The following is a 115,343-nucleotide window of genomic DNA, read 5'->3' as shown; positions in this document are numbered from 1 at the left end:
TTGATACGATGTATGACGCAGATGGTGTTGGTTTAGCAGCACCTCAGGTCGGTATTTTGAAACGGATTGCCGTAATTGATATTACGGAAGACAGAAGCAATCCGATTGTTTTGATTAATCCGGAAATTATTTCGGCCGATGGGGAGCAGAGAGGCAGCGAAGGGTGTTTAAGCGTACCGGACAAAGTTGGTATAGTAACAAGACCGAATCATGTTGTCGTAAAGGCATACAATGAAGAGATGGAGCCTTTTGAGATTGAGGGAGAAGAATTGCTTGCCCGCGCTTTGGTACATGAAATCGAGCATTTAGATGGCGGTTTGTATGTAAATAAAGTGGAGGGAAGACTGTATACCATCGAGGAATTTGAAAAAGAATTTGGAGAATAGGAGGCAGCACATGAATGTAATTTTTATGGGTACACCGGATTTTTCCGTTCCTGTATTAAAAGGTTTGATTGCCTCAGAGGAACACACGGTTACAGCGGTTGTGACGCAGCCGGATAAAGCGAGAGGACGCAGTGGGAAACTGGTTTTTACTCCGGTGAAAGAAGTGGCAGTTGAAAATGACATTCCGGTCTATACACCGGCACGTGTAAAAGATGCAGAATTTGTGGAACAGCTTCGAAAGATTCCATGTGATGTGATTGTAGTTGTTGCTTTTGGACAGATTTTATCCAAAGAGATTTTAGATTATCCAAAGTTCGGCTGTATTAATGTTCATGCGTCGTTACTTCCGCGCTGGCGCGGTGCGGCACCGATGCAGTGGGCAATCCTTGAAGGGGATGAAAAAACCGGTGTAACGACGATGCAGATGGCAGAAGGACTTGATACCGGTGATATGCTGTTAAAAGCAGAAACGGTGATTGAAAAAGAGGATACAGCAGAAACGATTCATGATAGGCTTTCGGAAATGGGAAAAGACCTTTTGTTAGAAACTTTGGAGAAAGTGGAAAAAGGTGAGATTGTACCACAAAAGCAGGATGACAGTTTAAGCTGCTATGCGAAAATGCTCAAAAAAGATATGGGTAAAATTGACATGAATTGGGATGCTGCGAAAGTGGAACGATATATTCGTGGAATGAATTCATGGCCGAGTGCGTATACCACATTCCGGGGAAAAACATTAAAACTCTGGCGTGCGAACGTGCTTCCATGGAATACGGGACATAAGCCGGGCATGGTTGTTGATGTGTTAAAAAATAGTTTTATCGTTCAGACCGGTGACGGCTGTCTGGAACTTTTAGAAGTGCAGTTAGAAGGAAAGAAACGAATGGATGCCGGAAGTTTCTTACGCGGTGTAAAAATAGAAAAGGGTGATTGTTTATGCTAGGTTACGGATATGGATATGGAAGTCCCTTTTATATGTTCTGGGACCCAACATATGTATTGATTTTAATTGGCGTTGTTTTATCATTGATTGCTTCTGCGATGGTTCGGAGAAATTTTGCAAGGTACAGTGTGGTAAGAAGTGCGTCCGGTCTTACAGGGGCTCAGGTAGCACAGCGCATTTTATCCTATGCGGGAATTAACGATGTGACGGTATGCCATATTAGTGGAAATCTGACGGACCATTATAATCCGAGAACGAAGCAGATCGGGCTTTCGGATTCTGTGTATGGCAGCAATTCAGTAGCGGCAATTGCGGTGGCGGCACATGAGTGCGGACATGTGATACAGCATGCCAATTCGTATGTACCATTATCCATTCGTACCGTATTAGTTCCGGTTGCAAATTTTGGTTCCGGAGTTTCGTGGTTTTTCATTCTTGCCGGCATTTTGTTTAGTATGCCGGTGTTAATTACGGCAGGAATTGTTTTTTTTAGTGCAGCAGTATTGTTTCAGGTTGTGACCCTTCCGGTTGAGTTTAATGCATCGAGACGTGCACTTGTGATTTTACAGGATACGGGAATTCTTGGAACAATGGAAACCGATGGCGCAAAAAAGGTTCTGCGTGCGGCGGCACTGACCTATGTGGCTTCTGCGGCTGCTGCAATTTTACAGTTGTTAAGACTGATTTTATTATTTGGAAGGAACAATCGTGACTGATGAGATTACAGGCATATGAAGTTGTTTATCAAACGATGGAAAAGGGGGAGCACAGCGACTCTGTTTTCCACCGGATTGTGGAACAGAATGATTTTTTGACGAGAGACAAACGATTTTTGAAACGTCTTTCTTACGGAACAATTGAGCGCAGTGTTGAACTAGATGCAATTCTGAATCAATTTGCAAAGATTCAGGTCTTAAAAATGACAGCACCGGTTCGCACGGTTCTTCGCATGGCACTCTATGAAATCCGCTATATGGAGAAAGTGCCGGAGGCAGTGAGCTGTCACGAGGCAGTGGAACTTTTAAAAAAGAAAGAAGGACAAAAACATACTGCTTTTGTAAATGGTGTGCTTAGGACAATACTGAGAAACGGGGATTCAATTTCTTTGAAACCGTGGGAAAGTTTATCTCTGCCACGGGATTTATATGACCATTTATGTGAACAGTACGGCAAAAAAACAACAAAAAAAATCGGTATGGCTTTTTTAGAGAATACAAAGGACATTACGTTACATATTAATACGTCTAAATGGACGAAAAAAATGTTTTGCGAGGAACTAAGGAAAGCCGGTGTCGCTGTCAAAAAAGCCTATTATATGGATGATACGGTGATTATTTCCGGTGTGGAAGACATAAAAAAAATACCGGGTTACGAAGAAGGGGTGTTTTTTGTACAGGATGAAAGCTCGATGCTCCCGGTTTTGTGTGCCGGAATCCGGCCGGGGTATAAAGTTGTGGATGTGTGCAGTGCACCCGGCGGGAAAGCAATGCATGCGCTTTTATGTTTAAAAGGTGAGGGATCTTTGAGTGCCAGAGATAAAACGGTATCAAAGGTTAAAAAAATTGAGGAAAATTTTGGACGCCTAAAATTCCAAAATGTCTCCTGTAAAGTGTGGGATGCGACAAAGAGTGATGAAGCATTTTTTTCGCAGGCAGATGTTGTTCTCTGCGATGTGCCATGTTCCGGAATTGGAATTATCGGACGCAAACCGGAAATCAAATACCATGCATTGCAACATGCCAAAGAACTTGTTCCAATTCAGCGAAAGATTGTAGAAAACGCTGAGAAAATGGTAAAACCGGGAGGTGTTTTGATTTACAGTACATGCACAGTGAATCAGGCAGAAAACGAAGAAAATGTTCGCTATTTTGTAGAACACTTAGGATTAAAACTTGAGTCGTTAAATTCTTTTTTGCCACCGATATTATGTAACCGCATGACGGCAGAAGGGATGCTTACGATGATACCGGGACTTCAGCAAAGTGATGGATTTTTCGTGGCGAGACTGCGGAAAACGGATAGATAACAGAGAGGAAACAGATGGATATTCGGAGCATGAATTTAGAGGAAATGGAAGCACTTGCCATTTCTCTTGGAGAAAAAGCATTCCGTGGAAAACAATTGTTCCAGTGGGTGCATGAAAAACAGGCAGATGATTTTGATGAAATGACGAATCTGAGTGCCGCTTTTCGGGAAAAATTAAAAGAGAATTACTGTATATCCGGTGTAAGGCAGGTGGAAAAACAGGTGTCGAAAAAAGAAGATACGGCAAAGTATTTATTTGCACTGGAAGATGACCATGTAATCGAAAGCGTGTGGATGAAGTATCATCATGGCAACAGCGTGTGCATTTCGTCGCAGGTGGGATGCCGGATGGGATGTACATTCTGTGCGTCTACACTTACCGGACTCACGAGGAATCTGACTGCCGGGGAAATGCTCTCACAGATTTATCAAATTCAGAAAGATACAAAAGAGAGAGTATCGAATATCATTGTGATGGGAATGGGCGAGCCCCTTGATAATTATGAGGAACTTCTCCGTTTTATAAAACTGGTTTCTTGTGAGAAAGGAATTGGAATCAGCCAGCGTAATATTACCGTATCAACGTGTGGTTTGGTGGATAAAATCAGAATGCTTGCGGATGAAAAACTGCAGATTACGTTAGCAATCAGCCTGCATGCACCAAATGATGAAATCAGGCGTCAGACGATGCCGATAGCCAATCGTTATACCATTGGTGAAATCATACAGGCTTGCAAATATTATTTTGACAAAACCGGGCGCCGTATTACGTTTGAATACAGTATGATTCGCGGTGTGAACGATAAGGAAGAGCACGCAAAGGAACTGGCAGGCAGGTTATCCGGTTTAAATTGTCACATTAATTTAATTCCGTTAAATGAAGTGAAAGAGAGAAATTGTTACCGCTCAACGAAGGAGGATATTGAGAAGTTCAAAACAATTCTTGAAAAATATAGAAAAACTGTTACAATAAGAAGAGAGATGGGGAGCGATATTGATGCTGCCTGTGGTCAGTTACGAAAGAAATTTCTGACGAAGAATGGTAGAAACTAGAGGAGGTCAGACAGTGGATACATTTTCTATGACAGATATGGGACTTCTTAGAAACAGCAATCAGGATAGTGTTTTCTGTGAAGAGAATCCCATTGGCAGATTTCCGAATCTGTTTCTTGTTGCAGATGGTATGGGGGGACATAAGGCAGGAGATTTAGCTTCCAGATTATGCATTGCAGAGATGGTTAAGCAGATACAGAGTTCAACAGCAAGGACTCCGGTTAGTGCTTTTGAACAAGCGATTGAAGCGGCAAATCAGAAGGTTTATCAGTGTGCGAAAGAAGATTTCGACCTTGCCGGCATGGGAACTACGGTGGTTGGTGCCATGGTAGAAGATGATGTTGCCTATATTGCAAATATTGGGGACTCACGTTTTTATCGTCTGCATGAACATTTGGAGCAGATTACTGTGGACCATTCGCTTGTGGAGGAGATGGTTCAGTCAGGTGAAATCCAAAAGGAAGAGATGCGGACCCATCCAAATAAGAATATTATTACAAGAGCGCTGGGGACGGATGATACCGTCAGACCGGATTGTTTTGAGGTGAAAGTAGAGCCGGGGGATGTACTATTACTGTGCTCGGATGGACTGACAAATATGGTTGAAGACAGCCAGATAGAGAAGATTGTAAAAGAAAATAAAGAAGATATGAAACTGGCAGGGGAAAAATTGGTTCAACAGGCGAACGAAGCCGGTGGCAAAGATAACATCAGCGTGATTTTAGTTCGACTGTAAAGGAGTGAAAGAATGATTAATATTGGTGCAGTAATTAGTGGAAGATATGAAATAATCGAAAAAGTCGGAACCGGCGGTATGGCAGATGTATATCGTGCCAAAGACCATCGGTTAAATCGTTATGTGGCGGTTAAAATATTAAAAAATGAGTATAGCGAGGATGCGAAATTTGTTACAAAATTCCGTCAGGAGGCACAGGCAATTGCGTGTTTATCCCATCCGAATATTGTAGGAGTCTATGATGTAGGACAGGAACAGGATATGCACTATATTGTGATGGAATTTGTAGACGGCATCACTTTGAAAAAATACATTGAGCAGAAGGGCAAACTCTCGGTGAGAGAGGCAGTTGGAATTGGACTCCAGATTGCAAATGGTTTGGAGGCTGCGCATGCCAATCATATTATTCACCGTGATATTAAACCTCAGAATATATTGATTTCGAAAGATGGTACGGCAAAGGTAAGTGACTTTGGAATTGCCAAGGCAGCAAGTTCGAATACAATTACAGCAAATGCCATGGGCTCGGTACATTACATTTCTCCGGAACAGGCAAGGGGAGGATTCAGTGATGAGAAGAGTGATATCTATTCACTGGGTGTATCGATGTATGAGATGTTAAGCGGTTCTCTTCCGTTTACCGGTGAGAGTGCAGTGGCAATTGCCTTAGCGCATATTCAGGAAGATGCGACTCCGTTAGATGCCATTGATGCGACAATTCCACACGGACTTAGTAATATTGTTGCAAAATGTATGCAGAAGAAAACGGAACTTCGCTATCCGACGGTGATGGATTTGATTGCGGATTTGAAGATGTTTTTACAGGATCCGACCGGTGAGTACGGTGTGATTCGTAATTTGTATGAAAATGCGGATACCATTTTTATTCCGAGTAATGACGTGAATTCGTTAAAGGCAGCTTCTACGAAACAGGCATTAGATGAAAAGACGGAAGAAGAGGCAGACGAAGAATCAAACGGTGAAGTTGACCCGAAATTAGAGAAGGCATTGATTATCGGAAGCATAACCGTTGCTATTATTATTGGTGTAATTATTATTTATCTGTTAGGTCGATTTGTAGGTTTCTGGGGAGGAAGTTCATCCTCCAATGAAGCGACACCGGAGCCGACTTCACAGACAACACAGGCAAGTAAAGAACCGGTCAGCACGCCGGAGAGCAATAAAACACAGGTTCCGCAGATTAAAGGTCTGACACAGGAACAGGCACAGAGCATGCTCGATAGTGCAGGATTAGATTATAAATTTGAGACAGCAGAATCTAGTGATGTAGAACCGGGACAGGTAATCAGTACTACACCTGCAATTGGATCTGAAGTATCAGAAGGTGACACCATTACGGTATACCTTCGTGCGTCCCAGCTTCCAAGTGTATGGGGAATGACGCCGGAAGCTGCGGAGGAGGCACTTAAATCGGCTGGATTTGTTCCAAAACGTGGTGCGGATGTTTACAGTGATAAAACAGAAGAAGGCAAGGTTGTTTATACAAGTCCAAAACAGGGCGAGGATGTGGCTGCTGGTTCTACGATTACGTATTATGTAAGTAAAGGAGCAGAGACGGTTAGCGTGCCGGACTTATTAGGTAAAACAAAGAGTCAGGCGAAAACCGCACTTGAGAAGGTAGGATTAAAGTTAGGTACGACATCAAGTAGTTATTCAGACAATTTTGCCAAGAACAGAATTTGTGTACAGAGTAAATCCAGTGGCAAAAAAGTGAAAAAAGGAACAACGGTTAATGTGACGATAAGCCTTGGGCAGGAGCAGACCTATACCTATAAGATGTCGGGGACAATCCGCATTGACAGTCCGTTTGATTACGAGACTGACCCGGCAGCAACGATTAAAATTGTTTTAAATCAGGATGGTCAGACAAAGACTATTTTGAACCGTAGTTTGACGCATATGGATTTCCCATTGTCACTTTCCGGCGATGAAGTCACCGGCTTTAGCGGCTCTCAGGGCGAACTGATTGTATACAAGGATTCCAAGCGTGTGGATTCCTACAACGTAACCTTTAAGAAAGTTGCGGATTAATGAGAGGGAAAATCGTAAAAGGAATTGCCGGATTTTATTATGTCTGGTGTGAAGATGACAAACTGTATGAATGTAAGGCAAAAGGAAGTTTCCGAAAAGAGGGAATTAAACCTTTAGTTGGAGATAATGTTACGGTTTGTGTGCTGGATGAAGAGAAGCATCTTGGAAATCTGGAGGAGATTTTACCGAGAAAAAATGAGTTGATTCGTCCGGCGGTGGCAAACGTTGATCAGGCACTTATCGTTTTTGCGATGGCAAACCCGATGCCGAATCTTAATCTGCTAGACCGTTTTTTACTTATGATGGAATGGCAGAATGTAGAGACCATTATCTGTTTCAGTAAACAGGATATAGTGTCTGAGGAGGAAGAAAAGCATTTTTTGTCAATTTATGAAAAATGTGCAAATCAGGTATTGACAATCAGCAATACCGAAAATATGGGAATTGATAAAGTAAAACAATGTCTGGAAGGGAAAACAACGGTTTTGGCAGGACCGTCCGGCGTGGGAAAGTCCAGCCTTTTAAACCGTTTATGCCCGCAGGCGGCTTCTGTGACCGGTTCTGTGAGTGAGAAAATCGGCAGAGGCCGGCATACCACAAGACATTCTGAAATTTATTCTCTGGGGAATCAGACGTTTTTGTTTGATACTCCGGGATTTAGTTCCTTAAAGCCGCCGGAGGTGGAAAAAGAGGAACTGCGAAGGTATTTTACCGAGTTTCTGCCCTATGAGGGGCAGTGCAAATATTGGGGTTGTACTCACATTCATGAACCTGGATGTATGGTAAAAGAGGCCAGGGGACGAGGTGAAATCGGTGAGACTCGTTATGAGAACTACGTGCAGATATTTAACGAGCTTGCTGAATGCGAACGACGAGGGAATTGGAGGAATAAGAAATGACATATAAATTGTCACCATCAATTCTGGCGGCGGACATTACTTGTTTAGGTCAGGAAGTGAAGACCGCGCAAAGCGCCGGAGCAGACTATATTCATATTGATGTAATGGACGGGGTGTTTGTACCAAACTTGTCATTTGGTACAACAATAGTAAGAGGGCTTCGTGAGTGTACGGACCTGTTTTTTGATGTGCATTTAATGATTGTAAATCCGATTAAGCATGTGGAGCGGTTTGCGGGAATTGGTGCGGATGGAATCACGGTTCATGCAGAAGCCTGTGATGACTTGGAAGCAACAATTGACGAGATACGTCGATGTGGTGCCAAAGCGGCGGTGGCACTTAGCCCGGATACGGATATTGATGTGGTTCTTCCGTTTTTGGACAAGTTATCCATGGTTTTGGTTATGACAGTATATCCGGGGTATGGTGGACAAAAAATTGTCACAAGAACATTTTCAAAGATTGCAAAGCTTCGCTCAATTATTGATGAGAGAAATCTTTCCGTTGATATCGAAGTTGATGGCGGCGTCAATCTTCAGAATGTTGAGGAGATTAAAAAGGCAGGGGCCAATATATTTGTTGCCGGTACGAAAATATTTAAAGGCAATGTTCTGGAGAATATTAAGAACTTTAAAGAATTATTGAAGTAAATACAAAATAAGGAATACACAGGCTGTAAATATGTCAATTCACATTGACATATTTACAGCCTTTATTGTTATTTCTGCTGATAAATGTTATCAATAACCTGCTTGCAATAATAGCAAAATATGTCATAATAGTTAGTAGTGTCTAACTGAGAAAGAGATTGTTGCATGAAAGGAGTAATTATGTCAAATCAGGAGAGTAAGTTTTTGGAGATTGTGGACTTAAAGAAAGGCTTCGGAAGCGGAGAAACCAGACAGGAGGTACTTCGTGGAATGAATTTTTCCGTTGCCAAAGGGGAGTTCTGTGTATTGTTAGGACCATCCGGTTCGGGAAAGTCTACTTTGTTAAACATTATTGGGGGAATTGATTCTGCCGATTCAGGCTATATTGCAATTCATGGTGATAAATTGGAGGATTTAGGGGAAAAAGAATTAACCAGGTACCGCAGAACACATCTTGGATATGTATTTCAGATGTATAATTTGATTGCCAATCTGAATGTGAAAGAGAATATTGAAGTAGGAGCTTATTTGTCTGATGATCCTTTGGATATTGATGATCTTTTACATACACTGGGACTGTATGAGCACCGCTATAAACTGCCAAATCAGCTTTCCGGTGGTCAGCAGCAGAGAGTTTCCATTGGGCGTGCGATTGTAAAAAATCCGGATATCTTACTTTGCGATGAGCCAACCGGAGCACTTGATTACAACACGTCAAAAGAAATTTTGAAATTGATTGAAGATGTAAACAAAAAATACGGAAATACCGTTATTATGGTAACTCATAATGAGGCAATCCGTCATATGGCAGACCATGTGATTAAGCTGCGTGATGGAAGCGTAAGACACAATGATATCAATGAGCAGAAGATTTCGGCAATGGATTTGGAATGGTAGGAGGATGAATGGAATGAAGAAAAACAAGACGAAAAATCCATTAATTAAACGTGTGCCGAGAGAATTAAAAGGGGATTGGAGCAAATATCTCTTAGTCAGTCTGTTTATGATTTTTGTTATCGGGTTTATTTCCGGTATGTATGTGGCAAATGAGAGTATGCTGACAGCGGCAACCGAGAATACGAAAAAGTCAATTTGCGAAGATGGACATTTTGAACTCTTACAAAAGGCTAAAAAAGGAGTTTTTGATTCGCTTTCTGCCACAATATACGAGGATTTTTATTACAATTTAGATGAGGATAAAGATGGCGATGGAAAAAAAGAGGGAACCATCCGCATTTTTCAAAAAAATAATGAGGTCAATCTGGCAAGTGTTTTAGATGGAAGACTTCCGGAAAATAAAAATGAAATTGCGATTGACCGTATGCATGCGGACAATGCAGGAATAAAGGTTGGCGATACGATTAGCGCCGGCGGTGAAAAATATGAGGTTTCAGGTCTGATTGCGTATGTCAATTATGCGACGTTGCATGAAAAAAGCACAGATTTGATGTTTGATGCCATAACATTTGATGTGGCAATGGTGACAAAAGAGGGATGGGAACGGTTAAATGGTACATGCCATTATAACTACGCATGGCGTTATGATAAAAGACCGGCAGATGATGTGGATGAGAAAGAAATGTCGGACGATTTTCTGGATGATTTATATAAAGAGGTGATTACTTCCGGCAATCAGGTGGAGGATTATACACCGGCTTATGCCAATCCGGCAATTACCTTTGCAACAGACGATATGGGGTCGGATTTAGCAATGGGTGGCGTGATTTTGGATGTGCTCATTGTGGTTATTGCCTTTATTTTTGCCGTGACAATTAGTAATACGGTTAAGAAAGAGTCAATGACGGTTGGTACGCTTCGTGCGTCCGGTTACACAAAAGGAGAACTTGTAAGACATTATCTGGCGGCTCCTGTTATTGTGACATTTGTGTCTGCCATTATCGGTAATATTTTAGGTTACACGGTGTTTAAAGAATTAATTGTCTATATGTATTACAGTAACTACAGTCTGCCGACATATGTGACTTTATGGAATCCGGATGCATTTATAAAGACAACGATTATTCCGGTTGTTCTTATGTTTGTTATTAATTTATTGGTTCTTATACGGATGCTGCGTCATACACCATTGCAGTTTTTACGCTGTGATTTGAAAAAGAACAAACGAAAGAAAGCAATGCGTCTGCCGAGATGGAACTTTTTGAGTCGTTTTCGTCTGCGTATTATTTTCCAGAACATACCGAACTATTTAATATTGTTTGTGGGAATTGCCTTTATTTCCATTATGTTAGCAATGGCAGTCGGAATGCCGTCTACTCTGCAGTATTACAAAGATAATACAAAGGATATGATGTTTGCCGATTACCAGTATGTACTGAAAAGTTATAAAGATGAAACGGGTAAAGAAATTACAACGAAAAATTCCGATGCAGAAAAATTCAGTATGGATTCTCTGCTGTATAAGACGGATGCCTTGAATGAAGAAGTGTCTGTATACGGTGTAGAAGATACGAGTAAGTATATTTTTCTGCCGGATGCAAAGAATTTAAAAGAGAAAGAAGTTTACATTTCCAAGCCGTTTAGTGATAAGTATGGTGTAGCTGTTGGTGATACGGTTACACTCAGTGCAAAATACGAGAAAAAGAAATATTTGTTCAAAGTAAAAGGATTTTTTGAACACTCACAGAGTATTGCGGTCTTTATGCCGATTGAGCAGTATCGGACGGTATTTGACAAAGACGAGGATGCATTTGATGGATTTTTTACAAATACCAAAATAAAAGATGTGAAAAAGGATTATATTGCAACGGTGATTACGGAGAGAGAGATTACGAAGATGAGTAACCAGCTTGACCATACGATGGGATCTTATATGCTGTACTTCCAGTTCTTATGTGTGGTTTTGTCGGCCGTACTGATTTATTTGTTGACAAAAATCATCATTGAGAAAAATGAGGTTGCGATATCCATGACGAAAATTCTCGGTTATACAGATGGAGAAATTGCAAAATTATATCTTCTTGCAACAACGATTGTTGTGGTCATCTGTGCGGCACTGAGTGTTTTGGTTGGAACCCTTGTGATGCGGAGTGTATGGACGGTTATGCTGCAAAGCATGAGCGGATGGTTCACTTTTATTATGGGACCTTTGGATTATTTTAAGATGTTTGCGTTTATTTTTGTTGGCTATTTGGTTGTCATGCTCTTTGACTTTAGAAGAATCCGAAAGATTCCTCTTGATGAAGCATTAAAGAGAGTGGAGTAATAAAAATAGTTTTCGTGCTGATAAAAATTATCAATAAGAAAAAACGGGGTGGACTTTTCAGAAAAGAGGACTATAATATTTTTCAAGAAATGGATAAAACGGAGGTGTCGTTAAGATGAAATTATTGAAAAAAATTAACGGAAAACATACGGGATTATTTGCAGCAGGTCTGCTCCTTGGTACAGCAGGAGTGAAAATTCTTTCCAGCAAAGACGCAAAGAATGTATATACAAAGTGTACCGCTGCTGTTCTCCGTGCAAAAGAATCTGTTATGAAGACGGTTACGACGGTTCAGGAAAATGCTGGTGACATTTATGCAGAAGCACAGCAGATTAATGAAGATCGTAAAGCACAGGAAACTTCATATGCAGATGAAAGTCAGACAGAAGAATAAGATACTTATCAAAAAACACCTGTCGGTTTGCACGGGTGTTTTTTGTATATCTGAGAGGTGATAGATATGAAATTTAAAGTTTTGCATAATATGCGTGGCAGAATGCGTATTCATGTAATGACAAATGAAATGACGGATTTGCAGGCGGATAAACTGGAGTATGATTTGGCAGCACAGGATATGATTTTGGCTGCTAAAGTTTATGAGAGAACAAGTGATGTAGTAATTACCTATGCAGGAGAAAGACAGCTCCTTCTCTCTTATCTGCAAACTTACTATTATAGACGGAAGGTAGAAGAAGATGAGACACTTGCCCGCTCCGGCCGTGCGATGAACCGGAAATATTGGGACAAATTAGTGAACCGTGTTGTGCTTCGTATGGGAAGTAAACTTTTTGTTCCGGCTCCGATACGAACCGGACTTGTTTTGGTAAAATCGCTTTCTTACATTAAGAAGGCTCTGTCTTGTGTAGGCAGGAGAAAGATTGAAGTTCCGCTGCTTGATGGTATCGCGATTACAACGTCAATTGTAAGAGGCGATTATGGAACGGCAGGTTCTGTTATGTTCCTTCTTGATTTAGGAGAAATCATGGAGGAGTGGACTCGCAAAAAGTCAGTAGATGATTTGGCAAAGAAAATGTCACTAAATGTAAGTAAAGTATGGCTTAATGTGGATGGCAAAGAGGTTCTTACGGATGTTTCGAAGATAGAGACAGGTGATTGTGTGACCGTGCATATGGGAAATGTCATTCCGCTTGATGGTGTAATCAAAGAAGGAGAGGGCATGGTGAATCAGGCCTCTCTTACCGGCGAGGCAATTCCGGTTGCGAAGAAACCGGGAGGTTATGTTTATGCCGGAACGGTGCTTGAAGAGGGAGAACTTCTGATTGAGGTTAAAGAGAATTCCGGCACAACAAAATATGAAAAAATTGTTGCCATGATAGAGGAAACGGAAAAATTAAAATCAACGGTAGAAAGCCGGGCAGAGCATCTGGCAGACCGTTTGGTTCCGTACACATTGGCAGGAACCGGTCTTGTTTATCTTTTGACGAGAAATGTTACCAAAGCACTTTCTGTACTGATGGTGGATTTTTCCTGTGCGCTGAAATTATCTATGCCAATTTCTGTTTTGTCGGCGATGCGCGAAGCTCAGTCACATGGCATTACCGTCAAAGGTGGAAAGTTCTTAGAGGCAATAGCAGAGGCAGATACAATTGTGTTTGATAAGACAGGAACGATTACAAAAGCACAGCCGGTTGTATCCGATGTGATTTCGTTCTGTGATGAAGAACCGGATGAACTTTTAAGAATTGCCGCATGCTTAGAGGAACATTTTCCTCATTCGATGGCAAAAGCTGTTGTACGCGCGGCGATGGACAAAGGACTTGTTCACGAAGAAAATCATTCCAAAGTGGAATATATCGTAGCACATGGTATTTCTTCGCGGATTCAGGACAAGAAAGTAATCATCGGAAGTTATCATTTTGTATTTGAAGATGAACAATGTGTGATTCCACAGGGCAAGGAAGAATTGTTTGAATCCCTTTCGGGTGAATGTTCGCATTTGTATCTGGCAATTGATGGCGTTTTAGCTGCTGTTATTGCGATTACGGATCCAATCCGCGAGGAGGCACCGCGGGTTGTTTCCATGCTTCGCAAGTGCGGGCTTTCTAAAATTGTTATGATGACAGGAGACAGCGAGCGGACTGCGAAAGTGGTTGCGGCTAAAGTTGGCGTTGATGAGTATTATTCGGAAGTACTTCCGGAAGACAAAGCGTCATATGTGGAAAAAGAACATCAGGCTGGACGTAAAGTTATCATGATTGGAGACGGTGTAAACGATTCGCCGGCACTTTCTGCAGCAGATGTCGGAATTGCAATTTGTGATGGTGCAGAGATGGCACGGGAGATTGCCGATATTACCATTGCAGGCGACAATCTGGAAGAATTAGTTACCTTAAAACGGTTAAGCAATGCGTTAGTAAAGCGGATTCATGGGAATTACCGACAGATTGTTGGCTTTAATACCGGATTGATTTTGTGCGGGATTGGTGGTGTTATGCAGCCGGCAACGTCAGCACTTTTACATAATACATCAACCTTGGCAATCAGCGTTAAGAGCATGAAGGATTTGCTTAACGAAAAGGATGAAAAATAAGACATATAACCTTTGGGGTTATACGGCATGAACAAAAGGAACCTGCATAAAAACAGGTTCCTTAAATGAGGGAAAATCCCTGTTGAAGAATGGTTCAGGATAATTATGACAAAATGTAGAAATTTCATTGTAATTATTCCGTAAATCATCACTTGATTTAATTGTTGGCATAAAAATACCTCCTTACTCCATAACAAAATTATGCACAAGTTTTGCTATGCTGTCAATGGATATACTACTTGAGTTTCCGAAGTTTTATACACAAGTGCGTCATTTCCCATGTCAAAGTCCAGTCCGGAAAAGATATTTATCTTGTATGACCAATTGCGGTGAATTATAAAGGACATAAGAAGCGTTCACAAATATTTTAGAAGAATTAAACCTTAAAGAAGATCACGAACGCGAGTGCAAGCTGGCAACAGGCGGACTCCCGGAGAGTATATGGGAAACATATTCTTCTTTTGCCAATACCAATGGTGGAGCGAAGAAGGTACTGATTCCTATCACATCAGCAGCGGATTTTGGAATGATACCGGCGGATATATATTGAACGCTGTACAGCCATTGTTCTACAGTACTGCAGAGGAAGCGGTATTTAGGGCATTAGGGGGTGATTAAGATGGAAAATGTTGTCATAATCAATTTTAGAAGAACTTGGAGAAAAGAAAATGCAGATATTTGTAGATGCGGATGCATGCCCGGTAGTGGGAATTGTAGAGAAAACAGCAAAAGAACATAATATTCCGGTCACTTTGTTGTGTGATACCAATCATATATTATATTCTGATTACAGTGAAGTAATTGTGGTGGGAGCCGGAGCGGATGCGGTAGATTATAAATTAATCAGTCTTTGCCACAAAGGAGATATTGTGGTATCTCAGGATTATGGTGTCGCGGCAATGGCACTTGGCAAAGGAGCGTATGCGATTCATCAGTCCGGTAAGTGGTACACAAATGAAAATATAGACCGGATGTTGATGGAGAGACATCTGAATAAAAAGGCAAGAAGGAGTTCACATAAGAATCACATTCGTGGTCCGAGAAAGCGGACCAATGAGGATGATGAACGGTTTGCACAGTCATTTGAGAAGCTATTGTTGATGGCAAAAGCGAAGAAAGGTGAGTAACAAATGAAGTGGTTGTTTTGCCCTAAAGGAAATTACAAATAGACACGAATAACAACAAAAATATAAGATTTTACATTTTCTCATCTTTATGCTATGATTAGATTTGTGCATAAATGCGCTAGAAATCAAGGTTTACAAGAAAGGAAAGATAGAAAATGAAACTCGGAATCGTGGGGCTTCCCAACGTAGGAAAAAGTACATTATTTAATTCATTAACAAAAGCAGGAGCAGAATCGGCAAACTACCCATTTTGTACCATTGACCCGAATGTCGGAGTCGTACCGGTGCCGGATGAAAGACTGGATGTATTGACTAAGATGCATGAGTCGAAGAAGACTGTACCGGCAGTTATTGAATTTGTAGATATTGCAGGATTGGTAAAAGGAGCATCCAAAGGAGAAGGATTAGGAAACCAGTTCTTGTCAAATATTCGAGAGGTGGATGCCATTGTACATGTTGTCCGCTGCTTTGAAGATACGAATATTGTTCATGTAGACGGAAGCATTGATCCGCTGCGTGATATTGAGACAATTAATCTGGAACTTATTTTCTCGGATGTTGAAATCTTAGACCGCCGTATTGCCAAGACAGCACGCGGTGCGAACAATGATAAGAAACTTGCCAAAGAAGTAGAAATGATGAAGCGTTTGAAAGATTTTTTGGAAGAAGGACATTTGGCAAAGAATTTTGAACTTTTGGATGAAGAGGAAGAAGAGTGGTTTAAGGAATATAATCTTTTGACAGCAAAACCGGTTATTTATGCGGCAAATGTATCAGAAGATGATTTGGCAGACGATGGTGCATCCAATGAACAGGTAGCAAAGCTGCGTGAGTTTGCAAAAGAGGAAAAATCAGAAGTGTTTGTTATCTGTGCGCAGATTGAGCAGGAGATTGCGGAACTGGATGACGATGAGAAGAAGATGTTTTTGGAGGATTTGGGACTTACTGAGTCCGGTCTTGAGAAACTGATTCGTGCCAGCTACCGCATTCTTGGTTTGATTAGTTTTTTGACAACCGGTCCGGATGAGACGCGTGCATGGACGATTACAGAAGGAACGAAGGCCCCGCAGGCGGCAGGTAAAATTCATACGGATTTTGAACGCGGATTCATTCGTGCGGAAGTGGTAAGTTATGATAATCTGGTAGAGTACAATGGATATAACGGAGCAAAAGAAAAAGGTCTTGTGCGCTCCGAAGGAAAAGAGTATGTTGTACAGGATGGCGATGTTGTATTGTTCCGCTTTAATGTATAAAATCGATTATAAAATGAAAGAGGGGTATTTGGGATGAGTCAAGGGGCAGATATTACATTTCCACATTTGGGAATTACCATTGGACATTTGCCAAAAGGAATTACCATCGGTGGATTCACGATTGCTTTTTATGGTATTATCATTGCCTGTGGTATGCTTGCCGGGCTTATGCTGGCGAGATGGCAGGCAAAGAGAACCGGGCAGGAGCCGGATGTTTACTCCGATTATGCGATTTGGGGAATTATTTTTGCGATTATCGGAGCACGCTTATATTATGTAGCGTTTAGCTGGGATGCCTATAAGAACAATCTATTGCAGATTTTTAACACACGAGGTGGCGGACTTGCGATTTATGGCGGTGTAATTGCTGCCGTGTTGACTGCAATTGTCTATTGTAAAAAGAAAAAATACAATTTCTTTTTATTTGCCGATACGGCTGTGCCGGGACTGGTGCTTGGACAGATTATCGGACGGTTTGGTAATTTTATGAACCGGGAGGCATTTGGAGAATATACGGATTCGCTGTTTGCTATGCGCTTAAAGGTGAGTGATGTCACATCGGCAAATATTACTTCTACGATGAGAGAGCATATCAGCATACAAGATGGCATTCGTTATATTCAGGTGCATCCGACGTTCTTGTATGAAGCGGCATGGAATGTGCTAGTACTGACGGCAATGCTTCTTTATACGAAGAAAAAGAAATTCGATGGAGAGATTTTTCTCATTTATCTCATCGGATATGGTCTTGGCAGAGCATGGATTGAGGGACTGCGTACCGACCAGTTACAGATTGGAACAACCGGAATTGCTGTATCACAGGTATTTTCGGCGGTTCTTGTAGTGGCTGGCGTGGTTGCCTGGATTTATCGGATGAGACGGTTGAAAAAGAAAGAAAAATAACAAAACCAGGAAAAAGGTCCTGTTTGTCTACGATATAAAGTAGATAAGCGGGGCCTTTTTTTGCATGCAAACAGGAAAAAAATTGGAATTAGGCTTGCCAATTCCCACTAAGTGGTGTATTATTAATGTAAAAGTGGTGAGAAGTGGAGTAAAGTGTCACGAAGTGGAAAATTTTATGCTTTATGTGGCAGGTTCACAAAGCCATGATGGGAAGTTGGTGAAGCACGATGTTTATGGGGACGTATGAGCATGGCCTTGACGCGAAAGGACGTGTGATTATTCCGGCGAAATTAAGAGAAGACTTAGGGGAGTCTTTTGTTGTGACGCTTGGATTAGACGGTTGTCTGTTTGCGTATCCAATGAACGAATGGGAGGGTTTCATCGAAAAATTAAAAGAACTTCCCGGCACGAAAGAGGCCAGAATGCTTCAGAGACATTTCTTAGCAAATGCGGCACCATGTGAACTGGACAAGCAGGGACGTGCTTTGATACCGGCAAAATTACGTGAATATGCCGGACTTGCCAAAGAAACCGTTTTTGTCGGCGTCCTTTCTAAAATTGAAATTTGGAGTAAAGAGCGCTGGGATGAAAATGATGATTATGACAACATCGATGACATTGCCGAACATATGTCAGAGTTTGGCCTTAGTTTTTAGTCGGTGCAGGCAAGGAGGCAGTTATGGAATTTAAGCATGTGTCGGTTCTGTTAGAAGAAACCATAGACAGTCTGAATATTTGTCCGGATGGAATCTATGTAGATGGTACAACCGGTGGCGGCGGCCATTCATATGAAATTGCAAAGCGATTAGGAGACAAGGGGCGTTTAATCTGCATCGACCAGGATGCGGAGGCACTTGCTGCGGCGCGCATGCGGCTGGCACCTTTTGAAGAAAAAATTACCTTTGTAAAAAGCAACTATGTACATATGAAAGAAGTGCTTTCGGAGTTGTCGATACCAAAAGTAAACGGCATTGTTTTAGACTTAGGTGTTTCTTCTTATCAATTAGACAATGCCGAGAGGGGATTTTCCTATCGGGAAGATGCACCACTTGATATGCGGATGGATAGAGAGCAGAGTGTAACTGCCAAAGACATTGTAAATGAATACCCGGAATCCGAACTTTTCCGCATTATTAAAGAATATGGCGAGGAACGATTTGCAAGAAGTATTGCAAGAAATATTTGCAGACAAAGAAAAGAAAAACCGATTGAGACGACCTTGGAATTAGTCGATTTAATACGCACTTCTATGCCGGCAAAAGCAAGAAATGGAAAAAGCCATCCGGCAAAGAGAACCTTTCAGGCAATCCGAATTGAATGCAACCGCGAATTGGATGTGTTAAGACAGGCGCTTGACGACATGGTTGATTTGCTTTGTGATGGAGGAAGACTTAGTATCATCACCTTTCACTCATTGGAAGACCGCATGGTAAAGACAAGCTTTAAGAAACAGGAAAATCCATGTACCTGCCCGCCGGATTTCCCGGTTTGTGTCTGTGGAAAGAAACCAAAAGGAAAAGTTGTTACAAGGAAACCGATTCTTCCATCAGAAGAGGAATTAGAACGAAATACACGCTCAAAAAGTGCGAAATTAAGAGTGTTTGAAAAAATAGAAAGTTAGGAGGAAGTTACATGGCAACACGGAGAACGCCATACGTATATGGAAGTGCGGCACCGAACATTGAGGTAATGCCGCGCAGGGAGGATGATTACGAGAGAAGGAGACAGACAAGACCCGTCTCCAGACCAAGACAAAAACGGAAGGCAAAAATTGATAAAGTTGCTGTGTTATTGACAGCACTTACTTTTTTTGTTGTAATGGCTGCCGGTATCTTTTATCTGCGTTTGCAATTTCAGTCTACCTATTTGAATAAAAGTGTGGTAAAATTGCAAAGTGAAGTAGTTGAAATGGAAAAGAAAAATGCAACTGCCGAGAAAGAATTGGACGACTCGGTTGATTTGACTGCCATTTATAATAAAGCAACCAAACAGCTTGGCATGGTGGCAGCAAGCGAAAACCAGATGGATACTTATGAGAGCCGGAAGAGTACGCAGGTTCGCACTCATGGGGATATTCCGGCAGAATAATTGTGAAAAGCACAACCGGAATGGAGAGTAAGATATGGCTACACAGTATAATCAAGGACAATACTCCTATCGAAGACGCAGAAGAAGAGGAAAGCCGAAACGTTTTAGCAGAAAAATGTGTATTACGGTATTTCTCGTCTTTTGCGTTTGTTTGTTTACTTTTGGGGTGTTGTTGTTTAAGATTTACCGCATCAACAGTAAGGATGGAGACCGTTACCGCAAAGAGGCACTTTCGCAGCAGTCATATACAAATACGGTGTTGAATTACCAGCGCGGTGATGTTAAGGACCGTAACAATACTACATTGGCAGTCAGCGTGCGCAAATATGATTTGGTGTTAGAGCCACGGACACTTGGCAAAGATGAAAAGAAAAAACAGGCAACGGTAGATGCAATTGCAAAAACATTTGGCGTGGCATCGTCTGTTGTGGAAGAAGTAATTCAGAAAAAGCCAAACTCGATGTACGAGCATATTGATGGTTTAAAGGAACTGCCTGCAAAAAAGGTGGACAAGTTCAAAAAGCAGATAAAAAAAGAACGTTTAGAGGGCGTTTGGTTTGAGGAAGTGTACAAAAGAAATTATCCGCTGAAAACCGTTGGTGCAAGTATTATTGGTTTTATGAATTCAAATAATCAGGGAACTTACGGTGTGGAAGAACAGTACAATTCCGTTTTGAATGGAACGACAGGAAGAGAGTATGGTTATTTTGATTCCAATATGAATTTACAGCGAACCATTAAAGAAGCAAAAGACGGCAATTCGGTTGTTCTCACGATTGATGCCAATGTGCAGAAAATCATAGAGGATGAAATTGCGGATTTTCAAAAGAACGGAACCGGTGCCAAGACGATTGCGATGATGGTCATGAATCCGAAAAATGGAGAAATTCTTGCTATGGCATCCAACTCCACATTTGATTTGAATGACCCGCAGAATCTGGCGTCCATGTATTCGGAACAGAAGATTGCAGCGATGACAGACAAAGAGAAAAACGAGAACCTTTTGTCCATGTGGTCGAATTTCTGCGTTGGCTCTGCCTATGAGCCGGGTTCTACATTTAAGCCGTTTACCATTGCTGCGGCGTTAGATGAAAATATTATTTCCGGAAAATCCACATTTCAGTGTAACGGTGTAAAGAAAGTGGCAGACAGAGAAATTCATTGTAGTAATCGTAGTGGACATGGTATGCTTGATTTGCGTCATGCTCTCATGGAATCCTGCAATGCAGCACTTATGGATATCGGACTTGGATTAGGAAGAAATAAATTTAGTAAGTATAACAAATTGTATGGATTTGGACAGCGTACCGGTGTAGATCTGCCGGGCGAGACCTCCGGTTTGATTCACACGAAAGAAGAATTGAATCCGGTAGAATTAGCGACAAGTAGTTTTGGACAGACGCAGACGGTTACGATGGTTCAGATGCTCAGTGGTTTTTCATCCTTGATTAATGGCGGAAATTATTATCAGCCGCATTTGGTAAAAGAAATTCAGAACAGTAACGGTGATGTGGTAAAAACGATTGATCCGGTTGTTGTGAAACGAACAACGAGTGAGGATACCAGTTCGAAATTAAGAAGCTACTTAAAATCAACGGTAGAAGCAGGAACCGCGGCACCGGCACAGGTAAAGGGGTATTCTATTGGTGGAAAGACCGGTACGGCGGAAAAACGACCGGTATCGGCAAAGAAATACTTAGTTTCCTTCATTGGCTGTGAGCCGGCAGAAGACCCGGAAGTGGCTTATTATGTGATTATTGATGAGCCGCATGTAAAAGACCAGGCGCACTCTACCTATGCGACCGAATTTTCGTCGAAGGTGATGAAACGTGTTCTTCCGTTTTTGGGACAATATGCTTCTTCGTCTCAAACAAAGCAGGATGCGAAACAAGAATAGGAATGATGAAGGGGCATATCTGAGCTCTCCATACAATACACTGTAATAATGAGAAAATCGGGAGCTTGTTTATGGAAAACCGACATCGAACATACCAACGTCAGTCAATGGGGTTGGTATTTTTTCTCTTTGTGCTTGTACTTTTAACACTGCTTGGCAGGCTTTTTTATCTCATGATAGGAAAAGCGGATTATTATGGAGTACAGGCGAAGGAACTTCATGAGCGTGAGCGAAAGATTAAGGCGGAACGAGGAGAAATCAAGGACTGTCACGGCAATGTATTAGCGGCAAATCGGTCCGTATCGACTATATCCGTAATCCACAGTCAGATGAAGGAGCCGGAACGGGTGATAACCCTTTTGTCGAAGGAATTGATGTTAGACGAGAAAGAGGTCCGGAAAAAAGTGGAGAAGGTTTCTTTGCGTGAAAAAATTAAATCGAACGTGGATAAGGAAACTTCGGATCGGATACGAAATTACAAATTGGCGGGTGTTACCGTCGATGAGGACTATAAAAGAGAGTACCGCTATGACTCGCTGGCATCAAAGGTGCTTGGTTTTACCGGCGGTGATAATCAGGGAATTATCGGTTTGGAAGTATCTTATGAAAAATATTTAAAAGGATTGGATGGCTCGATTTTGACAATGACGACCGCTTATGGTACGGAAATTGAAAATGGAGCCGAAGACCGCATTGAGCCGGTGGCAGGCTGGACATTAAATACCAGTCTTGATTTACCGGTGATGGAATACACGGACCAGTTAGCCAATTATCTGCTGAAAAAGAAACAGGCGAAAAGCGTGGATATTATTGTTATGAATCCTCAGAATGGAGAGATTTATGCGATGGCATCGGCACCGGAATTTAACTTAAATGATCCATACCGGATTTCCGGAGATTTGAGTAAAATGTCGGCAAAGGAAAAGAGTGAAAAGAGAAATGCTATGTGGCGGAACCCTTGTGTGTCGGATACTTATGAACCAGGTTCCACATTTAAGATACTGACAACGGCGGCAGCACTCGAAAAAGGTGTTGTGAAGATGACGGACCGTTTTCACTGTCCTGGTTATAAAATAGTGGAGGACAGACGGATACGCTGTCATAAAAAAGGAGGACACGGCAGTGAGACATTTTTAGATGGCATTATGAATTCATGCAATCCGGTTTTCATTGAAGTGGGCGCAAGAGTCGGTGTATCTGACTTTTTCCGCAAGATGTCAGATTTTGGATTGATGAATCGGACGGGGATTGATGTGCCGGGGGAGGCGTCGACCATTATACATAAAGAGAAAAATGTTGGAGCAGTTGAACTGGCAACGATGTCTTTTGGGCAGTCCTTCCAGCTCTCACCGATCAGACTTGTAAGCCTTGCAGGTTCCATGATAAACGGAGGGTATTCCATTACACCGCATTTCGGTGTCAGCGCAGTTAGTGCCGATGGCAGTCTTATGAAACATTTTTCATATGGAAAGAAAGAACGTGTTGTGTCAAAGGAAACTTCGGATTTGATTCGGATGGCACTTGGCAAGGTTGTTTCAGAAGGAACCGGACATAAGGCTTCTGTGAGAGGATTTTCCGTTGGCGCAAAAACCGGAACAAGTGAGAAACTTCCGCGCGGTAATGGAAAATATATTGCGTCAACCATTGGTTTTGCTCCGGTCGAGAATCCAAAAGTTATTGCACTTGTGCGGATTGATGAACCGCAGGGCCTATACTATGGAGGTACTGTGGCAGCACCGGCAATTGCTGCGCTGTTTGAAAACATTCTCCCTTATTTATGCAAAAACTGATTTGCTGAATAAGTGCTTGCGGTAAGGCTCGTAATGGTATAAAATAGACACGTGCGTTGACGTACTTAATAAGATAAGAAGAGGTGGATATGAATGAATAATCTAAGTCTTAGTGTGTTTATGCCGGTTATAATTTCTTTTTTAATCAGCGTGGTATTTTGCCCGATTTTGATTCCTTTTCTGAGGAAATTAAAGTTTGGACAGACCGAGCGTGAAGAAGGACCACAGTCTCATTTGAAAAAGAATGGAACACCGACAATGGGTGGTCTTGTGATTTTGGCAAGTATTTTGCTGACCTCCTTAATTTATATTGGCAAATTCACGGAAATTCTTCCCGTTTTATTTATGACACTTGGTTTTGGTCTGATTGGTTTTCTGGATGACTACATCAAGGTGGTAAAAAAACGTTCGCTTGGGTTGACTCCTTTGCAGAAGATGGCATTGCAGTTTGTTGTGACCGGTGTATTTATTTACTATTACTTCAAAATTGCCGGTTTGAATACATCCATTAAAATTCCGTTTGTAAGCGGAGATGGATTCGTTATGCCAACATGGCTGTTTATCATTTTTGTTTTTATTGTCGTACTTGGTACGGTAAATGGTGTAAACTTTACCGATGGCTTAGATGGTCTGGCATCCGGTGTAACCGTAATTGTAGCAACATTCTTTACGATTGCTGCACTGAGTCTGAATCCATCAATGACACCGATTACAGGAGCCGTGGTAGGAAGTCTTTTGGGATTTTTACTGTTTAACACATATCCCGCGAGAGTTTTCATGGGTGATACCGGTTCGTTAGCCCTTGGTGGTTTTGTGTCCTCCATTGCGCTGATGCTTCATATGCCGTTATTTATTGTGATTATCGGCTTGATTTATCTGGTAGAAGTCCTTTCTGTTATTTTGCAGGTTGGTTATTTTAAACTGACTCACGGAAAGAGAATTTTCAAAATGGCGCCAATTCATCATCATTTTGAGTTGTGCGGTTATTCAGAGACACAGGTTGTAGCAGCATTTAGTATTGTTACAGCATTATTATGTCTGGTTGGTATTATGGCATTGTAATTTACCGGAGAAGGGATGAATAAAATGGATTTAGAGAATCAAAAAGTATTAGTTGCCGGACTAGGAAAAAGTGGCATGGCAGCATATGAACTGCTGAAAAATATGGGCGCTAAGGTCAGTTTGTTTGACGGAAAAAAAGATTTGGATGTGTCCGGTTATGACGCACCGGTTTTTCTTGGCAAAATGACAAAAGAGGAACTTGCCGGTTTTGCCTGTGCGGTGTTTAGTCCGGGTGTTCCGTTGGATATTGATTTGGCAAGTGAACTGCGTGAATTAAACATTCCAATCATTGGTGAGATTGAACTTGCTTTTCTCTGTGAAAAAGGAGTTGTGGCAGGAATTACCGGAACAAATGGTAAAACAACGACAACAACGCTTGTTGGTGAGATTATGAAAGCTTACAAAGAAAAAGTTTTTGTTGTCGGAAATATTGGTAATCCGTATACGAAAGAAGTGGAGAAAAGCGCTGCCGATTCGGTTACGGTGGCAGAAATCAGTAGTTTCCAGTTGGAGACGATTGATACGTTCCATCCGGTTGTGAGTGCGGTTTTGAATATTACACCGGACCACTTAAACCGGCATAAAACAATGGAAGAGTACATACGGGTAAAATTATCCATTACGAAAAATCAGACAAAAGAGGATTTGTGTGTACTTAATTATGAGGATGACGTTTTACGTGACAGTGCGAAAGAAATGCCTTGTGAAGTGACATTCTTTAGCAGTAAACAAAAGATTGCAAATGGTTTGTACCAGAATGACAATAAAGATATTGTGGACGCCAAAACAGGTGAGGTTCTGATGAATATGTCGGAGTGCAATCTGCCGGGTGACCACAATTGCGAAAATATTATGGCGGCTATTTTAATTACAAGAAAATTAGGCGTTCCGATGGATACGATTCTTTCTGTTGTAAAGAAATTTCAGGCGGTGGAGCACCGTGTTGAATTTGTCAAAACGGTAAGAGGTGTTGATTATTATAACGATTCGAAAGGAACGAATCCGGATGCTGCGATTAAGGGAATTCAGTCGATGAGCAAACCGACGGTCCTGATTGGCGGCGGCTATGATAAAGGCGGCGAATTCGATGAGTGGATTCAAAGTTTTGGCGGCAGAGTAAAAAAACTTTTGCTTATGGGTGAAACCAAAGATAAAATTGCAAAGACTGCTGAGAAACTTGGATTTACCGATTACGAGTTTGTCGAATCTTTGCAGGAGGCGGTATCACGTGGTGCAGAACTTGCATCCGAAGGTGATGCGGTGCTGTTATCTCCGGCTTGTGCGAGCTGGGATATGTTTGATTCGTACGAGCAGAGAGGAACTTTGTTTAAAGAGTATGTTCGAAATTTATAAAGGGAGTCAGGAGGGACTGCTGTGAATAAGAAAAGGGCAAGAGCCGGCAAAACAGAACAGAGTTCATTTGATTACAGTCTGCTGTTGATTACGCTGTGTCTGGTTGGATTTGGTATGCTGATGATTTACAGTGCCAGTTCCTATACGTCGCAGGTAAAATATGGGGATTCTGCTTATTTTCTTAAAAAACAGGCGGTTGGTGTTATTGTCGGTGTCGTGGCGATGTTAATTGTTGCGAAATTTGATTACCGGCTGTTTACGAAACGACTGCCTTTACTGCGGATGCGGTTTGTGACTTTTTTGTATCTGATTGCCGTTGTCCTTCAATTGGCAGTATTGTTTGTGGGAGCGGAATTAAATGGTGCGAAACGATGGCTGTTTATCGGACCGATTTCCATTCAGCCATCCGAGATAACTAAAATCGTTGTTATTCTGATAACAGCTTATTTAATTCAAAAGAGACCGCAGGATATGAGTAAACCGATTGGAATTATAAGAGTGTTTCTTCCGATTGGATTTTTAGCGGTTTTAGTAGCCATGGAAAATTTAAGTACCGCGATTGTCATTTTTATTATCTGGTTTGGCATGTGCTTTGTTTCAGCAAAGAAAAAATGGTGGTATGTCGGTGTGTTTCTTGCCGCTGCTGCATTGGTGGCGATTTATATATCCTTTGGTGCGGGATTCCGTTCTGACCGTATTGAAGTGTGGCGGAATGTAGAGGGAACCGAAAAAGGATATCAGATTTTACAGGGATTATACGCCATTGCTTCCGGCGGTTTATTTGGAACCGGACTTGGTGAAAGTATGCAGAAACTCGGATTTATTCCGGAATCGCATAACGATATGATTTTTTCTATTATATGTGAGGAACTTGGCATGATTGGTGCCGGAATTGTCATCATGATGTTTGTCATTATGATGTGGCGTATTTTGAATTCTGCCATGACATCACCGGATTTGTTCTCCGGTCTTATCTGCACCGGCGTCATGATTCACATTGCGGCCCAGGTTGTCATTAATATTGCCGTTGTTACGAACTCTATGCCATCAACCGGAATTCCGCTTCCGTTTATTAGTTATGGTGGTACATCAGTCATGATTTTGATGGCGGAAATGGGCCTGGTTCTCGGAATTTCCACAAAATGTAAAAGCACGTAAGGCACGAGCAGGCATACAATAAGTTTGAGAACGTATTGATGTGGTGACTTTATGGCGATTGAAATATGGGGCGGACAATGCGTACATGGAGAAAGCGTGGTACAGGGTAGTAAAAATGCAGCCCTGCCGCTGATTGCGGCTGCGCTTTTATGCGGTGAACAGACGATGCTCACAAATTGTCCCCAAATTCATGATGTAGAAGTGATGCTGTCTCTAGTGGAAGAATTAGGGGGCAGCGTTTTGGTTGAAGGACACCAGGTGATGATTGATTCGCATACGTTCGACAAGACGGTGATTTGTCAGGATGCCGTAAAAGAACTGCGAGCTTCTGTCTTGTTAATGGGGGCATGTCTTGCAAAATTTGGTGAGGTGACAATTTCTTATCCGGGAGGCTGTTCGATTGGAAAGCGTCCGATTGATTTTCACATTTACGCCTTTCAGAAAATGGGGGTTGAGATTGTGGAAGAGGAAGATAAAATGATATGCCGGTGTATTGAACCACTGCATGGTGCGGATATTGTTCTCCCGTTTCCAAGTGTAGGGGCAACGGAAAATGTGATTTTAGCAGCTTCTCTGGCAGAGGGAGAGACGATCATCGAGAATGCAGCGTGTGAGCCGGAAATTGTAGAACTGTGCCGCTTTTTAAAAGTGGCAGGAGCAAAGATTTTTGGCGAGGGAACCAGACGAATCCGAATTGTGGGACAGAAGAAACTTTGTGGTGTTCCGTGGACTGTGTGCGGCGACCGGATTGTGTTTTTTACCTTTGCTATGCTGGTGGCGGGCTGCGGCGGCAGTCTTACCTTAAGGTCTGAGGATTTGTTTGGCGAAAAGGAAAGAGAAATCTGGCATTGTCTGGGTGGCGAGGAGACAAGAGAAAAGCACTATGTCCGGTTAGAGAAAAAAAGACCGGCAAAAGCTATTTCTTACGTTGCTACCGGACCATATCCTGCATTTCCTACGGATGACCAGTCATTGCTTCTTCCGGTTTTGGCAAAAGCAAACGGGGTAAGTACGATAGAGGAAAAAGTGTTTGAAAACCGTTTCCGTCTGATTGGGCAGCTTCATAAAATGGGGGCTAACATTGATTTTGTAAGTAACCGAGCAAGAATTATTGGCGTGACAAAGCTTCACGGGGCAAATGTCGTAGCATGGGATTTGCGAAGCGGAGCGGGACTTGTGGTTGCGGCAGCAATGGCAGATGGAAAAACCCGGATTGAGCAGGAAAATCTGATTGAGCGCGGTTATGAAAATTTAGTTTCCCGTGTCAGTGAGATTGGAATCCGGGCAAAAAAATGTTTGTGAGAAAGGATGGCTTTAATGGAAGAACAAAGGAAAAGTCATAAAGGACTGTGGGTAATCGGAGCGGTTGTTGTGATACTCTTATTCTGTGCTTTTTTCTTTCGTGTGAAAAAAGTATCGATTGAGGGAAATACCTATTACAGCAGCCGTGAAATGGAAGAAAAATTCCAGTCAAATATATTTGAAAAAAATATTTTAACGTTTTGGCTTATGCAGAAGTTATCGTTAACTCCGGATTTGCCATTTGTACGTGAATATGAAGTGAATTATCCGTCTACGAATGAGATTCATATTAAACTGTATGAGAAAAGCATTGTGGCAGGAATTGCGTATTCGAACCAGTATATTTACTTTGATAAAGATGGTATTGTACTGCAAAGCTCGGACAAAGCCGTAAAGGGGATCCCTTTGTTTGAGACGAAGAATCTGACGACTTTTACGTTATATTCAAAAGTGCAGATGGAAGATGATTCCCTTTTGAGCCAGATTTTAAATTTGGCAAATCTTTTTAAGCACTATAATGTGAACTGGGATAAAGTTATATTTGACAGTAAGAACGAAGCTTATCTGTACGCCGGTGAAATTCAGGTGTCTCTTGGTAAAAAAGAGAATTATGATGAAGAAATTTCTGCGCTGTCGAGCGTGCTTGCCAAGGTTGAGAAAAACGGACAGACCGGCGAAATTGATTTGAGAAATTATAAAGTTGGCGGTGATGTCATTTTAAAACAGCCAAAAAAATGAATAAGTTGCTATTTTTGTAAATTTGTACTTGATTATTCATGCAAAAAAACGTATTATATAATTATATGTGACTGTGCATAATGATTTCTATTGAATATAGAAGGAGGAACTGTTGTGTTAGAGATTATGACGAGTGAGGCAGAGAATGAAACAGCGAATCTACTTGTAATTGGTGTTGGTGGAGCTGGGAATAATGCCGTGAATCGAATGATAGATGAGGGCATCAAAGGTGTCGAGTTTGTATGTATTAACACGGACAAGCAGGTTTTGAAACGCTGCAAGGCACCGATTTGTATGCAGATTGGGGAAAAACTGACAAAGGGACTCGGTGCCGGAGCAAAGCCTGAAATCGGTGAGAAGGCTGCAGAAGAGAGCCGTGATGAATTAGCTGAGATTGTAAAAGATGCCGATATGGTATTTGTTACTTGCGGTATGGGTGGTGGAACCGGAACCGGTGCAGCACCTGTTGTTGCTAAAATTGCAAAAGATATGGGTAAATTGACGGTAGGTATCGTCACAAAGCCATTTAATTTTGAAGGTAAAATACGTATGAAAAATGCACTCGGTGGAATTGAGAAACTCAAAGAGTGCGTGGATACACTGATTGTAATTCCAAACGATAAACTGCTTGCAATCTGCGACCGCAGAACGACGATGCCGGAGGCATTGAAGAAAGCAGATGAAGTATTACAGCAGGGTGTTCAGGGTATTACCGATTTGATTAACACACCGGCACTGATTAATCTTGACTTTGCTGATGTTGTAACAGTAATGAAAGATAAAGGAATTGCACATATTGGTATCGGTGAAGGTAAAGGCGATGAGAAGTGCATCGATGCTGTGAAACAGGCAATCACCAGTCCGCTTCTGGAGACATCCATTGACGGCGCAACACATGTTATTATCAATGTGTCCGGTGAGGTTAGTCTGATTGAAGCCAATGAGGCTGCTACTTATGTTCAGGAACTGGCAGGAGAAGATGCAACAATTATTTTCGGTGCCATGTACGATGAGACAAGTTCGGATTCTGTTATGATTACAGTAATTGCAACCGGACTTGATCAGGAATCAAAACCTGCTTCCGCTTTCAGTTCCAATTTTGGTGCATCCGGTACACCAAGTTTTTTGAAAAATCGTCAAACGACTCCGCAGAAAAGTGGTTTGAGTTTTTTAGATGGATTTAACAGTCAGGCAAAGAAAAGCCCGGTTTCCGGAGTTTCTCCGACAAGAGCCACAGAACGTCAGGCGGTAAAAGAAGAGATGCCGGTAGTGAGCCGTGGAATTGCAAATCCAATGTCAAATGACAAACAAGGAATGGATGATATTAAGATTCCTACATTCCTTACCAATAAGAAACAGGAGGACTAAAAAATGTCAACATTGAAGATGATTGCGACAGTAGCATATATCATTATTTGTATTGCACTCGTAATTGTAGTATTAATGCAGGAAGGTAAAACATCAGGTCTTGGCGCTTTGAGCGGTGCTGCAGACAGTTATTGGTCAAAAAACAAGGGTCGTTCCCAGGAGGGAATGCTTGTTAAAATCACCAGAGTACTTGCCATATTATTTGTTGTATTATCGGTAGTTCTTTGTACTTCATGGTTAGACTAAAAAAGATTTGTTTGTGAATCAGGCATACGATAACAAAGTAAGACACTTCCTCACAGCAGTTTGAGGAGGTGTTTTGTTTTATCTTTGGAAATAGAGATATGAGGAGAAATAAAATGCAGGAAGAAAGAATGCACGAGCGGGAACACATGATTTTATCTTTTGTGGAAGATGAACATTACCGTCCGATGAAAATAAAAGAAATGGCAGCACTTATGAATGTTCCGAAGAAACAGAGAGGAGAATTTCATGAGGTTCTTGACCGCCTTATTGCAAAAGGAAAAATTGCGATAAACCGCAGGGGGCTTGTCGGACTACCGGAGGAAAATATTGTTGTTGGAGAATTTATGGCAACCCAGAAAGGATTTGGTTTTGTAAGAGTGGAAGGACAGAAAGAGGATATTTTTATTCCGGAATCTTATTGCAACCATGCCTTTCATGGTGATTTAGTAAAAGTTCTTTTGAAAAAGAGTGCCGGGATGTCGGGAAGACGGCCGGAAGGTGAAGTAATTCAAATTGTGAAACGTGCCATTCATACAGTTGTTGGAACGTTTCAGAGAAAAGGGAAAATCACATTTGTCCTGCCGGATAATTTGAAATGGAATCAGGATATTTATATTCCAAAGGGAGCAACTTTAGAGGCGGAAAATGGGCATAAAGTAGTTGTGGAAATTACGGATTACGGAGATGACAAAAAAAGTCCGGAAGGTTATGTGACACAGATATTAGGTCGTCCAAGCGATCCGGGCGTAGATATTATGTCGATTGTGAAAGGGTTTGGACTGCCGGATTCGTTTCCAGATGAGGTGATGACACAGGTGGCAAAAGTTCCGCTTGTCGTGGAGCCGTCAGAGGTTGGTGGACGTGTGGATTTAAGAAATCAGGACACTGTCACCATTGACGGGGAAGACGCCAAAGATTTGGATGATGCGATTACACTAAATAAGACAGCAGAGGGCGAGTATGAACTTGGTGTTCACATTGCGGATGTATCCCATTATGTCACGGAACATTCGCCGCTTGATAAAGAAGCACTCAATCGTGGGACAAGTGTTTATTTAGTCGACCGCGTAATACCAATGCTTCCGTTTGCACTTAGTAACGGAATCTGCTCGTTAAATGCGGGTGTTGATCGTCTGGCGTTAAGCTGTATGATGACAATTGATAAAAAGGGACAGGTGAAATCCCATCGTATTGCAGAGACGGTGATTCGTGTGAATGAGCGGATGAGTTATACGGATGTGAATGACATCGTTACCAATCATAAAAAAGAAACCTGCGAGCGGTACGAGAAACTTGTGCCGATGTTTGAGGCAATGAAAGAACTGGCTTTGATTCTTCGCAAAAAGAGAAAAAAGAAAGGTTCCATTGACTTTGACTTTCCGGAGTGTAAAATAAAATTAGATGACAAAGGGCATCCGATTGCTATTGAGCCATACGATAGAAATATTGCAACCAAAATAATTGAAGAATTTATGCTGGCGGCAAATCAGGTTGTGGCAGAAGAATATTTCTGGATGGACATTCCGTTTTTATATCGTACACATGAATATCCGGATGCGGAGAAGATTCAGGATTTAGCACGCATGACGGCTGGCTTTGGACATCATATCAAACTGAGCCAGGGAGAGATTCATCCGCGGGAAATTCAAAAATTAATTGAGGAAATCGAAGGAACAAAGGAAGAGGCTTTTTTGAGCCGTCTGACTTTGCGTGCGATGAAGCGGGCACAATATACAACGGTAAACACCGGACATTTTGGTCTGGCGACTCAGTATTACTGTCACTTTACTTCACCAATCCGCCGTTATCCGGATTTGCAGATTCATCGAATTATTAAAGAGAATCTGCGGTATGGACATTCCCCAAAGAGAATTGCCCATTATGAATCCATTTTGCCGGGAGTTGCAAAGCGATGCAGCGACCGTGAGCGTCTTGCTGATGAGGCAGAGCGTGAAGTGGATAAAATGAAAAAGGTAGAATATATGCAGGCTCATATCGGAGAAATGTATGAGGGAATTATCAGTGGTGTCACGTCGTGGGGAATTTATGTAGAACTTGACAACACAGTCGAAGGAATGATTCGCCTTGCGGATATGGATGATGACCAGTATGAATATCAGGAGGAAAAGTACCGCGTGATTGGGCATTATTCCGGAAAAGAATATAGTATGGGGCAAACCGTAAAGATTCGTGTGATTGGAGCGGACCGGCTGACCAGAACGATTGATTTTGCGATTGCCGATAATTCGCCAAAAGACAGTGAATAAAGGAGAAAAAAGCATGGGAAAAGAAACACGCAAATTAATTGCAAATAATAAAAAAGCATGGCATGATTATTTTATAGAAGAAAAGTATGAAGCAGGTATAGAACTTGTTGGCACGGAGGTGAAATCCGTCAGACAGGGGCATTGCAGCATTAAGGAGGCATTTATCCGGATTGACAAAAATAATGAAGTGCAGATTTACGGTATGCATATCAATCCGTACGAAAAAGGAAATATCTTTAACAAAGATCCGCTGCGTGTAAGAAAACTTCTGCTTCACAAATATGAGATTCGCAAACTGATTGGAAAGATGAATCAAAAAGGTTATACGTTAGTTCCGCTCAGTGTATATTTTAAGGGAAGTTTGATAAAAGTCGAGATTGCTTTGGCAAAAGGTAAAAAATTATATGACAAACGTCAGGATATTGCTAAAAAAGACCAGCGCCGGGCGGCAGAACGGGAGTTTAAAGTGAAAAATTTATAAAAAATGTTGACATCAAAAAAAAATGAGAGTATATTAGTAGCAGATGGAAAAACCGTTGACCGAGAATAGTAGGTGTCTATGTCGTTTTCAGAGAGTTGCCGGCAGGTGCGAGGCAATAGCCAGTGGACAGTGAATGGACTCGGGAGGGCAGCTTGAAATCAAATCTGAGAGTAGACGCTGACGGAAACCTGGACCGTTATCTACAGGAATGCATGATGGTGCATGATTGAGTGGATTACTTTGTAATCAATGTGGGTGGTACCGCAGGAGAATTTACAGCTCTTGTCCCTATATCCGAAGAAGGATAGGGATAAGAGCTTTTTTATTTCCTAAGATTACTGATTATACTTCTGATTCAATCACACCGTTCCAAAAAGCGATAAATGCTTTAGAATGGAGGTAAGTATGACAACAAAAACGTTAGAAGAAGTGAAAGAACTGGCAAAAGGGTATGATTTAGTACCGATTCAGGAAGAAATTTTTGCCGATTTGGTTACGCCGATTCAGTTATTAAGAAAAATCGCGGCAGGGAAAAAGAATTATTACTTGTTAGAGAGTGTTGAGGGAGGAGAGAAATGGGGACGGTATTCGTTCCTCGGATATGACCCTGTTATGCGGGTTTCCTGCAGGGAAAATACAGTAACGATAAAACAAAGACAGGAGACAAAAACGGTTGAGACAGACGATTGTTTCCGGATATTAAGAGATATCTTAGCAGAGCATAAAGCTCCTAAGATTGAAGGAATGCCACCATTTGCCGGTGGGTTTGTCGGATATTTTGCCTATGCGATGATTGCTCAGGCGGAAAAGAAACTATCGGTTAAGCGGGGCGAATTTGAGGATTACGATTTGATGATGTTTGATAAGGTGATTGCCTATGACCATTTGAAACAAAAAATTGTCCTCATTGTAAATGTCCGGGCGGATGGTGATATTGCCGCCAACTATGCAAAGGCAAAAGCGGATATCAAAGGAATGATTGCTTTGATTCGCGATGAGTCGAGGATTCCGGAAGAGCCAATTTATGACAAAGTGAAATTTGAGTGCAATGTCACAGAAGATGAATATACGAAGATTGTTGAAAAGACAAAAGAATATATTTACGATGGTGATATTTTTCAGGCAGTTTTATCAAGACGCTTTTCCAGTGATTATGAGGGAAGTCTGATTCATCCATACCGTGTGCTACGGACAACGAATCCATCACCATACATGGTATATATGAATTTGGAAGATGTAGAAATCATGAGTACCTCACCGGAAACTTTGGTTCGTTTAGAGAATGGGCGTTTAATCACATTCCCGGTTGCCGGTTCAAGACCGCGAGGAAATGATGAAAAAGAAGATGAAGCACTTGTTAAAGATTTGTTATCCGATGAAAAAGAATTGTCGGAGCACAACATGTTAGTGGATTTGGGAAGAAATGATTTGGGAAGAATCTCCGAGTTTGGTTCGGTAGAAGTGACCAAATACAAAATGATTCATAAGTATTCCAAAATCATGCACATCTGCTCACAGGTGGAAGGCAATATCCGCAAAGATAAGGATGCGCTGGATGCCATCGCTTCCGTATTGCCGGCGGGAACTTTATCGGGAGCACCGAAAATCCGCGCCTGTGAAATTATTGATGAACTGGAAAAAGAACCGCGCGGCATTTACGGTGGAGCGCTTGGATATATTGATTTCAGTGGAAACTTAGACACCTGCATTGCCATCCGTATGGCAGTGAAAAAGAATGGTAAAGTTTATGTTCAGGCAGGCGGCGGTATCGTGGCAGACAGCAAACCACGGATGGAATACGAAGAGTCAGCCAACAAAGCAAAGGCTGTGATGCTTGCGATTGAAAATGCAAAGGAGGCGCTGAAACCATGATACTTCTAATTGATAATTACGATAGTTTTTCGTATAATCTGGTGCAGTTTTTTGGAACAGTTGAGCCGGATATCAAAGTGGTTCGCAACGATGAATGCACCATTGATGAAATTCGGGCGATGAAGCCAACGCACATTATTTTGTCACCGGGTCCCGGATATCCGAAAGATGCCGGTATCTGTGAGGAAGTAATCGGGCAGTTAAAAGGTGAATTTCCAATTCTTGGTGTGTGTCTTGGACACCAGGCAATTTGTGAAGTGTTTGGCGCTAAAATCTGTCATGCGAAACAGTTAATGCATGGAAAACAAAGTGTGGTAACGATTGATAACGAAAACCCTATTTTTATGGGATTGGACAAACAGATTCCAGTGGCAAGATATCATTCACTGATTGCTGACCTTGCTTCCATGCCGGATGAGTTACAGGTGATTGCCAAAGACGAAAATGATGAAGTCATGGCAGTCTGCCATAAAAAATATCCGGTATACGGACTTCAGTTCCATCCGGAATCAATTCTTACCCCGCAGGGGATGACACTGGTAAATAATTTTTTGAAAATACATTAGACTGGAGTGACTGTTATGATTAAAGAAGCATTACACAAAGTAATTAACAATGAGGATTTAACTTACGAGGAAGCACTTGAGACGATGAAAGAAATTATGACCGGAGAGGCTTCTCAGATTCAGATGGCAGCGTTTTTGACGGCACTTCGTATGAAAGGTGAAACCATTACGGAAATAACGGCATGTGCCAAAGGAATGAGAGCTGTTGGAACTCATTTGCAGCCAAAGAAAGAAGCACTTGAAATTGTTGGAACCGGTGGTGACGAAGTCGGAACCTTTAATATTTCCACAACATCAGCCTTTGTTATCGCAGCAGCGGGAATCCCGGTAGCAAAACACGGAAACCGTAGTGTTTCCAGTAAAAGCGGTGCCGCAGATATTCTTGAAAAATTAGGAGTGAATTTAATGCTTGAGACAGACCGGGCAGAAGAAGTGCTCGAAGAGACGGATATGGCATTTTTGTTCGCACAGAAATATCATTCGGCAATGAAAAATGTCGGACCGGTTCGTAAAGAAATGGGAGAGAGAACGATTTTTAATATTCTTGGACCACTTACGAATCCGGCAAATGCTTCCCATCAGCTTCTTGGTGTCTATGATAAAGAACTGGTGGAAAAACTGGCAGAAGTTTTAGCAAATCTTGGTGTCACAAGAGGAATGTCGGTATGCGGCAGCGATGGACTTGATGAGATTACGGTAACGGGTCCTACATACTGCTGTGAGATTAAGGATGGAGAACTGACTTCATATGAGATTATACCGGAGCAGTTTGGACTTTCTACGTACCCATTGGCTGAGTTAGTTGGCGGCACACCGGAAGAAAATGCACAGATTACGAAGGATATTCTTTCCGGAACATTAAAAGGCGCGAAACGTGACGTTGTTCTTATGAATGCCGGTATCGGTATTTATCTTGGCTCTGAAAATTTGACGATGGAAGAGGGAATTAAAAAGGCAGAAGAGCTCATTAACAGCGGCGAGGCATATGAGAAGATGGAAGAGTTTGTAAAAGCAACACAGCAATAAAGGAGGACGACATGATACTGGATGAAATTGCAGAAAAAGCAAGAGTGCGTGTAGCAGAATCAAAAAAGAGGATTTCTCCGGATGTGATGGCAGAAAAAGCGAAACAAAAAGCAAAAGCGACAGAGCCGTTTCGCTTTGAAAAAGCACTGGCAAGGGATGGCGTTTTTTTTATCTGCGAAGTGAAAAAGGCGTCACCGTCCAAAGGTGTAATTGCCGGGGATTTTGATTATCTGGCAATAGCCAAAGACTATGAAAAGGCAGGTGCCGATGCAATTTCTGTTTTGACGGAGCCCGATTACTTTTTAGGCAGTATTGATTATCTGGCAGAAATTGCGGAGCACGTACAGACGCCGCTTCTTCGTAAAGATTTTGTCGTGGATGAATACATGATTGATGAGGCAAAGGCGGCAGGAGCCAGTGCTGTATTACTCATTTGTGCTCTGTTAGATGAAGAGACACTGACCCGTTACCACAAGCACTGTGATGAACTGGGATTGTCTGCATTGGTGGAAGCACATGATGAAGAAGAAATTCAGATGGCAGTCCGGGCAGGAGCGAGAATTATTGGTGTAAATAACCGGAACTTAAAAGATTTCACGGTGGATATTCATAACGGAATCCGACTTCGCGAAAAGGTGCCAAAAGAAATCCTTTTTGTGGCAGAAAGCGGTATTAAGACAAGAGAAAATATTGTCGAACTGGAAAAGGGATGTGTCAACGCGGTATTGATTGGTGAGACCTTTATGCGAAGCGAAAACAAAAAACAAATGTTACAACAATTAAAAGGAGAATAGAGATTATGGCAAAAGGAAGATTTGGCATTCACGGTGGACAGTATATACCGGAAACCTTAATGAATGCAGTCATTGAATTGGAAGAAGCATACGAACATTATAAGAAAGATCCGGAATTTATTAAGGAGTTAGATACACTGCTTCATGAATATGTAGGAAGACCGTCAGGGCTTTACTATGCGGCACATATGACCGAGGATTTGGGCGGTGCGAAAATTTATTTAAAGCGTGAGGACTTAAACCATACCGGTTCCCACAAATTGAATAATGCACTGGGTCAGGCCTTGTTAGCAAAAAAGATGGGAAAGACCCGTCTGATTGCGGAAACCGGTGCCGGCCAGCATGGTGTGGCAACAGCGACTGTAGCAGCACTTCTTGGAATGGAATGTGAAGTTTTCATGGGAAAAGTGGATACAGACAGGCAGGCTTTGAATGTATACCGCATGGAATTATTAGGGGCGAAAGTACATGCTGTGACAAGCGGCACACAGACATTAAAAGATGCCGTCAACGAAACACTCAGAGAGTGGACAAAACGCATTGAAGATACCCACTATGTAATTGGCTCCGTTATGGGACCGCATCCATTTCCGATGATGGTGCGCGACTTCCAGAGTGTGATTGGACGCGAGATTAAACAGCAGTTAATGGAAAAAGAGGGACGACTTCCGGATGCCGTGCTTGCCTGTGTAGGTGGCGGAAGTAATGCGATGGGTGCATTTTATGAATTCATTCCGGATGAAAGTGTCCGCCTGATTGGATGTGAGGCTGCGGGACGAGGAATCCATACCGCGGAAACAGCAGCGACAATTGCAACCGGAACAATGGGTGTTTTCCACGGCATGAAATCCTATTTCTGTCAGGATGAATACGGACAGATTGCACCGGTTTACTCGATTTCTGCCGGACTTGATTATCCGGGAATCGGACCGGAACATGCTCATTTGTATGACACAAAAAGAGCAGAATATGTACCGATTACCGATGATGAGGCAGTGGAAGCATTTGAGTATTTATCCCGGATTGAAGGAATTATTCCTGCGATTGAGAGTTCTCATGCCTTGGCTTATGCAAGAAAATTAGCACCGCAGATGGATAAGGATAAAATAATTGTAGTTAATATCTCCGGACGAGGAGACAAAGATGTGGCAGCGATTGCCAGATACAGGGGGATTGAAATCGATGAATAAGATAGAAGACGCATTCAAAAATAAAAAAGCATTTATACCGTTTGTTACGGCAGGGGATCCATCCCTTGATGTTACTCGTGAATTGATTTTGGCGATGCAGGAGGCTGGTGCTGACTTAATTGAAATCGGAATTCCGTTTTCAGATCCGGTAGCAGAAGGACCGGTCATTCAGGAAGCAGATGACCGCGCTTTATCCGCCGGGGTAACAACGGATAAAATTTTCGATATGGTGGATGATATCGCAGACAAAATCCATGTGCCTATTGTTTTTATGACTTATATTAACCCGATTTATGTATACGGTGTGGAGAAATTTGCAAAACGAGCGAAAGCATGCGGTGCTGCCGGCGTTATTGTACCGGATGTGCCGTTTGAAGAAAAAGAAGAAATCCGCGGCAGTTTTGAAGCAGAAGGACTGGTGGTTATCTCAATGGTGGCACCGACTTCGGCAGACCGTGTGCGGATGATTGCAAAAGAGGCAAAAGGCTTTTTGTACTGTGTTTCCTCACTTGGTGTAACCGGTGTCCGCACGGAAATCGGAACAGCAATTGGAGATTTGATTCAAACAGTGAAAGAAGAGTGTTCCATTCCATGTGCGATTGGTTTTGGAATTTCAACACCGGAACAGGCAGAAGCAATGGCAAAGATATCGGATGGAGCAATTGTTGGCAGTGCAATCGTAAAAATTGTAGCTAAATACGGTAAAAACTGCGTTCCTTATGTGAAAGAATATGTGCAGTCTATGAAACAAGCAGTTGAGAGAGCATAAAAGGACACAATAAGGACACTAAAAAATCACTTTTCATACTTCCCATCTTGTGCTATACTGATAAAAGATTATCGTTATCTAAGGAGGAAAGAAAATTGAAGAAGAAATATATTGTAGCAATTTTACTTGGTCTTATGACCTGTATGCTGACCGGATGCTCGACTGACAGTATCCCAAGTTTCCATGCGATGTTATTTGGTGAAGAGGAATATGTATCTCTCGGGTATGACCCGTCGGATTATGTAACTCTTGGCAAATACAAAAACATCGAAGTTGAGAAGAGCGTTTCCGATAGTGATGTTCAGTCCGCACTGGATTCTATGATTGCGGCCGGCGATGAAAAAGAAGTGAAAAGTTCGGATACGCTGGTAAAGAAGAATCAGCTGATTAACTTTGATTATGAAGGAAAAGTGAATGGCAAAGCTTTTGACGGCGGAACAGCTGAGTCACAGTTTTTACGTGTTGGTTCCGGTAAAATGATTGACGGCTTTGAAGATGCTTTAGTTGGTATGAAAGTTGGCGAGAAAAAAGATGCCAAAGTAACCTTCCCGAAAGATTACCGTGAGACATCACTGGCAGGAAAAGAGGCAGTATTTACACTGAAAGTAAATTACATTTACAAAGAAGCAACGGATGCTTTAGTTGCCAAACTGGATTCTACTTATAATACGAAAACTGTGAAAGCTTTTAAAGAGGCAGCAAAGAAAGAATTAGAGAGCCAGAATGAACAGCAGATGCTTTCAACGGCGATGAGTAAGATTACAAGCGAAGCAAAGATTAGTAAAGTGCCGGATGAACTCATTAAAAAGATTAAGGCAATTCAGTCAAAATCTTTGGAGAGTCAGGCAACACAGTCCGGAACGGATGTAAGCACACTTCTTGGCATGTATGGTATGACTGAGGACAGCTATTATGAAAGCATTGCTAAAGAAAGACTTTTGGCTGAGGCGGTAGCACAGGCAGAAGGCTATCGTGTGACAAAGCAGGATTTTGAAGATAAAATTGCAGAAATCTGCAAGAGCAATAATATCACAGAAGCCGATTACCGCAAGAATTTCAAATCGGCAACAAGCGATAATGCTTCTTTGGAAGACTACATTGTTTACATGATGAAATACGAATATTTTTATGATTTAGTACAAAAAACTTTGGTGAAAAAATAAAACCTTAGAATAACTAAGATTCCCCTTGCATATAGTTTAGCAGAAGGCAGATACGAGTGTGTCTCCAGCAATGCAAGGGGGATTTTTTTATGGACAAATACAATGTCTACCAGGATATGAGCCGGCGTACAGGAGGCGAAATCTATCTGGGAATAGTCGGACCGGTGCGTACCGGCAAATCGACTTTTATCAAACGTTTTATGGAGCTTGTTGTGATTCCGGAAATGTCGGATGACAACGAAAAAGTGAGAACAATTGATGAATTGCCACAGTCGGCAGACGGTAAAACGATTATGACAACAGAACCTAAATTTATTCCAAAAGAGGCGGCAGTGATTCATTTTTCCAATCAGGAAACCGGGAAAATAAGACTGATTGACTGTGTGGGATATTTGGTTCCGGAAGCCGTTGGTGCCATTGAGGAAGAAAAAGAGCGCATGGTGAAAACACCGTGGTCGGAAGAAGAAATTCCTTTTTCAAAGGCGGCAGAGATTGGCACGAGTAAAGTAATCAGGGAACATTCTAATCTGGGATTGATTATCACAACAGATGGTTCTTTTGGCGATATTGCTGCAGCAAACTTTGAAGAGGCACTGCAGAAAACGGTGATGGAATGTGAAAAAGCAGGAAAACCTTTTTTGATTCTTGTAAACACAAGCCGTCCGGATTCGCAGGAAACTATACAGTTTAAAAAACGGCTGGAAGCACAGTATGGGAAAACTGTGATGGCGGTAAATTGTAAGACAATGGACAGAGAGGATGTGTTTCGTATCATGGAGCAGCTGTTGGCGGATTTTCCGATTACAAGGCTCAATTTCCTGCTTCCTAAGTGGGTTGAATTTTTGCAGCCGGATAACTGGCTGAAACAGGATTTGATTGAAAAGTGCAGAAATGTCATACAGAAGGTGCATACCATGAAGGATATTCAGGACGATTCCATTCAGATGCAGGCACCTTATATCAAAGACGTGTACATCCGCGATAAACAATTGGAAAATGGTGTTGTCAATCTATCGGTGGATTTTGAAGACCGTTATTATTATGAAATTTTGAGTGAAATGGTGGGAACCAATATAGAGGGAGAATACGATTTGATTTCGCTGTTGAAGGAACTATCAGGCATGAGAAACAATTATGAATCTCTTGCGGTTGCCTGCAATCAGGTAAGGGGAAAAGGATATGGCATTGTACCGCCGGAGGAGAAGGAAATCCAGATTGCTGACCCGGAACTGATTCGTCATGGCAATAAATATGGTGTAAAAATCAAAGCAAGCTGCCCGTCCATGCACATCATTCAGGCAAACATTGAGACGGAGATTGCACCGATTGTCGGCAGCGAAGAACAGGCGAAGGATTTGATTGATTACATCAGTCAGAATGCAAAAGAAAATCCGGATGGCATTTTTGATACCAATATTTTCGGAAAAACAATCCGCCAGTTAGTGGATGAAGGAATCCATTCCAAGGTAAACCGCTTGACAGAAGAAAGTCAGGTGAAGTTGCAGGATACCATACAAAAAGTGGTAAACGATTCAAACGGCGGATTAGTCTGCATTATCATATGATAAATTGACAAAGAGCATAAAATCATGGTATTCTTATAAAAGAGAATGATTTGAGGTTCGATGGAAGAATTACATGGGAAGAAGGGGTGTACATGAAACGACAGATTGATGCGGAAATTCAGAAGAAGAATTATGAGAAGGAGTTATTGTTGTGCAAAAAAGCAGGCGGTGATATTGAAAGATATCGCCGTCTTTCTTTTAATGCCCTGCAGTTAGAGCAGATTCGTAAGGGATTGGAGAGTAAAGTTGATGTTGAACTATTTATGGATCCGGCAAAAAGCTGGCTGGAGATGGAACTAATCCGTACGTCCTTAGAGGCTGGAATTGACATTGAAAAATATATCGAGCAGGGATTTAGCTGGCTTCAGTGTCAGGAAATTGTAAAAGGTGTGGAGGAAAAACTGGATGTAAAAAAATATTTGAATGTGCATTTTCTGGCACCACAGATGAAAGAAATCCGCAAGGGATTAGAGCGGGGCATTGTGGTAGATAGTTACTGTGATACCCGTTATGACTGGTACCAGATGCGGGAAATCCGCAAGGGATTAGAAAGTAAAATGGATATTTCCTGTTATGCGGACCCATCCTACAAATATACGACGATGCGTGCAGTGCGTAAAGGCATGGAAGAGGGAATTTTACTGGCACCTTTTGCTAAACAGGGATATGCCGGAAAACTTTTGTTTGAAATTGGACGTGGTATCCGGATGAACCATGACATTACCCCATATTTGAAAGATGGTTATGATGAGGAACAGTTAAAAGAAATTAATGATGCGTTTGAAGCGGGAGTGAATCTGCTTCCATACATACGAAAAAGTTTTCACGGGGTTCAGCTTCATGAAATTATTCTTGGTTTACAGAAGAATCTGAATGTGGCAGTGTATGCAGACCCGGAGTTAAATTGGTTTCAGATGCGGGAAATCCGGTACGGTTTAGAGCAGGGGCTTGATGTAAAAGTCTATGCAAAACCGTGTTTTTCACAAAAACAGATGGAAATTCTTCGCAAAGGATTACTAGAAGGAATTGATGTTACCGAATTTGCCAAAGAATATTTTGAGCCGGAGCAGATGCTTGAGAAAATTGAAAAAATACACCAGAGTGAGCTTCTATTAGATGATGAGGTGGGTAAATTCCTAAGTGAAACAAAAGCAGGAGAAGTAGAACAAGAGGAGGAAGTACCGGAAAAGCAGGAAGATGATTATTTATTGGAATCCTGTGTGTTTGTATCGGAAGATAAGATGCAGGCAAGTATTAATTTTTCACTTGCAAGTGATGTTTTAAAAGAGGAACTTTTGAAAATGGATGTTTCAGATGTTCTAAAACTTCTGAAACACAAGGATGTCAAGCAGGGGATTTTACGGGAGTCAATTATTGCGATGTTAAGAGAAAAACAGTTTGCAAAAGAAGTTGTTGTCGCTAAGGGAAAAGAGCCTATAGATGGTGAAGATGCACACTTTTGCTATTATTTTAAGAAAGAAGTGAATCCAAAGCCAAAGGTACTTGCTGATGGAACTGTGGATTACAAAAATATGGAATTGTTTGAATTTATAAAAAAAGATACCTTGGTTGCAGAATATTTTCCGGCGACAGCGGGGACTTTTGGTTATGATGTAACAGGACAGATGATTAGTCCCAAACGTGGAAAAGAGCTTCCGGCACTTCGTGTAATTGGCGTGCGCGTATCGGAAGATAAAAAGAAATATTATGCGGATCTTGATGGAATTATTGAGTGGCACGAGGGTGAAAATAAGTTAGAAATACGAAATTTATATACGGTTCCCGGTAATGTCGATGCCGCAACCGGAAACATTCGTTTTAATGGTGATGTAAATATCATGGGGAATGTGACGTCCGGATTTTCTGTGCAGGCGGCTGGAAACATTGTAATTGACGGACACTGTGAAGCGAGCCAGATTGAAGCCGGCGGTGATATAATTATCCGAAAGGGCTGTCAGGGAAAGGGGCTTGGAAAGATTATCGCAGGAAAAAGTATTGTGGGCCAGTTTTTTGAGTCGGCAGTTCTGACGGCGGGAAAAGATGTGCAAGCAACATATTTGCTCAACTGCCAATTAAAAGCAAACGGAAAACTTCTGGTGGAAGGAAGAAAAGGTGTGATTATTGGTGGCAAAACCTGCGCAAAATTAGGTGTTTCATGTAATGGAATTGGAAATATAGCAGAAATTGCAACCGTTGTCAGTGTGGGAATTGACAAAGAAGATATGACGGCTTATCAGGAACTACAGAAAAAGATTGAGCAGACACAGGCGGAATTGCAGACGTGTGAAAATGGATTGAATAAATTAATGGCGAATCCGGTGCATGATGAAAAAGTTTCGATGATGATACAGCGGCTGACACGAGCAGTATATACGTTAAAGAGCAGCCGTAAGGAGCTTTTTTCAGAACGGAATGCCCAGATGGAGCAGATGACAAAGCAAAAAGAGGCAAGGATTCAGGTGTCCGGGAGGGCTTATCCGGGTACGTTACTGTTTTTGAATGAGGATCCATTTGCAATTAAGGAAATATACAACAATGTGGAATTTGTAAAACATGATAACCGCATTGATACATTGGCTCATTAGGGGGTGAAGATATGATACAGGGAAAAGATATGTTGTTTAGTTATGTGATTTCTGTTATCGAAAACAGAGATTTTTATGCAGAGTATCATTGTGAAAAAGTGCAGCGTTTTACGAGGATTTTGCTTGAAAAAGTGATTCGGTTCTGTCCGGATTATAAAATATCGGAAGAGGATGTGGATACAATCTGCTTTGCGGCAATGTTGCATGATGTCGGGAAAATTGTCGTTCCGGACCGGATTTTACATAAGGCAGGAAGGCTTGATTTTAATGAATTGGAAATTATGAAAAATCACACGAGAAAGGGCAGACAGATTTTTGAGCGTCTGATGAAACTTACAAGAGAAGACAGTGCGGATTATGCACTGTATAAATGTTGTGCAGAGGTTTGTATGTATCATCACGAGCGCTATGATGGTGATGGCTATCCGCTGGGATTAAAGGGAGACGAAATTCCGATTGCAGCTCAGATTGTGGGGGTGGCAGATGCCTATGATGCACTTATCAGTGAGAGAATTTACAAGCCGGCATACAAACCGGAAGAAGCATTTGAGATGATTATTGAAGGTGATTGCGGTGTGTTTAATCCGCGTCTGATTGATTTGTTTTCCATGATGCGTATGGAGTTGGAAGAAGTACATGAGGAAATAATGCGAAAGAAAGGTTGACAGATTACATAGATGTTGCTATAATTCTTAACAAATGTAACAATTTCGTAACAATTACAATTTGTAAAGAAGAAGGTAATAAGATGAAGAAATATGGGAAGAAACTTTTTGCACTTGCATTAGCGAGTGGTTTGATTGTAGGCAGTGTATGTTCCGTGCAGGCTGCCATGGTAGGTTCAGAAGAGCAGGTAGAGGGTGCTACCGTATTGCTAGAGCAGTATTGCAGCAATGTGGCAAATGGTAGTGTAGATGCAAAGGCATCTGAAGTATTAGTAGCATCGGAGCCAAATGTGACAGCTGTACCGACTGCAGCACCAGTATCAGAACAGACAGCAGATACAGCAAAGGAAACGGACAAGGATACGCATGTAGAACTGAATTTAAATTATTCAAGACTAGGTGTTGCCAATAAAGTGGATACCTATTTGAATGTTAGAAAGAAGCCATCAGAGAGTGGAAAAATAGTAGGAAAGATGACAAAGAATGCCGGATGTCATGTATACCACATCAAAAAAGGCTGGGCTAAGATTGTTTCCGGTAAGGTAAAAGGCTATGTAAAGGCGTCTTATCTGACAACGGATGAGAAAGCAGAAAAACTGGCGACGAAAGTAGGCCGTGAGTGTGTAGAAATCCAGACAGATTCACTTCGTGTACGTGCTCTTCCATCGACTTCTGCTCCGATTTATTCCGTTGTATCGGAAGGTGAGGAGTTCACCATGAAAGAGGGCGAACTAACTTTAGATTATGTGAAAAAAATTGTGAAAAAACAGAAAATATCCAAAGATGCGATTAAGAGAGCCGGCGGATATGAGGCAATGCAGGAACAGTTGAAAGACTTTATCTGCATTTATGTGGATGATGATTATGCATTTGTTGCAAAAGATTTTGTGAAAGAGCAGTATACACTGAAACGTGCGACAAAGGTAAGCACCGTGAAAGCATCTTCATCAAGCGGTGTATCGTCAAGTCAGGCATCGATTGTGGAATATGCAAAACAGTTCTTAGGTAACCGTTATGTTTGGGGAGGCGCAAGTCTTACAAACGGAACAGACTGTTCCGGATTTACAATGAGTCTGTATGCGAAGTATGGACATTCCCTGCCGCATAACGCTGCAGCACAGGCTGGCTGCACAAGAAAAGTTTCGTCACCAAAACCGGGCGATTTGTTCTTCTACAGCAACGGAAGCCGTATTAACCACGTTGCGATGTATATTGGCGGCGGTATGGTAATTCATGCCAGCAACCCTCGTGATGGTATTAAGATTAGTAATGCTTATTATCGTCATCCGGCTAAAATCGGACGAGTTATGAATTAGTTTTATAAAACAGTAAATGTTAAAAGCACAAAGCAAAGGCGTTCGCGCAGTTGTTTTGTGCTTTTTTGTATAAAGGCAGATATTTTTGACGATACTGTCCCTAAGAGCAACGATTGATTGAAAAGAATGGATGGTGGACAACATGAATCGAAAATATATTGTGATATGCAGTTTTTTTGTGGCGTTTTTTGTATTGTCGTTATTGTGTTACGGAAGTTTTGAGTATGCAAAAAAGCAGGAACAGAAAAAAATGGCGCAGCAAAATGCAGCTCAGACAAGCACCAAGCAGGAGCAGCGGGTTACAAGCGAGACAAAATTAGTGATTGAAAAGTGGGAAGAAGAATCCGAAGAACTGGTAAAAGAAGAAAGAGACATGCCACCGGAGTATGCCGGTCTTACAAGGGAAGAACTGGAAAAGCAGCTGACTGTAGAAATTAAAGATAAGTCATGGGAGGAAGAAAAAGAAGGTCTTGTAAAAATTACACTGGAGTCATTTTCGGAGGATAAAATTGTTATTCGCAAGGTATATAACAAATCGAGTGAGCAGGGATATATTTTACGATTGAAGGATGGCGAAGTGGTTATCTACCGAAAGGACGAGAAAGAACCGTTTGAGAAAACCGGTCTGAAAGAAGAAAATTTATCCAAGCAGGACAAAAAGATTTTGCAGGGCGGATACGCCGTGCGGACAGAAAAAGAGCTGTATTCCGTCCTTGAAAACTTTTCCAGTTAAGGTATAATAGAGAAGATAAAAGGAAGAGACGGAGGATGTCATGAAGACACAGTGTGATGTGATTGTTGTAGGAGGGGGAGCTTCTGGTTTATTATGTGCTGTCATGCTTGCTAGGAAAGGCGTGCAGGTGACAGTTTTAGAAAAGAATCATCGAATTGGTAAAAAACTATCGGCAACCGGAAATGGCAGATGCAATTTTACCAATTTACATATGAATGAGAATTGTTATTATGGAAATTCGGAATTTATTTCTCATCTTTTGACAGAGGTGCCTGCAAAATGCGTGATTGCAGAGTTTGAAAAATATGGTATTTTGCACCGGGAAAAAGATGGCTATGTTTATCCGCATACGAATCAGGCTGCGACTGTTGTGAATGGGCTGTATCATGCCTGCACACAGTTTGGTGTAACAATTTATGAAGACTGTGAAGTAGAGCAGATTACAAAGAAAAAAGAATTTCTTGTCCATACATCAAAAGGAGATTTTAATAGTGCCTATGTTGTTTTAGCAACCGGCGGAAAAGCAGGGAAAGAGAGCGGAGGAAGTGAAAGCGGTTATTCGCTGGCAGAAAGTTTCCACCATACAGTTACTAAGTTATATCCCGGATTAACCGGTCTTGTATGCGATGGTGTGGTATGGAATAAGACGGCGGGAACGAGGGTTCAGGGAACAATTTCGTTGATGATTGATGGGAAGACGGAGGCTTTTGAAACCGGAGAAATCCAGATTGTAAAAAACGGCGTATCCGGCATCCCGGTTTTTCAAATGTGCCGTATCGCAGCAAAAGCACTGGATGAAAACCGGTTGGTGGAAGGTGTGATTGATTTTGTTCCTTCCCTTTCTAAGGAAGAAGTAAAAAACTGGATTAAGAAACATGGCGTGGAAGGATTGCTGCCACAAAAATGGGTGCCGCTTTGCAAACGGGCAAAAAATCCGGTGGAATTTGTAAAAACTTTCCGGTTTGTAATCCGTGATACCTTTGGCATGGAGCGTGCGCAGGTGACCGCAGGCGGTGTGCCGGTAGAAGAAGTGGTGCAGGATTCCATGGAATCAAAAAAGGAAAAACAGTTGTATCTTTTGGGTGAACTTTTGGATGTGGATGGAATTTGTGGCGGCTATAATCTGCATTTTGCATGGAGTACCGCAATGATAGCAGCAAAACATATTTTGCAGTTGAGGAAGGAGAATGAAAAATAATGCTTCAATTATCTCAGTGTAAATTGTCGTGGCAGGAAGATTCTTTTTCTAAACTGCAAAAAAAGGCAGCTAAACTGCTTGGAATTTCGGTGGAGGATTTTACACAGTTTACAATTGTAAAACGCAGTCTGGATGCCAGAAAAAAGCCAAATCTTTTTGTATTATATACTGTGAGATTTTTGTGCCGCAGGGAATCGGAAGTTCTGAAAAGAAATCGAAAGAATAAAAATTTAACCATTGCCAAAAAAGAACCTTCTTTGTGGCGGCAGATAGAAGAAATTAAAAATCCCGAGCGTGTTGCTGTTGTGGGGGCAGGTCCGGCAGGACTTTTTAGTGCCTACTATCTGAGTCTGTGCGGTTATTCCCCGATTGTCATTGAGCGGGGAGCAAAGATGGAAGAACGCCATGATGATATTTTGAAATTCTGGCAGGAGGGTGTCTTAAAACCGGACTCCAATGTGGCGTTTGGCGAGGGAGGCGCCGGTACATTTTCGGATGGAAAATTAAATACCGGAGTGAAAGACAAAACCGGAAGAAAACAGTTTGTTTTACAGAGTTTTGTGAATTTTGGTGCCCCCGAAGAGATTTTGTATGATGCAAAGCCACATATCGGTACGGATGTTTTGCAGACGGTGATTACGAATATGAGGCTTGCAATGGAAGAAAAGGGCTGCCAGTTTTTATTTCACACGAAAATGACAAAAATTTTAGAAGAAAATGGACGTGTGTGTGGCGTGCTTACACAGAATGGAGAAAAAGAAGAGACTATTTTGTGTGAGCGTGTGATTCTTGCCATTGGACACAGTGCCAGAGATACGTTTGAACTCTTAAAGAAAGAACATATCACGATGTCGCAGAAACCATTTGCCATGGGCGTTCGTGTGCAGCACAGGCAGGAAGATATTGATCGTGCACAGTATGGATTTAATGATGAAAAACTGCCGGCATCGCCGTATAAACTGACGGGAAAGACAACAGATGGAAGAGGTGTCTATTCTTTTTGCATGTGCCCGGGCGGTTATGTAGTAAACGCATCCTCCGAAGAGGGTGGACTTGTCGTGAATGGAATGAGTAATGCTGACAGAGCATCCGGATTTGCAAACAGTGCGATTGTTGTTTCTGTTTCGGAAGAAGATTTTGAAGGAGACGATTGTCTGGCAGGTGTTGCATTACAGAGAAAGTATGAAAAACTTGCGTATGAACTTGCTGATGGGAAAATTCCGGTACAGCGCTATGAAGATTTTTGTAACAATCAGCCGACGAAAGCACTTGGAAAAGTTGTGCCGTGTGTTGAGGGAAAATGGCGGTTTTCAAATATCCGCTTAGCGTTGCCAAATTTTATAATCAATGGTATAATTGACGGAATGGGGCAGTTTGCGGAGAAAATTCATGAATTTGACCATCCGGATACATTGTTGCTTGGTTTGGAATCACGCACCTCATCACCGGTTCGTATTGAAAGAGATGAGGATTTTGAAAGTGTTTCTCTGGCAGGCCTTTATCCCTGCGGGGAGGGCGCCGGATATGCCGGAGGAATTATGTCGGCGGCAATGGATGGATTACGGATTGCAATGAAAATACAGGAAAAAAAGAAAGAGGAATCAAATCATGCGTGAGAATTTAAAGGATAAAAAAAGAATTGTATTTAAAGTGGGTTCTTCCACATTGACGCATAAAGAGACAGGAGCACTTGACCTTGTCAAGATGGAGAAATTTGTGCGGATTCTTACCGATTTACATAATCAGGGCAAAGAAATTGTTGTCGTTTCTTCCGGTGCAATTTTGGTAGGAAGAAAGGCACTTGGCAATATGGAAAGACCGACAGAGCGTTCGGTGAAACAGGCCTGTGCAGCGGTTGGACAGTGCCGCCTGATGACAGTGTATCAAAAACTTTTTTCGGAATACAATCAAAATACCGCACAGATTTTGATGACTAAAATTACGATTGCCAATGATATCAGCAGACACAATGCGCAAAATACATTCCGTGAATTATTAAACTTAGGAGTCATTCCGATTGTGAATGAAAATGATACCGTGGCAACCGATGAGATTGATTTAAGTTTTAGTGATAACGATTTTTTGTCTGCGATTGTGGCGGCAATTATTGGCGCAGATTTGCTTGTTTTATTAAGTGATATTGACGGACTGTATACCGATGACCCGAATAAAAATAAGGATGCCAAATTGATTCCTTATGTAGAGCGGATTACGGATGAAATGTTAGGCATGGCAAAAGGACCGTCGACCGATATGGGAACCGGCGGTATGAGTTCCAAAGTCGGAGCGGCCGGTATTGCAAATGATGCCGGAGCGGATATGGTAATTATCAATGGCGATGACATGGAGCATATTAATCAGCTTCTTGCCGGTGAGGAAATTGGTACATTATTTAAGGCTCATAAGACAACACATTTTCATTTGAAAAATTATTTAGACCGATAGAAAATAGGAGAGACAGAATGAATCAGGAAAAAATTAACCGTATTAATGAATTGTATAAAAAGCAGAAAGCAGGGACAATTACGCCGGAGGAAAAAGACGAGCAGTCCCTTCTTCGAGCAGAGTATCTTGCTGCAATTCGCAATAATCTGCGAAATACATTAGAGCATACCTCGATTCAGGAGCCCGATGGCACCATTCGTAAATTGAGAAAAAAGGAAACACATTGATGACAAAAAAAGAAATGCGAAAAAAGATGCTTTCTCTGCGGGATTCTTTATCGGAGAAGGAGCGCATGGAAAAAAGCAGAGAGATTGCAAAACGACTATTTACATTGGAAGAATTTCAAAAAGCAGAGGTGGTTTTGTCATATCAATCATTCCGCTCAGAAGTGGAAACGACGGAAATGAATCAGAAAATTCGTGAGAGCGGCAAATCTCTTTATCTGCCAAAAACGTATGCGGACAGAAAAGAGATGGCGTTTTACCGGGTATATTCGGATGCGGATTTAATACCGGGCTATCAGGGGATTTTAGAGCCGCAGGAAAAAGAGCCTTTTACAGAAAAACTTGCGTCATTGAAACCGGAGAAAGTTCTGATGTTGATGCCGGGGGCTGCCTTTGATGATAAGGGAAACCGCATTGGCTATGGAGGCGGTTATTATGACCGCTTTTTATCGCAGATGGGGAGATATATTGGAAACCGTTTTATGCTGGCATTTGAAATGCAGTGGGTGAAAGAAGTTGAAGCAGAAGCATGTGATATTCGGGTAAACCGGATTTTGACAGACAGGAGGTAAATCATGGAATCAGCTGAAAAGATGTTAAAAGAGCTTGGAGTGCGGGCAAAAAAAGCGTCCCGTGAGTTAAATAGACTTGGTGTAAAGAGAAAAAATGAGGGGCTCGAAGCGGTAGCGAAAGCACTTATTTTACATCAGGATAAAATCCTTGCTGCAAACGAGAAAGATGTGAAAAAGGCAAAAGAGAATCAGATGAAGGAATCGTTAGTGGACAGACTTTCTTTGACAGAAGAGAGAATCGAGGCAATGGCAGAGGGACTTACCCAGATTGTGGCACTCGAAGACCCGGTTGGCGAGGTGTCGGAGATGAAGACATCACCGCTTGGTATGCAGATTGGACAAAAGAGGGTGCCTCTTGGTGTGATTGGTATTATTTATGAATCCAGACCAAATGTAACAGCGGATGCGTTTGGGCTTTGTTTTAAAACAGGAAATGCTGTCATTCTGCGGGGAGGAAGTGATGCCCTAAATTCAAATCTTGCGATTACAAAAGTGATTGCAGAGGCACTTTCTGCGTGTAATTTGCCGGCAGACAGTATTCAACTTTTGACGGATACTTCCCATGAGACAGCAGAGAAGTTTATGCGTCTGAATGAGTACATTGATGTGCTGATTCCAAGAGGCGGTGCAGGACTTATTAAGACGGTTGTGGAAAAAAGTACCGTACCGGTCATTGAAACCGGAACCGGAAATTGTCATGTGTATGTCGATGAGAGTGCAGACATTGATATGGCAGTAAATATTATTGAAAATGCAAAGACGCAGCGTTATGGTGTGTGTAATGCCTGTGAATCGCTGGTTATACATAAAAAAATTGCAAAGGACGTATTGCCAAAAATTGCTGACCGTTTAGCAGAACATGGTGTGGAAATGCGTGGTGATGAATACTCGATGCAGTGTGATCGTAGAATTATTAAAGCGTCAGAAGAAGATTATGGAACCGAATATCTGGATGCCATTATTTCCATCAAAACGGTAGGTTCCCTGGGGGAAGCGATTGAGCACATCAATCACTATAATACCGGACATTCGGAAGCAATTGTCACATCCGACTATCACAATGCGATGACATTTTTGAATGATGTAGACGCAGCGGCGGTTTATGTCAATGCCTCGACAAGATTTACCGATGGTTTTGAGTTTGGCTTTGGTGCGGAAATCGGAATCAGCACCCAGAAACTCCATGCGAGGGGACCAATGGGGCTTAAGGCACTGACAACGACTAAATATATTATTTTAGGAGATGGACAAATCAGGCAGTAAAAAAATGAGTTTTTGAGGTGACGTATGAAGATGAGAGGAAATGGCTTGCGGTTAATTCGTGTGTTTTTTCGACTTGTTTTTGAAATGATACGGAATTATAAGAAGTTGAACAATGACCCGGACCACAATTTCCTAATATGCAAAGAAATTTGTCAAAAGATTGTAGAATCTGCCAAAATTCAATTAGAGATTGTTCAAAAAGAGGCATTTCCAAAATTGGAAAACTTTTTGCTTGTGTCAAACCACCGTTGTTTTTTTGATGTGGTTTTTCTACTGGCAACAATTGAAGATACAATTAGTTTTGTGGCGGCGAAAGAGCTTTGGCATTATCCGATTCTATCCCGTTATTTGGATTCAATTGGGTGTGTGGCACTCGAACGGGGAGCAAAAAAACTGGAAACGATAAAAAGCAATATTGTTTCCATGCATCAGGCACTTGCCAAGGGAAATCTTGTCTTATTTCCGGAAGGAGAATGCAGCTATTACGATGAGCAGATGCACAAGTTCCGAAAGGGCGGTTTTATCGGGCTGGATGCAAAGCAGCCAATCGTTCCGGTTTATATAAAACCGGAACGACTCTCAAGCATTGGAAGATGGATTGTCCCAAAGGGGAGAGTGGCTGTTTTTATCGGCTCGTTCTTTTCACCGTCCGAGGTTGAAAAAGGAACCCCGACAGCCGCCAAAATTGCAGATATGGCAAGAGACGAAATTCTTGCACTCAGACAAATGTCAGAAGGTTGACATTTTGCTACAAAAAAATTATAATTGTGCTATTGAAGACACATTTAGGAGGCTAGTGGCGTGAAATCATATGGATTGAATGAATTAAGAAAAAAATATTTAGAATTCTTTGAAAGTAAAGGACATTTGGCGTTGCCAAGTTTTTCACTTGTGCCGGAAAATGACAAAAGTTTGTTGTTAATTAACGCCGGCATGGCACCGCTGAAACCATATTTTACCGGACAGGAAATTCCTCCGAGAACACGTGTGACAACTTGTCAGAAGTGTATCCGAACCGGAGATATTGAAAATGTAGGAAAAACGGCTAGACATGGTACTTTTTTTGAAATGCTTGGTAACTTCTCCTTTGGTGATTATTTCAAGCATGAGGCAATTGCCTGGTCGTGGGAATTTTTGACGAAAGTTTTGGGGATTCCGGAGGACCGTCTGTATCCGTCTGTATATTTAGAAGATGATGAGGCATTTGATATCTGGAATAAGGAAATTGGGGTGGCAAAAGACCGCATTTTCCGTTTTGGAAAAGAAGATAATTTCTGGGAACATGGTGCCGGTCCTTGTGGCCCTTGTTCTGAGATTTATTACGACCGTGGAGAAAAATACGGCTGTGGAAAGCCCGGTTGTACGGTTGGCTGTGAGTGTGACCGCTATATCGAGATTTGGAATAATGTATTTACTCAGTTTGAAAATGACGGGGAAGGCCACTATACAGAATTGGAAAATAAAAACATTGATACCGGTATGGGATTAGAGCGTTTGGCTACGGTAATGCAGGATGTGGATTCGATTTTTGATGTCGATACCATCAAAGCAATTCGTGATAAGATTTGTGAGTTTGCCGGTGTATCTTATGGAGAGGAATACAAAACAGATGTTTCCATTCGTGTTATTACCGACCATATTCGTTCTGTAACCTTTATGGTTTCCGATGGTATTACGCCATCTAATGAGGGACGCGGCTATGTGCTTCGAAGACTTCTCCGCCGTGCCGCACGTCATGGAAGACTGCTTGGTATTCAGGGCGAGTTTCTTGCTAAATTAAGCGAGACAGTGATGGCAGAGTCTCACACAGGATATCCGGAATTGTTAGACCGTAAAGATTATATTATTAAGTTAATTACCGTGGAAGAACAGAACTTTAATAAGACCATCGATCAGGGACTCGCTATTTTGAATACGATGATGGAAGATTTGCAAAAGAGCGGTGAAAAAGTTCTTTCCGGTGAAAATACATTTAAGTTGTATGATACTTATGGTTTCCCAATTGATTTGACGATTGAGATTTTAGAGGAAAAAGGATTTTCTGTTGATGAAGATGGGTTCAAGAAAGCGATGGAGAACCAGCGTCAGACAGCACGTGATGCCAGAGAGACAACCAATTACATGGGAAAAGATGTTACGATTTATCAGTCCATTGATGCTTCTGTCGAAAGTAAATTTGTCGGCTATGATCGTTTGACACATGAGTCGAAGGTTACAGTTTTGACAACCCAAGATGCCATTGTTGATGAGCTGAAAGAAGGCGAAGAGGGAACGATTCTTGTAGAAGAGACCCCGATGTATGCAACGATGGGTGGTCAGGTAGCAGATGCCGGTGTGATTGAAGGAGCAGATGGTACATTTGTTGTTGAAGATGTCATCAAACTTCAGGGAACGAAGATTGGACATGTTGGACGTGTGACAAAAGGTGTTATCAAAAAAGGTGAAACCGTAAAACTTACGGTGGATGAAGAACAGAGAAATCTGACAGCAAACAACCACAGTGCGACCCATTTGATGCAGCAGGCATTGCGTGAGGTGCTTGGCAGCCATGTAGAGCAGAAAGGTTCGTTAGTGGACAAGGATAAACTTCGTTTTGATTTTACACATTTCTCGCCAATGACGGAAGAGGAAATTGCAAAAGTAGAGGAAATTGTAAATCGTGAAATTGCGGCAGGACTTGATGTTGTGACAAATGAAATGTCGATAGAAGATGCGAAGAAGACCGGTGCGATGGCTCTGTTTGGTGAAAAATACGGCGAGGTTGTCCGCGTTGTTCAGATGGGAACATTTAGTTCTGAACTTTGTGGTGGTACTCATGTAAGTAACACCAGAAATATTTCTGCTTTCAAGATTATTTCAGAAAGCGGTGTTGCAGCAGGTGTACGTCGAATTGAAGCACTGACAGGAAAAGCTCTTTTTGAGTATTACAATACGATGGAGAGTGAACTGCAAAAGGCAGCAAAACTTTTGAAAGCAGTGCCGTTAGAGGTAAGTGCAAAAATAGTTTCATTGCAGGATGAAGTAAAACAACTTCAGAAAGAAAATGATAAATTAAAAGCAAAACTTGCGAAAGAAGCCGCAGGAGACTTGTTGTCCGAGGCTAAAGAAGTAGATGGAATCTATATTCTGACAAAGCAGCTTACAGATGTTGATATGAACGGCATGCGTGACTTGGGCGATGAGGCAAAACAGAAGCTTGGTGAGGCATTTATTGTATTTGCAAGCCAGGTTGGGGAAAAAGTGAATTTAATTGCCATGGCAACTGATGGAGCGATCAAAAAGGGCGCCCACGCCGGCAATTTGATTAAAGAAGTTGCATCCATTGTAGGCGGCGGCGGTGGCGGCCGTCCGAACATGGCGCAGGCTGGTGGAAAGTTACCGGAAAAGATTCCGGAAGCACTTGCGTGTGCAAAAACTGTAATGGAAAAACAGATTATTAAATAATATGGAGGAATTGAGCATGGAAAAGGCAAGCAGAAAAAAGGTAGGTTTCTTTAACAAAATCGGTTTTAAAATGGTACTAATTATTGCTTTGGCAGGAGCAGTAATTTCAGCTGTTACAATGTTAATGATTGTTCCACGCAGCACCAAACAGATTGAAATTTTGACAAAGAATGAGATGACAAATTTGGCACAAGCGTATTCAACAGATTTAAATGACAAGTTGATGGAAAAACGTGTCTTATCTTATGATGGTTATGCTAATATTTTAAGAAATGTTAAAATTTCCGGATTGGATACTTCTTATGCGTATTTGGTTGATAAAGAAGGCATTATGCGTTTTCACCCAACGGAATCAAAGGTTGGTAAGTCAGTAGAAAATGCTGTTGTAAAAGACGCAGTAAGCCGCATGAAAAAGGGGGAGAAAGTCACAAACGATTTTGTGATGTATGAATTTAAGGGCGAAACGAAATATGCTGCATATCATGTACTTAATGACAAAAGTATTTTGGTTATCACAGCAGACAAGGGAGATGTGATGTCAGTTGCAAATTCCATGTGGGTACGTGGAATTTCAGTTGCTGGCATTGGAATTATCTTAAGTGTTTTAGTTGGTTTATTTGCAGTTGTTTTGATTGTTCGTCCGCTGGTAAGGCTTACGGATGTTATTGATGAGACGGCTAGACTGGATTTTACAAATGATGATAAAGTGAAGAAGATTGCACTTCGCCGTGATGAAGTTGGTTTGATGGGTAAATCCGTGGCTGATATGAGAGAAAGTCTTCGACAGAGTATTGTGAATTTGAAGGATTCCAGTCAGAAGATTTGCGAAGAAGTAAGTAAAGTAAATGATGTCAGTGAACAGATTCGTGAGCAGTGTATGGATAACTCTGCAACTACGGAGCAGTTAGCAGCCGGCATGCAGGAAACTTCTGCAACGACGGGAACAATTACACAGAACATCGGAGACATGCGACAAGGTGCATCCGATATCGCAAAGCTTTCCAAAGATGGTGTGAGACTTTCCGATGAGATTTCGGAGAGAGCAACCGCACTTGGTGAGTCTGCAAATTCAGCGATGGATCGTGCTGGTTCTATGTACGATACAATTAAGACACAGGTAGAAAAAGCAGTAAGTGCTGCAGATTGTGTAAAACAGATTAATGAGATGACGGAATCCATTATGCAGATTTCTTCTCAGACAAGCCTTTTGGCATTGAATGCTTCAATTGAGGCAGCCCGTGCCGGTGAGGCAGGAAAAGGATTTGCTGTCGTTGCTTCGGAAATCAGTAAACTTGCGAACGAGACATCAGATTCGGTAACAAGCATTAATGAGATTGTACTTGAAGTAAACTCTTCTGTGGATGAAATGGTTCAGAGTATGGAGGGAACAACGAAGTTCTTAGACGAAGTGGTATTAAAAGATTATGACCAGTTCAGAGCTATCAGCAACCAGTATAATAATGATGCAGATGTTGTAAAGACAAGCATGGAAAATGTAGAGCATGCTATTCTTTCACTTACCGATTCGATTGGTGTGATTGCTGACGCAATTACCGGTATTAACACAACGATTGACGAAGCAACCGTTGGTGTGACAGATATTGCAGAAAAGACCGGAAGTGTCGTAACTGAGGCAGCACAGAATGCAGAACTTGTAGATACCTGCATGGATTCTGTAGAGCAGCTTGAGAAGATTGCTGATAAGTTTACTTTGTAAAATAACAAAAAGCGGTTAGTCATTAACTAAATAAAACAACAAAAAAGAGGGTTCCTTTGTGAGAGACGGGATAACGCTTTGCGTTATAGTCTCCACAAAGGAACCCTCTTTTTGGTTGTTTTATGCTTAGTTCGTATGAAACAGCTTTTGTTTGTTTACAGAGTAAACTTGCCATTATGCGATACCCTCAAGTAACTAAGTGATTCTGTTTGTAAGAATGTATTCGTTGCTAATCTATTTGGTTCCCGGTAATTAAAAAAGAAAAGATTTGCGATGAGTGGGTACAAACACGTGGGTATCAGGCGTGCGTGTTTTGCACGCCGATACCCTTACGCGTTTGTTTAACGGGAGTGCCCACGAATCACAAACTTTTCTTTTTAATTACCGGCCCCCAAAAAGATTAATCATCGATTACTTCTACGCCATATATGCATCTTCTCAGCTTCTTTAATCAATTCATCACGGAAATCCGGATGAGCGATGCCGATTAATGCTTCAGCTCTCTGCCAGCCGGAGAGTCCTTTTAAGTTTACCATACCGTATTCGGTTACGACATACATTGTGTTTGCACGGGTATCGGTAACGATGGAACCGTTTGCTAAAGTTGGGCGGATACGGGACTGTACTTCGCCCTGCTTATTTTTAAAGGTAGAAGAGAGACAGATAAAGCTCTTTCCGCCTTTTGATTTATAAGCACCTAATACGAAATCAAGCTGGCCGCCTGCTCCACTGATATTTTTTATGCCGGCGGATTCAGCATTAACCTGTCCAAACAAATCAATGTCAACAGCATTGTTAATTGAAATGAAGTTATCATGTGCGGAAATGACATCAATTTCATTGGCATAATCGACAGGAACACTCATACATTCCGGATTGTTATCCAAATAGTCATACAATTTCTTTGTGCCGGCAGCAAAAGCGTATACCTGACGGCCTTTGTTTAAGTTTTTCTTAGAACCATTGATTTTTCCGGCTTTTGCAATGTCAACAAAAGCATCGACATACATTTCGGTGTGAACACCAAGATCTTTTAAATCGGATTCAGCAATCAGTGAGCCGACAGCGTTTGGCATACCGCCAATTCCCAACTGAAGGCAGGCACCGTTTGGAATCTGCGCAACGATCTGTCTTGCTACTGCGTGGTCAACTTCTGTTGCTGCAGCACCGCCGCCCATTTCTGCGATTGGTGAGTTTGATCCTTCGATAATCATATCTACTTTAGAAATATGAATTCCATTTTCAAATCCGCCAAGACAGCGTGGCATGTTTTTGTTTACCTCAACGATAATGGTTTTCGCGCGCTCGCAGGCAGCTCCCAAATGGGAAGCACTTGGTCCAAAGTTAAAGTATCCGTGTTCATCCATCGGTGCTACCTGCATAACAGCAATATCCACAGGATTTTCTAAATCACGGTAATAACGTGGCAGTTCCGAATAGCGGATTGGAGAGTAGAAAGAAAATCCTTTTGCAACAGCTTTTCTTTCGATTCCGCTCATGTGCCAGGAGTTCCATGTCATGTGTGCAGCCGGATCTTCAATTTTGAAAATCTCCGGTTCCCACATCAGGATACCGCCACGGAAGTTCACATCGTGAAGCTCCGGCAGACGTTTGGCAAGTTCTTTGTCGAAATCCACAGGTGTTGTCACGGTCCAGCCGTAATCCACCCAGTTTCCTGACTTTACCACTTCGGCTGCCTCTTTGGCAGTCACAAGTTTACTCTTATATAATTCGTTCATATCTGGTAAAACCTCCATTCTGGTAACTATATTTGCAATATGTTTATTTTAGCATTATCGCATGGTGCGGTCAAGTAGCCAGTCGGTTCACAAAATGTTCATGGAAAAAGTTTGTTAAATTGTTGACAATATCGTTTTCGTTTGTTATTATGAGTAAGGATTGAATCATAAAAAGTGGTAAATTGTAGTTTGATTTACAGATAGGAAAAAGATATGATAAAAGCAATATATCCGGGTAGTTTTGATCCCGTTACATATGGGCACTTAGATGTTATTAAGAGAGCATCCAAAGTAGTGGATGAATTGATTATCGGAGTGCTTGTGAATCAGGAAAAAACGCCTTTATTTACAAGGGAAGAGCGTGTAGAACTGTTAAAGCAGACCACGAAAGAATTTCCAAATGTGAGGGTTTTAACATTTACCGGATTGACAATTGATTTTGCCAAACAAAATGATGCAAAGCTGATTATCCGCGGTCTCCGTGCCGTGACGGATTTTGAATCCGAGATGCAGATTGCACAGACTAATCACAGCATTGAGCCGGAGATTGATACGATGTTTTTTACTACGAGTCTTGAGTATGCTTTCCTAAGTTCCACCATTGCGAAAGAAGTTGCTTTTTATGGCTCGGATGTATCGAAACTGGTGCCGGAAGTTGTTCAGAAGGCATTCAGAGAAAAGTATGATCAGAAACTGCGAAAGCAGTGATGATAAATTAAGTAGTATTAGTAAAAAATTTATAAGGAGGATATATTCATGTCTAAGAAAGTTGTATTAGCAGGTGCTTGCCGTACGGCAATTGGTAAAATGGGTGGTGCATTAAGCACAACTCCAGCACCAAAATTAGGTTCTATCGTTATTGAGGAGGCTCTTAAGAGAGCAGGCGTGCCAAAGGATGCCGTTGACCATGTTTACATGGGATGTGTAATCCAGGCAGGTCTTGGTCAGAACGTAGCTCGTCAGGCATCCATCGGTGCTGGTCTTCCAATCGAGACAACAGCAGTTACTGTAAACGTTGTTTGTGGTTCAGGTTTGAACTGTGTAAATATGGCAGCTCAGATGATTCAGACAGGAGATGCTGATATTGTTGTTGCCGGTGGTATGGAGAACATGTCCATGGCTCCTTACGCAGCTATGAATGCTCGTTTTGGTTACCGTATGAACAATGGTAAATTTGTGGATACCATGGTAAACGATGCATTGTGGGATGCTTTCAATCAGTATCACATGATGATTACTGCTGAGAACGTAGCAGAGCAGTACGGAATTACTCGCGAAGAGTTGGATGAGTTTTCTGCAAACAGCCAGCAGAAATGTGAAGCTGCTATTGCTGCAGGTAAATTCAAAGATGAGATTGTTCCTGTTGAAATCAAGTCTAAAAAGAAAACAATCGTATTTGATACCGATGAGGGACCACGTCCTGGTACAACAGCTGAGAGCCTTAGCGGTCTTAGATGCTGCTCCGGTAAAGAAGGCGGCGTGGTAACAGCTGGTAACGCTTCCGGTATTAATGATGGTGCAGCTGCTATCGTAGTAATGAGCGAAGAAAAAGCGAAAGAGCTTGGTGTAACACCAATGGCAACATTTGTAGCCGGTGCTCTTGGCGGTGTGGATCCAAAAATCATGGGTATTGGACCGGTCGCTTCTACAAAGAAGGTTCTTGCTAAAACAGGCATGAGCATTGATGACTTTGATTTGATTGAGGCAAACGAGGCATTTGCAGCACAGTCTGTAGCAGTAGGCCGTGACCTTGGATTTGACCTTAGCAAATTGAATGTAAACGGTGGTGCAATTGCACTTGGACATCCGGTTGGAGCAAGTGGATGCCGTATCCTTGTTACATTGCTTCATGAGATGCAGAAACGCGATGCAAAGAAAGGTCTTGCAACACTTTGTATCGGTGGTGGAATGGGATGTTCCACAATTGTTGAGAGAGACTAATTTTACTTTTGGGACGAGCCGGTATTATATCGGTTCGTTCCTGTGATGTAAAAAAGAAATTTTAAATGGAGGATACTTTCAATGGAATTTGTAACATATGAAGTAGAAGGTGCAGTTGGTATTATTACCATCAACCGCCCAAAAGCATTGAATGCGTTAAACAGTGCTGTTTTGGATGAACTGAATCAGACTTTGGATGCAGTTGACCAGAATGAAATCCGCTGCCTGATTTTGACAGGTGCCGGAGAGAAATCTTTTGTTGCCGGTGCAGACATCGGAGAGATGAGCACATTGACAAAAGCAGAAGGCGAAGCCTTTGGTAAAAAAGGAAACGATGTATTCCGTAAGTTAGAGACATTCCCGATTCCTGTAATTGCTGCAGTAAACGGATTTGCTCTTGGTGGCGGATGCGAGATTTCCATGAGCTGTGATATCCGTATCTGTTCTGACAATGCCGTATTTGGCCAGCCGGAAGCAGGTCTTGGTATTACTCCTGGATTTGGCGGTACACAGAGACTTGCTCGTTTAGTAAGCCCTGGTATGGCAAAACAGATGATTTATACAGCAAGAAATATTAAAGCAGACGAAGCTTACCGCATTGGTCTTGTAAATGCTGTATATCCACAGGAAGAACTGATGGATGCAGCAAAGAAGATGGCATCCGGTATTGCTAAGAATGCACCGATTGCTGTCCGCAACTGCAAAAAGGCAATTAACGAAGGTCTTCAGGTAAATATGGATGAGGCAATTGTAATCGAAGAGAAATTGTTCGGTGACTGCTTCGAGACAGAAGACCAGAAAGCCGGAATGGGTAACTTCTTAGAGAAAGATAAAGAGAAAAAATTAAAAGTGGTACCATTCAAAAACTGTTAATTCGTGACGACATCCCGTCTGGGATTTGAATCAAATACAATGGAGGTAAATACAATGAAAGTTGGTATTATTGGAGCTGGAACAATGGGTTCCGGAATTGCGCAGGCATTTGCGCAGACAGAAGGTTATGAAGTTTATTTGTGTGACATCAATGAAGAGTTTGCTGCAAACGGTAAAAACAAGATTGCAAAAGGTCTTCAGAGACTGGTTACAAAAGGAAAGAAAACACAGGAAGATGTTGATGCAATCTTAGCTAAGATTACAACTGGCGTAAAAGACATTTGTACTGATTGTGATTTGATTGTTGAGGCAGCTTTGGAAGTTATGGATGTTAAAAAACAGACATTCAAAGAATTGCAGGATATCGTAAAGAAAGAAGACTGCATTTTTGCTACGAATACTTCTTCTTTGTCAATTACAGAAATCGGTGCAGGTATTTCTCATCCGGTTATCGGAATGCACTTTTTCAACCCGGCTCCTGTTATGAAGCTTGTTGAAGTTATCCGTGGCGAGAACACAACAGACGAAGTAAACGATAAAGTAGTTGCTATTGCAAAAGAAATTGGTAAAACACCGGTTGAGGTAAAAGAAGCTGCCGGATTTGTTGTAAACCGTATCTTGATTCCTATGATTAACGAAGCAGTTGGCATCCTTGCTGATGGTGTTGCTTCTGCTGAGGGTATCGATGCTGCTATGCAGCTTGGTGCAAACCACCCAATGGGACCTCTTGCACTTGGTGATTTGGTTGGTCTTGATATCTGTCTTGCTATTATGGAAGTTCTTCAGGCAGAGACTGGTGACCCGAAATACCGTCCACATCCATTGCTTCGTAAAATGGTACGTGCCGGCAAACTCGGACGTAAAACTGGTGTTGGATTCTTTGATTATTCCAAATAATATTATAGAAAGGAGTTCATGTTATCATGGATTTTAAATTAGACAAACAGCATGAAATGGCGAGACAGTTGTTCAAAGATTTTGCTGAGAACGAAGTAAAGCCACTTGCGCAGGAAACCGATGAAACAGAAGTATTCCCTCGTGAGACTGTTGACAAAATGATGAAACTTGGTTTCATGGGAATTGCGATTCCTAAAGAGTACGGCGGACAGGGCTGTGACCCATTGATGTACACAATGTGCGTTGAGGAGTTAGCTAAAGTTTGTGGTACAACAAGCGTTATTGTATCCGCTCATTCTTCTCTTGGTGCTGACCCAATTATGATGTACGGTACAGAAGAGCAGAAAAAGAAATATCTTGTACCACTTGCAAGTGGTGAGAAATTAGGCGCTTTCGGTTTGACTGAGCCGGGTGCAGGTACGGATGCACAGGGACAGCAGACAAAGGCTGTTTTAGATGGTGACGAATGGGTACTCAATGGTTCTAAATGCTTCATCACAAATGGTAAAGAAGCAGATATTTATATTATCATTGCTGTAACCGGTATCATCGAAAAACGTGGTAGAAAAGTAAAAGAAATTTCTGCTTTCATCGTTGAGAAAGATACTCCTGGATTTACTTTTGGTACAAAGGAGAAGAAGATGGGTATCCGTGGTTCATCCACATACGAGTTAATCTTCGAGGACTGCCGTATTCCAAAAGAAAATCTTCTTGGTGCACAGGGCAAAGGTTTCGGAATTGCCATGCATACACTGGATGGTGGACGTATTGGTATCGCTGCTCAGGCACTTGGTCTGGCAGAAGGTGCTTTGCAGGCAACAATCGATTATGTAAAAGAAAGAAAACAGTTCGGTCGTTCGATTGCACAGTTCCAGAATACACAGTTCCAGCTTGCTGATATGGCAACAAAAGTGGAAGCTGCTAAGATGCTTGTGTATCGTGCGGCAATGGCAAAAGCTACGCAGAAAGTTTACAGCGTAGAAGCTGCTATGGCAAAATTGTACGCAGCAGAAGTTGCTATGGAAGTAACAACAAAAGCAGTTCAGTTACACGGTGGTTATGGCTACATCAGAGAATATGACGTTGAGCGTATGATGCGTGATGCAAAAATCACAGAAATCTACGAAGGAACTTCAGAAGTTCAGCGTATGGTTATCTCTGGCAGCTTATTGAAATAGGAGGTGCTCTCGTGAAAATAGTAGTATGTATTAAACAGGTGCCGGATACTAAGGGCGGTGTTGTATTTAACCCAGACGGTACATTGAATAGAGGTGCGATGCTTACCATCATGAACCCGGATGATAAAGCCGGTTTGGAAGCAGCACTGAGAATTAAAGAAGAAACAGGTGCAGAAGTTACTGTTCTTACCATGGGACTTCCAAAAGCAGAAGAAGTTCTTCGTGAGGCAATGGCAATGGGTGCTGACAATGGTATCCTTGTAACAGACCGTGTACTCGGTGGTGCTGATACTTGGGCTACTTCTACAACAATTGCCGGTGCGCTTCGTAACATTGATTACGATTTGATTATCACAGGCCGTCAGGCTATCGATGGTGATACTGCACAGGTTGGTCCACAGATTTCCGAGCACTTGGATATTCCGGTTATCTCTTATGCACAGAATATCAAAGTGGAAGGTGACAGCGTAATCGTTGAGCGTCAGTATGAGGACCGTTACCATGTAGTAAAGGCTAAAATGCCTTGCTTGATCACTGCTCTTTCTGAGTTGAATGAGCCACGTTATATGACTCCGGGCGGAATCATGGACGCATTTGACAAAGAGATTACCGTTTGGGGACGTGCAGACCTTAAAGATGTAGATGATTCTAACCTCGGTCTGAAAGGTTCTCCGACAAAAATTGCAAAAGCTTCCGATAAGGTTCGTAAGGGTGCCGGCGAAGTTGTTACCCTTGACCCGGCAGAAGCTGCTCAGTATATTGTAGATAAGTTTAAAGAGAAACATGTAATCTAATTATTATAAAGGAAAAGTGGTGAAAAAAATGAGTTTAGAAGAATATAAAGGTGTATATGTCTTTGCACAGCAGGTTGACGGAGAAGTAAGTGGAATCGCTTACGAACTGCTTGGCAAAGCAAAAGATCTGGCAAAAGATTTGAACGCAGAAGTTACCGCTGTTTTGCTTGGTTACGGTGTTAAGGGCCTTGCGGATTCTTTGGCTGAGTATGGTGCAGACAAAGTAATCGTAGTGGATGACAAAGAACTTGAAGTATATCGTACAGAGCCATATGCTCACGCACTTGCTTCTGTAATCAATGAGTACAAACCTGAAATTATGCTGGTTGGTGCAACAGCAATTGGTCGTGACTTAGGTCCTCGTGTATCCGCACGTGTAGCAACTGGTCTGACTGCTGACTGTACAGTACTTGAGATTGGTGATTTCACCGATAACATGACAAAGGAGACCATTCCAAATCAGCTTCTTATGACACGTCCTGCATTTGGTGGTAATACAATCGCTACGATTGCATGTCCATACAACCGTCCACAGATGGCTACCGTTCGTGCCGGTGTTATGCAGAAGATTGACCCAATTAAGGGTGCAAAAGCTGAAGTAATCGAGTACAATCCGGGATTCACTCCGGACAATAAATATGTTGAGATTCTTGATGTTGTGAAATCTGTAGCTGACACAGTAGATATCGCAGATGCTAAGATTTTGGTGTCTGGCGGTCGTGGTGTTGGAAGCGAAGAAAACTTCAAACTTCTTCAGGATTTGGCAGATGTCCTTGGCGGAACTGTAAGTTGTTCCCGTGCCGTTGTTGAGAATGGTTGGCTTCCAGTTGAGCGTCAGGTAGGACAGACTGGTAAAACCGTTCGTCCTAATGTATACTTTGCAATCGGTATTTCCGGTGCCATTCAGCATGTTGCAGGTATGGAAGAATCTGACATTATCGTTGCTATTAACAAAGACGAGACAGCTCCAATCTTTGATGTAGCTGACTACGGTTTGGTAGGCGATTTGAATAAGATTGTTCCTCAGTTGACAGAGATGCTGAAAGCAGAATTGGCTGAGAAAAACTAATCTTTAGGCGAGAAATCGTTTGATAAAAAAGAAAACAATAAATCACAGTTTGTGGTTTATTGTTTTCTTTTTATTTGAGGGTGTTTAGATGATGAAGAAAAAAGTATATCAAAAACACTATGCGTTTATTGTAGAAAACCCGGAAGATGAATTTTGGGAAAAGTGTATGTCTTAGGACAGGATGGTACAAATCAAGTAGATTCGTATTTTTTTGTTGTTTTGTAATGTTCGAGGGGGAGGCTCATAGAGTGTAAAATTGCGTCAAAGGTTTGGATTTTTTTGGGTGGTCATACTTTTTTTGCAAAATGAGATGAAACGTATGACCGAAATATGTTGTTGGGGGGAAAATAGAATAATTTTACTGCGTTGAATTTTAGGAAAATGATTTAAGCAGGTGGATGGTATAATCGGTGTTAAGTACTTTTGTTGCCGATGAAACCACAAACTTCTTTGGGATTATTGTATTTATTTTCTATTTTTATCGGCAACATAACAAGTTCTTCTCTAGGAGTAAGGAGAACTTAGAATTTCAAAAAGGAAGAGGAGGGTTTTCTATGAATAAGAAAACACAAAAAAAATATGTAGCTTTATTAACACTGTTAGCAATGGTTATTTGTACAATGTTTTGTACAAACACTGTTAAGGCAGACACTAACTTACCATGGGATGAATCTGAAGTAGTAGAAACATCCACATGTATAGTTAATGGTGTAGAACGGAATTTGATTATTCTTGACGATGCATCTGTATATTTAAGAATAGGAGAATCCGCCCCTCTCTTGATTTATGTTGGCTTTAATAACGTATCAGCTAAGTTTGATCAATATGGAACAATTTGGGTGATGGATTCTCGTGATGATGCTATACGTTGGTGGAATTATGACTTATCTCCTACTGAGCTTGACTTCTATGCAATTAATAAGCCAACTGCAGAAAACCCAGATGCTTTTGTTGATGACGTTGAATCATTCATACTTGATGAAAATAACAAATTCATTGTTGGATACAAAACTTTTTCTGGTCAAACTTATCCAATATTGACATTGGACGAAATGAAAGAAGTTTTGAAAGACTCATCATCTACACCAACACCTACACCATCAAACACCCCTACACCAACACCTTCTTCAACCACTCCAGCAGCCACGCCTAATAACACTGCTCCTTCTGCTCCAACAGTTAGCCCTGTTGTCACTCCCCCAACCACAAATACTCCTGCTGTTACCCCAAAAACAACCGTAGCACCAAAAGTATCTGTGAAAAAGAAAGCTGGTTATAATTGTCTTTCTTTGGGAAGTAAAATTACAAGTAAGTACAAACTTACTAAGGGTAAACTCACTTGGAAAGGAAGTAGTAAGAGTAAGAAATACTCTGGAATTAAATCAGCTGCTTTTATAAAGAAGAGTGGTAACCTTGTCTTCTTAACTAAAAAAGGTAAAGTATACACCTTATCTCCTAAAGGGAAGAAAAAGTGTATCGTTAAGAAGAAGGCCAAAAAACTTATCTTAAAAAATAAGTTTGCAGTAAAGGTCCAAGTAGGTAAGAAGTTTATTAATCTAGCTAATAAGTAATGCTTTGACAGCAACACTAGTTTTGACAGGGATTGCGTTGCCAGTAAAAGATATAATGGCTCAGTAAATAAAAGTGGAAAAAGGGCCTCCCTCCATGTGAGACGGGATAACGCAAAGCGTTATAGTCGCACATAGGGGGAGGATTTTTTTTGTTATAGAGAAAGGGGGAAGGGAAAGAAAATAATGACAGGTGTTGTGTTTTATGTTATAATAAGAAAAAATATATGCAAAAAATTGAAAAAATACTTGTACTGATGGCACAACATAGAAAATGTATGGTACTGGTATTCTGAGAAAATGGATATAATATTTATTAAAGAAGTGACGAGTATATTTTAAGGGAGGAGTACAAATATGGTTACAGCGAGAGATATTAACGATATTCAGGCATTAAAACCAGATGAGCAGGTGTTGGTTCTTAGTTTGGTTAAAAGTTTTGTAAAATCGCCTGAAAATACAAATGAAGATCAAAAACGATTAGCAAGAATGAGACAAAAGTACGTTGAAAAAAATCCGATGACAATGGATGAGATTAATTCAGTTATAGAAGGAGAGTAAGGTATGCAGGTGGTCATAGATACTAACATGTTCCATTTTATATAACAGCAAAGGCAACAAAATCAAGACTTGTTACGGGAAATATAAAACATTATCCGATAGAACAAATGCGTACAATGATATGGGAATTAACCTAGGTATGAATTTATATTGAGAGACTTAATGAAAAGGACAGCGGTTAGGCTGTTCTTTTTTATAGACAAAAATTGAGGAGAATATTGTATTATAGAGAAGATTGTGATAAAATGACACTTACTAGATGTCGAAAGCGTTTTAGCAGGCAAACATAACGATTAAACAGAAAGGAATGGTGATTTTATGAAAACAAAGTTGGAGGAAAAAATGAAACGAATATATTATATTTTTATCGTATGTATTATGAGTGCTTTTATGCTATCCTGTGGCAAAAAGCAGGATGTAAATATACCTGACAAGCAAGAAGAAAAGGTTCAACAAGAAAAAAAAAAGGAAAAAGAAGAGAAAAGTATTTCATTACAGACAGATTATCATATAGAAGATTATGAAAATGGTTATTTAATTGTTTCAAAATCAGATGGCATATTGTACGGAGCTATTGATAGAAATAATAAAAATATTATTCCGATGGAGTATGATAGTGCTTCTTTTTTTGATTCCGAACTGCTAAAGAAGAAGGGAAAAGTATTTATTAAAACGAGTTATGAGAAGAAAAAGTCAGTGTTTAATAAAGATGGAAATAAAATAATAAATGATTTGGATACTTCAGCCTTTGGTGTGGTTGAGTATGAAACAGAGGCGAATCAGGATGTACCTATATTATTTTATGCTCAAAATAGCGAAAAAAACAATATTAGTATTTACAATGAAGATGGAAGCCAGAAAAGTTCGTTTAATTTGCCTGTAGATAGTGATGCCTCAATTTTGACTGTTTCGGAAGAATGGGTGAATGAGCAGTGTTTTATCGTTACTATAATGGCTTCATCATGGGTTAATACTTATTTGTATTCCTATGATGGAAAATTATTAAAGCAATGGAAAAATTGTTCCTTTAGGCATTGTAATGCGAGAGGCAAATCTGGAAATGAATATCATGTATATGTTGAAGGAGGAGATTGGAAAAAAAATAAGATAACAACGGAAAAAATATATATTGATGAAAATGGTATTTGCAAAACGGTAGGAAAGTATTCAAAAGTACAAGAGCGCTTAGATGAATTTGATAGTGATAAAGAACCAGTTGAAATTATCAAAACTTATCATATCGGAAATAATAAAGAAAATACCATTTCTAAGAGTAATGATACATGGAAGTATCAAACCACATCAGGGGATGCAGTTTATGATGCCCGCTATTATAGTTGTTTGAAGATTGATACGGCATACCTTTTATCGAATGAGAATAAAGAAGCGTGTGTAATAACAGAAAACGGGAAAAAGGTTCTAGATTATGGTGATATTTCTTATGAAGGAGATGAGGACTATTATTATCAGAACATTAAAATAAATAAAAAGAATTTCTTTTCGGATTTCAATAGTGTTTGTATTGTGACGAAAGAAAACGAAAAGGAAGTGGCGCATTTTTATGACGAAAAAATGTAAGTAAGAGTTGAAAAATGTTTAAATTGGATAATATATTGTACTATTTTACGACAATAATGTATCACATGAAACACCGAGAACTTTTGCAAATGTTTTTAATTCAATATCTGTAACGAAACGTTGTCCGGATTCAATACGTTGAATTGCATTTTTGTCAAGAGCAATACCTTCTAACTGCATTTTATCGGCTAAAGCTCGTTGGGAAGTCTTTGGAACCATATTTTTTCGAAGTTTTGCAATGGCAAGTCCGGAAATATTATTTCTGCCATTAGTTGCTTTGTTTTTATACATAAAATCACCGTCCTAAATTAATTCGTTCAATATCGAAATTATAAGGGATATTATTGGTTGATATGACACATAGTGGATGTCAAATGAGATGTAGAGATAATAAATATAATTATAGTTAAAAATGTGATTTTTATTCAGTTTTATTGAGTTAAAAATTAGGTAGGTAGCGCAAAAAAGATAGTTAAGCGAGATAAAGACAAAGAGACAAGGAGAAAAAATATGAACTATAAAAGGAAAAAAATATTGCGTTTTGTATTGCGTTGTTCTTAGGAATTGAACTGTTTGGCAATTCATGGAGTGTTCAGAGAACATATAAGGTAAAAAATGCAGGGAAAAAGAAAGTAAAAGCAAAGCCTGGGGCAAAATGAGATGAAACGTATGACCGAAATATGTTGTTGGGGGGAAAATAGAATAATTTTACTGCGTTAAATTTTAGGAAAATGATTTAAGCGGTTGAATGATATAATCGGTATCAGGTACTTTTGTTGCCGATGAAACCACAAACTTCTTTGGGATTATTGTATTTATTTTCTATTTTTATCGGCAACATAACAAGTTCTTCTCTAGGAGTAAGGAGAACTTAAAATTTCGAAAAAGAAAAGGAGGGTTTTCTATGAATAAGAAAACACGAAAATATGTAGCATTATCATTATTGGTAGCTTTGTTTGTATGCACCATATACAACTCAAATGTAAGTAAAGCAGAAAAAACAACCTATACAAAAAAAGCCATCATTTGTACTGTAAACAATGTAAGTCGGACCTTAACTTGGTCTAATGATGGAGGTATATACTTTAAAAACGGAGATTCAAAATCTATTCGATTAATTGCTGATTCATCTCCTTTTTTAAGTATAAAGTTTGACGCATATGGCACATGCTGGGCCTATAAAAAGGAACTCTCTGATGAAGATGAAAATAAATATGAATATGTTCTTCGTTGGTGGAATTATGATATTCTTCCTGATTTATATCTTTTTAAAGTTATCCCTAAAATAACTTCCGAAGGATATTATGAATATGTAAAAGATATAGAATCTTTAATTCTTGATTCTGATAATAATTTTATTATTGGATACAAGACATTTTCAGGAAAAGAATATGCTATACCAACACCAGAGGATATGAAAAAAATATTATCAACAGATAATTATTTAGAATATCCTCAACCTAGGCCACTTAAAGATAACACATCAGCAACGCCTACTCCAACCGTTCCTGCAACTACTCCTCCTGCTCCAACAGTTAGCCCTGTTGCTACTCCCCAAACCACAAGTACTCCTGCTGTTACTCCAAAAACAACCGTAACACCAAAAGTATCTGTGAAGAAGAAAGCCGGTTATAACTGTCTTTCTCTAGGAAGTAAAATTACAAGTAAGTACAAACTTACTAAGGGAAAACTCACTTGGAAAGGAAACAGCAAGAGTAAGAAATATTCTGGAATCAAATCAGCTGCCTTCATAAAGAAGAGTGGTAACCTTGTCTTCTTAACTAAGAAAGGTAAAGCATATACTTTATCTCCTAAGGGAAAGAAAAAGTGTATTGTTAAGAAGAAGGCTAAAAAACTTATCTTAAAAAATAAGTTTGCAGTAAAGGTTCAAGTAGGTAAGAAGTTTATTAATCTAGCTAATAAGTAATGCTAACCGCTAAATTTTGATAGGAAGATAAAATCGAGAATGATGTTAAAAAGGAGGACGAGATGTATGAGGAAAGTAATTAAAAAAGCTGGTGTATTTGCTTTGACAGCAACACTAGTTTTGACAGGGATTGCGTTGCCAGTAAAAGAAAAAGCTGTGGCGGAGACAAAAGATTATGGAATCAGTAATCCTCGTGTGGAATTTCTTGAACGTGAGTGCGTTTTTTTTGGAAATTACTGGCAGAAAGATACTAACAATGATGGTGTTGCAGATCAAAAAGATGATAAAACACCAATTAAATGGCAGGTTTTAGACAAGGTTAATGGTGAGGTTATTTTATTATCTGAACAGATTCTTGATATTCAAGATTATGATAATGAAAATACATCTGTTGCATGGGAAAATTGTTCATTACGCAAATGGCTTAATAATGATTTTATAAATGAGGCTTTTTCAGAGTATGAGAGGACACAGATTATTTTGAATGAAAATAAAGATAATGAACAAAAGAGTGATGATAAAATTACTTTATTATCAGTAAATGATTTATCAGATACAAGTTATGGATTTAATGAAGAAACAAGTTATAAAGATCAGGCTCGAACTGCAGAGTATACTGATTATTCGAGGCACTATGGTTATAAAACATATGGGGACTGTTACTGGCATAAAGATGCAGGATGTGTTTTGATTTCAGGAAGTGTTGCGAGATCTTGGACTGGAAAAGCGGGAATTCGTCCAGTATTAAAATTAAGTAATAATGAATACAAAAAATTACAAACTTCTAGCAACCAAAATATTGCTATAAAAAAGACAATATGGGACACAGTTACATTTGGAAAATATAATCAGAAACCAATTTGTTGGAGAGTATTACAAGTAGATGGTGATAATGCCTTTTTGCTTGCTGACAGTGTTTTGGAAGAAAAACCATTTAATAAAGTGGATGAGATAATAACATGGGAGAAATGTACTTTGCGAAAATGGTTAAATGAGGATTTTTTGGAAGGTTCGTTTGATGCGAAAGAAAAAAATGCAATAATTAAATCAAATGATGAAAACTCAGCAGAAAAAGAGAACGAAGATTATATATTTATATTATCTGAGACAGAAGTTTTAAATGAAAAGTTTGGATTTGCGTCTTCTTATTTATGTGCAACAAATACGAGATATGCCAATTATACAGATGATGGGGAATACGCTGGTTCTTGGTGGATTCGCTCTATTAATAGAAATGATAATACTCCTTATGAAATTTTGTCTAATGGTTGTGTGTCTAGTGGAAGTTGTGTCGATCAAATAGGAGGGGTTCGTCCTGCGATACATATTAATCTTTCCGCTCTCTCATCACTGAAGAAGGTGGGAACTGTAAGTGCGGGAGAGGATGGAATAAAGTATTACGATTTGGAGGGTAAACAAATAAACGGAGCTGTACCGACAGTTAAACCTGATGTGACTGCGACTCCAAAAACGACAGTAACAGTAGAGCCAACCAAGGTTCCAGATGTTACCCCAACAACAGTCCCAACCAAGGTCCCGACGGTAACTCGAACAGTAGAGCCAGTATCTATAACCAAACCAAATGCAGTTACGGGATTCAAGGCTAAATCATTCAAGGGTAAATTAAAGCTATCTTGGAATAAAGTATCAGGTGCATCCGGGTACGTAATTAATTATTCTTTGAAATCAAATTTTAAGAAGGCAAAGAAGGTAACAATTACAAAAGTATCAACAAAAGCTAAGACGCTCAAAGGGCTTAAGAAAAAGAAGAAGTATTTTGTAAGAATTCGCGCATATAAAAAATCTGGAAGTAAAAAGATTTATGGTGCGTGGAAAAAGATATCAAAGAAAACTAAGTAATGGAGAGGTAAAAGAAATCAATATATTAAAATGAAGAAAGGCAAATGGTTTTGATGAGAAATGATGCGTTTGAAAAAAGAGAGCAAATACTTAAATTAAGAACGAAAGTTCTTAAGGTAGAACAAGAACGAACGGATGGTGTAAATACTCTTAGTTTGTCCGAGGTGAGGAAAAAATTGAGTTATAGAATGAATAAAAGTTGAAAATCAAGAAAAAAGTTTGAAAGCCAATGTGATAAAATGACATAAAAGATTGAAAGAGAGGAAGAAAAGTATGAAAAAACGAACTAAACAATATTTCACAGCAGGAACAATCGCTGCAATGATGGTTAGTAGTTATGGCACTAGTGTTCCAGTAATGGCGGCAAAGGTGACTCTGCCAAAGACAGCAAAAGTAGTTGTTGGAGCAAAAAAAGTTTTGAAACTGAAGAACAACAAGCGGGCTGCAAAGTGGAAGGTAAGTAAAGGCAAAAAGTATGTGAAGATTGTGAAGAAGAGCAAGAAACGATGTACAGTAAAGGGCATTAAAAGGGGAAATGCTACCGTGCAGGCTGTAATTGGAGCAAAGAAATATAGCTGCAAGGTTAAGGTTACGGCAAAGGCGAAAAACAAGGTGGGAGAAAGTAAGAGACCAAGTGTATCTCCTACACCGGAGGTAAGTAAGGAGCCAGGTAGTCCCCCTAATAATGCAGCAATATCAACAATAAAACCAACAAATGCACCATCGCCGGAAGAGAAAAATGATAAAGGAAAGCTGAAGTTATTAATAAGTAAACTTCGTGCAAAAGGCTCTACGGTGTCTGAGGATATTCAAAATGAAGAGATATATCAGTGGGAAAATGATGTGTTAGTAGGAATAGATTGGTATTTCTCTGATATTGGTGGCACATTGGATTTAAATGATTTTTCCGGACTAGAGAGTGTTCGTGTGACTAATAACGACGATTTAACTGCATTAGATGTAAGCAAGTGTTCCAAGTTAACAGAATTGTCTTGTTATGGGAATAAATTAACAACGTTGGATGTAAGCCAGTGCACTAATTTGACAGAATTGTATTGTGACAGAAACAAATTAACAACGCTAGACGTAAGCAAGTGTGCTAATTTGGATTGGCTTAACTGCGATGAAAATGAACTGACAACACTAGATATTAGTCAGTGCCCTTATTTGCGTGGTTTGCACTGCTATAAAAACGGCTTAACAACACTAGATGTAAGCCAGTGTACGAACTTGGTTAGCTTGAATTGTCGGTCGAATGCTTTGAAAGTGTTAGATGTAAGCCAGTGTACAGATATGAAAACATTGTATTGCGATAAAAATGAGTTGACGGCATTAGATTTAACTAAATGTACAGAATTGAGAGACTTGGATTGTGGAAACAATAAATTAAAAGAGTTAGATGTAAGCCAGTGTGCTAGGTTGGAGTATTTGTTTTGCCGTTATATTGGCTTAACAATGTTAGATGTAAGTCAGTGTGTCGATTTGAAAAGATTGTATTGTAATAACAACAATTTAACAACTTTAGACGTAACTAAATGTACGGAGTTGAGTGTATTGAATTGTTCTAATAACAAATTAACAACATTAGATATAAGGCAATGCTCAAAGTTGGATGGATTATATTGTGATGAGAATGTACAGGTTGTTAGGGAATAAAATTAAAGAAATTTTAATTGAAGGAGGAAGAGTTGTATGAGAAAAGTAATGGAAAAGTGGACTTCATTTATAATTATTACAGCGTTTGTGATAACAACATTGAATTGTCCAATGAAACAAATAATAAGTAAAGCGGATGAAAAAACTAATAGTTATGGTGTGAATACTCCTGTGTCGGATGAAAATGGCGTTACTACATGGGATTGTGTGTATTTTGGAAATTATCCTCAAAGTAAATATATTCCAAAGAAAGAACCGGAAAATCCAGTATCAGGAAAAGAATATACAGATAGCGACGGAAGCAGGATGGTATATGAGGAATGGGAATGTAAAGAATACGACAAAGAAGATGATGAATATAAAAAAGTAAAACATCAAGGTTATTTTAAAGTAGAACCGATTAAATGGAGAGTTCTTTCGGTTGACGGAGAGGATGCCCTTTTAATGGCTGATTCCAGTTTGGATGTCAGATGCTTTAATGAAACATATTGGGTGGATAAAAATAAGAATGAAAAAGTTGAAGAGGATGAAATCGTTACATGGAAAGATTCTTCGCTTCGCTCCTGGTTAAATGATGAGTTTTATCAAAAGGCTTTTTCAGATGAAGAGAAAAAATCTGTGTTAGAAAGTACAAATACAAATGAGGGAACGGATAGTAAAGAAGAAACCTACAATAACAGATTTTCTTTCCCGGATGGTGGAACGACACAGGATAAAGTATTTATTCCATCAAGAACAGAAATGAAGAATGCGGATTATGGAATGCCGGATAATAAGATAGGAAATATAAATAGAGGTTCTAACTGTACGGATTATGCGAAAACAAAGTTGAATTATGAGTCAGAATCAACTTATTGGTGGCTACGCTCGCCACAAGCATATTTTGTTGATTCAGGGGATTTTGATTATGCTATTATGATGGATTGGGATGAATATCCAACAGTGGATGATAATTGGGGGATTCGTCCAGCAATTCATTTAAATTTATCAAATGAAAGTTATGAAAAAACAGATAAATTGACGATAGAAGCATATAAAAAGAAGGTAGAATATCTTATAGATGGTGTGCCGGTGCTTTTATCATGTATGAGTGATGGCAGTGTTTGGTTAAAAATTGGGGAAGAAAAGGAAAAAGTGGTTGATAGAGCTGATTACGGAGTAAAGGAAGCGGGCTTAAGTCGTGATGGAGTATATTGTACTATAGATTATGAGGAACAAGCCTACTATGGGAAGAATTATGAGTATGAGGGGGAATACCATGCAATTGATTATCTGAAGGGATTAAGAGGTGGCTCACCATGGTATCATAGAACAGAATTAGGGAATATTGTTTCTTCCTGTGATGATGCTAAAAATGGAGAAACAGCAGTTAGATTTATTTACGACAAAGATAATTATGTTACAGGATATGAAACAACCAAGGGCACAATTGTTAAATGGACTTCCTATCAGGAAATGGAGGCGCTAAGTGATGCAAGTGATGATGAGCCGGATACGCCGCCGTCACTGCCACCTACTGCTACTTCAAACCCTGATAAAGGAAGCTTGAATACACAGAACACCGTTCCATCTGGACAAACAACGAGTAAACCGAAAGTAAGCATGGGAAAGAAAGTTCAGATGCCATCCAAGATTATTTTAAAATCCGCTAAAAATGTAAAAGGGAAAAAACTTTTCATTAAGTGGGAAAAAGATAAAAATGCAAAAGGTTATCAGATTTCTTATTCAACGAACAGGAAATTTAAAAAGAACACGAAGACAACAGCTACACCAAAAACGACTTTTACAGTCAAAAAATTAAAAAAGAAAAAAACATATTATGTGAGAGTTCGTGCCTATACACTTTCGAACGGGAAAAAGGTGTATGGAAAATGGAGTAGTGTAAAGAAAGTTAAAATCAAGAAATAAAAAGAGCATAGAGATAAACGTTTGTTGAGAGGATGAAAAATATGCAACTGACAAAACCGCAAAAATTGATATATGATATGGAAAAGTTTGCCGGTGGGACGATAGCAGTTATTTGTGGCAGCATACTTGTGAATGGGGATGAGGATTTATCCCTAATTAAAAAAATGTTAATCAACTTTATCAAATTAATACAGCACTTCGTATAGAGATTACGGAAATGGGGCATGAAGTTTCCCAAACAGTGTGCGACTATAATGGCTCAGTATGAAATAGATGGAAATACCATTAATTTGAAGAATGATGTAACAAGTCATTCCCTCGAACTGAAGGATGATGAATTGGTTGAGAAAGATGGGACTACATATTATCAAACGAAAAAAAGTGTAAGTATTAATTCGGATGAAAAGGATGAAAGCCGTTTGTTAGATATGGTGGAACGGAAAGAATAAAGTATGGAGGAAAAAATATGGCGAATGAATTAGCAACATCAAAAGACATAACGAATTACCTTAAGCATGTATTTGATTTAGAAAAAATGTTATACCAACAGAATGAGATTTTAGAACATTTACGAGATTCTATTGGTAGTGTGAATTATCAAATGAAGTTGGAACCAGAAATTTATCAAGAAAAAAGACCAAGTGTGGTGGGAGGAATTATAACAGCAATTGTATGTGCTTTTTTTGCAATTTTAGTTTATTTTGGTTATGTTTTTTTGAAATCACCAGAAGGTGGAGCTCCAGGATGGTTTTTAAACATTATGCTTGGAATTATTGGTATATTTGTTTGTTTTGTGGTAGGTGGAATTATTTTGGTTGTGTCTAATGTGGTTCAGACGCAATCATATAATCAGCAGGTGCGTATTACAAATCAGGAAAATATTGAGGAAATTCAGCGTTATAGAAAAAATTTACTGGAAAAGGGAAAGACACTAAACGATGAATATGCTCTTTTGGCAGATGAAAGAAAGAAGACAAAAGCAGTACTTAATAAATTTTATTCCACCAATGTAATATATCCCAAATATCGTTCTTTACCAGCTATAGCATCGTTGTTTGAATATATGCTATCGGAAAGGTGTTATGGGTTGACAGGACATGAGGGGGCATACAATTTATATGAAAATGAACTTCGTTTGGGACATATTATTAGCACATTAGATTCCATTTCGAGTGACATAAAAGAAATAAAACAGAATCAAAGAATGTTGTATGATGTTGTGTCAGAATCTCAAAAAATGACTAAAAGTATGTTTGAGCAGCAAGTTATGAATGGTCAGGTTTTATGTGATATACGAAAAAGCAATCAGATTATGCAGTACAATCAAAGTCAAATTGCGAATCGCATGGAACATATGCACTGGCTGGAAGAACAAAAATATTTGTGGGGATAGTAAAAACAAATTGTATGTAATAAAAGTAGAATTAGAAACTGAAAGGAAGTTGGAAAAATGAAAAAGAAAATAGTTGCTATCGTTTTAGCAATGGTGTTGCTAGTATCACATCAGATAACAAATAAACCGACAACAAGTAAAGCACAGCAGGATGCGACCAGTTTGGCACAGAATTTGAGTTTTACAGGAACTTGGAGCAGTGATAAGTGGCTTATGTCAGAGGAACAGGATGACTGGTATAAACTGGTTATCCCATCAGATGGACGTGTTGAGTTAAAAGTGATGACATATATTGATGGATTTACATATTTTCAGTTGTATACATCTGATTTTTCCGAACGATTATACAGGGATTATGCATACGATGGAAATATGACACAACCGGATACAAAGGTGGTAAATTATTCGTTATCAAAGGGAATCTATTATTTAAAAGTTGATAATGAGTCATATACAGGTAAATATCGTTTAAATGCATCGTTTACCAGTTATGGAGTAAACGATAATAATGCGCACTCTTATGATTCGCCGCAAACGTATTCTTTGGGAACTACGATTACGGGTGCAATTACGGCAACAGATGACCAGGATTGGTTTAAAGTAGTGATTCCGAAAAATGCTTACTATGTGTTTTCACTTTCGTCCTATGCAGATCCGTACACAAATTTTTGGATATATAATAAAGACCTTTCTGAAACAGAAGAAAATGGAGATGCTTATCAGGGAAGTTTATCAAAACCGGCTGTAACAAAGAAAGAATGTGTTTTAGCAAAAGGAACGCATTATATTAAAATATCTGGTGATGAAGGGAAATATATTTTTACGCTGTGTGCTTTGAATCAGTCAAATTGTGAGCATGCATATGAAAATACATGGGTAAATGAAACTTATTTACAGAATGGTTACACACTTCACAAATGCAAAAAGTGTGGTAAGACATATAAAGATGAATATATCAAAAAGAAAACGTTAAACCAGAATTATTTTTGGAGTATTGGTGGTGTGGTTGCAGGCAAGAAAAAGGTAAAACTTGGTTGGTCTACTACATACGACAGTGACGGCTATCAAATTCAGTATGCGCAGAACAAAAAGATGAAAAAAGCGAAAGTAATAAAAGTTAAGAATGGATACCGTTCAACAAAGACAATTAAGAAATTAAAAAAGAAGAAAAGATATTATTTCCGTATTCGTGCTTATAAGAAGGTACAGGGAAAAACAGTATATGCGAAATGGTCGAAAAAGAGAAGTGCAAAGGTAAAATAGAAACTAAAAATATGAGGAGCAAAAAAATGGAGAGATTATTATTTGAATCAAAAGGTGCGCCGACAAAGGCAGTTGTTATGTCAGGTGTAGGTGGTGGAATACTTGCTGTTTTGGGAATCGTTATTATTGTGATTTCACAGATGAAACATGCAACACATTCGGTGTATAGTGGAGTTTATGGTGGTGCGATGTCATACTCCGGCAGTTATGGAGGCGGATATTTAGTTGGTGAAGGGGCAAGGACGATGCTTATTGTATTTGGTGTCGTTAGTATTTTAGCGGCAATAGCATCTTTGTGTAGTTTGTTTGGAATTGCAAAAACCAGACTTATGGTATATGATTATCATTTAGAAGGAAGTTATTATATACCAATATTAGGTTTAACAATCCGTCGAGATTATTATGTAAAATATCAGGATATTGCTGGAATTACTAGAAATCAAAATGTTTTGATTATTCATATGGTGGGAACCCAGCAAAGAATTGCGGTAAAAAATAATCAGATGGCAGAAACGGCACATCAAATGATTCAGCAATGTATTGATTACATGAAATATTCACAACAAAATCAGGGGACGGTGAATTAAGATGGCAATGAAAAAAACAATGATGGTATTGTTAATGGTTGTTTTATTAGCTGGAATATTGTATCCACAAGGTGTTCATGCTAAATTAAAGAAGGGCATATATTTTAGTGGTTTAACTGGGAAAAGAAAAGACTTATATTCTGATATTAATATTAAGAAACTTTCAATGAAGGCAAATCGCTTAATTGTATATGGTAAGTTTCAGTATTCAAAGTCAATGAAGAATTTTTGGGCAGGTAAAAGAGTTAACCTCAAATACAAAAAAACAGTTTTTCCTTTAAAGAAAAAATGTAAAATGATATCCAGCGGAGGAGAAGGGCGTCCAGATAAATTGACTAAAAAAAGTTTCTTAAAACTGGCAAAACTCTACAATGGATTAGGGTTGAGCATAGTGGTAGATAAAAATGGAAAAGTAACAAAATTAGATATTTCATCATGATATCAATTCTGAAAAAGGAGTTTTATTTTATGAAACAATACAAAAAAATCCTATGTGTATTTATGTTGATTTTTGGCGTGATAGCAGGTCAGTTATATAGTCCTGCTTCAAGTGCAAAAATAAGCAAGAAAAAGCAGCACAAAATGTATCAAAGTCTTATCAAAAAGTATGATACACGTATGAAGAAATTAAGTTCCAAAGTGGAGAATTATACGGAAAAACCACGTACATTTTATGTATTTGCAGATATTGATAAGAATGGTGTGGATGAGTGCATTTTGCGCTATGTTGATGCATCCAAATGCAATACGGCAGACATATATAGTTTTGGTGAAACAACAGCAGTATATTCGATTGTAAAGGGAAAAGTGAAACCGGTTATCAAGATGCCACAAGACTATAGTCTATATGTACATTTTAACTATTGTACAATATGCAAAAAAAGCACTTATTGGCAATAAAAAAGGTTATAAGATGAAACGTTTCTAGATATGTCTGTACAAAAGGAGGTGACAAACTATAAATAGTCAAGAGGTTTTTGAAAAAAATTATACTTGTAAAAAGGGTAACTTTAACAGACCATTTGAATACATCGTATTTCAGATGGGACAGATAAATGTATGTAGAGCAGATATTAGCGAAGCTTCTGAACGTTAAAGTCTACATCCTGCCTCTCCAATGCATAGATGACTCTGATCAGTTTCTTTGCTACATGAGTAATAGCTACCCTGTGTTTTTTGCCTTCTGCACGTTTCTTTGCATAGTAAGTTGCAAAGGTTATGTCAAAACGGATTAAAGGAAGGCAGGCGTTAAGAAGAACGTAACGAATGGCATTACAGGCATCAATGGCAGCATAGGAAACAAAGAACAGGAAAAATAATCCAGAACTCTGTCGAGCAGCTGATGGAAAGAATCGGAGGCTGGACAGGGTTCTGGAACAGAAACCCGTAAATGATGGAGTCCAAAACGGACTGCACTCACAAAAGACCAACAGGAGGCTGTGGCGGCGTAGCGTCCACTGAGCAGATCAGTACCAAGACAGTTGAATGCAGGCCAGTAACAATCAAACAAAAAACAAGAGCTGTAGCCGGCATCGGTATTATCCGTGGGGCATGCCCCCGTCTAGGAGCTTGGCCGGCACTCAGTGTATGGTAGATGGTACGAAGGAAGTTGGCACACGATGCCATTAGACACGGAAGGTTCATCATCATAGTTGAACAGAGGGAAAATAGCCTTAATAAAGCAAAGAAAGAGGATGTTTTATTAATTAACCCCATTTATCAGCTATTCGGTACATGATACTACGATATCCATCACTGTAAGCTTTTGTTTTGAGGTAAATAAAAATCGTCAAAGCCAGTAAAATCAGTAGATTTGGGCTTGACAGAATAGGAAGGAGAATAGCTATGAGAAAAAAAATGATTATTAAGAAAATGCTTTGCAGTCTATTAATATGTGCAATGATTTTATCATCGGGAGATATGATTAACATAAAAAGCAGACTGGTCAAAGCATATGCTGCAGAAAATAAACATGAAATATGGGATGGAACAATTGATACCGATTGGGAAGGGGATGGAACAAAAGAATCGCCATATTTAATATCATCGGCTGCTGAACTTGCAGGTGTTGCGGCAATATCTGAAAATGATAGCAAAAAAAATTATTATGGAAAATATTTTAAGCAAACATGTGATATTTGGTTGAATGACATAAAAAACTATTCTGAATGGGAAAATGTGAAAGATACTTTGAATGTTTGGTCGGCTATTCCGTATTTTTATGGCGACTATGATGGAGGAAATAATACTATATATGGGATGTATTGTAATTCTAACAAACATAATGGACTTTTTGGAGAATGTGAGGGGGCAGTAATAAAAAATGTCACGGTAAAAAAATCGCTTATATGTTCTGAAAAGGCAGATTATGTGGGAGGCATAGTAGCGTATGCACGAATATGGTCGTCAAGTTATTATCCAAGTTATGCACCTCCAAGTAGATCATCGTCAACTATAGATAATTGTAACTTTTATGGAAAAATTTACGCAACTGGATGTGGGGAGGTTGGAGGTATTGCTGGAGTATCATCAAGCAGTACTAATGTCAATAAAATATCAATAACAAATTGCAATAACTATGCTGAAATTGTAGGTGGAAAATCACTGGGAGGAATTGTGGGCTGTGCATCACAGGATTTTAATGATACAGAGATTAGCAATTGCGCAAATTACGGAAAATTGAAGGGAGAAGAGTATAGTTCCGGTTCAGTGGGAGGGATTGTTGGAAAACAAGTTGGTGATGACGGCGGAAAAATCACCATAGAGAAATGTGAAAACAAAAATGATGTTTCTGGTGCTATGTATGTTGGGGGAATTATTGGATATGCTTATCCTAAATTTGAATCAATATGTCAAATGTCAGAGTGTTTTAATAAAACTCAAATTAATTCAGCAAATGACAATGGCTATGCTGGAGGAATTATCGGTATATCATATGCATGTGTAGGTGGTAATACAAATGTATTGAACTGCTATAACTCTGGAAATATATTGTCAGAGGGGTATGCAGGTGGAATTGCGGGAGCATACCGGCATCAAGGTAGTTATGGTGCAGGACCTACTACTATAAAGAAGTCATATAATGGAGGAAGTATAAACGGGAAAAAAACAGGTGGAATTATAACAGTAACGGCAAATTCAAGTTTTACAGATAATTATTACATAAATGCAGAGTATACTGAAAAAAATAGTGCGGGAAAGGGTTTGTCGGTCACTCAGATGAAGGATAAAGGTAATTACGGTGGCTTTGATTTTAATAATGTATGGAAGATGGGGACGGAGTTTCCAGCCTTATTATGGCAAACAGAAGAAGAGTATGAAGCAGACGATACGGTTGTGGACGACTATATGGTCGAACAGGTAAAAAAATACACATCCGATGACATATATACGCAATATGATAAGATTATGAACTCGGGCTATTCCGCAGAGTTGAAGTTTAAGCAATTAAATGATTTTTTTAGAACGAATGGTTTAGTGGACGCCAAAGAAGGAATTGAATATTTAAGTAATACAACATCACACCGGAATAGTTATAGGTATTTAACGACAAATGAAGTATATTGTGCGTTTAATTTTTGGGAATGGTTATATTCAGATTCGGCTACTGGTGCAAGAGGACTTTTGTATGCGGATGGATTGATTTTAAATGGTGAAGTGTTTGATTATGCAGATGTAAGTACATATTCAGAAAATGACTATCCGGGGGTAAAGAAAAATAAAGAGATGCTTAGGCAGTTTATGTGTCATGATGTTCCCAAAGTTGAAGTTTTTGAAAATGCAAATAAAACTGCTAAGTATTTTAAGAATCTGCTGAAACTCAATAATATTGTTGAAACGGAAGAAATGGAAAGTTTGATGAATCAAATTTTAGTTTGTGATTCAGAATCGAAATTGAAGGAATTTCAGGCAGAGTTCATAAAAAAATATGTCGTACCAAAAGAAAAGAATGTGATAAATCTAGATGGTGAACTTTTTTCAGAAGCTCTTGGTTATGCTTCAAATATCATTTCTTTTACTGGTGCGACCGCGAATGATATCCTTGGAATACTAAATTTATCAAAGGAAATGGAAACATATAAGACATATAGCAATTTTTTGACTACTATATATGAAAATAAGGATGTATCATTTGAAATGCGGTTGGCAGCGTATTCGTTGCTAAATGAAATTAAGAATGGCTATATGAATAAACTTAAAAGTATATTGTCAAATTGCATTAGTTTAGAAAAGGGAATAATGAAAATTGATGAGACCGTATTTAGAGAATTTATAGGTGAAGGTGGTGAACTGTTTTTAGAGGCAGTAGGAACGCTTAAATTGGCAACTTTCATTTCAAATATCGTAGTTGACACAGGCGATTTTGTGAAACAGGCAGCGTATACACAAGGATATGCAGAACTTGCAACTCTATATAGTCTTAAGCTAAAAGAGGATAAAACAAAATTTCAGAGTGCAAAAACAGCTGCTAATGCGTGGGAATTTTTTGAAGATTATACAATGCTTTGGGCTTTAAGGTATCAGGGGGAACAACAATACTTAAAGATGAACACCATAAAAATGTTTCTATTTGAAAAGGTGAAAACATTTAACTATGATATGAAAGAGGAAGTGGTAAATGATACATTATCACAGTTAAACACAAGAAAATTTGAATTTTCTGATAAATATTCTGTACCAAAGTCAATTATGTATAATAAGAAGTCGGTAATTAATTGTCCTGTAGATGTTGAGATAAGTACAAAAGACGGGAAAATAATTGAGGTATTACGCGATGGAATTGAAAGTGATACGACAAATGAATATGGGAGATTTGCAGTTGTATATCAGCCATACAGTGGTGAATATGCAAAGGTTATATGCCAAAGTACAGATGAAGAACTTATTATTAAGGCAACCGCTATATCTGATGGATTGGTAGATTGGCAGATGTCTACAAACCAAGAGGGGGAATGTGTGGTTTACAGTTTTGACAAAGAATATGTTGCAAAAGGAGATGTTGTTGAAACTACCAGTAAAATAGATAATGAATCGACTTATGCTATACGAAAAAACGGAGAGAATACAGTATGTAAGTTTGTTGAACAGAAAACAAATGATTATATTGCCGTTAAAAGTTTGATGATAAAGTCGAATTCAATTAATATGAATGTTGGTGAATATCAAGTTGCGCGAATCAGTGTGTTGCCTAAGAATGCAACAAATAAAGATGTTAAGTGGCGTTCTTCGGATGAAAATATTGTGACTGTTAAAAATGGAGTTATTTACGCTAAAGGGGTAGGACAGGCCAATATATATGCAAGAGCAATAGAGTCCAACGATATTCAAAAAGAAATATCCGTAACTGTTAAGAAAATACAAGAGGAGGCAGCAAGCACACCAACACCATTGCCGACAGTAGAACCGACAGTAGAACCGACAGTAGAACCAACAGTAGAACCAACAGTAGAACCAACTGTAAAACCAACTGTAAAACCGGAATTTACAGAGGCACCGACTGTGAAACATAAAGCTTTATCGTCTCAAATATCTACCAGCAATGCCATGAAGAAAGAGCATCAGAAAATGAAAAAGAATACAGATATTAAAGTGGGTGATATCGTAACGCGAAAGAAAATGAAATACAAAGTTACGAAAGTAGATGCTGCTGGTGCTGGGGAAGTTATTTTGATTAAAGTAAAGAAAAGAAGGAGTGATAGGAAGTTTAAATCGTTAAAAATTGATAATTATATCAAGATTAATGGTAAATTGTTTAAAATAACAGCTATAAGTGCAAGAGTGTTGTGTAGATATAAGTATTTGAAAAAAATAACTATAGGCGGGAATATAACTACAATTGGTAAGAAAGCATTTTATCAATGCACTAAATTAAAAAAAATAGTGATACTTTCTACAAAGTTGAAATCGGTTGGAATCAAGGCAATAAGAGGAATTAATAAGAGAGCTAGGATTAAGATTCCGAAAAAGAGTTTAAAACCATATAAAAAAATATTTAGGACTAAGGTCGGGTATAGAAGGAGTATGAAAATAAAAAAATAAACATGAATTATTTGAAACTAGAGTTTTTTCTTATTTTATAAGGAGGCTGATATTATGAAAAACAAATTTGTTAAAGTGACCTTGATCGCATTGTTATTTGTAACGGTTGTGTGTACTACAAAATCAGTATGCTACGCCATATCAACAAGTCAGGTAAGCAGTAAATTGAATTCATTGATCTCACAGTATGAGAATAAAAACAGCTGGCCGTCTTCTTATGGGGCGCAGTGTTATTCCTTTGCACACTTTGTTTTCAACTCTGTGTTTTCTCGTAGTGGAACAGTGGGCTCATATTCGAAAGGGACAGAGTATAAATTTAATTCGCCGGCTAAAGACATTAATGTTATAGGAACAGTAGCACCAGGATGTTCCTTAGACAGCATGAGTAATTTGCTGAGAAAAGCAGCACCGGGAGATTATGTACAGCTAAAAAGAAGAAAAAGTGGAGGACCACATTCGCTGATTGTTGTTGGGATAAATCAATCAAATAGTACAATTGAAATTTTTGATGCAAATACAGATGGAAGAAACACAGTAAAACATTATTATAAATCGTTTTCAACATTTTACAATGAAAATTCTGGGATGTCAGTATATCGATATGCAGGTCATACTGTAAGTTCAGGATGTAATTGTTCGACATCTTATGCAGGGGAGTATTATGTGTCTACAAGCAGTATGCCGTTGACAATGAGGAGCGGTCATGGTTCCGGTTATTCTTCGGTTGCATCAATACCAAAAGGCCAAACGGTTTATGTAAGTAAAGCAGATGGAGCTTGGGCACATGTTAGTTGGAATGGTATAAGTGGTTTCTGCAGTCTACAGTATTTAACTCGAAAGGCTACAATTAAAAATCCGGTAGGAGTACTAGATAGTGTTGTTGATAAAATGAATGAGATTCGAGTGGCGGGATGGGCATTTGATGGAGATGATTCAAGCCGTTCAATTGCAGTTCATGTGTATATTGGAGGTCCTGCGGGGTCAAGTGGTGCAGAAGGATTTGCAATTCAAGCGAATCAGTATAGAGCCGATGTAAACAAAGCATATGGGATAACGGGAAATCACGGATATTCTGCAACGCTAAGTACCACGAAAACAGGAAATCAGACAGTATATGTATATGGAATTAACATAGGCTCCGGACAAAATACATTATTACAACAAAAGAATGTATATATAAGTAATGATACACAAAAGCCGACAATTTCAAATATACAAGTATCGGATATAACAACTACAGGATATACAGTTACTTGCACAGTGTCAGATAATAAGGGCGTTACCAGTGTCAAATTTCCATCTTGGTTACGTGAGCAAACAGGTAATAATGCAAAGTGGTTTGATGGTAAAATATCTGGGAATAAGGCAAGTTGTCGAGTTAGCGTATTAGATTTGGGAAATAAGAAAGGTGTATATTATACTCATATTTATGCCTATGATAAAAAAGGTAATCAAGTATCTGCTCCAATCAATCCGGTTTCGATCGATGCTAAGGATATTACAGAATATGAACCGGTAGATTTGGGTGATGATTTTACAGCTTACATAATGATAAGTTCACGCAACAAAGTAATTTCTGCTTCTGATACGGGAGATAATGTTGTAAGTAAGGCAGATACAAAAAGCAGTTCACAGCGATGGCGTTTTATTAAAAATAGTGATGGTACATATAGAATTAGTAATAAATTGAATGGAAAATGCTTGGATGTATATGGTGCTAAGTCTGCATCTAAAACAAATGTTCAAGTTTATGAGCCAAATACTTCGGATGCACAAAAATGGTATATATATAGAGCTGAATATGGACAATATTGGCTGAGACCAAAATGCAGCAAATCGTGTGTCCTTGATTTGGATGGATATAATCAGGCAGATAATGCCAATATACAGATATATACTTTTAATGCGTCTTCAGCCCAAGGTTTTGTTATCGTGGATGATAAAAAACTAAGTGAACGAAAAAGTGTGAATTTAGGAGATGAGTTTTATGCTAAAATAGAAAGTGAATGGGATTCAAGGATTATATCGGTTGATAAGAATAGTGGTAATGCAATAAGCAAAGCGGATGAAAAAAATGCGGGGATGTTTTGGAAGTTTAAGCAAATGAGTGATGGTTGTTATATTATTACATCACAGTGTAATGAAAAAGTACTAGAGGTAGAGAATGAAAAAAATTCAGATAATCAAAATGTTTGTACAGGAATGGCTAGTAGTGTAAACGGACAAAAATGGCGATTGTATGAAGCGGGAGGTGGATGTTATTATTTCTCACCGTTAAGTAGTGAAAATAAGGTTATGACATTGGCTGATTATGCTTCTTTAGATACAACTAATATAGTAATTCGCCAACTTATTACAACCATGGATCAACGCTTTAAAATTGTAAAATGTTCTCATCAATGGAAGAATATAGAAACAGTTAAAGCATCTTGTGTAACGGATGGCTATAATATAAAACAATGTTCTTTCTGCAATAAAATAGAAAAAGAAGTGGTGGCGAAAACAGGACATAAAATTGTCTTTGACAATGCAATAGAAGCAACAGACAAACGGGAAGGTTTGACGGAAGGAACGCACTGTGGTATTTGTGGTGTAGTACTGATCCCACAGAAGACGATTCCAATGTTAATACCGAAGCCTACGGCAACAGCAACTGCAGTTGTACCAAAACAAACGGCAGAACCTACGGCAACGACCACAACGGTAGAACCGACAGCAACGGCAGAACCTACGGCAACGGCAGAACCTACGGCAACAGCAGAACCAACACAAACGCCGAATATGTCTACACCAACGCCTATTGTACCGGTACATACATTAGAGCCTAAAACAAATTCTGATGAAAATACTATATTGTCAGATGCTTTTTTTAAGGATTTGAATGGAACAACATATAAGATATTAACAAAAAATACAGTTGCTTATGAAAAACCAATTAATAGTGCTATTACCAAAGTAGTTATACCGAAAACTATTTTCATTAAAGGGAAAAAATATGATGTGGTAGCAATTTCAAAATATGCTTTCTCTAAATGTATCAATTTTAAATATGTCTCTATTGGAGAAAACATAAAGGTAATTGGGAAAAGGGCATTTTATAAATGTAAGAATTTGAAACGGATAGTAATAAAATCAACAAAACTAACAAGTACCGCAATTGGGTCAAAAGCATTTTATGGTATTTCAAAAAAAGCAAAGATTAAAGTGCCAAAAAATAAGATAAAGGCATATAAAAAGCTACTTAGGTTAAAAGGAATTTCACGAAAAGCCAAACTAACCCACTAATAAAACTATTTTACATAAAATCAACTGAGGCGTTACTCGCAAGAGTGGCGCCTCTTCTTGCGTTAAAAATTAGGAAAAAATATATTGGTGGTTTATGTTATGCTTATTAGTATGGAATATGTTGCTCAGGAGAATATTAGTGGTGAAATATATACAGTCGGCAAATTGACAAAAATTAAAACTAATGTATATAATATCATAAAGAATGAGTGCAAAAAAATTGCAAATGGATTCAAATAACGTAGTAAAGAGGTGTGCCATGAGTATTAAAAAAAAGAAACAACTATCAATAATCCTGATTTTATCAGTTATTTCTGCACTTATGCTCTCACAGCCTGTGAAGGCATCGGATGACAATTTTGAAAACGATTGGAAATATCTTTGTGATTGGGTAGATTGGGATGGAGAGAAATTAGTAAATCGCAGTTTGGAAATGTATCAGATGAAATCTTATGATGAGATAGAAATAACCCCCATGACTTTGCAGCGAGTAAATGGTGTGACCAGGATGAAGGTTAAGGTTGTTAATCATTCAAAAAAGGATTATGAAAATTTAAAAATTTCAATAGGGGTATCGAATGGGTATAATGATTACATGTACAATTGTTTTATTGCTGAAATAGGTGAATTATTAAGCGGTGAATCATGGATTTCTACTAACATGGCGATGAATTGGACGACAAGTGTTTATGATGAAGATACTGCCATATTTGCAAAAAGCTGGTTTGTGAATTACATATCAGAAAAGGGAGAAAAAAGTGATAAAATAAAAGATTTACCGTCAACATATTATGATTACCAAAGACGTGTAGACTGGGTGGAGAAAATCGCAGAGGATACATGGATGAATTGCTCGCCCAACATAATTCGTTCCAGAATCATGGGAGGATTCAAATTTGAAGATATGGTGGTTTTGTATCGAAACAAACAAATTAATATTACAGCGAACGTTACAAATGTTACAAACAAGGAATTACCAATGGTTGTATTTGATTTGTATTTTGTCAATAAAGAGGGAAAAGAAATCATTACTTATGGAGGCATTCTGCAACCAACAAAACCAGGGCAGACAGTAGAACTTATAGCATCGGCAACATTGGATCATGCGCTATATGCATATGATTGGTGTGCGACAAATTGGGCAAGTAAAAATCCGGAAGATAAAAACACTTATTTTAGTGATGAAATTTGGCAGGATACAAATCCTTTCCCAATAACAGAGCCTTTGCCGGAGAAAAAAGAATTTATAAAAAAATATAATTGGTTTTCAGGTTCAGATGCTTCTGGTTTATCAAACAATTCACCGGATATGTATAAAAGTTTTTCGGATCATAGCAGATGGTGGTCATTTGACGATGTAAAGACAGATTTAATAAATGGTCAATTGTCGACGGTGATTCGAATGAAAAATGAATCAAAACGTTCTCAGCGTCCAACAAAACCATTGATTGCTTTTTACGATAAAGATGGAAATTTGCTTGGAAAGGAGTATGGTGAATGGTTCCATGAATTAAAGCCGGGAGATACGCAAAATATCATTTGCTCATGGAGAAATAGAGATATATTGTCAGCATATTCGTACCGGATTCTTGAATGGGAGGAAAAAGTGGATCAACGGGAGTATTTTCCGGATGGGAATAACGCTGAAGAAACGCAGATGCCAACACAGACGCCAACACAGACGCCAACACAGACGCCAACACAGACGCCAACACAGACGCCAACACAAGCGCCAACACAAGCGCCAACACAAGAGCCGACACAAGCACCGACACAAGCGCCAACACAAGAGCCAACACAAGCACCGACACAAGCACCAACGCAGACACCAGTGCAGACACCGACACAAGTACCCTCGTTTTCATTTGAAAAAAGCAAGGTAGATAGAGTGACGGCAAGTTGTACTAGCAGCAATAAGATAAAATTGGTATGGAAATCTTTTACCGGTGCTGTGAAGTATGAGGTGTTCCGAAGCAGTAGTTTGAAAGGAACATATCAAAAAGTTGGAAGTGTTTTAGGAGATAAACATACATATCTGGATCGTTTTGTAAAGAAAAAAAATACGTATTATTATAAAGTTATTCCGGTTTTTTTTCAGGGGAAGGGCAAAAAGAAGTATGCCAAAATAGTTGAGGCAAAAACATATGCTTATAATCAACCACAAATTGTTGTGAAAAAAAAGCAGACGAAAATGGGAAAACGTTATTTGGAAATCAAGTTTTTGAAGTATGAAGGAAAGTATGCAGATATTTATATGGGTGAGCAAAAAAAATATAAAAAACTGAAATTTAAGAAGAGGATGATTAGGAAGAATAAAGGACGGTATCGTTTCCTTTATACAAGTTCAGGGCATATTGTCTACATAAAAACAAGAACTTATTCAGGGAACAATAAAAAAAGTCCATGGTCCAAGGCTTATAAAATTAAATTATAAAAGGTGAATTAATATGATGCAAACAAAAAGATGTAATCGGCTTGATGATTTCTTGATGAAAAAAATGCTAAATAGTGAAAAAAAACATTTTTCAGATGATGAATGTTATCAGGCATATCGAAAATTTTTAAAATTAACAACAAAAGATGGAAAACGAATTGCGGCAACGCAAACGATAAAAAAGTGGTTTGGAATAGGTGGAATTAAGAGACCGAATCGTGAAGGATTATTTAAAATTGGTTTTGATTTGCGGCTTTCCGTTAAAGAAATGGAAGAGTTGTTTGTTTATGTAATGCGCGAACCTGATTTTCAGATCAATGATTATCGTGAGATGATTTTTTTGTATGGATTCTATCACCAGATGACATATGATGATTGCATAAAGATGATAGATTGTTTTGAAAAGTCTCTGCCAGGCGATCTTTCCATCAGACAACATAATTGTACGAATGATATTTGGGAAGAATACGGTAAAAACTGTGAATTGGATGCGGATGATTTTTTGCAGTGGATGTTAGAGAAAAGCGAAGATTTTAAAGGATATAGTAAAACTGTTTTGGATTATTTTAGAACAATTAAGGAAGAAATTATTTCAGAAATAAAAATGGATGCCAAGGATTATTTAGAAACCTTACTTGCGGAAACTTCTTTTGAATTTTGGGAAGAAAAGTGGCATATGAATCCTGAAAATCGAAAGAAAACGATTCCGCGGTATTTAAATAGCAAGTATTGTAAAAAAAATGATAACCTTTCAAAACAATTAAAAGAGACGATTTTTGAGTTGGTAGAAATTTCAAATATTTCATTAAATTCAAATACAGAACTTTTAGCGGAGATGTATACGGATTTGAAACAGCGAATGAAATTGGATAACAAAAGACGGGTTCGCAGTGAAGTGCGACTTATGGATGATAAGTATTTATCCGATTTGCTTAATGTTGGTGTACAAAAGGAAAAGTTAATGAAATTAATCGTAACTCCTAATCTTGAGAATCGGGATAAATTGATAAAAGAACAACAACGAAGATGTTCATTGATAACAAGACAGGATATTCTGCCGCTTATATTATGTTTATCGCAAAAACGTTATGCAAGACGTATGGAGAGTGAAAATTATGATGCAAAAAAGGCAAAAAAAGAGTTTGTCGATTTTGCAAATCATATTTTAAATGCTTGCAAGATGGCCCCTGTAGAAGAAGAAAAATATGAATTGGATGGGGTGTTATGTGGATGTTTTCAAAAGGATGAAATGTATTCTTTAGCAGATGTTTTGGAACAATATTTGGATGCGGAGAATGGTGATGATGAGTGAATATGAAGGCTATTGGCTAAAAAAAGGTACAGTCCTAAATAAAAAATATGAAATTTTAGATGTGATTGATGAGGGCGGCATGGGAATTGTCTATTTGGGATATGATAAGGTGCTTCAACAGCAGGTGTCTATTAAGGAGTTTTTCCCGCGTCGTTTTGCAATGAGAATGAGTGGTGAGAAAAAAGTCGTCGTCTACAAAGGTCGCTCTGGTGAGTTATTTTCTATCGGATTGGAAAAATTTATAAATGAAGCAAGGATATTGGCTCGTTTTGACTCTCTGGACAGCATAGTTATGGTAAAAGATTTTTTCTATGAAAATCAAACGGCTTATATGGTGATGGAGCGGATTAAAGGTCAAAATGTGAAACAGTTTGTGGAGAGTCAGGGACCGATGGAGCCGGAGCATGTGTTAGCGATTATGAAACCGATTCTTTACTCGGTAGGGGAAATCCATAAAGAAGGATTGCTACATAGAGACATTTCACCGGATAATATTGTATTAACAACGGACAACAAAGGTGTGTTGATTGATTTTGGCGCAGCCAGATTTTCGGAAACACAAGATAATAAGACCATGACAGTCTTTTTTAAGCGAGGTTATTCGGCAGAGGAACAGTATGTAGAGAAATCTCACAAGGGTGCCTATACCGATGTTTATGGGGCTTGTGCAACAATGTATTTTATGCTTACTGGTATAAGACCGGATGAGTCGGTGAAGAGATTGATTCGTGACCAGGTTGTACCGCTTTGGCGTTTTAAGGATATTGGTTTGAAGCGCTATAAAGAACAGGTGATTATGAGGGGGATGGCGGTAGATGCAAAAAAAAGATATTCTTCTATGGATGAATTGTGTGCGGCATTGTATTCGAATGGGAAATCTACTGGTAAATGGGTTAAGTATGGTGGCATCGTCTGTCTGCTTGCAGCATGTGCCGCTACTGCGATAGCGCAATGCAGTTCTTTTGAGAAAGAGGATACAACAACTGAAAAATCACCATCCGCTCGTGTAATAACCACCACCAAACCGGTTAATAAAACTTATGCACCAAGCCCTATACCAACAAGGCAGACATACAGAATGTGTAATGTCATAGGTTTAAAACAGAGCAAAGCAATAAAAAAACTGCATACCCTTAGTGCAAACTTAAAAATAAAAGTTCGATGGAAAATAAGTTCTAAAAAAAATAAAGGCAAGGTGGTTTCGCAAAAAATACATAGTAAAAAAGTCTTGTTTTGCGATCAAAGTTATACGCAGGTGCTTACGATAGGAAAAGGTCCAAAGCGTAAGATTGTAGTAAAAACGACTCCGAAACCAACGACAAAACCGGTCAAAAAGAAAGAACATGATAAATTTGATGGACGTCTTCCATGGTAGGAGTTGAGAAACATTTGCCTATCTATCAAAACGATGTTATAATTATCATAATCTTGTAATTATGCCACGGAGGGAGGAGTAACAGAAAGCGGTAACAAGGGAAAATACAAGTTTAGAGATTCCGGGAAATGAAATTTTATTAGGGAGGATATTAAATGAATAGAAGATTAACAAAAGCATTTATTGGCGCGTTAAGTTTTGCTGCAGCACTTTCAACAGCAGTTGTATGTAACGCAAGTGATGCTCAGGCGAAAAAAGCCAGTGTAAAGAAAGTGACAGCATCCGCACCATCAGGAAAAAAAGTATATGTGGCAAAAGGTAAAAAAGTTAAAATTACAACGACCGTAAAGGTAAAACCGAATAAGAAAGCAAATAAAAAAGTCACTTATAAATCGGCAAACAAAAAGATTGCTACGGTATCAGCAAAAGGTGTTGTAAAGGGTGTAAAAGCGGGAAAAACAAAAATCACGATTACATCAAAGAAGAACAAGAAAAAGAAAACCGTATTAAAAGTTTATGTAAAAAAAGCGGCTGTTAAAAAGGTAAAAATTAACAGCAAGAATTTTGTTTTGTCGGCGGGCGGAACAAAAAAACTGACAGCAAAAGTAACACCTAAGAAAAATGTTTACAAGAAAGTTGTTTGGACAAGTTCCAACAAAAAAGTGGCTGCTGTGACATCAAAAGGCGTTGTTAAAGGACTTCGGGAAGGTTCTGCAAAAATTACGGCATCGGCGGTTGACGGAAGTAAGAAAAAGGCTAGTGTTACCGTTAAAGTCGGTGCTGGAATTGCGAGTGTTTCAGCAGTGAGAAAAAATGTGATTCGTGTTATTCTGACTGGGAAAAAAGCATTATCCGCAGCTGATTTTCAGGTTCAGACCCGTTCCGGTGTTTCATCTACGAAATATTTAACCAAGCATGTGGAAAGCGTGACAACAAATGATCAGAAGATTTATGATATTACATTAAAAGAGCAGGTATATGCGACAGATTATTTGAAAGTGACAATTTCTGCTCTGGCAACGAATAAATCGGTTGAAATCTATATTGACAATATTTCAGGATATGGAGATGCAGGAAATACAGAGGTTTATTATGTCGAATTCAATAAAGACAGAAAAGACCGCTACAGCGACAATTTTGAAATTGGCAATTCCAATGCCGTAGGGGCGATTACGTATACTTCTCTGACAGGACTTCCATCAGGCTTGAAAGCATATTTTAGTGAGGATAAGACAAAGGTTTTAGTACGAGGTAAATTTGCTAATATCGAGCGTGGAACGACGGCTGTTTTGAGTGGATATGATGAAAAGGGAACCGTATTTACAAAGAAAATTATCTTTGTTGTAGGTTCTGATACTCAGATTGTTACTGTAACGGAGCCTGTTTCAACGGAATTGGCATATCGTCCGAATGACCCAAAAACAATTCAAAATGAAGAAAGTGGTTTTAATATTTATTCTTCGGATATCCGCGCAAAAGTACATGTAGCCGGAGGAAGCGGAGACTACTCATATGACGTGACATATAACGGAAAAAGCTTGTCTGAACTGCGTTATGACAAAGACTACAATCTGGTTGCAATTAATCCGGGAACCTACAGATTTGATGTAATGGTGAAGGATGACAATAATGAATCATTGAAAGCAAGTGATGCGGTTACCTTTAATTTTGTTGCCGGTGTTACCATATCTGGTAAGGTTGTAGATGCGGCAGGTCAGCCTGTTAAATACGGTTATGTGACCGGTTTTACTAAAGCAGATGAGTATGGAAGATATGGTTCATTCTATGTAAGGACAGAAAAAGACGGAACATATGTAGCCAGAACATTGCCGGGTGACTATTATACCTATACCGGAGATAGATATTACGGTGGTAATGCCTATGATTATTCGGTTGGAAATATGTTCTATGCAAATGCAGTGAAAAACTTTAAACTTCCGGTATACAAGGTAAATATTGCAACGAATATTGCCGGAGCAGCCGGATATTCTGTATCGCATCTGAATGTGATTAGTTCCTATGGAGTAACATACCGCGTCTCTGATTATGATGACAGTTATGATGCGGATCATTCCATGTTTGTATATCTGCCGGCTGGAAGTTATGAAGTAGTAACATATGATTATGATTCCAGTGATAATGACATTACCGCTTATGGAAAAGTTGAGGAAAGCACCGAAGGAACATTTAAAGAGTATCGTCTTTCGAATTCTTTGGGAGATTACAAAGTATCCGGAAACTTTACTGTAAATGGAAACAGCACCGTTGTATTGAATGCAGAAAAGAAAGCGGAGCAAGAGGGGTAATGAAGAAGAGGTAATGAAAAAAAGGTAGTTTAAAATTTCCCGGAATCTCTAAGCTTGTATGGAAAATTCAAGCAAAAAATAATAGGAAGAATGCAGTATGCAGAAAAAAAGAATTGTATAAAATAATTTTTGGCGTAAAACGCTCCTTTTATTAGAGGTGGCGTTTTTCGCTTTTTTGGGTACCGGAATTTGGTGCGTTTGGCTTTGTTTTATCGGCTTTTTCATGGGCGTAAGTTGCTTTCAAGGTGTTAGAGCAAAAAGTGTGTGACAAATGTTCGCTGCCAGTTCCTTTGGATTCCGGTAATTCCGTAGAAAAACTTTGTGACTCGTGGGTACAAACACGTGGGTATGAGGCTTGCGTATTTTGCATGCCCATACCCTTACGCGTTTGTTAAACGGGAGTGCCCACGAGACGCAAAGCTTTTCTACGGAATTACGGAAAACAAAAAAAGTGCCAACGAACACTTGACACAAACTTGGAGAAAAAGAATAGTTTTCATTTGTATTCACTTATGGTAAAATAAATAGGACTGGGGGGTGAAAAGATGAATCCAATAGGTGTTGTAATTTGTAACTACAACAAAAAGGACTTTGTACTGCAATGCGTACAGAGTGTTTTAGAAAGCAAAGAGAAGAATTTTGATATTTATGTTGTGGATAATGCATCGTCTGATGGAAGTGCAGAGGCATTAAAAAAGGCATATGGAAACCGGATTACCGTAATTGAAAATAAAGAAAACCTTGGTGGCTCCGGTGGATTTAATACCGGATTACGAATCGTCAGGGATAAAGGGTATTCTTATTTTATGTGCTTAGATGATGATGCAGCCGTGGATGAAAATGCACTTTCTGTTTTATATCATTACATGGAAGAGCATACAGATACCGGTATGGCTGGATGTCGTGTTTACCACACACAGATGTCGGATTATATTCAGCAGAGTGGACTACTCATTGATTTTGACAACTGCACGGCAAAAACGATTGGAGCGGACATGCCGGAAGATGGCAGTTTGCCTGATGTGATTGAATGTGACACGGTGGCAACCTGTGCCGTTATGGTACGGGCAGATACAGTGAAACAAAAAGGTGTCGGGATTATGCCGGAAGATAATTTTATATACTGGGATGATATGGAATGGGGATATCGTATAAAATTGGCAGGATACCGTGTTGTTACGTTGGCAGAGGCAAAAGCGCTACATCAAATGGGGGCGAATACAAAGAAGGAAAATACCTTTATCAATTATTATATGTGGAGAAACCGGACCAATTTCTTTATGCGGTTTACGCCGGAGGCGCAGATGGAGGCAATGAGTGTTAAAGTGCTGGGGGCAGTGTTTGATGCAATGTATGAGAGTATGTTTCGTGAAGAACATAATGTCCGACAGACAATTTCCTATGCGTTTTATGATGCACTGGCTGGTGTGCGTGGAAAGGCAGATTCTTACAAAATCATGAAAAATGATGCCAATGACAATAAGCTTATACAGACTCTGCAGGGCAGGAAAAGTTTTGCAATAGAAGAAAACAATCAGGAAGAAGATGCTTATTATCTTCGCAATTTTATTGCTTCGGTTTGTCCGGATTTGAGGGAAGAAGAGCAGACAAAGGCAGAGATTGTATTTCGATTTTGTGACTATATTTTTTATAGTGAGAAGATGCCGGATGGAAAGGAAATTTTAATTGATTCCGAACGAAATTGCGTCGTGGATGAAAATGATATAGAAATATGCAAAAATTACGGTTATTCCAAATGGTTGTTTATTTACATGAATCAAGGAGTTTTTTTAGCGGCAGCACGCCGTATGAGAGGAGAGATTGTTGATGAATAAGAGATTTATGCGTTTCCCGGAGGGAAAGAAAAAATCAGTGACACTTAGTTATGATGACTGCATGGAAGAAGATGCAGATTTGATTGAGCTACTTGAAAAGTATCAGATGAAGGCTACTTTTAACTTGATTCCCGGATGGTTTGCAAAAGAGGGAACGACTTATCCGGAGGGGGAAACTTATCGTTTGGTTACGAAAAAGAAAGCCAAAGAAATGTATGAACATCCGCTTGTAGAAGTGGCAAACCATGGTAATGAGCATAAATATATGACCTCATTAACTCCGCTTGAAATGGCGGAAGACACGATTTTGTGCCGCAAATCTCTAGAAAGTTTGTATGGAAAAATCATACGGGGGATGGCGTATCCGTATGGATGGTACGACGATACTTTAATTGATGTTTTAAAACAATGCGGAATTACTTACTGCCGTACGGTTGAGAGTACAGAAAATTTTGACTTGCCAGAGAATTGGCTTGCTTGGAATCCGACATGTCATCATGATGATGAAGCTTTGTTTGATTTGGCAGACGAGTTTGTTTCGAAACAAAACGTAGAAAGACCACTTTTGTTCTATGTGTGGGGACATACGTTTGAATTTGAGAGAAATAACAACTGGGAGCGCATGGACCGTTTTATGGAGAAAGTAGCAAAACAGGATGATGTCTGGTATGCGACAAACGGCGAAATTTATGATTACGTAAATGCGTATGAAAATCTTGTATTTTCCGCAGATGGCAAACGTATTTACAATCCATCTAAGATGCCGGTATGGGTTGAAATCGATGGAACATGTTATAAAATTGAAGATGAATTTGTGATGGAGTAATGGAGGAGATTGTATGAAAAAAAGACCGTTATGGCTTCTTACTTTTGGTATTTGTTTTGTTTTCCTTTTTATGAGTGCAAATACAAAAGCAGCGACACCGGTTCAAAAATGGGGACAGCTAAAGGTGTCTGGAACCAACATTGTTAATAAAGCTGGGAAAAAAGTTCAGTTAAAAGGGGTTAGCACGCATGGTATTGCGTGGTTTCCTCAGTATGTAAATAAGAGCTGCTTTCAGAGTTTTAAAAAGATGGGAGTGAACACGATTCGTCTCGCTTTATATAGTGATAAAGGGGCTGGCTATTCGAAATCTTTATATCAGAAAGTGGATGAGGGAATTCGATATGCCACGGAACTAGGCATGTATGTTGTCCTTGATTGGCATATATTAAGTGACGGAAATCCTAAGACTAGTCAGAAACGGGCCTTTCAGTTTTTTACCCGGTATGCAAAAAAATATGGTAAGCAAAATAATATATTATACGAGATATGTAATGAGCCAAACGGAAATGTAACCTGGGCAAAGGATATTAAGCCTTATGCAAAAAAAGCAATTAAAAAAATAAGAAAATATGACAAGAAAAATATCATTATTGTGGGAACTCCGACTTGGTCGCAGGATGTTGATGTGGTGGCAAAGAGTCCGCTGAAAGAGAAAAACATTGTGTATTCGCTTCATTTTTATGCGGCAACGCATACGGATTTTTTGCGTAATAAATGTAAAAGTGCTTATCAGTCGGGGCTTCCTATGTTAGTATCGGAGTTTAGCATTTGTGATGCTTCGGGAAATGGTGGAATCGACAAAAAAAGTGCGTCAAAATGGATGAAACTTCTTAAAAAATATAAAATTGGACATATTGCATGGAACATTTCAAATAAGAATGAAACTTCCGCACTCATTCAATCGAAATGCGGAAAAACAGATAAGATAAGCTATAAAAACTTATCAAAATCCGGTAAATGGATTGCAAAATGGTGGAAAAAATAAGAGAGGAATTCATGTACATGGACGCTGTAAATTACATAAGTGATGTGTTACAAAAAACAAAAGGAAAAGAACTTAAGGTGGCATTTTTAGGAGGCTCTTTATCAAAGGGAGAGCGGGTAAAAAGAGAACTTTGTTTTGTTTCTCTCTTTGAACAAAAAATTGAAGAGAGGCTTAGTAATGGGCGAAAAGTTTCGGTTCTTCGCTATGGACAGTCCGGGACAATGTCTTCAAATGGTTTATATAAGGTTAAAAAATTAATTGAGGAAAAACCGGACCTTGTTTTTTTGGATTATGCGATGAATGATACCGGAGACCGTTATTTATGGGAGTCTACGGAAGGCATTTGCAGCCAGTTAATTCAGGCAGGTGCGCATGTAGTTATTCTTTTGTTTTGCAATGACCAGGGTCATTGTACAAGGGGAGCAATGGAAAGAGTGGCTTCTCATTATCATTTACCGGTTGTTGATATTGGGAAAACTATTACGGACAAGATTCAAAAAGGGGAATTGACCTGGGAAGAATATGGTTTGGATTATGTGCATCCGACACCACTTGGACATGAGATAATTACTTCTGAGCTGTTAAATTTATTTCAGGAGAAAGAACAAAAAGAAAATGTGATGGAAGATTATTATCCGGAAACCCCCGCATTTTTAGGAGCATTCCGAAATTCCTATATTATGGATTTGTCTGAAAAAATGGTTGATACCAAACCGGGTGATGTAATATTGGATACTGAAATTACCATGAAAATGATGCTTATGGAGTTTTGGCAGGACAGTATCAAAAATGAGGCGGGCTTGGTATTTATGCTGGACGGTCAGAAAGTGTGTGGAGCGGATGCTTATGCGAGTATGGCTTGGGGAAATCCCGTATGTCATTACGTAGGGGGAGATGGCAGCGAAGAAACGTATCATCTTGTTATTTATGCAGGAAAAGGAAAGCCGCCGGCAAATTGGGATTACTCACAATTTCACCTGCGGCTGATGATTGGATGTTAGTATTAGAATTTCCAAGTTCCCTGACCAATCAGTTGTTTCAGTAAGTCGATGTAGATTGGGGCTGTCTGTGTTAAAAAGTGTTTTTTACTATAGGCAACCACAATCTTTTTTTCCGTAATGCCAAAGCAGCCCTTTGGCTCTTTGATTTTGTAGTAAATCGGATGATTCTCAAAGTTTCCAAAACGAATCAGCGTATCCGGGATAATACCCATTCCTAAATTAGAATTTACCCAGTGAAACATCGTTTCGATGTTGTAGCATCGCAGGTTGATTTGTGGAATCTGTTTCATATGCTGGAACAAATCTACAGTAATATCCGGATCATTATTTTTTGTGTCAAGAACAATGAAAGATTCATTCAAACAGTCGCTTAATGAAATTTCTTTATTGTTATACAAAGCGGAAGAATCCGAAACAATATCGGATGTTTTAAGTTGTTGTTCTTTATGTGTCTCATTAAACGGATTTTCTTTGCTTACTGCTAAATAATAATGTTCGGTTGCAAGGTCTTCCGTGTAAAATAATTCAGTATCAAAGTCTGTTGCCTCAATGCAGACATCAATTTCTCCGGACAGGAGAAGATTTTGAAGTTCTTTCACGCTTTCTGTGATGACATCTAATTTTACATCCGGGAATTTCTTCGAAAAAGCGGCAAAACTTTTTGGAAGCATACAGGAGCCACGAAAAGGTGTAGTACCAATCGTCAAAGAACCGGTTTTTAAGTTGTTAATATCGGAAATACGGTTTTCTAATTCGCGCTCCGTCGATAAGATTTTTTTGGCTGCATCGTAGTAGGCCTGTCCGATAGGAGTTAGCTGAATTGGAGAAGAAGAGCGGTCGAACAACGGCGCACCAAGCTGCATTTCCATATTTTTAATAAGCTGACTAATAGAAGGCTGTGTGACAAAAAGTTTTTTTGCTGCTTTTGAAAAACTGCCTTCTTCAGCTAAAGTAATAATACATTGAATCTGTTGTGTTGTCATAGCCTATAATATCTCCTTGCATATATTGTAATAATTATAACAAAAAGATAATATTGTGACAAGAAAAATCTTGCAGGTCATTTTATTGACATCCTTTCGATAAGTCGTTATAATTGAGAAAAACAATCGATTTAGGAGGTATTTTTTAATGAGTATTCAAATTCAAAAAGTAACAGACAAAAGTTTTCGCAAATACGGAAGAATATTGACCGGAGAGTATGATGTGGCTGAGTTGATGACGGCGATGGAAAAGACAGAATGTCCCGACGATGCGGTTATTTATATCCCATCCGATAAAGAGATTGAAAAATTGCCAGTCATGAAAGCATTTACCGATAGTTTGTATGGCGGACTTCCAATTCAGATTGGTTACTGCAACGGAAATAATCATTTATTGAATGCTGTTGAGTATCATCGTTCATCCGAAGTAAATGTTGCCTGCACCGACTTGATTCTTTTGATTGGAAGCGAGCAGGATATTGAAGATGATTATACATATGATACATCGAAAATTGAAGCATTTCTTCTTCCAAAAGGAACAGTAGCAGAAGTTTATGCGACAACACTTCATTATGCACCTTGCAGTGTAGATGGAAATAACTTCCGATGTGTTGTTGTTCTTCCAAAAGACACAAACTTGGATTTGGAAGTAAAACCGGAAGGAGCAAAAGAAGACCCATTGCTTGTAGCAAGAAACAAATGGCTCATTGCTCATGAAGATGCTAAGATTGAAGGAGCATTCAATGGTTTAAAGGGCGAGAACATCAGTGTCGAGTAAATAAAAGATTAGCAGATAAAAAATAATAAACCGGTGAGAAACATGACGAAAGCGTTTTTGTTCTCACCGGTTTTTGTATTTTCATTTATTAAATGTTATTCAACAGTAACACTCTTTGCTAAGTTACGTGGCTGGTCAACATTAAGACCTTTTTCAACGGATACATAGTAAGCGAGATACTGTAAAATGACAGTAGCTACAAATGGTGCAAACAGTGGGTCTGTCTCCGGTAAAACAATGTGATAATCACATAAAGCGGCATCGACACTGGCGTCAGCACCGGTAATCAGGATAACTTTCGCACCACGGGAGCGTACTTCCTGTACATTAGAAATAATTTTTGCATAAACATCCGGCTGTGTTGCCAAAGCGATAACCGGAACATTATCCGTAATCAATGAAATTGTTCCGTGTTTCAATTCACCGGCAGCGTAAGCCTCCGAATGAATATAACTGATTTCTTTTAACTTCAACGAACCTTCACAGGATAATGCGTAATCTAATCCGCGGCCAAGGAAAAAGATGTCCGTAGCGGATGTCAGACGCTTGGCAATGCGCTCCGTCTGCTGGTCGTAAGTAAGGGCATCCTCCACTTTGTCAACCGTATCTATCATGGTTGTCATGAGGCCAGCAGCGTCTTTTTCTGAAATCTTTCCGTTTACCAATGCAAAGCGGAAAGCAATCAAGTACATAACAGCAACCTGAACACTGTATGCTTTTGTACTGGCAACTGCGATTTCCGGACCGGCATGAGTATAAAGTACATAATCACTTTCGCGGGCAATGGAAGAACCTTTTACATTTACAACAGAAAGTGTTTTGGCACCACGTTCTTTTGCCAGACGGAGAGCAGCAAGTGTGTCTGCGGTTTCGCCGGACTGTGAAACGGTGATTAGCAAGGTATGTTCATCAATAATCGGATTCTGATAGCGGAACTCCGAAGCAATATCAACGGTAACCGGAATGCGGCAGAGACGTTCAATCATGTTTTTGCCCATCAGTCCGGAATGCATTGCCGTACCACAGGCAGTAATAACAATTCGGCTGACATCAGTGAAAAGCTCATCGCCAACACCGTCTGCAGAAAAATCAGGAAGTCCGTTTACCATACGAGGACGAATGGTGTTGCGGAGTGCTTCCGGCTGTTCGTGGATTTCTTTCATCATGAAATAATCATAACCGCCTTTTTTTGCGGAAGCCATATCCCAGCTGATGTGATGGATATAAGGTCCGTACACTTCCCCATTTTCGTCTTTTACAATGATTTCATCTTTTGTTAACTTCGCAATATGACCTTCCTTTAATACGAAATAATGTTTTGTGTGGCTGACCAAAGCAACCATATCAGAAGCGATGATAGAGCCACGGTCTGTATGAGCGGCAACTAAAGGACTGCCGTTTCTTACCGCATAGATGGTTTCCGGGATATCGGAAAAAATAATACAAAAACCATAGGCACCAACCAGTTTTGAAATGGCTTTACGAATAGCAGCTTCCGGGTCACCGGTATAACAGTCATCAATTACCATTGCGGCGATTTCTGTATCGGTCTGGGAGATTGGTTCTTTTCCCTTTGCAGCAAGTTCTTCCTGTAATTCCTTGTAATTTTCAATGATTCCGTTATGAATCAAAGTAACTTTTCCGGCAGTGTGAGGATGGGAGTTTGTATCCGATACGCCACCATGTGTTGCCCAGCGGGTGTGGCCGATACCGCAGGTGGTTACATCATCCGCAGCCTCTTTGGCAACTTTATCTTTTAAACAAGATACTTTTCCTACCGTTTTGATTGTTTTTATTCCGTTTGGCTGGCAGTAAGCAATACCTGCACTGTCATAGCCACGATATTCCAATGCCTGTAAGCCTTTTAACAGTTCTTTTTTTGCATCATCAAGACCTACATATCCAATAATTCCGCACATAGTAAATATCTCCTTTAACGCATGTTTTTGAAATAGGCAAACGACGCCTTTTCTATCATTTTCTTATTCTATGAAATGGTATCATTTCTTGTGAATAATGTCAAGAAATGCGATAAGATTAGTTGCGCTAAAAGGTAAGATACGGTATACTAAATATGAATATGACAAAGGAGAAAATGACATATGAGTAATTTTCATGTTGCACTGAAAAAAGTGGTAGATGACTCTTATGATGTTCAGATTGGCTGTGGACTGATAGATGATATGATTCAGGACATAAAAGAAGGTCTTGTTGGAAATAAAAAGAAGTTTGCTGTGATTACAGATTCGAATGTGGATGAAGTTTATGGCAGGCCGGTTTTAGAGAAAATCCTTGCAGCCGGATATCAGGGAGATTTATTTGTATTTGCGGCGGGAGAAAAAAGTAAAGTAAGAAAGACAAAAGAAGAGATTGAGGATGCCATGTTGGCGAAGGGGTACCGCCGTGACTGTTGTGTCATTGCAGTCGGTGGTGGTGTCGTGACGGATTTGGCCGGTTTCTTGGCTGGAACGTTTGGCAGAGGTGTGCCGGTGATTCATTATGCAACGACGCTTCTTGCTGCGGCAGATGCTTCAATTGGTGGAAAGACAGCGGTGGATACCGATTTGGCTACGAATCTGATTGGTTTGATTTATCAGCCGAAGAAAGTCTATGTGGATATTGATGCGTGGAAGACACTTCCGAAACGTCATTTAATCAATGGACTTGCGGAGACGATTAAGCATGCTTGTCTTGCGGATTATGAATTGTTTACTTATTTAGAAGAACACTGGCAGGATATTCTTTCCTGCGACAAAGAAGCCTGTACATACATTTCCGAGCATAACTGTAAGGTCAAGTATGAAGTCGTGATGAAAGATGAAAAGGAGAATAATCTTCGTGAGATTCTTAATCTCGGACATACGGTAGGGCGTGCCATTGAGACTGTGAGTGATTACCGGCTTTTGCATGGTGAGGCATTGTCAATTGGTATGACGGCGCAGGTTTTGCTTGGATATCGATCCGGCTATCTGTCAAAAAAAGAGTGTGAACGGGTGATTACACTTCAGCAGGCAGTGGGACTTCCGGTTCGAATTCCAGAGTACATTGACCGTGAAGAATTAGTGAAAAAATTGTACACGGACAAAAAAGTAAGAGATGGCAGACTTCGCTTTGTTTTCCAAAAAGGAATCGGCGATGTCATGACATTTGGAGAAGAAACGTACGCAAGATGCGTATCGGAGGAAGAAATTCGTGCAGTGTTAATGGATGATACTGTACTTTAAAATAGATTTATAATAACCCCGGAAAAACCGGAGAAAGAGGGATAACATGTTAGTAGGAATTATTATTGGTGCTGTTGTATTACTTTTAATTATTTTTGTAATCAGTAGTTACAACAAACTTGTGAAACAGAAAGTAAATGTCGAAGAGGCATTTGCTACGATGGATGTTTATTTAAAAAAGCGTTTTGATTTGATACCAAATCTGGTAGAAACTGTAAAAGGTTATGCAAAACATGAAAGTGAAACTCTGATTGCTGTTATTGAAAAGAGAGGAAGCAATTACGACAGTATGACTGAAGAACAGAAAATTGAGAGTGGAGCTGCTATTTCCAGCGTAATACCTAACATTATGGCGTTGGCAGAATCTTATCCGGATTTGAAAGCAAACCAGAACTTTATGAATTTGAGCAATCAGTTGGAGGCAGTGGAAGAGGATATTGCCAATTCCAGAAAATATTATAACGGTACGGTAAAACGTTATAATATGTCGGTACAGACGATTCCGACAAATATTATTGCCGGTATGTTCCACTTTGAGAAGAAACCGATGTTTGAGGTTGAGAGCCAGGCAGAGCGCCAGAATGTGAAGGTGAAATTCGATTGAAAATAAAAAGTTTTCTGCTTGCAGGTGTTTTTATTGTTCTTTCCCTTTTCTTTGCTGCTCCAATGAATGCGAAGGCGGCAAATTTTACCATTGATAAATATGAGGTAAATATGAAGGTGACAAAGGATAACACCTATCAAATAAAAGAGCATATAGAAGTAAATTTTAAGTCAAAAAGTCATGGTATATACCGTGATATTCCACTTGTTAATGATGTAAAGCGTGAAGATGGCAGTTCGAACCGCATTGTGGCAAGAGTGGAGAACCTTGACTGCGGAGACGAGGAATATGAATCTTCCAGAGAAGGTAATAATCTGCATGTTCGCCTTGGTGATGAAGACGTAGAAATTACAGGCAAATATGAATATAATATTTCCTATAATTATGTGATGGGGAATGATGTGCTGCCAAATGAGGACGAGTTTTATTTTAATGTAATTGGTACGGGATGGGAGACTACCATTTCCAATGTATCATTTTCCATTGAGATGCCTGAAACTTTTGATGAAAATAACCTTGGAATGTCTTATGGTTCCTACGGTGAATCAAAGTTGGATGGTTTGTATTATGGGATTGATGGAAACACGATTTATGGTGAGCTGGATACGAGCGTTGCCCTTGGCGCCGGAGAAGGCGTGAATGTCCGTCTTTCATTGCCGGAAGGTTATTTTATAAAGGTAAAACATACACCGTGGATGGCATATGTAGGAATTGTTTTTGCTGCATTAGCTGTGATTGTGGCATTTCTTCTTTGGTTTGTTTTCGGCCGTGATGACCAGGTTGTTGAAACGGTTGAATTTTATCCGCCGGATGGCTTAAATAGTGTGGAACTTGCATTTGCCTATCGGGGATATGTGTCTTCAAAAGATGTCGTTTCTATGATTGTTGATTTGGCACAAAAAGGCTATATTGAAATTCATCAGGGACCAAATAAAAAAGATTTTACGCTGATTAAGAGATTAGAGTATAATGGCATGAATAAGGCAGAGAAACTCTTTATGGACGGTTTGTTTAGTTCTTTTGATCGTGTTGACAAAATTGATTTGGAAGATTCCTTCTATAAAACGATTAATTCGATTAAATCGGAAGTGAATTCCAGGGAAAACAAAGAGAAACTTTTTTATGCGAATTCCATTAATAAGGGCTGGATTTTGTGGATGCTGTCGATATTAGCTTGTCTTTTTGCCGGTTTTTATCCGGTCAAAAATTATGAGTATTCCACAATATTTGGACTTTTGGTTCCACTTGGCATTGGTGTTGCCGTGATGTTAGGTTCCTTTTTCCTATTTCGAAAAGGGAAAATACTGCCTAGAATCGGTATCTTTTTGGGATTGTTAGCAGGTGCGGCAGTTGCATATTATTTCTTTATGAACTCGGCAATGCAGTGTGTTGACCCATTGTACCGGATTTCCTACTTTATTGCTTTGGGAGCTTCTTGTGTGGCAATGTTCTTCCATGATTTCTTGTCTAAACGAACACCGTATGGCACAGAAATCCTTGGACGAATTTTAGGTTTCCGCAATTTCCTGATTACAGCAGAAAAGGATAAACTAGAGGCTCTTGTGGAAGAAAATCCGGAGTATTTTTATGATATACTTCCGTATACTTATGTCCTTGACGTGTCGAGTAAGTGGATGAAGAAATTTGAGTCTCTTACGATGTCAGCACCGAATTGGTATTCGAGCGAGGATGACCGCGCATTTGATTATATTATGTTTAGTCATTTTATGTCTTCGACCATGTCTACGGCGATGACGAGTATGACTTCGACACCAAGTTCCAGTAGCGGCGGCGGATTTTCCGGCGGTGGTTCCGGCGGTGGTGGCGGCGGAAGCTGGTAAAAAATAAAAAAATGTTGCGTTTCTCGTATAATTATGCTATAGTTTGATAAACTACGAATAAAGGGGAGTAGCTTGCGTTTTTTTAAACGTAATATGATATCGTCAATACACGAGCGGGTATCAAAAAAAGATAGCCTGACTCCGGTACATATTCTACGAAGCGAGACTTTTATTGTGGCACAGTGTTTTATTTGTGTTGCGGTAAAGTCTCGCTTTTATTGTGGCATAAGCTAAACTTACTTGGCTGAGACTTTATGGTGGCAGGAAAAAGAATGGAGGAATGAAAATGAAAATGTGGTTAGACCTTTTGTTACTGGTGATTGGATTTGTCTTGCTGCTTAAAGGGGCAGATGCCTTTGTCGACGGAAGTGCCGGAGTGGCACGGATTTTTAAAGTGCCCGGTGTCATTATCGGACTTACGATTGTGGCGATGGGAACGAGTGCACCGGAACTTGCGGTCAGTGTATCAGCGGGAATTTCCGGTTCCAATGCGATTGCAGTCAGCAATGTGGTTGGATCGAATATTTTTAATCTTTTGATGGTGCTTGGTATTTGTGCGATGATGAAAGCCCTGCCGGTAGATTCCGGAATTAAGAAGAGAGATTATCCGATTTCTTTGGTGGCAACGCTTATTTTGTTGATTCTTGCCGGTAATCTGTTTTTTGTCGGTAAAGTGCCGGATTATCGAAATATGAATGCATCCGGCGGTGTGCTGTACCGATGGAATGGAATTATCTTAATTGCGTTGTTTGTATTGTATCTTGCGTATACGATTTATCTCGCAAAAAAGAATAAAGAAACAGACAATGATGAGGCAAAAAAGATGCCGATGTGGCAATGCCTTCTTTATATTATATTTGGTCTTGCAGCAATTATTATTGGAGGACAGCTTGTGGTAATTCATGCAAAAAATATTGCACTAGCGTGGGGCATGAGTGAAACATTAGTCGGTTTAACGATTGTTGCAATTGGGACAAGCCTGCCGGAACTTGTGACATCAATTGTTGCGGCATCCAAAGGTGAGACCGGAATGGCTGTCGGCAATGTGGTTGGCTCCAATATTTTTAATCTTTTGTTGATTTTAGGAGTTTCCAGTGCCATACATCCGATTGCGATTTCAATGGCTTCTTTCGTGGATTTGTGTGTATTGCTTGCAGTAAGTTTGATTGCATTTGGTTTTGTAATTACAGGAAAGCGGATTAACCGGGCAGAGGGCTTTACCATGATCGTAATGTATTTAGCTTATACCGCCTTTTCAATCTGGCGCGGATAATGATTTTTTCAGGAGGAGATACGGTAGATGAAAGAAAATATTGTACTGATTGGTATGCCGGGAGCGGGAAAAAGTACAGTTGGTGTTGTACTTGCAAAAAGATTAGGCCTCTCTTTTCTTGACTCTGATTTGGTGATTCAGGAGAGAGAGGGGTGCATTCTTCATGAAATTATTGAAAAAGAAGGACTTGACGGATTTAATGAGATAGAAAATCAAGTAAACGCATCTATTGATGTGAAAAGAACAATTATTGCAACCGGCGGAAGTGCAGTGTATGGAAAGGAAGCTATGCAGCATCTGCATGAAATCGGTGCGGTTTTTTATTTGAAATTATCTTATGAGGAGCTGAAAAATCGTCTTGGAGATTTGTCGGAGCGCGGCGTTTCTATCCGCAAAGGACAGACTTTACTGGATTTATATGAGGAAAGAAAACCGTTATACGAAAAATATGCTGATTATGTAGTAGACTGCGAAGGAAAATCGATTCGTGAGGTTGTGGAAGAAATGACAAAACTTTGGAAGAAGGAGATAAAAAAGTGAGATATCCCATTGTACTATTTGATTTAGATGGAACATTGACAAATCCCGGACTCGGAATAACCAATTCGGTGATGTATTCTCTGAAAAAATATGGAATTGAAGGACAGCCACGGGAATCTCTTTATCGTTTTATTGGACCGCCACTGCACGAGTCTTATGAGAAATTTTATTCTTTTTCAAGGGAACAGGCCATGCAGGCCGTTTCCTATTACAGAGAATATTATGAAGAAAAGGGAATGTTCGAAAATGAAGTATATCCGGGAATAAAACAGCTCCTTCGTGATTTAACAAAACAGGGTGTTCTCTGTCTCGTTGCCACTTCAAAACCAGAGATTTATGCGAAAAAAATTCTCGATTATTATGAATTGAGCAACTATTTTTACTATATCGCCGGGGCTAATATGGACGGAACCCGCACAGACAAAGCAGAAGTTATTTCTTACGCTCTAAAACAGATTCCGGCAGAATATAATAATAAGAAAGTTCTTATGGTCGGCGACCGCTCCCATGACATCATCGGGGCAAAGAAAAACGGAATCGATTGCGCCGGTGTATTATTTGGTTACGGCAGTAGAGAAGAACTGGAAGAGGCCGGAGCTGACTTTGTTGCTGACTCAGTAGAAGCAGTTAGAAATATAATTCTTCTCGACACTGCTATGAATTAGTGTAAGATACAGTTGATATAGTTTGTGATAAATATTTATGGATGCTTATTTCAGTTTCCACAATTCACAAAGAAAAGTTTATGTCTCATGGGCGCTCCCGCTAAGACGAATACGCAGGGGTATCGGCATGCAAAATACGCATAGCCTGATACCCGCGCATTCGTACCCATGAGACGTAAATCTTTTCTTTGTGAATTGTTGGAACCCTGAAAAACTAACATAAATTGTTTGATACAAACCATAACATATAATTTTTATTAAACTAACATTCCTTACCCAAATCCCCATTTTATGCAATCTGTCAAACCCATTACATCATCAAACCAACTGTTTTCCCTTGTTTTTGCCCTCATAAGACCAAAACAAGGGAAACTTTTTTAATTACCGCCCACCACCTTATCCAAAAGCCTTGCGGAAGTCCGTTTCGCCTCTCTGGTGGCATGGGCATAAACATTCATTGTGGTACTTATGGAATGTGCAGACGGAACAAGCCATAAATGTTTTGGAAATAAGGGACGAGATTACACTGGAGAACCGGATATGCACGCTGGGACAGGCAGAGGTGTATATGAAGGCGGTGGAGAGTTTCGTTGAGGATATGAACACACCAGAACGTGCAAGGGATAGTTGCCCTGTTTATAAGGCAGATAAAGATGAATGGAACAGATAAACTAATAGACAGTGTAATGAAATGCGGGGCAAATTGCTTCGCATTTTTCAAGATTTGGTGTACATTGAAAGATATATATCCGTATGTTATAATTTTTAATCAGAATAATAAAGGGTGCTTAAACAATGAGAGGGGGAAATGCCAACTGGCTGTTGGGTACTGAACCCCTACTCTTATATATTAGGAGGTTTTATATGGCATCGGATGATAAATTTAACCAGATTTATGAGCTGTATTATAAACTTATGTACAAAGTCTCCTATAGTATTTTACAAAATTTTGAAGATACAGAAGATGTTTTGCAGGAGGCATTTATTCGTATTGATAAAAATATTTCAAAAGTTTCTGATCCATCTAGTCCAAAAACAAAAAATTTTGTGGTTATTATAACTAAGAGGCTGGCTCTAAATATGCTAAGGAAGAAGAAAGGAATACAGGTTGAAGAACTTTTGGCTACGCTAGAGGATGTCCGTATTGAGGCATCACCAGAAAGAGCAAATGAAACTAAAACAGTCCAAGAACTAGTTAAAATGGCCATACGTGATCTGCCAGAGCGATACCGGGATTGTCTGTTTTTGGCTCTAATTGATGAGTGTACACCAAAGGAAATTGCTGATATATTAGAGATGAAAGAGCAGAGTATATATAAAAGATTGAAACGAGGCAAAAAAATGTTGCAGGATAGACTGGCAGATATGGGGGTGACTTATGAAGATTAGCACAGAGGAATTGCGTCAGGCATTAAAAGAAGTTAGGGAAGAAGAACTAAATTTATTGTTGAAAATCTGCGAAGATAAAAAGATAGAGCAACGGATTGAAACCTCCCAAAAAAGAATGGATCAGAAAAAGATACACAGGCTGGCGCATAAAAAAAAGCGTTGGGAAAAGTGGTCAAGAATTGCGGCGGCTATTCTTATCGTATCGCTTGTAGGTGCTGTTTCTACATATGCGATGGAAAAAGTCCGTCAGGCAATAGTAAACTGGGATGTGAATTTAGGTAAAAATGAAGATGATTTTCATTTTAATGTAGAAAATCCTGTGCAGACTGCATCCCCAAAAGAAAAAGAAAACATCCCGGCAAAGATCGAGCGAAGATACCATCTGACATATATTGCAGAAGGATTTCAAGAGCATGGCGAAGATTGGCAGACACAGTCCTATAAAATAGTTTACAAAAAGGAGAAGCAGCGTATCTGCTTTGAGCAATTGATTAAAACAGAGAAAACGACTGCTGATTTAGAGTTGGCAGATCAGGAGATTCTTGCCATTAATGGATATAAAGGACAGTATGGATACGAAGGAAAAGAAAGCATTTTAAGATTTGTAACAGAGGAGTATGTATTTCAGTTGTCAACAAAAGCAGCAGTGGAACGGGATGAGATGATTCGCATGGCTGAGTCGGTGGCTCAAATGCCACCCGATGAAATTGAGACATATTATAGTCCGGCATATATACCAGATGGGTATTCAAAGTGGGAAGAAGGCTGTCTTAAGGAAAATTGGACATACGATATGTATTATGCCAAGAATAAAAAACAGTTTTTGACATTTGGACAAAGCACAATGGGAGGAACAATATCAATTGATTCAGAAAATGCAAGCAGAAAGGAAGTAACAATTAATGGTTGGAAGGGACAATTAAATAATAAGAAGAAGAAAAAGACAATTATATGGGCAACGGATGAATATGTATTTACGGTGACAGGTGTCGGGAATATTTCGGCAGAAGAATTGCTGAAAGTGGCCAAAAGCGTTACACCAGAAAATTAGCTGAAAAAAATTTTATAAAAAATGTGATTTTTTGTCCAAAAATGATTTTGTTGAGGGTTATTATATATGAATATTAAATTTAAGGAGGGTATCCATGAAAAAAATTAAAATAATTTCAATGATATTAATTTTATGTATGTTATGTTC

At 39.6% G+C, this 115,343-nt stretch carries 96 protein-coding genes, 1 pseudogene and 1 other annotated feature (1 of these 98 running past the window's edge); of the genes and pseudogenes, 92 read left to right on the top strand and 5 right to left on the bottom strand.

The genetic code is table 11. From position 1 onward, the window contains the following. From def to DW005_RS02605, 13 genes are all read left to right on the top strand, one after another. Positions 1–386 carry the 3' portion of a peptide deformylase gene (def, locus tag DW005_RS02665; RefSeq protein WP_022376932.1) on the top strand. Its footprint begins 106 nt before the window's first position, so only the last 386 of its 492 coding nucleotides appear in the window; its start codon lies beyond the left edge, outside the window; the stop codon is at positions 384–386. 10 nt (positions 387–396) lie between these two features. Beyond that, entirely contained in the window at positions 397–1,329 is a 933-nt protein-coding gene (fmt, locus tag DW005_RS02660; protein WP_117478049.1) for a methionyl-tRNA formyltransferase, read from the top strand. Beyond that, positions 1,323–2,045, top strand: a complete 723-nt coding sequence (locus DW005_RS02655; protein WP_022376934.1) for a zinc metallopeptidase — start codon at positions 1,323–1,325, stop codon at positions 2,043–2,045. Before fmt ends, DW005_RS02655 begins: the two co-directional genes overlap by 7 nt. Next, the gene (rsmB, locus tag DW005_RS02650) at positions 2,045–3,355 is read left to right on the top strand and encodes a 16S rRNA (cytosine(967)-C(5))-methyltransferase RsmB (RefSeq protein WP_117478048.1); all 1,311 of its coding nucleotides are present in this window, start codon (positions 2,045–2,047) and stop codon (positions 3,353–3,355) included. The genes DW005_RS02655 and rsmB overlap by 1 nt, the downstream gene beginning before the upstream one ends. A 14-nt stretch (positions 3,356–3,369) precedes the next feature. Further along, the gene (rlmN, locus tag DW005_RS02645) at positions 3,370–4,407 is read left to right on the top strand and encodes a 23S rRNA (adenine(2503)-C(2))-methyltransferase RlmN (RefSeq protein WP_117478047.1); all 1,038 of its coding nucleotides are present in this window, start codon (positions 3,370–3,372) and stop codon (positions 4,405–4,407) included. Between the two features lie 13 nt (positions 4,408–4,420). Then, a complete protein-coding gene (locus DW005_RS02640) occupies positions 4,421–5,143 on the top strand; it encodes a Stp1/IreP family PP2C-type Ser/Thr phosphatase (protein ID WP_022376570.1) in 723 nt (240 codons plus the stop codon). A gap of 12 nt (positions 5,144–5,155) precedes the next feature. Next, positions 5,156–7,195, top strand: coding sequence for a Stk1 family PASTA domain-containing Ser/Thr kinase (pknB, locus tag DW005_RS02635; RefSeq protein ID WP_117478046.1), 2,040 nt, complete (start codon positions 5,156–5,158; stop codon positions 7,193–7,195). After that, positions 7,195–8,094, top strand: coding sequence for a ribosome small subunit-dependent GTPase A (gene rsgA / locus DW005_RS02630; protein ID WP_117478045.1), 900 nt, complete (start codon positions 7,195–7,197; stop codon positions 8,092–8,094). The genes pknB and rsgA overlap by 1 nt, the downstream gene beginning before the upstream one ends. Then, a complete protein-coding gene (rpe, locus tag DW005_RS02625) occupies positions 8,091–8,744 on the top strand; it encodes a ribulose-phosphate 3-epimerase (RefSeq protein WP_117478044.1) in 654 nt (217 codons plus the stop codon). Before rsgA ends, rpe begins: the two co-directional genes overlap by 4 nt. Before the next feature lie 180 nt (positions 8,745–8,924). Then, positions 8,925–9,641 carry an ABC transporter ATP-binding protein gene (locus DW005_RS02620; RefSeq protein WP_117478109.1) on the top strand — a complete coding sequence of 239 codons (717 nt, stop codon included), beginning with the start codon at positions 8,925–8,927 and terminating at the stop codon, positions 9,639–9,641. A 13-nt stretch (positions 9,642–9,654) separates the two neighbouring features. After that, positions 9,655–11,967: an ABC transporter permease gene (locus DW005_RS02615; protein ID WP_117478043.1), complete on the top strand. Its 2,313-nt coding sequence runs from the start codon at positions 9,655–9,657 to the stop codon at positions 11,965–11,967. 115 nt (positions 11,968–12,082) lie between these two features. Then, positions 12,083–12,361, top strand: coding sequence for a DUF6110 family protein (locus DW005_RS02610; RefSeq protein WP_117478042.1), 279 nt, complete (start codon positions 12,083–12,085; stop codon positions 12,359–12,361). Positions 12,362–12,427: 66 nt separating this feature from the next. Next, the gene (locus DW005_RS02605) at positions 12,428–14,518 is read left to right on the top strand and encodes a heavy metal translocating P-type ATPase (RefSeq protein WP_117478041.1); all 2,091 of its coding nucleotides are present in this window, start codon (positions 12,428–12,430) and stop codon (positions 14,516–14,518) included. 84 nt (positions 14,519–14,602) lie between these two features. On the opposite strand, the pseudogene DW005_RS02600 reads toward DW005_RS02605, so the two are convergent. After that, positions 14,603–14,689: pseudogene (locus tag DW005_RS02600) on the bottom strand (antitoxin PHD); the annotation flags it as partial. Between the two features lie 497 nt (positions 14,690–15,186). Between DW005_RS02600 and DW005_RS02590 the strand changes: the two are divergent. From DW005_RS02590 to DW005_RS02410, 38 genes are all read left to right on the top strand, one after another. Then, positions 15,187–15,645 (top strand): YaiI/YqxD family protein, encoded by a 459-nt coding sequence (locus tag DW005_RS02590; RefSeq protein ID WP_117478040.1) that lies wholly within the window; start codon positions 15,187–15,189, stop codon positions 15,643–15,645. A gap of 155 nt (positions 15,646–15,800) precedes the next feature. Beyond that, positions 15,801–16,898 carry a redox-regulated ATPase YchF gene (gene ychF / locus DW005_RS02585; protein ID WP_117478039.1) on the top strand — a complete coding sequence of 366 codons (1,098 nt, stop codon included), beginning with the start codon at positions 15,801–15,803 and terminating at the stop codon, positions 16,896–16,898. A 33-nt stretch (positions 16,899–16,931) separates the two neighbouring features. Further along, positions 16,932–17,801, top strand: coding sequence for a prolipoprotein diacylglyceryl transferase (lgt, locus tag DW005_RS02580; protein ID WP_117478038.1), 870 nt, complete (start codon positions 16,932–16,934; stop codon positions 17,799–17,801). Between the two features lie 227 nt (positions 17,802–18,028). Then, on the top strand, positions 18,029–18,457 hold the full coding sequence (gene mraZ, locus DW005_RS02575) for a division/cell wall cluster transcriptional repressor MraZ (protein WP_117478037.1): 429 nt from the start codon (positions 18,029–18,031) through the stop codon (positions 18,455–18,457). A gap of 23 nt (positions 18,458–18,480) precedes the next feature. Continuing rightward, positions 18,481–19,422, top strand: coding sequence for a 16S rRNA (cytosine(1402)-N(4))-methyltransferase RsmH (gene rsmH / locus DW005_RS02570; protein ID WP_117478036.1), 942 nt, complete (start codon positions 18,481–18,483; stop codon positions 19,420–19,422). An 11-nt stretch (positions 19,423–19,433) separates the two neighbouring features. Beyond that, complete coding sequence (locus DW005_RS02565) at positions 19,434–19,889, top strand: hypothetical protein (protein ID WP_117478035.1); 456 nt, start codon at positions 19,434–19,436, stop codon at positions 19,887–19,889. A 34-nt stretch (positions 19,890–19,923) separates the two neighbouring features. Then, positions 19,924–21,786 (top strand): penicillin-binding transpeptidase domain-containing protein, encoded by a 1,863-nt coding sequence (locus DW005_RS02560; protein WP_117478034.1) that lies wholly within the window; start codon positions 19,924–19,926, stop codon positions 21,784–21,786. A 71-nt stretch (positions 21,787–21,857) separates the two neighbouring features. After that, positions 21,858–23,576: a penicillin-binding transpeptidase domain-containing protein gene (locus tag DW005_RS02555; protein WP_117478033.1), complete on the top strand. Its 1,719-nt coding sequence runs from the start codon at positions 21,858–21,860 to the stop codon at positions 23,574–23,576. A 93-nt stretch (positions 23,577–23,669) separates the two neighbouring features. Next, positions 23,670–24,638 carry a phospho-N-acetylmuramoyl-pentapeptide-transferase gene (gene mraY / locus DW005_RS02550; RefSeq protein WP_117478032.1) on the top strand — a complete coding sequence of 323 codons (969 nt, stop codon included), beginning with the start codon at positions 23,670–23,672 and terminating at the stop codon, positions 24,636–24,638. A 15-nt stretch (positions 24,639–24,653) separates the two neighbouring features. Continuing rightward, positions 24,654–25,991, top strand: a complete 1,338-nt coding sequence (gene murD, locus DW005_RS02545; protein ID WP_347461360.1) for a UDP-N-acetylmuramoyl-L-alanine--D-glutamate ligase — start codon at positions 24,654–24,656, stop codon at positions 25,989–25,991. Positions 25,992–26,012: 21 nt separating this feature from the next. Continuing rightward, entirely contained in the window at positions 26,013–27,149 is a 1,137-nt protein-coding gene (locus DW005_RS02540; protein WP_242989341.1) for a putative peptidoglycan glycosyltransferase FtsW, read from the top strand. Between the two features lie 51 nt (positions 27,150–27,200). Continuing rightward, entirely contained in the window at positions 27,201–28,451 is a 1,251-nt protein-coding gene (gene murA / locus DW005_RS02535; protein ID WP_117478030.1) for a UDP-N-acetylglucosamine 1-carboxyvinyltransferase, read from the top strand. Between the two features lie 15 nt (positions 28,452–28,466). Then, complete coding sequence (locus tag DW005_RS02530) at positions 28,467–29,189, top strand: cell division protein FtsQ/DivIB (RefSeq protein ID WP_117478029.1); 723 nt, start codon at positions 28,467–28,469, stop codon at positions 29,187–29,189. Between the two features lie 114 nt (positions 29,190–29,303). Further along, positions 29,304–30,557: a cell division protein FtsZ gene (gene ftsZ / locus DW005_RS02525; protein WP_242989340.1), complete on the top strand. Its 1,254-nt coding sequence runs from the start codon at positions 29,304–29,306 to the stop codon at positions 30,555–30,557. 3 nt (positions 30,558–30,560) lie between these two features. Further along, the gene (secG, locus tag DW005_RS02520; RefSeq protein ID WP_117478028.1) at positions 30,561–30,803 is read left to right on the top strand and encodes a preprotein translocase subunit SecG; all 243 of its coding nucleotides are present in this window, start codon (positions 30,561–30,563) and stop codon (positions 30,801–30,803) included. 113 nt (positions 30,804–30,916) lie between these two features. After that, positions 30,917–33,070, top strand: coding sequence for a ribonuclease R (gene rnr, locus DW005_RS02515; protein WP_117478027.1), 2,154 nt, complete (start codon positions 30,917–30,919; stop codon positions 33,068–33,070). Between the two features lie 13 nt (positions 33,071–33,083). Then, positions 33,084–33,551, top strand: coding sequence for an SsrA-binding protein SmpB (smpB, locus tag DW005_RS02510; RefSeq protein ID WP_022376544.1), 468 nt, complete (start codon positions 33,084–33,086; stop codon positions 33,549–33,551). Positions 33,552–33,597: 46 nt separating this feature from the next. Further along, positions 33,598–33,844: a binding site (T-box leader), on the top strand. A 112-nt stretch (positions 33,845–33,956) separates the two neighbouring features. Beyond that, a complete protein-coding gene (trpE, locus tag DW005_RS02505; protein ID WP_117478026.1) occupies positions 33,957–35,423 on the top strand; it encodes an anthranilate synthase component I in 1,467 nt (488 codons plus the stop codon). Then, positions 35,420–35,989, top strand: coding sequence for an aminodeoxychorismate/anthranilate synthase component II (locus DW005_RS14110; protein ID WP_022376542.1), 570 nt, complete (start codon positions 35,420–35,422; stop codon positions 35,987–35,989). Before trpE ends, DW005_RS14110 begins: the two co-directional genes overlap by 4 nt. Before the next feature lie 15 nt (positions 35,990–36,004). Further along, a complete protein-coding gene (gene trpD / locus DW005_RS14105) occupies positions 36,005–37,015 on the top strand; it encodes an anthranilate phosphoribosyltransferase (RefSeq protein WP_242989339.1) in 1,011 nt (336 codons plus the stop codon). An 11-nt stretch (positions 37,016–37,026) separates the two neighbouring features. After that, the gene (gene trpC / locus DW005_RS02495; protein ID WP_117478025.1) at positions 37,027–37,809 is read left to right on the top strand and encodes an indole-3-glycerol phosphate synthase TrpC; all 783 of its coding nucleotides are present in this window, start codon (positions 37,027–37,029) and stop codon (positions 37,807–37,809) included. 5 nt (positions 37,810–37,814) lie between these two features. Continuing rightward, positions 37,815–38,999: a tryptophan synthase subunit beta gene (trpB, locus tag DW005_RS02490; RefSeq protein WP_117478024.1), complete on the top strand. Its 1,185-nt coding sequence runs from the start codon at positions 37,815–37,817 to the stop codon at positions 38,997–38,999. Beyond that, positions 38,992–39,768 carry a tryptophan synthase subunit alpha gene (trpA, locus tag DW005_RS02485; protein ID WP_117478023.1) on the top strand — a complete coding sequence of 259 codons (777 nt, stop codon included), beginning with the start codon at positions 38,992–38,994 and terminating at the stop codon, positions 39,766–39,768. The genes trpB and trpA overlap by 8 nt, the downstream gene beginning before the upstream one ends. Positions 39,769–39,863: 95 nt before the next feature. Further along, positions 39,864–40,931 carry an FKBP-type peptidyl-prolyl cis-trans isomerase gene (locus DW005_RS02480; protein ID WP_117478022.1) on the top strand — a complete coding sequence of 356 codons (1,068 nt, stop codon included), beginning with the start codon at positions 39,864–39,866 and terminating at the stop codon, positions 40,929–40,931. A gap of 89 nt (positions 40,932–41,020) precedes the next feature. Continuing rightward, positions 41,021–42,496, top strand: coding sequence for a stage IV sporulation protein A (gene spoIVA / locus DW005_RS02475; RefSeq protein ID WP_117478021.1), 1,476 nt, complete (start codon positions 41,021–41,023; stop codon positions 42,494–42,496). Between the two features lie 92 nt (positions 42,497–42,588). After that, positions 42,589–45,081, top strand: a complete 2,493-nt coding sequence (locus DW005_RS02470; protein ID WP_117478020.1) for a FapA family protein — start codon at positions 42,589–42,591, stop codon at positions 45,079–45,081. Positions 45,082–45,092: 11 nt separating this feature from the next. Then, positions 45,093–45,746, top strand: a complete 654-nt coding sequence (locus DW005_RS02465) for an HD domain-containing phosphohydrolase (RefSeq protein ID WP_117478019.1) — start codon at positions 45,093–45,095, stop codon at positions 45,744–45,746. An 83-nt stretch (positions 45,747–45,829) separates the two neighbouring features. After that, positions 45,830–47,062, top strand: a complete 1,233-nt coding sequence (locus DW005_RS02460) for an SH3 domain-containing C40 family peptidase (protein ID WP_117478018.1) — start codon at positions 45,830–45,832, stop codon at positions 47,060–47,062. A 142-nt stretch (positions 47,063–47,204) separates the two neighbouring features. Beyond that, positions 47,205–47,795, top strand: coding sequence for a hypothetical protein (locus DW005_RS02455; protein WP_117478017.1), 591 nt, complete (start codon positions 47,205–47,207; stop codon positions 47,793–47,795). A gap of 40 nt (positions 47,796–47,835) precedes the next feature. Next, on the top strand, positions 47,836–48,993 hold the full coding sequence (locus DW005_RS02450; RefSeq protein WP_117478016.1) for an aminoacetone oxidase family FAD-binding enzyme: 1,158 nt from the start codon (positions 47,836–47,838) through the stop codon (positions 48,991–48,993). Next, a complete protein-coding gene (locus tag DW005_RS02445) occupies positions 48,993–50,609 on the top strand; it encodes an FAD-dependent protein (RefSeq protein WP_117478015.1) in 1,617 nt (538 codons plus the stop codon). The genes DW005_RS02450 and DW005_RS02445 overlap by 1 nt, the downstream gene beginning before the upstream one ends. Beyond that, entirely contained in the window at positions 50,602–51,438 is an 837-nt protein-coding gene (proB, locus tag DW005_RS02440; protein WP_022375840.1) for a glutamate 5-kinase, read from the top strand. Before DW005_RS02445 ends, proB begins: the two co-directional genes overlap by 8 nt. A gap of 17 nt (positions 51,439–51,455) precedes the next feature. Next, entirely contained in the window at positions 51,456–51,665 is a 210-nt protein-coding gene (locus DW005_RS02435) for a DUF896 domain-containing protein (protein WP_117478014.1), read from the top strand. After that, positions 51,665–52,234, top strand: coding sequence for a 5-formyltetrahydrofolate cyclo-ligase (locus tag DW005_RS02430; RefSeq protein ID WP_117478013.1), 570 nt, complete (start codon positions 51,665–51,667; stop codon positions 52,232–52,234). Before DW005_RS02435 ends, DW005_RS02430 begins: the two co-directional genes overlap by 1 nt. Positions 52,235–52,237: 3 nt before the next feature. Continuing rightward, positions 52,238–53,497, top strand: a complete 1,260-nt coding sequence (locus tag DW005_RS02425) for a glutamate-5-semialdehyde dehydrogenase (RefSeq protein WP_117478012.1) — start codon at positions 52,238–52,240, stop codon at positions 53,495–53,497. 24 nt (positions 53,498–53,521) lie between these two features. Continuing rightward, positions 53,522–54,238: a lysophospholipid acyltransferase family protein gene (locus DW005_RS02420; RefSeq protein WP_117478011.1), complete on the top strand. Its 717-nt coding sequence runs from the start codon at positions 53,522–53,524 to the stop codon at positions 54,236–54,238. A 60-nt stretch (positions 54,239–54,298) separates the two neighbouring features. Beyond that, entirely contained in the window at positions 54,299–56,941 is a 2,643-nt protein-coding gene (alaS, locus tag DW005_RS02415) for an alanine--tRNA ligase (protein ID WP_117478010.1), read from the top strand. Positions 56,942–56,957: 16 nt separating this feature from the next. Next, positions 56,958–58,658: a methyl-accepting chemotaxis protein gene (locus DW005_RS02410; RefSeq protein WP_181974919.1), complete on the top strand. Its 1,701-nt coding sequence runs from the start codon at positions 56,958–56,960 to the stop codon at positions 58,656–58,658. 404 nt (positions 58,659–59,062) lie between these two features. On the opposite strand, the gene DW005_RS02405 is transcribed toward DW005_RS02410, so the two are convergent. Beyond that, positions 59,063–60,397: a butyryl-CoA:acetate CoA-transferase gene (locus tag DW005_RS02405; RefSeq protein ID WP_117478008.1), complete on the bottom strand. Its 1,335-nt coding sequence runs from the start codon at positions 60,395–60,397 to the stop codon at positions 59,063–59,065. Positions 60,398–60,610: 213 nt separating this feature from the next. Between DW005_RS02405 and coaD the strand changes: the two genes are divergently transcribed. The 10 genes from coaD to DW005_RS02355 all read left to right on the top strand — a co-directional run bounded on the left by coaD (position 60,611) and on the right by DW005_RS02355 (position 70,856). Further along, positions 60,611–61,105: a pantetheine-phosphate adenylyltransferase gene (coaD, locus tag DW005_RS02400; RefSeq protein ID WP_022375832.1), complete on the top strand. Its 495-nt coding sequence runs from the start codon at positions 60,611–60,613 to the stop codon at positions 61,103–61,105. A gap of 48 nt (positions 61,106–61,153) precedes the next feature. Further along, a complete protein-coding gene (locus DW005_RS02395; RefSeq protein ID WP_117478007.1) occupies positions 61,154–62,338 on the top strand; it encodes an acetyl-CoA C-acetyltransferase in 1,185 nt (394 codons plus the stop codon). Between the two features lie 81 nt (positions 62,339–62,419). Beyond that, positions 62,420–63,211 (top strand): enoyl-CoA hydratase-related protein, encoded by a 792-nt coding sequence (locus tag DW005_RS02390; RefSeq protein WP_022375830.1) that lies wholly within the window; start codon positions 62,420–62,422, stop codon positions 63,209–63,211. A gap of 54 nt (positions 63,212–63,265) precedes the next feature. Next, positions 63,266–64,108: a 3-hydroxyacyl-CoA dehydrogenase NAD-binding domain-containing protein gene (locus DW005_RS02385; RefSeq protein WP_117478006.1), complete on the top strand. Its 843-nt coding sequence runs from the start codon at positions 63,266–63,268 to the stop codon at positions 64,106–64,108. Between the two features lie 26 nt (positions 64,109–64,134). Beyond that, positions 64,135–65,286, top strand: coding sequence for an acyl-CoA dehydrogenase (locus DW005_RS02380; RefSeq protein WP_022375828.1), 1,152 nt, complete (start codon positions 64,135–64,137; stop codon positions 65,284–65,286). 11 nt (positions 65,287–65,297) lie between these two features. Then, positions 65,298–66,080: an electron transfer flavoprotein subunit beta/FixA family protein gene (locus DW005_RS02375; RefSeq protein ID WP_022375827.1), complete on the top strand. Its 783-nt coding sequence runs from the start codon at positions 65,298–65,300 to the stop codon at positions 66,078–66,080. 28 nt (positions 66,081–66,108) lie between these two features. Then, positions 66,109–67,149, top strand: coding sequence for an electron transfer flavoprotein subunit alpha/FixB family protein (locus tag DW005_RS02370; protein ID WP_117478106.1), 1,041 nt, complete (start codon positions 66,109–66,111; stop codon positions 67,147–67,149). 554 nt (positions 67,150–67,703) lie between these two features. Continuing rightward, complete coding sequence (locus DW005_RS02365) at positions 67,704–68,720, top strand: hypothetical protein (protein ID WP_117478005.1); 1,017 nt, start codon at positions 67,704–67,706, stop codon at positions 68,718–68,720. Between the two features lie 354 nt (positions 68,721–69,074). Continuing rightward, entirely contained in the window at positions 69,075–69,278 is a 204-nt protein-coding gene (locus DW005_RS02360; RefSeq protein ID WP_117478004.1) for a hypothetical protein, read from the top strand. A 330-nt stretch (positions 69,279–69,608) separates the two neighbouring features. After that, positions 69,609–70,856: a WG repeat-containing protein gene (locus DW005_RS02355; RefSeq protein WP_147324407.1), complete on the top strand. Its 1,248-nt coding sequence runs from the start codon at positions 69,609–69,611 to the stop codon at positions 70,854–70,856. Between the two features lie 45 nt (positions 70,857–70,901). Here DW005_RS02355 and DW005_RS02350 read toward each other — a convergent pair whose 3' ends face one another. After that, a complete protein-coding gene (locus tag DW005_RS02350) occupies positions 70,902–71,147 on the bottom strand; it encodes a helix-turn-helix transcriptional regulator (protein WP_117478002.1) in 246 nt (81 codons plus the stop codon). Positions 71,148–71,760: 613 nt separating this feature from the next. Here DW005_RS02350 and DW005_RS02345 point away from each other — a divergent pair. From DW005_RS02345 to DW005_RS02245, 22 genes are all read left to right on the top strand, one after another. After that, a complete protein-coding gene (locus tag DW005_RS02345) occupies positions 71,761–72,783 on the top strand; it encodes a hypothetical protein (RefSeq protein WP_117478001.1) in 1,023 nt (340 codons plus the stop codon). Positions 72,784–72,849: 66 nt separating this feature from the next. Further along, positions 72,850–74,643 carry a DUF6273 domain-containing protein gene (locus DW005_RS02340; protein ID WP_117478000.1) on the top strand — a complete coding sequence of 598 codons (1,794 nt, stop codon included), beginning with the start codon at positions 72,850–72,852 and terminating at the stop codon, positions 74,641–74,643. Positions 74,644–74,916: 273 nt separating this feature from the next. After that, positions 74,917–76,299, top strand: coding sequence for a leucine-rich repeat domain-containing protein (locus DW005_RS02335; protein ID WP_117477999.1), 1,383 nt, complete (start codon positions 74,917–74,919; stop codon positions 76,297–76,299). Between the two features lie 36 nt (positions 76,300–76,335). Then, positions 76,336–78,207 (top strand): DUF6273 domain-containing protein, encoded by a 1,872-nt coding sequence (locus DW005_RS02330; protein WP_117477998.1) that lies wholly within the window; start codon positions 76,336–76,338, stop codon positions 78,205–78,207. A gap of 41 nt (positions 78,208–78,248) precedes the next feature. Beyond that, complete coding sequence (locus DW005_RS13740) at positions 78,249–78,413, top strand: hypothetical protein (protein WP_181974918.1); 165 nt, start codon at positions 78,249–78,251, stop codon at positions 78,411–78,413. 18 nt (positions 78,414–78,431) lie between these two features. Further along, positions 78,432–78,656, top strand: coding sequence for a hypothetical protein (locus DW005_RS02325; protein WP_117477997.1), 225 nt, complete (start codon positions 78,432–78,434; stop codon positions 78,654–78,656). A gap of 17 nt (positions 78,657–78,673) precedes the next feature. Beyond that, the gene (locus DW005_RS02320) at positions 78,674–79,600 is read left to right on the top strand and encodes a DUF2975 domain-containing protein (RefSeq protein ID WP_117477996.1); all 927 of its coding nucleotides are present in this window, start codon (positions 78,674–78,676) and stop codon (positions 79,598–79,600) included. Between the two features lie 57 nt (positions 79,601–79,657). Then, a complete protein-coding gene (locus DW005_RS02315) occupies positions 79,658–80,863 on the top strand; it encodes a hypothetical protein (RefSeq protein ID WP_117477995.1) in 1,206 nt (401 codons plus the stop codon). A gap of 26 nt (positions 80,864–80,889) precedes the next feature. Further along, complete coding sequence (locus DW005_RS02310) at positions 80,890–81,450, top strand: hypothetical protein (protein ID WP_022376670.1); 561 nt, start codon at positions 80,890–80,892, stop codon at positions 81,448–81,450. 1 nt (position 81,451) lies between these two features. After that, positions 81,452–81,889, top strand: a complete 438-nt coding sequence (locus DW005_RS02305) for a hypothetical protein (RefSeq protein WP_022376669.1) — start codon at positions 81,452–81,454, stop codon at positions 81,887–81,889. Positions 81,890–81,918: 29 nt separating this feature from the next. After that, complete coding sequence (locus DW005_RS02300) at positions 81,919–82,350, top strand: hypothetical protein (protein WP_117477994.1); 432 nt, start codon at positions 81,919–81,921, stop codon at positions 82,348–82,350. A gap of 945 nt (positions 82,351–83,295) precedes the next feature. Next, positions 83,296–87,489: a leucine-rich repeat protein gene (locus DW005_RS02290; protein WP_117477993.1), complete on the top strand. Its 4,194-nt coding sequence runs from the start codon at positions 83,296–83,298 to the stop codon at positions 87,487–87,489. A 54-nt stretch (positions 87,490–87,543) separates the two neighbouring features. Next, complete coding sequence (locus tag DW005_RS02285) at positions 87,544–90,774, top strand: RICIN domain-containing protein (protein ID WP_117477992.1); 3,231 nt, start codon at positions 87,544–87,546, stop codon at positions 90,772–90,774. A 99-nt stretch (positions 90,775–90,873) separates the two neighbouring features. Next, complete coding sequence (locus tag DW005_RS13735) at positions 90,874–91,014, top strand: hypothetical protein (protein ID WP_181974917.1); 141 nt, start codon at positions 90,874–90,876, stop codon at positions 91,012–91,014. Positions 91,015–91,033: 19 nt separating this feature from the next. Further along, positions 91,034–93,208 carry a PT domain-containing protein gene (locus DW005_RS02280; protein ID WP_117477991.1) on the top strand — a complete coding sequence of 725 codons (2,175 nt, stop codon included), beginning with the start codon at positions 91,034–91,036 and terminating at the stop codon, positions 93,206–93,208. Positions 93,209–93,221: 13 nt separating this feature from the next. After that, positions 93,222–94,520: a hypothetical protein gene (locus tag DW005_RS02275; protein ID WP_117477990.1), complete on the top strand. Its 1,299-nt coding sequence runs from the start codon at positions 93,222–93,224 to the stop codon at positions 94,518–94,520. Further along, positions 94,504–95,895: a serine/threonine-protein kinase gene (locus tag DW005_RS02270; RefSeq protein ID WP_181974916.1), complete on the top strand. Its 1,392-nt coding sequence runs from the start codon at positions 94,504–94,506 to the stop codon at positions 95,893–95,895. The genes DW005_RS02275 and DW005_RS02270 overlap by 17 nt, the downstream gene beginning before the upstream one ends. 155 nt (positions 95,896–96,050) lie before the next feature. Beyond that, entirely contained in the window at positions 96,051–98,201 is a 2,151-nt protein-coding gene (locus DW005_RS02265; protein WP_117477988.1) for an Ig-like domain-containing protein, read from the top strand. Between the two features lie 545 nt (positions 98,202–98,746). After that, the gene (locus DW005_RS02260; RefSeq protein WP_022377961.1) at positions 98,747–100,036 is read left to right on the top strand and encodes a glycosyltransferase family 2 protein; all 1,290 of its coding nucleotides are present in this window, start codon (positions 98,747–98,749) and stop codon (positions 100,034–100,036) included. Further along, the gene (locus DW005_RS02255; RefSeq protein ID WP_022377960.1) at positions 100,029–100,862 is read left to right on the top strand and encodes a polysaccharide deacetylase family protein; all 834 of its coding nucleotides are present in this window, start codon (positions 100,029–100,031) and stop codon (positions 100,860–100,862) included. The genes DW005_RS02260 and DW005_RS02255 overlap by 8 nt, the downstream gene beginning before the upstream one ends. 13 nt (positions 100,863–100,875) lie before the next feature. After that, complete coding sequence (locus DW005_RS02250) at positions 100,876–101,847, top strand: glycoside hydrolase family 5 protein (protein ID WP_117477987.1); 972 nt, start codon at positions 100,876–100,878, stop codon at positions 101,845–101,847. A gap of 17 nt (positions 101,848–101,864) precedes the next feature. Beyond that, positions 101,865–102,848 carry an SGNH/GDSL hydrolase family protein gene (locus DW005_RS02245; protein ID WP_181974915.1) on the top strand — a complete coding sequence of 328 codons (984 nt, stop codon included), beginning with the start codon at positions 101,865–101,867 and terminating at the stop codon, positions 102,846–102,848. 2 nt (positions 102,849–102,850) lie between these two features. On the opposite strand, the gene DW005_RS02240 is transcribed toward DW005_RS02245, so the two are convergent. Further along, complete coding sequence (locus DW005_RS02240; RefSeq protein ID WP_117477985.1) at positions 102,851–103,831, bottom strand: LysR family transcriptional regulator; 981 nt, start codon at positions 103,829–103,831, stop codon at positions 102,851–102,853. A 154-nt stretch (positions 103,832–103,985) separates the two neighbouring features. Between DW005_RS02240 and DW005_RS02235 the strand changes: the two genes are divergently transcribed. Next, the gene (locus DW005_RS02235) at positions 103,986–104,609 is read left to right on the top strand and encodes a DUF4867 family protein (RefSeq protein WP_117478105.1); all 624 of its coding nucleotides are present in this window, start codon (positions 103,986–103,988) and stop codon (positions 104,607–104,609) included. Positions 104,610–104,704: 95 nt separating this feature from the next. Here DW005_RS02235 and glmS read toward each other — a convergent pair whose 3' ends face one another. After that, positions 104,705–106,528, bottom strand: a complete 1,824-nt coding sequence (gene glmS, locus DW005_RS02230; RefSeq protein ID WP_117477984.1) for a glutamine--fructose-6-phosphate transaminase (isomerizing) — start codon at positions 106,526–106,528, stop codon at positions 104,705–104,707. Between the two features lie 183 nt (positions 106,529–106,711). On the opposite strand from glmS, the gene aroB reads away from it, so the two are divergent. The 8 genes from aroB to DW005_RS02185 all read left to right on the top strand — a co-directional run bounded on the left by aroB (position 106,712) and on the right by DW005_RS02185 (position 115,196). Then, entirely contained in the window at positions 106,712–107,833 is a 1,122-nt protein-coding gene (gene aroB, locus DW005_RS02225; RefSeq protein WP_117477983.1) for a 3-dehydroquinate synthase, read from the top strand. A gap of 46 nt (positions 107,834–107,879) precedes the next feature. Then, positions 107,880–108,437 carry a LemA family protein gene (locus DW005_RS02220; protein ID WP_117477982.1) on the top strand — a complete coding sequence of 186 codons (558 nt, stop codon included), beginning with the start codon at positions 107,880–107,882 and terminating at the stop codon, positions 108,435–108,437. Then, positions 108,434–110,278: a DUF2207 domain-containing protein gene (locus tag DW005_RS02215; protein ID WP_117477981.1), complete on the top strand. Its 1,845-nt coding sequence runs from the start codon at positions 108,434–108,436 to the stop codon at positions 110,276–110,278. The genes DW005_RS02220 and DW005_RS02215 overlap by 4 nt, the downstream gene beginning before the upstream one ends. A gap of 286 nt (positions 110,279–110,564) precedes the next feature. Further along, positions 110,565–111,551: a calcium/sodium antiporter gene (locus tag DW005_RS02210; RefSeq protein ID WP_347461345.1), complete on the top strand. Its 987-nt coding sequence runs from the start codon at positions 110,565–110,567 to the stop codon at positions 111,549–111,551. A 27-nt stretch (positions 111,552–111,578) separates the two neighbouring features. Further along, entirely contained in the window at positions 111,579–112,091 is a 513-nt protein-coding gene (locus DW005_RS02205) for a shikimate kinase (RefSeq protein WP_117477980.1), read from the top strand. After that, positions 112,088–112,756, top strand: coding sequence for an HAD family hydrolase (locus DW005_RS02200; RefSeq protein WP_117477979.1), 669 nt, complete (start codon positions 112,088–112,090; stop codon positions 112,754–112,756). Before DW005_RS02205 ends, DW005_RS02200 begins: the two co-directional genes overlap by 4 nt. A gap of 864 nt (positions 112,757–113,620) precedes the next feature. Next, positions 113,621–114,145, top strand: a complete 525-nt coding sequence (locus DW005_RS02190; RefSeq protein WP_181974914.1) for a sigma-70 family RNA polymerase sigma factor — start codon at positions 113,621–113,623, stop codon at positions 114,143–114,145. After that, the gene (locus DW005_RS02185) at positions 114,135–115,196 is read left to right on the top strand and encodes a DUF4367 domain-containing protein (RefSeq protein WP_117477976.1); all 1,062 of its coding nucleotides are present in this window, start codon (positions 114,135–114,137) and stop codon (positions 115,194–115,196) included. The genes DW005_RS02190 and DW005_RS02185 overlap by 11 nt, the downstream gene beginning before the upstream one ends. Positions 115,197–115,343 lie beyond the last annotated feature (147 nt).

The sequence above is a fragment of the Clostridium sp. AF36-4 genome (genome assembly GCF_003435975.1).
Classification (GTDB): domain Bacteria; phylum Bacillota; class Clostridia; order Lachnospirales; family Lachnospiraceae; genus Eubacterium_F.
The sequence above is the reverse complement of the archived record's forward strand: the minus strand, read 5'-3'. Positions and strand labels throughout refer to the sequence as shown.

Excerpts from the sequence above, each read along its gene's own strand:
- fmt (WP_117478049.1), top strand. The coding sequence starts at position 397 with ATGAATGTAATTTTTATGGGTACACCGGATTTTTCCGTTCCTGTATTA.
- DW005_RS02655 (WP_022376934.1), top strand. The coding sequence starts at position 1,323 with ATGCTAGGTTACGGATATGGATATGGAAGTCCCTTTTATATGTTCTGG.
- rsmB (WP_117478048.1), top strand. The coding sequence starts at position 2,045 with ATGAGATTACAGGCATATGAAGTTGTTTATCAAACGATGGAAAAGGGG.
- rlmN (WP_117478047.1), top strand. The coding sequence starts at position 3,370 with ATGGATATTCGGAGCATGAATTTAGAGGAAATGGAAGCACTTGCCATT.
- pknB (WP_117478046.1), top strand. The coding sequence starts at position 5,156 with ATGATTAATATTGGTGCAGTAATTAGTGGAAGATATGAAATAATCGAA.
- rsgA (WP_117478045.1), top strand. The coding sequence starts at position 7,195 with ATGAGAGGGAAAATCGTAAAAGGAATTGCCGGATTTTATTATGTCTGG.
- rpe (WP_117478044.1), top strand. The coding sequence starts at position 8,091 with ATGACATATAAATTGTCACCATCAATTCTGGCGGCGGACATTACTTGT.
- DW005_RS02620 (WP_117478109.1), top strand. The coding sequence starts at position 8,925 with ATGTCAAATCAGGAGAGTAAGTTTTTGGAGATTGTGGACTTAAAGAAA.
- DW005_RS02615 (WP_117478043.1), top strand. The coding sequence starts at position 9,655 with ATGAAGAAAAACAAGACGAAAAATCCATTAATTAAACGTGTGCCGAGA.
- DW005_RS02610 (WP_117478042.1), top strand. The coding sequence starts at position 12,083 with ATGAAATTATTGAAAAAAATTAACGGAAAACATACGGGATTATTTGCA.
- DW005_RS02605 (WP_117478041.1), top strand. The coding sequence starts at position 12,428 with ATGAAATTTAAAGTTTTGCATAATATGCGTGGCAGAATGCGTATTCAT.
- DW005_RS02590 (WP_117478040.1), top strand. The coding sequence starts at position 15,187 with ATGCAGATATTTGTAGATGCGGATGCATGCCCGGTAGTGGGAATTGTA.
- ychF (WP_117478039.1), top strand. The coding sequence starts at position 15,801 with ATGAAACTCGGAATCGTGGGGCTTCCCAACGTAGGAAAAAGTACATTA.
- lgt (WP_117478038.1), top strand. The coding sequence starts at position 16,932 with ATGAGTCAAGGGGCAGATATTACATTTCCACATTTGGGAATTACCATT.
- mraZ (WP_117478037.1), top strand. The coding sequence starts at position 18,029 with ATGTTTATGGGGACGTATGAGCATGGCCTTGACGCGAAAGGACGTGTG.
- rsmH (WP_117478036.1), top strand. The coding sequence starts at position 18,481 with ATGGAATTTAAGCATGTGTCGGTTCTGTTAGAAGAAACCATAGACAGT.
- DW005_RS02565 (WP_117478035.1), top strand. The coding sequence starts at position 19,434 with ATGGCAACACGGAGAACGCCATACGTATATGGAAGTGCGGCACCGAAC.
- DW005_RS02560 (WP_117478034.1), top strand. The coding sequence starts at position 19,924 with ATGGCTACACAGTATAATCAAGGACAATACTCCTATCGAAGACGCAGA.
- DW005_RS02555 (WP_117478033.1), top strand. The coding sequence starts at position 21,858 with ATGGAAAACCGACATCGAACATACCAACGTCAGTCAATGGGGTTGGTA.
- mraY (WP_117478032.1), top strand. The coding sequence starts at position 23,670 with ATGAATAATCTAAGTCTTAGTGTGTTTATGCCGGTTATAATTTCTTTT.
- murD (WP_347461360.1), top strand. The coding sequence starts at position 24,654 with ATGAATAAAATGGATTTAGAGAATCAAAAAGTATTAGTTGCCGGACTA.
- murA (WP_117478030.1), top strand. The coding sequence starts at position 27,201 with ATGGCGATTGAAATATGGGGCGGACAATGCGTACATGGAGAAAGCGTG.
- DW005_RS02530 (WP_117478029.1), top strand. The coding sequence starts at position 28,467 with ATGGAAGAACAAAGGAAAAGTCATAAAGGACTGTGGGTAATCGGAGCG.
- secG (WP_117478028.1), top strand. The coding sequence starts at position 30,561 with ATGTCAACATTGAAGATGATTGCGACAGTAGCATATATCATTATTTGT.
- rnr (WP_117478027.1), top strand. The coding sequence starts at position 30,917 with ATGCAGGAAGAAAGAATGCACGAGCGGGAACACATGATTTTATCTTTT.
- smpB (WP_022376544.1), top strand. The coding sequence starts at position 33,084 with ATGGGAAAAGAAACACGCAAATTAATTGCAAATAATAAAAAAGCATGG.
- trpE (WP_117478026.1), top strand. The coding sequence starts at position 33,957 with ATGACAACAAAAACGTTAGAAGAAGTGAAAGAACTGGCAAAAGGGTAT.
- DW005_RS14110 (WP_022376542.1), top strand. The coding sequence starts at position 35,420 with ATGATACTTCTAATTGATAATTACGATAGTTTTTCGTATAATCTGGTG.
- trpD (WP_242989339.1), top strand. The coding sequence starts at position 36,005 with ATGATTAAAGAAGCATTACACAAAGTAATTAACAATGAGGATTTAACT.
- trpC (WP_117478025.1), top strand. The coding sequence starts at position 37,027 with ATGATACTGGATGAAATTGCAGAAAAAGCAAGAGTGCGTGTAGCAGAA.
- trpB (WP_117478024.1), top strand. The coding sequence starts at position 37,815 with ATGGCAAAAGGAAGATTTGGCATTCACGGTGGACAGTATATACCGGAA.
- trpA (WP_117478023.1), top strand. The coding sequence starts at position 38,992 with ATGAATAAGATAGAAGACGCATTCAAAAATAAAAAAGCATTTATACCG.
- spoIVA (WP_117478021.1), top strand. The coding sequence starts at position 41,021 with ATGGACAAATACAATGTCTACCAGGATATGAGCCGGCGTACAGGAGGC.
- DW005_RS02470 (WP_117478020.1), top strand. The coding sequence starts at position 42,589 with ATGAAACGACAGATTGATGCGGAAATTCAGAAGAAGAATTATGAGAAG.
- DW005_RS02465 (WP_117478019.1), top strand. The coding sequence starts at position 45,093 with ATGATACAGGGAAAAGATATGTTGTTTAGTTATGTGATTTCTGTTATC.
- DW005_RS02460 (WP_117478018.1), top strand. The coding sequence starts at position 45,830 with ATGAAGAAATATGGGAAGAAACTTTTTGCACTTGCATTAGCGAGTGGT.
- DW005_RS02455 (WP_117478017.1), top strand. The coding sequence starts at position 47,205 with ATGAATCGAAAATATATTGTGATATGCAGTTTTTTTGTGGCGTTTTTT.
- DW005_RS02450 (WP_117478016.1), top strand. The coding sequence starts at position 47,836 with ATGAAGACACAGTGTGATGTGATTGTTGTAGGAGGGGGAGCTTCTGGT.
- DW005_RS02445 (WP_117478015.1), top strand. The coding sequence starts at position 48,993 with ATGCTTCAATTATCTCAGTGTAAATTGTCGTGGCAGGAAGATTCTTTT.
- proB (WP_022375840.1), top strand. The coding sequence starts at position 50,602 with ATGCGTGAGAATTTAAAGGATAAAAAAAGAATTGTATTTAAAGTGGGT.
- DW005_RS02435 (WP_117478014.1), top strand. The coding sequence starts at position 51,456 with ATGAATCAGGAAAAAATTAACCGTATTAATGAATTGTATAAAAAGCAG.
- DW005_RS02430 (WP_117478013.1), top strand. The coding sequence starts at position 51,665 with ATGACAAAAAAAGAAATGCGAAAAAAGATGCTTTCTCTGCGGGATTCT.
- DW005_RS02425 (WP_117478012.1), top strand. The coding sequence starts at position 52,238 with ATGGAATCAGCTGAAAAGATGTTAAAAGAGCTTGGAGTGCGGGCAAAA.
- DW005_RS02420 (WP_117478011.1), top strand. The coding sequence starts at position 53,522 with ATGAAGATGAGAGGAAATGGCTTGCGGTTAATTCGTGTGTTTTTTCGA.
- DW005_RS02410 (WP_181974919.1), top strand. The coding sequence starts at position 56,958 with ATGGAAAAGGCAAGCAGAAAAAAGGTAGGTTTCTTTAACAAAATCGGT.
- DW005_RS02405 (WP_117478008.1), bottom strand. The coding sequence starts at position 60,397 with ATGAACGAATTATATAAGAGTAAACTTGTGACTGCCAAAGAGGCAGCC.
- coaD (WP_022375832.1), top strand. The coding sequence starts at position 60,611 with ATGATAAAAGCAATATATCCGGGTAGTTTTGATCCCGTTACATATGGG.
- DW005_RS02395 (WP_117478007.1), top strand. The coding sequence starts at position 61,154 with ATGTCTAAGAAAGTTGTATTAGCAGGTGCTTGCCGTACGGCAATTGGT.
- DW005_RS02390 (WP_022375830.1), top strand. The coding sequence starts at position 62,420 with ATGGAATTTGTAACATATGAAGTAGAAGGTGCAGTTGGTATTATTACC.
- DW005_RS02385 (WP_117478006.1), top strand. The coding sequence starts at position 63,266 with ATGAAAGTTGGTATTATTGGAGCTGGAACAATGGGTTCCGGAATTGCG.
- DW005_RS02380 (WP_022375828.1), top strand. The coding sequence starts at position 64,135 with ATGGATTTTAAATTAGACAAACAGCATGAAATGGCGAGACAGTTGTTC.
- DW005_RS02370 (WP_117478106.1), top strand. The coding sequence starts at position 66,109 with ATGAGTTTAGAAGAATATAAAGGTGTATATGTCTTTGCACAGCAGGTT.
- DW005_RS02365 (WP_117478005.1), top strand. The coding sequence starts at position 67,704 with ATGAATAAGAAAACACAAAAAAAATATGTAGCTTTATTAACACTGTTA.
- DW005_RS02360 (WP_117478004.1), top strand. The coding sequence starts at position 69,075 with ATGGTTACAGCGAGAGATATTAACGATATTCAGGCATTAAAACCAGAT.
- DW005_RS02350 (WP_117478002.1), bottom strand. The coding sequence starts at position 71,147 with ATGTATAAAAACAAAGCAACTAATGGCAGAAATAATATTTCCGGACTT.
- DW005_RS02345 (WP_117478001.1), top strand. The coding sequence starts at position 71,761 with ATGAATAAGAAAACACGAAAATATGTAGCATTATCATTATTGGTAGCT.
- DW005_RS02340 (WP_117478000.1), top strand. The coding sequence starts at position 72,850 with ATGAGGAAAGTAATTAAAAAAGCTGGTGTATTTGCTTTGACAGCAACA.
- DW005_RS02335 (WP_117477999.1), top strand. The coding sequence starts at position 74,917 with ATGAAAAAACGAACTAAACAATATTTCACAGCAGGAACAATCGCTGCA.
- DW005_RS02330 (WP_117477998.1), top strand. The coding sequence starts at position 76,336 with ATGAGAAAAGTAATGGAAAAGTGGACTTCATTTATAATTATTACAGCG.
- DW005_RS13740 (WP_181974918.1), top strand. The coding sequence starts at position 78,249 with ATGCAACTGACAAAACCGCAAAAATTGATATATGATATGGAAAAGTTT.
- DW005_RS02325 (WP_117477997.1), top strand. The coding sequence starts at position 78,432 with ATGAAGTTTCCCAAACAGTGTGCGACTATAATGGCTCAGTATGAAATA.
- DW005_RS02320 (WP_117477996.1), top strand. The coding sequence starts at position 78,674 with ATGGCGAATGAATTAGCAACATCAAAAGACATAACGAATTACCTTAAG.
- DW005_RS02315 (WP_117477995.1), top strand. The coding sequence starts at position 79,658 with ATGAAAAAGAAAATAGTTGCTATCGTTTTAGCAATGGTGTTGCTAGTA.
- DW005_RS02310 (WP_022376670.1), top strand. The coding sequence starts at position 80,890 with ATGGAGAGATTATTATTTGAATCAAAAGGTGCGCCGACAAAGGCAGTT.
- DW005_RS02305 (WP_022376669.1), top strand. The coding sequence starts at position 81,452 with ATGGCAATGAAAAAAACAATGATGGTATTGTTAATGGTTGTTTTATTA.
- DW005_RS02300 (WP_117477994.1), top strand. The coding sequence starts at position 81,919 with ATGAAACAATACAAAAAAATCCTATGTGTATTTATGTTGATTTTTGGC.
- DW005_RS02290 (WP_117477993.1), top strand. The coding sequence starts at position 83,296 with ATGAGAAAAAAAATGATTATTAAGAAAATGCTTTGCAGTCTATTAATA.
- DW005_RS02285 (WP_117477992.1), top strand. The coding sequence starts at position 87,544 with ATGAAAAACAAATTTGTTAAAGTGACCTTGATCGCATTGTTATTTGTA.
- DW005_RS13735 (WP_181974917.1), top strand. The coding sequence starts at position 90,874 with ATGCTTATTAGTATGGAATATGTTGCTCAGGAGAATATTAGTGGTGAA.
- DW005_RS02280 (WP_117477991.1), top strand. The coding sequence starts at position 91,034 with ATGAGTATTAAAAAAAAGAAACAACTATCAATAATCCTGATTTTATCA.
- DW005_RS02275 (WP_117477990.1), top strand. The coding sequence starts at position 93,222 with ATGATGCAAACAAAAAGATGTAATCGGCTTGATGATTTCTTGATGAAA.
- DW005_RS02270 (WP_181974916.1), top strand. The coding sequence starts at position 94,504 with ATGGTGATGATGAGTGAATATGAAGGCTATTGGCTAAAAAAAGGTACA.
- DW005_RS02265 (WP_117477988.1), top strand. The coding sequence starts at position 96,051 with ATGAATAGAAGATTAACAAAAGCATTTATTGGCGCGTTAAGTTTTGCT.
- DW005_RS02260 (WP_022377961.1), top strand. The coding sequence starts at position 98,747 with ATGAATCCAATAGGTGTTGTAATTTGTAACTACAACAAAAAGGACTTT.
- DW005_RS02255 (WP_022377960.1), top strand. The coding sequence starts at position 100,029 with ATGAATAAGAGATTTATGCGTTTCCCGGAGGGAAAGAAAAAATCAGTG.
- DW005_RS02250 (WP_117477987.1), top strand. The coding sequence starts at position 100,876 with ATGAAAAAAAGACCGTTATGGCTTCTTACTTTTGGTATTTGTTTTGTT.
- DW005_RS02245 (WP_181974915.1), top strand. The coding sequence starts at position 101,865 with ATGGACGCTGTAAATTACATAAGTGATGTGTTACAAAAAACAAAAGGA.
- DW005_RS02240 (WP_117477985.1), bottom strand. The coding sequence starts at position 103,831 with ATGACAACACAACAGATTCAATGTATTATTACTTTAGCTGAAGAAGGC.
- glmS (WP_117477984.1), bottom strand. The coding sequence starts at position 106,528 with ATGTGCGGAATTATTGGATATGTAGGTCTTGATGATGCAAAAAAAGAA.
- aroB (WP_117477983.1), top strand. The coding sequence starts at position 106,712 with ATGAGTAATTTTCATGTTGCACTGAAAAAAGTGGTAGATGACTCTTAT.
- DW005_RS02220 (WP_117477982.1), top strand. The coding sequence starts at position 107,880 with ATGTTAGTAGGAATTATTATTGGTGCTGTTGTATTACTTTTAATTATT.
- DW005_RS02210 (WP_347461345.1), top strand. The coding sequence starts at position 110,565 with ATGAAAATGTGGTTAGACCTTTTGTTACTGGTGATTGGATTTGTCTTG.
- DW005_RS02205 (WP_117477980.1), top strand. The coding sequence starts at position 111,579 with ATGAAAGAAAATATTGTACTGATTGGTATGCCGGGAGCGGGAAAAAGT.
- DW005_RS02190 (WP_181974914.1), top strand. The coding sequence starts at position 113,621 with ATGGCATCGGATGATAAATTTAACCAGATTTATGAGCTGTATTATAAA.
- DW005_RS02185 (WP_117477976.1), top strand. The coding sequence starts at position 114,135 with ATGAAGATTAGCACAGAGGAATTGCGTCAGGCATTAAAAGAAGTTAGG.